Source organism: Panacagrimonas sp. (assembly GCF_965216805.1).
Taxonomy (GTDB): domain Bacteria; phylum Pseudomonadota; class Gammaproteobacteria; order Nevskiales; family Nevskiaceae; genus Panacagrimonas.
The window spans coordinates 459436-573727 of sequence record NZ_CBDCGN010000003.1 but is presented as its reverse complement, the minus strand read 5'-3'; the positions used below and the strand labels follow the sequence as shown (position 1 = coordinate 573727).

At 67.0% G+C, this 114292-nt stretch carries 104 protein-coding genes and 1 pseudogene (2 of these 105 running past the window's edge); 49 read left to right on the top strand and 56 right to left on the bottom strand.

Going from position 1 to position 114292, the window contains the following annotated elements; translation table 11 throughout:
- The 13 genes from nuoH to aceE form a co-directional block, all read right to left on the bottom strand.
- Positions 1-867: the 5' portion of an NADH-quinone oxidoreductase subunit NuoH gene (nuoH, locus tag ACOOHP_RS15785; RefSeq protein WP_420467442.1), read on the bottom strand. 150 nt of this gene lie to the left of the window's left edge; only the first 867 of its 1017 coding nucleotides appear in the window; it begins with the start codon at positions 865-867; its stop codon lies beyond the left edge, outside the window.
- Positions 868-923: 56 nt separating this feature from the next.
- On the bottom strand, positions 924-3617 hold the full coding sequence (gene nuoG, locus ACOOHP_RS15780) for an NADH-quinone oxidoreductase subunit NuoG (protein ID WP_420467441.1): 2694 nt from the start codon (positions 3615-3617) through the stop codon (positions 924-926).
- 5 nt (positions 3618-3622) lie between these two features.
- Entirely contained in the window at positions 3623-4945 is a 1323-nt protein-coding gene (gene nuoF / locus ACOOHP_RS15775) for an NADH-quinone oxidoreductase subunit NuoF (RefSeq protein WP_420467440.1), read from the bottom strand.
- Positions 4942-5460, bottom strand: a complete 519-nt coding sequence (gene nuoE, locus ACOOHP_RS15770; protein ID WP_420467439.1) for an NADH-quinone oxidoreductase subunit NuoE — start codon at positions 5458-5460, stop codon at positions 4942-4944. The genes nuoF and nuoE overlap by 4 nt, the downstream gene beginning before the upstream one ends.
- A gap of 133 nt (positions 5461-5593) precedes the next feature.
- Positions 5594-7396: an NADH-quinone oxidoreductase subunit C/D gene (gene nuoC / locus ACOOHP_RS15765; protein ID WP_420467438.1), complete on the bottom strand. Its 1803-nt coding sequence runs from the start codon at positions 7394-7396 to the stop codon at positions 5594-5596.
- A gap of 5 nt (positions 7397-7401) precedes the next feature.
- On the bottom strand, positions 7402-8070 hold the full coding sequence (locus ACOOHP_RS15760; RefSeq protein ID WP_420467437.1) for a NuoB/complex I 20 kDa subunit family protein: 669 nt from the start codon (positions 8068-8070) through the stop codon (positions 7402-7404).
- A gap of 45 nt (positions 8071-8115) precedes the next feature.
- A complete protein-coding gene (gene ndhC, locus ACOOHP_RS15755) occupies positions 8116-8523 on the bottom strand; it encodes an NADH-quinone oxidoreductase subunit A (RefSeq protein ID WP_420468727.1) in 408 nt (135 codons plus the stop codon).
- 196 nt (positions 8524-8719) lie between these two features.
- Positions 8720-9781, bottom strand: a complete 1062-nt coding sequence (locus ACOOHP_RS15750; RefSeq protein ID WP_420467436.1) for a succinylglutamate desuccinylase/aspartoacylase family protein — start codon at positions 9779-9781, stop codon at positions 8720-8722.
- Between the two features lie 2 nt (positions 9782-9783).
- A complete protein-coding gene (gene rimK / locus ACOOHP_RS15745) occupies positions 9784-10689 on the bottom strand; it encodes a 30S ribosomal protein S6--L-glutamate ligase (protein WP_420467435.1) in 906 nt (301 codons plus the stop codon).
- Positions 10686-11168 (bottom strand): ATP-dependent zinc protease, encoded by a 483-nt coding sequence (locus tag ACOOHP_RS15740; RefSeq protein WP_420467434.1) that lies wholly within the window; start codon positions 11166-11168, stop codon positions 10686-10688. The genes rimK and ACOOHP_RS15740 overlap by 4 nt, the downstream gene beginning before the upstream one ends.
- A 70-nt stretch (positions 11169-11238) precedes the next feature.
- A complete protein-coding gene (locus tag ACOOHP_RS15735; RefSeq protein ID WP_420467433.1) occupies positions 11239-12579 on the bottom strand; it encodes an adenylate/guanylate cyclase domain-containing protein in 1341 nt (446 codons plus the stop codon).
- Positions 12580-12631: 52 nt separating this feature from the next.
- On the bottom strand, positions 12632-14302 hold the full coding sequence (aceF, locus tag ACOOHP_RS15730) for a dihydrolipoyllysine-residue acetyltransferase (protein WP_420467432.1): 1671 nt from the start codon (positions 14300-14302) through the stop codon (positions 12632-12634).
- Between the two features lie 12 nt (positions 14303-14314).
- Positions 14315-16975 carry a pyruvate dehydrogenase (acetyl-transferring), homodimeric type gene (gene aceE, locus ACOOHP_RS15725; RefSeq protein WP_420467431.1) on the bottom strand — a complete coding sequence of 887 codons (2661 nt, stop codon included), beginning with the start codon at positions 16973-16975 and terminating at the stop codon, positions 14315-14317.
- A 252-nt stretch (positions 16976-17227) separates the two neighbouring features.
- Between aceE and ACOOHP_RS15720 the strand changes: the two genes are divergently transcribed.
- Complete coding sequence (locus ACOOHP_RS15720; protein WP_420467430.1) at positions 17228-18040, top strand: SGNH/GDSL hydrolase family protein; 813 nt, start codon at positions 17228-17230, stop codon at positions 18038-18040.
- 7 nt (positions 18041-18047) lie between these two features.
- On the opposite strand, the gene opgC is transcribed toward ACOOHP_RS15720, so the two are convergent.
- On the bottom strand, positions 18048-19223 hold the full coding sequence (opgC, locus tag ACOOHP_RS15715; protein ID WP_420467429.1) for an OpgC domain-containing protein: 1176 nt from the start codon (positions 19221-19223) through the stop codon (positions 18048-18050).
- Positions 19224-19455: 232 nt separating this feature from the next.
- Positions 19456-20301, bottom strand: coding sequence for a hypothetical protein (locus ACOOHP_RS15710; RefSeq protein ID WP_420467428.1), 846 nt, complete (start codon positions 20299-20301; stop codon positions 19456-19458).
- Positions 20302-20427: 126 nt separating this feature from the next.
- On the opposite strand from ACOOHP_RS15710, the gene ACOOHP_RS15705 reads away from it, so the two are divergent.
- The 5 genes from ACOOHP_RS15705 to ACOOHP_RS15685 all read left to right on the top strand — a co-directional run bounded on the left by ACOOHP_RS15705 (position 20428) and on the right by ACOOHP_RS15685 (position 26532).
- On the top strand, positions 20428-20946 hold the full coding sequence (locus ACOOHP_RS15705; protein ID WP_420467427.1) for a hypothetical protein: 519 nt from the start codon (positions 20428-20430) through the stop codon (positions 20944-20946).
- A 59-nt stretch (positions 20947-21005) separates the two neighbouring features.
- On the top strand, positions 21006-22010 hold the full coding sequence (locus ACOOHP_RS15700) for an extracellular solute-binding protein (protein ID WP_420467426.1): 1005 nt from the start codon (positions 21006-21008) through the stop codon (positions 22008-22010).
- Between the two features lie 141 nt (positions 22011-22151).
- Positions 22152-23765, top strand: a complete 1614-nt coding sequence (locus ACOOHP_RS15695; RefSeq protein ID WP_420467425.1) for an ABC transporter permease — start codon at positions 22152-22154, stop codon at positions 23763-23765.
- On the top strand, positions 23749-24786 hold the full coding sequence (locus ACOOHP_RS15690; protein WP_420467424.1) for an ABC transporter ATP-binding protein: 1038 nt from the start codon (positions 23749-23751) through the stop codon (positions 24784-24786). Before ACOOHP_RS15695 ends, ACOOHP_RS15690 begins: the two co-directional genes overlap by 17 nt.
- Positions 24787-24879: 93 nt before the next feature.
- Positions 24880-26532 carry an AMP-binding protein gene (locus ACOOHP_RS15685; RefSeq protein ID WP_420467423.1) on the top strand — a complete coding sequence of 551 codons (1653 nt, stop codon included), beginning with the start codon at positions 24880-24882 and terminating at the stop codon, positions 26530-26532.
- A gap of 112 nt (positions 26533-26644) precedes the next feature.
- On the opposite strand, the gene ACOOHP_RS15680 is transcribed toward ACOOHP_RS15685, so the two are convergent.
- From ACOOHP_RS15680 to ACOOHP_RS15660, 5 genes and pseudogenes are all read right to left on the bottom strand, one after another.
- Positions 26645-27739: a Fic family protein gene (locus ACOOHP_RS15680; protein ID WP_420467422.1), complete on the bottom strand. Its 1095-nt coding sequence runs from the start codon at positions 27737-27739 to the stop codon at positions 26645-26647.
- 95 nt (positions 27740-27834) lie between these two features.
- Positions 27835-28218 (bottom strand): annotated as a pseudogene (locus ACOOHP_RS15675) (restriction endonuclease); the annotation flags it as partial.
- Between the two features lie 115 nt (positions 28219-28333).
- A complete protein-coding gene (locus ACOOHP_RS15670; RefSeq protein ID WP_420467421.1) occupies positions 28334-28810 on the bottom strand; it encodes a GNAT family N-acetyltransferase in 477 nt (158 codons plus the stop codon).
- Between the two features lie 19 nt (positions 28811-28829).
- The gene (locus ACOOHP_RS15665) at positions 28830-29348 is read right to left on the bottom strand and encodes a DinB family protein (RefSeq protein ID WP_420467420.1); all 519 of its coding nucleotides are present in this window, start codon (positions 29346-29348) and stop codon (positions 28830-28832) included.
- A gap of 106 nt (positions 29349-29454) precedes the next feature.
- Positions 29455-29916: a hypothetical protein gene (locus ACOOHP_RS15660; protein WP_420467419.1), complete on the bottom strand. Its 462-nt coding sequence runs from the start codon at positions 29914-29916 to the stop codon at positions 29455-29457.
- Positions 29917-30057: 141 nt separating this feature from the next.
- On the opposite strand from ACOOHP_RS15660, the gene ACOOHP_RS15655 reads away from it, so the two are divergent.
- The 3 genes from ACOOHP_RS15655 to mtgA all read left to right on the top strand — a co-directional run bounded on the left by ACOOHP_RS15655 (position 30058) and on the right by mtgA (position 32428).
- On the top strand, positions 30058-30960 hold the full coding sequence (locus tag ACOOHP_RS15655) for a LysR family transcriptional regulator (protein WP_420467418.1): 903 nt from the start codon (positions 30058-30060) through the stop codon (positions 30958-30960).
- Entirely contained in the window at positions 30957-31598 is a 642-nt protein-coding gene (locus tag ACOOHP_RS15650) for a trimeric intracellular cation channel family protein (protein ID WP_420467417.1), read from the top strand. Before ACOOHP_RS15655 ends, ACOOHP_RS15650 begins: the two co-directional genes overlap by 4 nt.
- 128 nt (positions 31599-31726) lie before the next feature.
- Complete coding sequence (gene mtgA, locus ACOOHP_RS15645) at positions 31727-32428, top strand: monofunctional biosynthetic peptidoglycan transglycosylase (protein WP_420468726.1); 702 nt, start codon at positions 31727-31729, stop codon at positions 32426-32428.
- 5 nt (positions 32429-32433) lie between these two features.
- On the opposite strand, the gene ACOOHP_RS15640 is transcribed toward mtgA, so the two are convergent.
- Positions 32434-33213: a hypothetical protein gene (locus tag ACOOHP_RS15640; protein ID WP_420467416.1), complete on the bottom strand. Its 780-nt coding sequence runs from the start codon at positions 33211-33213 to the stop codon at positions 32434-32436.
- Between the two features lie 198 nt (positions 33214-33411).
- On the opposite strand from ACOOHP_RS15640, the gene ACOOHP_RS15635 reads away from it, so the two are divergent.
- Positions 33412-33867 carry a copper chaperone PCu(A)C gene (locus ACOOHP_RS15635; protein ID WP_420467415.1) on the top strand — a complete coding sequence of 152 codons (456 nt, stop codon included), beginning with the start codon at positions 33412-33414 and terminating at the stop codon, positions 33865-33867.
- A gap of 47 nt (positions 33868-33914) precedes the next feature.
- On the opposite strand, the gene ACOOHP_RS15630 is transcribed toward ACOOHP_RS15635, so the two are convergent.
- On the bottom strand, positions 33915-34865 hold the full coding sequence (locus tag ACOOHP_RS15630; RefSeq protein ID WP_420467414.1) for a hypothetical protein: 951 nt from the start codon (positions 34863-34865) through the stop codon (positions 33915-33917).
- A gap of 322 nt (positions 34866-35187) precedes the next feature.
- Here ACOOHP_RS15630 and thiD point away from each other — a divergent pair, with 322 nt between their 5' ends.
- The 9 genes from thiD (at position 35188) to ACOOHP_RS15585 (ending at position 44406) form a co-directional block, all read left to right on the top strand.
- Positions 35188-35982: a bifunctional hydroxymethylpyrimidine kinase/phosphomethylpyrimidine kinase gene (thiD, locus tag ACOOHP_RS15625; protein ID WP_420467413.1), complete on the top strand. Its 795-nt coding sequence runs from the start codon at positions 35188-35190 to the stop codon at positions 35980-35982.
- Entirely contained in the window at positions 35979-36602 is a 624-nt protein-coding gene (thiE, locus tag ACOOHP_RS15620) for a thiamine phosphate synthase (RefSeq protein ID WP_420467412.1), read from the top strand. The genes thiD and thiE overlap by 4 nt, the downstream gene beginning before the upstream one ends.
- A 301-nt stretch (positions 36603-36903) precedes the next feature.
- Complete coding sequence (locus ACOOHP_RS15615) at positions 36904-37293, top strand: hypothetical protein (RefSeq protein ID WP_420467411.1); 390 nt, start codon at positions 36904-36906, stop codon at positions 37291-37293.
- 87 nt (positions 37294-37380) lie between these two features.
- Entirely contained in the window at positions 37381-38667 is a 1287-nt protein-coding gene (gene hemL / locus ACOOHP_RS15610; protein ID WP_420467410.1) for a glutamate-1-semialdehyde 2,1-aminomutase, read from the top strand.
- An 8-nt stretch (positions 38668-38675) separates the two neighbouring features.
- Entirely contained in the window at positions 38676-40724 is a 2049-nt protein-coding gene (locus ACOOHP_RS15605; RefSeq protein WP_420467409.1) for a VTT domain-containing protein, read from the top strand.
- A gap of 2 nt (positions 40725-40726) precedes the next feature.
- Positions 40727-41659 carry a signal recognition particle-docking protein FtsY gene (gene ftsY, locus ACOOHP_RS15600; RefSeq protein WP_420467408.1) on the top strand — a complete coding sequence of 311 codons (933 nt, stop codon included), beginning with the start codon at positions 40727-40729 and terminating at the stop codon, positions 41657-41659.
- 8 nt (positions 41660-41667) lie between these two features.
- A complete protein-coding gene (ftsE, locus tag ACOOHP_RS15595) occupies positions 41668-42399 on the top strand; it encodes a cell division ATP-binding protein FtsE (RefSeq protein WP_420468725.1) in 732 nt (243 codons plus the stop codon).
- A 247-nt stretch (positions 42400-42646) separates the two neighbouring features.
- Positions 42647-43576, top strand: coding sequence for a permease-like cell division protein FtsX (gene ftsX, locus ACOOHP_RS15590; protein WP_420467407.1), 930 nt, complete (start codon positions 42647-42649; stop codon positions 43574-43576).
- A 104-nt stretch (positions 43577-43680) separates the two neighbouring features.
- Positions 43681-44406 (top strand): hypothetical protein, encoded by a 726-nt coding sequence (locus ACOOHP_RS15585; RefSeq protein WP_420467406.1) that lies wholly within the window; start codon positions 43681-43683, stop codon positions 44404-44406.
- A 101-nt stretch (positions 44407-44507) separates the two neighbouring features.
- On the opposite strand, the gene ACOOHP_RS15580 is transcribed toward ACOOHP_RS15585, so the two are convergent.
- The 5 genes from ACOOHP_RS15580 to ACOOHP_RS15560 all read right to left on the bottom strand — a co-directional run bounded on the left by ACOOHP_RS15580 (position 44508) and on the right by ACOOHP_RS15560 (position 47786).
- Positions 44508-46043 carry a methyltransferase regulatory domain-containing protein gene (locus ACOOHP_RS15580; RefSeq protein WP_420467405.1) on the bottom strand — a complete coding sequence of 512 codons (1536 nt, stop codon included), beginning with the start codon at positions 46041-46043 and terminating at the stop codon, positions 44508-44510.
- A 19-nt stretch (positions 46044-46062) separates the two neighbouring features.
- Positions 46063-46296 carry a hypothetical protein gene (locus ACOOHP_RS15575; RefSeq protein WP_420467404.1) on the bottom strand — a complete coding sequence of 78 codons (234 nt, stop codon included), beginning with the start codon at positions 46294-46296 and terminating at the stop codon, positions 46063-46065.
- Complete coding sequence (locus ACOOHP_RS15570) at positions 46265-46948, bottom strand: CAP domain-containing protein (RefSeq protein ID WP_420467403.1); 684 nt, start codon at positions 46946-46948, stop codon at positions 46265-46267. The genes ACOOHP_RS15575 and ACOOHP_RS15570 overlap by 32 nt, the downstream gene beginning before the upstream one ends.
- A gap of 149 nt (positions 46949-47097) precedes the next feature.
- Positions 47098-47445, bottom strand: a complete 348-nt coding sequence (locus ACOOHP_RS15565) for a c-type cytochrome (protein WP_420467402.1) — start codon at positions 47443-47445, stop codon at positions 47098-47100.
- Positions 47446-47453: 8 nt separating this feature from the next.
- A complete protein-coding gene (locus ACOOHP_RS15560; protein WP_420467401.1) occupies positions 47454-47786 on the bottom strand; it encodes a c-type cytochrome in 333 nt (110 codons plus the stop codon).
- A gap of 358 nt (positions 47787-48144) precedes the next feature.
- Here ACOOHP_RS15560 and ACOOHP_RS15555 point away from each other — a divergent pair, with 358 nt between their 5' ends.
- Positions 48145-49665 (top strand): exopolyphosphatase, encoded by a 1521-nt coding sequence (locus ACOOHP_RS15555; protein WP_420467400.1) that lies wholly within the window; start codon positions 48145-48147, stop codon positions 49663-49665.
- Between the two features lie 153 nt (positions 49666-49818).
- Complete coding sequence (locus ACOOHP_RS15550; RefSeq protein WP_420467399.1) at positions 49819-52083, top strand: DUF1631 family protein; 2265 nt, start codon at positions 49819-49821, stop codon at positions 52081-52083.
- A 36-nt stretch (positions 52084-52119) separates the two neighbouring features.
- Here the strand turns inward: ACOOHP_RS15550 and ACOOHP_RS15545 are convergent, their stop codons facing one another.
- The 5 genes from ACOOHP_RS15545 to ACOOHP_RS15525 all read right to left on the bottom strand — a co-directional run bounded on the left by ACOOHP_RS15545 (position 52120) and on the right by ACOOHP_RS15525 (position 60323).
- Entirely contained in the window at positions 52120-53166 is a 1047-nt protein-coding gene (locus tag ACOOHP_RS15545) for a hypothetical protein (RefSeq protein ID WP_420467398.1), read from the bottom strand.
- A gap of 249 nt (positions 53167-53415) precedes the next feature.
- Entirely contained in the window at positions 53416-54042 is a 627-nt protein-coding gene (gene coq7 / locus ACOOHP_RS15540; RefSeq protein WP_420467397.1) for a 2-polyprenyl-3-methyl-6-methoxy-1,4-benzoquinone monooxygenase, read from the bottom strand.
- Positions 54042-54725, bottom strand: coding sequence for a SanA/YdcF family protein (locus tag ACOOHP_RS15535; RefSeq protein WP_420467396.1), 684 nt, complete (start codon positions 54723-54725; stop codon positions 54042-54044). Before ACOOHP_RS15535 ends, coq7 begins: the two co-directional genes overlap by 1 nt.
- Positions 54726-54939: 214 nt before the next feature.
- The gene (locus tag ACOOHP_RS15530; protein WP_420467395.1) at positions 54940-58581 is read right to left on the bottom strand and encodes a translocation/assembly module TamB domain-containing protein; all 3642 of its coding nucleotides are present in this window, start codon (positions 58579-58581) and stop codon (positions 54940-54942) included.
- On the bottom strand, positions 58578-60323 hold the full coding sequence (locus ACOOHP_RS15525) for an autotransporter assembly complex protein TamA (protein WP_420467394.1): 1746 nt from the start codon (positions 60321-60323) through the stop codon (positions 58578-58580). Before ACOOHP_RS15525 ends, ACOOHP_RS15530 begins: the two co-directional genes overlap by 4 nt.
- Positions 60324-60365: 42 nt before the next feature.
- Between ACOOHP_RS15525 and ACOOHP_RS15520 the strand changes: the two genes are divergently transcribed.
- Positions 60366-61070 (top strand): glutathione S-transferase, encoded by a 705-nt coding sequence (locus ACOOHP_RS15520; protein ID WP_420467393.1) that lies wholly within the window; start codon positions 60366-60368, stop codon positions 61068-61070.
- Between the two features lie 17 nt (positions 61071-61087).
- Here ACOOHP_RS15520 and ACOOHP_RS15515 read toward each other — a convergent pair whose 3' ends face one another.
- From ACOOHP_RS15515 to ttcA, 5 genes are all read right to left on the bottom strand, one after another.
- Positions 61088-61966 (bottom strand): TraB/GumN family protein, encoded by an 879-nt coding sequence (locus ACOOHP_RS15515; protein ID WP_420467392.1) that lies wholly within the window; start codon positions 61964-61966, stop codon positions 61088-61090.
- Positions 61963-62643 (bottom strand): 2-hydroxychromene-2-carboxylate isomerase, encoded by a 681-nt coding sequence (locus ACOOHP_RS15510; RefSeq protein WP_420467391.1) that lies wholly within the window; start codon positions 62641-62643, stop codon positions 61963-61965. The genes ACOOHP_RS15515 and ACOOHP_RS15510 overlap by 4 nt, the downstream gene beginning before the upstream one ends.
- 53 nt (positions 62644-62696) lie before the next feature.
- Entirely contained in the window at positions 62697-64400 is a 1704-nt protein-coding gene (locus tag ACOOHP_RS15505) for an alkaline phosphatase D family protein (protein ID WP_420467390.1), read from the bottom strand.
- A 15-nt stretch (positions 64401-64415) separates the two neighbouring features.
- A complete protein-coding gene (locus ACOOHP_RS15500; protein ID WP_420467389.1) occupies positions 64416-65735 on the bottom strand; it encodes an alkaline phosphatase PhoX in 1320 nt (439 codons plus the stop codon).
- 182 nt (positions 65736-65917) lie between these two features.
- Positions 65918-66793, bottom strand: a complete 876-nt coding sequence (gene ttcA, locus ACOOHP_RS15495) for a tRNA 2-thiocytidine(32) synthetase TtcA (RefSeq protein ID WP_420467388.1) — start codon at positions 66791-66793, stop codon at positions 65918-65920.
- A gap of 164 nt (positions 66794-66957) precedes the next feature.
- On the opposite strand from ttcA, the gene ACOOHP_RS15490 reads away from it, so the two are divergent.
- The 6 genes from ACOOHP_RS15490 (at position 66958) to ACOOHP_RS15465 (ending at position 71895) form a co-directional block, all read left to right on the top strand.
- Positions 66958-67689: a DUF2461 domain-containing protein gene (locus tag ACOOHP_RS15490; RefSeq protein WP_420467387.1), complete on the top strand. Its 732-nt coding sequence runs from the start codon at positions 66958-66960 to the stop codon at positions 67687-67689.
- Between the two features lie 111 nt (positions 67690-67800).
- The gene (locus ACOOHP_RS15485; protein WP_420467386.1) at positions 67801-68352 is read left to right on the top strand and encodes an RrF2 family transcriptional regulator; all 552 of its coding nucleotides are present in this window, start codon (positions 67801-67803) and stop codon (positions 68350-68352) included.
- On the top strand, positions 68324-68746 hold the full coding sequence (locus ACOOHP_RS15480) for a hypothetical protein (protein WP_420467385.1): 423 nt from the start codon (positions 68324-68326) through the stop codon (positions 68744-68746). The genes ACOOHP_RS15485 and ACOOHP_RS15480 overlap by 29 nt, the downstream gene beginning before the upstream one ends.
- 79 nt (positions 68747-68825) lie before the next feature.
- On the top strand, positions 68826-69809 hold the full coding sequence (locus ACOOHP_RS15475) for a malate dehydrogenase (protein ID WP_420467384.1): 984 nt from the start codon (positions 68826-68828) through the stop codon (positions 69807-69809).
- A 100-nt stretch (positions 69810-69909) separates the two neighbouring features.
- On the top strand, positions 69910-70881 hold the full coding sequence (locus ACOOHP_RS15470) for a magnesium transporter CorA family protein (RefSeq protein WP_420467383.1): 972 nt from the start codon (positions 69910-69912) through the stop codon (positions 70879-70881).
- A 69-nt stretch (positions 70882-70950) separates the two neighbouring features.
- Positions 70951-71895, top strand: coding sequence for a pteridine-dependent deoxygenase (locus ACOOHP_RS15465; RefSeq protein WP_420467382.1), 945 nt, complete (start codon positions 70951-70953; stop codon positions 71893-71895).
- 135 nt (positions 71896-72030) lie between these two features.
- On the opposite strand, the gene ACOOHP_RS15460 is transcribed toward ACOOHP_RS15465, so the two are convergent.
- The 7 genes from ACOOHP_RS15460 to ACOOHP_RS15430 form a co-directional block, all read right to left on the bottom strand.
- Complete coding sequence (locus ACOOHP_RS15460; protein WP_420467381.1) at positions 72031-72687, bottom strand: glutathione S-transferase family protein; 657 nt, start codon at positions 72685-72687, stop codon at positions 72031-72033.
- A gap of 100 nt (positions 72688-72787) precedes the next feature.
- Complete coding sequence (locus ACOOHP_RS15455) at positions 72788-73117, bottom strand: hypothetical protein (protein ID WP_420467380.1); 330 nt, start codon at positions 73115-73117, stop codon at positions 72788-72790.
- A 52-nt stretch (positions 73118-73169) separates the two neighbouring features.
- Positions 73170-73508 (bottom strand): hypothetical protein, encoded by a 339-nt coding sequence (locus ACOOHP_RS15450; RefSeq protein WP_420467379.1) that lies wholly within the window; start codon positions 73506-73508, stop codon positions 73170-73172.
- Between the two features lie 140 nt (positions 73509-73648).
- Complete coding sequence (locus tag ACOOHP_RS15445; protein ID WP_420467378.1) at positions 73649-74287, bottom strand: glutathione S-transferase family protein; 639 nt, start codon at positions 74285-74287, stop codon at positions 73649-73651.
- A gap of 82 nt (positions 74288-74369) precedes the next feature.
- Positions 74370-74951, bottom strand: coding sequence for a TetR/AcrR family transcriptional regulator (locus ACOOHP_RS15440; protein WP_420468724.1), 582 nt, complete (start codon positions 74949-74951; stop codon positions 74370-74372).
- A gap of 128 nt (positions 74952-75079) precedes the next feature.
- Positions 75080-75322 (bottom strand): FitA-like ribbon-helix-helix domain-containing protein, encoded by a 243-nt coding sequence (locus ACOOHP_RS15435; RefSeq protein ID WP_420467377.1) that lies wholly within the window; start codon positions 75320-75322, stop codon positions 75080-75082.
- Positions 75323-75466: 144 nt separating this feature from the next.
- Positions 75467-76702 (bottom strand): thiolase family protein, encoded by a 1236-nt coding sequence (locus ACOOHP_RS15430; protein WP_420467376.1) that lies wholly within the window; start codon positions 76700-76702, stop codon positions 75467-75469.
- A 211-nt stretch (positions 76703-76913) separates the two neighbouring features.
- Between ACOOHP_RS15430 and ACOOHP_RS15425 the strand changes: the two genes are divergently transcribed.
- Positions 76914-77525 carry a glutathione S-transferase family protein gene (locus ACOOHP_RS15425; protein WP_420467375.1) on the top strand — a complete coding sequence of 204 codons (612 nt, stop codon included), beginning with the start codon at positions 76914-76916 and terminating at the stop codon, positions 77523-77525.
- A 97-nt stretch (positions 77526-77622) separates the two neighbouring features.
- Entirely contained in the window at positions 77623-78831 is a 1209-nt protein-coding gene (locus ACOOHP_RS15420; protein WP_420467374.1) for an MFS transporter, read from the top strand.
- Here ACOOHP_RS15420 and ACOOHP_RS15415 read toward each other — a convergent pair.
- Both ACOOHP_RS15415 and ACOOHP_RS15410 read right to left on the bottom strand, forming a co-directional pair.
- A complete protein-coding gene (locus ACOOHP_RS15415) occupies positions 78828-79943 on the bottom strand; it encodes a fatty acid desaturase (RefSeq protein ID WP_420467373.1) in 1116 nt (371 codons plus the stop codon). The two genes, ACOOHP_RS15420 and ACOOHP_RS15415, sit on opposite strands and share 4 nt — an antisense overlap.
- A gap of 722 nt (positions 79944-80665) precedes the next feature.
- Positions 80666-81811 carry an epoxide hydrolase family protein gene (locus ACOOHP_RS15410; protein ID WP_420467372.1) on the bottom strand — a complete coding sequence of 382 codons (1146 nt, stop codon included), beginning with the start codon at positions 81809-81811 and terminating at the stop codon, positions 80666-80668.
- A gap of 190 nt (positions 81812-82001) precedes the next feature.
- Between ACOOHP_RS15410 and ACOOHP_RS15405 the strand changes: the two genes are divergently transcribed.
- The 7 genes from ACOOHP_RS15405 to ACOOHP_RS15375 all read left to right on the top strand — a co-directional run bounded on the left by ACOOHP_RS15405 (position 82002) and on the right by ACOOHP_RS15375 (position 91443).
- Positions 82002-82505 carry a CinA family protein gene (locus tag ACOOHP_RS15405; protein ID WP_420467371.1) on the top strand — a complete coding sequence of 168 codons (504 nt, stop codon included), beginning with the start codon at positions 82002-82004 and terminating at the stop codon, positions 82503-82505.
- Positions 82506-82702: 197 nt separating this feature from the next.
- Positions 82703-84451, top strand: coding sequence for a sensor histidine kinase (locus tag ACOOHP_RS15400; RefSeq protein ID WP_420467370.1), 1749 nt, complete (start codon positions 82703-82705; stop codon positions 84449-84451).
- Positions 84444-85076, top strand: coding sequence for a response regulator transcription factor (locus tag ACOOHP_RS15395; RefSeq protein ID WP_420467369.1), 633 nt, complete (start codon positions 84444-84446; stop codon positions 85074-85076). Before ACOOHP_RS15400 ends, ACOOHP_RS15395 begins: the two co-directional genes overlap by 8 nt.
- 128 nt (positions 85077-85204) lie before the next feature.
- Positions 85205-85456, top strand: coding sequence for a response regulator transcription factor (locus ACOOHP_RS15390; RefSeq protein WP_420467368.1), 252 nt, complete (start codon positions 85205-85207; stop codon positions 85454-85456).
- Between the two features lie 71 nt (positions 85457-85527).
- A complete protein-coding gene (locus ACOOHP_RS15385; RefSeq protein WP_420467367.1) occupies positions 85528-87192 on the top strand; it encodes a hypothetical protein in 1665 nt (554 codons plus the stop codon).
- 181 nt (positions 87193-87373) lie between these two features.
- The gene (locus ACOOHP_RS15380) at positions 87374-89122 is read left to right on the top strand and encodes a hypothetical protein (protein ID WP_420467366.1); all 1749 of its coding nucleotides are present in this window, start codon (positions 87374-87376) and stop codon (positions 89120-89122) included.
- A 182-nt stretch (positions 89123-89304) separates the two neighbouring features.
- Entirely contained in the window at positions 89305-91443 is a 2139-nt protein-coding gene (locus tag ACOOHP_RS15375) for a hypothetical protein (protein WP_420467365.1), read from the top strand.
- A 392-nt stretch (positions 91444-91835) separates the two neighbouring features.
- Here the strand turns inward: ACOOHP_RS15375 and glpK are convergent, their stop codons facing one another.
- Positions 91836-93314 (bottom strand): glycerol kinase GlpK, encoded by a 1479-nt coding sequence (gene glpK / locus ACOOHP_RS15370; RefSeq protein ID WP_420467364.1) that lies wholly within the window; start codon positions 93312-93314, stop codon positions 91836-91838.
- Between the two features lie 86 nt (positions 93315-93400).
- Here glpK and ACOOHP_RS15365 point away from each other — a divergent pair, with 86 nt between their 5' ends.
- The 5 genes from ACOOHP_RS15365 to ACOOHP_RS15345 all read left to right on the top strand — a co-directional run bounded on the left by ACOOHP_RS15365 (position 93401) and on the right by ACOOHP_RS15345 (position 99228).
- Positions 93401-94330 (top strand): lysophospholipase, encoded by a 930-nt coding sequence (locus ACOOHP_RS15365; protein ID WP_420467363.1) that lies wholly within the window; start codon positions 93401-93403, stop codon positions 94328-94330.
- 50 nt (positions 94331-94380) lie between these two features.
- Positions 94381-95169, top strand: a complete 789-nt coding sequence (locus ACOOHP_RS15360; RefSeq protein WP_420467362.1) for a DUF547 domain-containing protein — start codon at positions 94381-94383, stop codon at positions 95167-95169.
- A gap of 244 nt (positions 95170-95413) precedes the next feature.
- Positions 95414-96034: a hypothetical protein gene (locus ACOOHP_RS15355; RefSeq protein WP_420467361.1), complete on the top strand. Its 621-nt coding sequence runs from the start codon at positions 95414-95416 to the stop codon at positions 96032-96034.
- Positions 96035-96389: 355 nt separating this feature from the next.
- On the top strand, positions 96390-96851 hold the full coding sequence (locus ACOOHP_RS15350) for a hypothetical protein (protein WP_420467360.1): 462 nt from the start codon (positions 96390-96392) through the stop codon (positions 96849-96851).
- Positions 96852-97296: 445 nt separating this feature from the next.
- Complete coding sequence (locus ACOOHP_RS15345) at positions 97297-99228, top strand: diguanylate cyclase (RefSeq protein WP_420467359.1); 1932 nt, start codon at positions 97297-97299, stop codon at positions 99226-99228.
- 72 nt (positions 99229-99300) lie between these two features.
- Here ACOOHP_RS15345 and ACOOHP_RS15340 read toward each other — a convergent pair whose 3' ends face one another.
- Together ACOOHP_RS15340 and ACOOHP_RS15335 are read right to left on the bottom strand one after the other, a co-directional pair.
- Positions 99301-100551: a multifunctional CCA addition/repair protein gene (locus ACOOHP_RS15340; protein WP_420467358.1), complete on the bottom strand. Its 1251-nt coding sequence runs from the start codon at positions 100549-100551 to the stop codon at positions 99301-99303.
- The gene (locus tag ACOOHP_RS15335; RefSeq protein WP_420467357.1) at positions 100548-102512 is read right to left on the bottom strand and encodes a transglycosylase SLT domain-containing protein; all 1965 of its coding nucleotides are present in this window, start codon (positions 102510-102512) and stop codon (positions 100548-100550) included. Before ACOOHP_RS15335 ends, ACOOHP_RS15340 begins: the two co-directional genes overlap by 4 nt.
- Positions 102513-102605: 93 nt before the next feature.
- On the opposite strand from ACOOHP_RS15335, the gene ACOOHP_RS15330 reads away from it, so the two are divergent.
- Positions 102606-103400, top strand: coding sequence for a sulfite exporter TauE/SafE family protein (locus ACOOHP_RS15330; protein ID WP_420467356.1), 795 nt, complete (start codon positions 102606-102608; stop codon positions 103398-103400).
- A 111-nt stretch (positions 103401-103511) separates the two neighbouring features.
- Positions 103512-103904, top strand: a complete 393-nt coding sequence (locus tag ACOOHP_RS15325; RefSeq protein ID WP_420467355.1) for a hypothetical protein — start codon at positions 103512-103514, stop codon at positions 103902-103904.
- 46 nt (positions 103905-103950) lie between these two features.
- On the opposite strand, the gene ACOOHP_RS15320 is transcribed toward ACOOHP_RS15325, so the two are convergent.
- From ACOOHP_RS15320 to hrpB, 4 genes are all read right to left on the bottom strand, one after another.
- Entirely contained in the window at positions 103951-104892 is a 942-nt protein-coding gene (locus ACOOHP_RS15320) for a LysR substrate-binding domain-containing protein (RefSeq protein WP_420467354.1), read from the bottom strand.
- Between the two features lie 141 nt (positions 104893-105033).
- Positions 105034-105969 (bottom strand): oxygen-dependent coproporphyrinogen oxidase, encoded by a 936-nt coding sequence (gene hemF / locus ACOOHP_RS15315; protein WP_420467353.1) that lies wholly within the window; start codon positions 105967-105969, stop codon positions 105034-105036.
- Entirely contained in the window at positions 105966-106520 is a 555-nt protein-coding gene (locus tag ACOOHP_RS15310) for an L-threonylcarbamoyladenylate synthase (protein WP_420467352.1), read from the bottom strand. The genes hemF and ACOOHP_RS15310 overlap by 4 nt, the downstream gene beginning before the upstream one ends.
- Before the next feature lie 48 nt (positions 106521-106568).
- Positions 106569-109067 (bottom strand): ATP-dependent helicase HrpB, encoded by a 2499-nt coding sequence (gene hrpB / locus ACOOHP_RS15305; protein WP_420467351.1) that lies wholly within the window; start codon positions 109065-109067, stop codon positions 106569-106571.
- A gap of 123 nt (positions 109068-109190) precedes the next feature.
- Here hrpB and ACOOHP_RS15300 point away from each other — a divergent pair, with 123 nt between their 5' ends.
- Entirely contained in the window at positions 109191-109433 is a 243-nt protein-coding gene (locus tag ACOOHP_RS15300; protein ID WP_420467350.1) for an antitoxin VapB family protein, read from the top strand.
- Positions 109418-109816, top strand: a complete 399-nt coding sequence (locus ACOOHP_RS15295; RefSeq protein ID WP_420467349.1) for a type II toxin-antitoxin system VapC family toxin — start codon at positions 109418-109420, stop codon at positions 109814-109816. Before ACOOHP_RS15300 ends, ACOOHP_RS15295 begins: the two co-directional genes overlap by 16 nt.
- Positions 109817-110006: 190 nt before the next feature.
- On the opposite strand, the gene yjgA is transcribed toward ACOOHP_RS15295, so the two are convergent.
- Genes yjgA through ACOOHP_RS15280 form a run of 3 tightly spaced genes read right to left on the bottom strand, consistent with a single transcriptional unit; the run spans position 110007 to position 112175 of the window.
- Positions 110007-110579, bottom strand: coding sequence for a ribosome biogenesis factor YjgA (gene yjgA / locus ACOOHP_RS15290; RefSeq protein WP_420467348.1), 573 nt, complete (start codon positions 110577-110579; stop codon positions 110007-110009).
- A 31-nt stretch (positions 110580-110610) separates the two neighbouring features.
- Positions 110611-111315, bottom strand: coding sequence for an MOSC domain-containing protein (locus ACOOHP_RS15285; RefSeq protein ID WP_420467347.1), 705 nt, complete (start codon positions 111313-111315; stop codon positions 110611-110613).
- A complete protein-coding gene (locus ACOOHP_RS15280; protein ID WP_420467346.1) occupies positions 111312-112175 on the bottom strand; it encodes an alpha/beta fold hydrolase in 864 nt (287 codons plus the stop codon). Before ACOOHP_RS15280 ends, ACOOHP_RS15285 begins: the two co-directional genes overlap by 4 nt.
- A 228-nt stretch (positions 112176-112403) precedes the next feature.
- On the opposite strand from ACOOHP_RS15280, the gene ACOOHP_RS15275 reads away from it, so the two are divergent.
- The 3 genes from ACOOHP_RS15275 to rpe all read left to right on the top strand — a co-directional run.
- Entirely contained in the window at positions 112404-113165 is a 762-nt protein-coding gene (locus ACOOHP_RS15275) for a peptidase (RefSeq protein WP_420467345.1), read from the top strand.
- A 75-nt stretch (positions 113166-113240) separates the two neighbouring features.
- Entirely contained in the window at positions 113241-114059 is an 819-nt protein-coding gene (locus ACOOHP_RS15270; RefSeq protein ID WP_420467344.1) for a tetratricopeptide repeat protein, read from the top strand.
- Between the two features lie 202 nt (positions 114060-114261).
- Positions 114262-114292: the start of a ribulose-phosphate 3-epimerase gene (rpe, locus tag ACOOHP_RS15265; RefSeq protein ID WP_420467343.1), read on the top strand. The gene runs 662 nt beyond the window's last position; 31 of the gene's 693 nt are visible here — the first part of the coding sequence; its start codon is at positions 114262-114264; its stop codon lies beyond the right edge, outside the window.

Below are 114292 nucleotides of genomic sequence, written 5' to 3'. Positions count from 1 at the left end.
CATGAAGATGAAGCACTTGGTGACGAAGGCGAACAGCGCCAGCACCGGGCCTTCGTTATCCACGAAGGGCACATCCCAGCCGCCGAAGAACAGCACCACAATCATGGCCGACACCAGCACGATGCCGACATACTCGCCCACGAAGAACATGCCGAACTTCATGCTCGAATATTCCACGTGGTAGCCGTCGGCCAGTTCCTGCTCGGCTTCCGGCAGATCGAACGGGGCGCGGTGCACGGTGGCGAAACCGGCGAGCAGGAAGGTCACGAAGCCCAGAAACTGAGGCACGATATTCCACATGCCCTGCTGCTGGCTGGTCACGATGTCCACCAGCGAGAAACTGCCGGCGATCATCACCACGCCCATCAGCGACAGGCCCATGAACACCTCGTAGGTGATCATCTGCGCCGACGAACGCAGGCCGCCGAGCAGCGCGTACTTGTTGTTGGATGCCCAGCCGCCCAGCATCACTGCGTACACCGCCAGGCCGCACAGCGCCAGAAAGAACAGCACCGCCAGATTCAAGTCCGACACACCGATCCAGGGCGTGATCGGTACCAGCATGAAGCCCAGCAGCATCGTACTCATGGCCACCGCGGGTGCGATCCAGAAGATGGCACGATCCACGAACGGCGGTGTCCAGTCCTCCTTGAAGAAGATCTTGATCATGTCGGCAATGACCTGGCCGAGCCCGAACAGGCCGACGCGATTGGGCCCGTAGCGGTCCTGCCACAGACCCAGCAGGCGTCTTTCCAGCCAGATCATCCAGGCCGCGGTCAGCACCAGGCCGACCAGGATGACGGCCGCTTCTACCACCTGGATGGCGGTGTAGATCAGCTCGGGGGTGATCCAGGACGGCAAGCTCATATCATCGACCCCATGACGCAACGCGCCATCCGGTGCGGCTGAAACTCCGTTTCATCCTAGGCCGCCTCCACGCTGATCGCGCTGCCTGGGGATGCGTAAGGCACCCCGCGCAGACCCACCGGCAGGCCGACGCTGCCCGCTTCGAGGCTGCTCGACACCACCACCGGCAGCACCACGCTGGTGCCGTCGACCTCGACTCGCGCGGACAACTGGATGCCCAGACGTTCGATGTCCGCCACGCTCAAGGCGACGTAGGCCTGCGGCGCGCGCTTGAGCAGCACGTCGGCGCGACCGCTCTGCTCCTCGCTGCCGAAGATATGGTGCAAGGCCACCGCGCGCAGGCCCGAACCCGAACTCGGCGCAGCAGGCGCAAAGTATTGCGGCTGGATCTGGTCGTCGGTCACCAGCACCGGCTCACCGGCGTCGCCGCCCTTGAGCTCGCCGCCGACTTCAGCCTGGAACTTGTTCCAGGCCTGCGGCGAATTCCAGCCCGGCGCCCACGCAAACGGCAGCAACTCGGCGGGACGGTCGATGCCCATGGCGCCGTTGACGCCTTCCATGGTGAACGCCAGCGCCGAGTCCGCGTCCTGCAACTGGCGCGGCTCATGCACGGACAGGTTCGCGCGCTGCGCGGTCCGGCCCGAAGCGCGGTGCGGCGAACGCGCCATCTTCATGCCCTTCATGCGGAAGCGCGCGTTGGGAGCGGTTTCGGTGATGACCGAAAACTGCGGCAAGACCTTGGCACAGTCCGCGATCAGATCGTCCAGACCCTGCCACGCCGGTGCGGCCGACATCTCATCGCACCAGCGCCAGGATTCCTGGATCGCCACCGCGCGGTCGTAATAGGTGGGGTCGTAGACCTGGAAGTAGCGCTGTGCGCGCCCCTCATAGTTCACCAGGGTGCCGTCGCTCTCGTAAGCGTTGCCGGCGGGCAGCAGCAAGTCCGCGCGCTCGCCGGTGTCGGTGGCCATGTGGTCGATCACGATCAGCCGGCACTTGGCCAGTGCCGCGTCGACCACGGCTTTGGGCGCGCGGCGGTACAGATCGTTCTCCAGCACCACCAGCACGTCCACCTCGCCCTGGGTCGCGGCTTCCAACGCGAGCTCCAGCGGCGACGCATCGAACAGCGCGCTGCCCATGCTGTTGGCCTCCGGCAGCGCCAGCGCCAGTCCGACCATCCGATCCTTCTTCTTGAGTGCCCACGCGATGTTGGCGGCTGCCTGCATCACCTCGGCACAGCCGCTGCCGGTGCCGCTGACGATCAGCGGGCGCGTTGCAGTGGCCAGCGCAGCGGCAATCTCGTCGGCCAGCGCGGCCTGCGTCTGGTCCAATCCGACGGCAACCGGCGCTGCGCCGTCCAGCCGGTGTGCGATGGCAAACCCCAGTTGTGCGATGCGCTCGGCCGAGGCGTTGAACGTCCTGGTCGCCACATCATCCAGCCGCGACGGCTGTGCGGTGCTGACGTAGATCGGGTTACGCGCTTGCTGCACCAGATCCGCCAGGGCGATGACCTGCCACTCGGGAATGTTTTTCTTGGCCCCTTCGGTCACCATCTTGCCGCGCGCGGCCTGGCGCACTGCCAGTGCGATACGCGGAGCGGTCTGGGTCAGGTCTTCGCCCAGGATCAGCACGCAGTCGGCGTCTTCCATGCTGCGCAGGGTGCTGGCGCCGACCGGACCGCGCAGAATCTTCGCCGCCAGTTGCGTCAGTTCAAGTTCGTGTCGCGACACGCCACTGTTGAACCGGGCTGCGCCGACGCGTTCGCGCAGCGCGAAGTTGGCTTCCAGCGAGGCACGCGGCGAGCCGATACCGAGCATGCGCTTGGCCCCGGAGGTGATCGCGCGCAATTGTTCAAGGCCGACTTCACCGGCGACGATCTTGTGACGGCCTTCGATCTTCAGTACCGGCAGGCGCGGCCGGTCCTTGCGGTTGCTGTGGCCGAAGCCGAAACGTCCGCGATCACACAGGAAATAGCCGTTGAGCGCGCCGTGGTAGCGGTTCTCGATACGGCGGACCTCGCCGTAGCGCTCGCCCGGCGAGACGTTGCAGCCCACCGAGCAGCCGGTGCAGATGCCTGGTGCGAACTGCATGTCCCACTTGCGCGTGTAGTGCTCGGAGTGCGCCTTGTCGGTGAACACGCCGGTGGGACATACCTCGGTGAGATTGCCGCTGAACTCGTTCTCCAGCACGCCCGGTTGCGGGCGTCCGAAGTAGACGTTGCTCGCAGCGCCGTAGACGCCCAGATCGGTGCCGCCCGCGTAGTCGCGGTAGTAGCGCACACAGCGATAGCAGGAAATGCAGCGGTTCATCTCGTGGCCGATGAACGGCCCGAGGTCCTGGTTGAGATGAGTGCGCTTGTCGAACCGGTAGGACCGCGAGTGATGCCGCGTCATCACCGTCATGTCCTGCAGATGGCAGTGCCCGCCTTCCTCGCAGACCGGACAGTCGTGCGGGTGATTGGTCATCAGGAACTCGATGATCGCTTCGCGGAACTCCACCGCCTCGACGTCCTCGATGGCGATGTACATGTCGTCCTGCGCCTGCGTCATGCAGGACATGACGATGCGGCCGGTCTTGTCGTTCTCGTCACGGTACTGCTTGACCGCGCATTGGCGACAAGCGCCGACGCTGCCCAGCGCCGGGTGCCAGCAGAAATAAGGGATGTCCAACCCCAGGGACAGACAGGCCTGCAGCAGGTTGTCAGCCCCGCTGACCTCGTACTGCTTGCCGTCGACGTGGATCTTCGCCATGTGGTTTATGCCTGGACCGCGGCCGGGGCCGCACTGGCGCGGATGCCGCGCTCGAACTCGTCTCGGAAATACTTGATCGCCGACTGCAGCGGCTCCATCGCGCCGGGGGCGTGCGCACAGAAGGTGCGGCCGGGACCCAGGTCGCGGGTCAGGCGCACGAGCTTCTCGATGTCGCCGGGGCGCCCCTCACCGGTTTCGATCGCGCGCAGGATGCGCACCGACCATGGCAGCCCGTCGCGACACGGCGTGCACCAGCCGCAGGATTCGCGCGAAAAGAACTCTTCGAGATTGCGCACTGCCGAAACCATGCTCTGGTCTTCCGCCACCACCGTGATCAGCCCGGTGCCCATGCGCGAACCCGCTTTGGAGATGGTGTCGAAATCCATCGGTAGATCGAGATGCTCGGGCAACAGGAAATCGGTGGACGCGCCACCCGGCAGCCAGGCCTTGAGCTTCTTGCCACCCTTCATGCCGCCCGCGTGCACCTCCAGCAACTCGCGCGTGGTAGTGCCGAAGGGCAGCTCCCAGCAGCCCGGCTTGTTGGCCCGGCCGGAGCAGCCGTACAGCTTGGTGCCGCCGTCCTTGGTTTTGCCCTGACTCAGACCTTTGAACCACTCGCCGCCATTGAGCACGATGCTGGGGATGTTGCAGAGGGTCTCGACGTTGTTGACCACCGTCGGCCGACCCCACAAGCCGCTGATCTGCGGGAACGGCGGCTTGGCGCGCGGGTTGGCGCGACGGCCTTCCAGCGAATTGATCAGCGCGGTCTCTTCGCCGCAGATGTAACGACCCGCACCGGTATGGACGAAGCAGTCATAGTCCCAGCCGCTGCCGAGAATGTTCTTGCCGAGCAGGCCGGCGGCGCGCGCCTCCGCCAACGCCCGGTTGAGATTTCTGGCGGAGACCACGTATTCGCCGCGCAGAAAGATGTAGCCAGTGCAGGCGCCGATGGCGTAAGCCGCGGCGATCATCGACTCCACCATCAGGTGCGGCGCGTCCTCCATCAGCAACCGGTCCTTGAAGGTACCCGGCTCCATTTCGTCGGCGTTGCACACCAGGTACTTGGCGCCCCCGTCATAACCTTGGGCCGGCCCCATCGGTACCAGACCCCACTTGATCCCGGTGGGAAAACCGGCGCCGCCGCGACCGCGCAGATTGGCTTCGCGCACGCGCGCCTGCACTTCCTGCGGCGTAAATTCCTTGATCGCCTTGCGCAGGCCCTGATAACCGCCAACCGCCTCGTAAGCCTTGAGGTCGAGTGGCCCGCGGGCGGTATCGATGCTGTAGGTCAGCGGATGGGTGTCGAGCGACTTCTTCGCGGCACTCATGCGTAAGCACCCAGAATCGTGTCGAGTTGCGCGGGCATCACGTCGCCATGCAGGTCTTCGTCGATCATCATGGTCGGGCCGCGATCACAGGCGCCGAGGCAGCAGATCGGCAACAGGGTGAAACGCTGGTCCGGCGTGGTCTGGCCCAGGCGGATGCCGAGCTTGGCCTGGAGCGCCTCGCGCAGCTCGTCGTAGCCGGTCAGATGACAAGAGATGCTGTCGCACACCGTGATGACATGACGGCCTACCGGCTGGCGGAAGATCAGGCTGTAGAACGTGGCCACGCCTTCGAGGTCGGCAGCATCGGTGCCGATCATTTTTGCGACCGGGGCGATGGCCTCATCCGGTACCCAGCCGCGGTGCTTCTGCACAACCTTGAGCGCGCCGATGCTCGCCGCCCGCGGGTCCGGGTAGTGATGCATCTCTTCTTCGATCTCGTGCCGCTCCTGCGCACTCAGCTCGAAGGGCGGCGCCTTGCCGAGGTCGGCCAGCTTGATGATGGTGTCGGTCTTCATTGTCAGAGCGTCAAGACATTTGCCACGGATGACACCGATGACACGGACATACACGGATAAAAAAGAAAGGCAGGCACGGCTTTAGGTTGGCGTTTATCCGCGTTCATCCGTGGAACCCGTGGCAAAAAACTTCTCATCGATCAACATCCGCCATCACGAAATCGATGGACGCGATGTACGCAATCAGGTCTGCAATCATCTGGCCGTTGATGGCCGCCGGAATCTGCTGCAGGTGCGCAAAGCTCGGCGTGCGGATGCGCGTGCGGTAGGCCATGGTGCTGCCGTCGGACACGCTGTAATAGCTGTTGAGGCCCTTGGTCGCCTCGATCATGGTGCTGGACTCGCCGTGCGGCATGACCGGACCCCAGCTCACGCCGAGGAAATGCGTGATCAGGGTTTCGATGTCGTGCAGCGCACGTTCCTTGGGCGGCGGACAGGTCAGCGGATGGTCGGCCTTGAACGGCCCCGCCGGCATGTTGTTGAGGCATTGCTCGATGATGTTGAGCGACTGGCGGATCTCCTCGGCGCGCAGCACACCGCGGTTGTAGACGTCGCTGACGCCGGCCAGCGGCACTTCGAACTCGAAGTTCTCGTAGCCGGAGTACGGCCGCGCCTTGCGCAGGTCGAAGTTCACGCCCGCCGCGCGCAGGCCCGGGCCGGTCACACCCCAGTCCAGCGCCTCGGCGGCGCCGTAAGCCGCTACGCCCTTGGAGCGCGAGATCAGGATCGAATTCTTCAGCGCGGCCTTTTCGTACTGGTCCATGCGCGGCCGCAGCCAGTCGATGAATTCGCGCACCTTCTTTTCCCAGCCGGTGGGCAGATCGTGCGCCACGCCGCCGATGCGGAACCAGGCCGGGTGCATGCGAAAGCCGGTGACCGCCTCGATCACGTCGTAGGCCTTGGCGCGGTCCACGAACATGAAGAACACCGGGGTCATCGCACCGACGTCCTGCGCATAGGTGCCGTAGAACAGCAGGTGCGAGGTGATGCGGAAGAACTCGGACATCATCACGCGGATGGTCTTGACCCGGTCCGGTACGGTGATGCCGGCGAGCTTCTCGACGTTCATCACGTACGGCAGGTTGTTCATCACCCCGCCGAGGTAGTCGATGCGATCGGTGTAAGGAATGTAGGTGTGCCAGGACTGGCGTTCCGCCATCTTCTCGGCGCCACGATGGTGGTAGCCGATATCCGGCACGCAGCCGACGATCTCCTCGCCATCGAGCTGCAGAACAATGCGAAAGGCACCGTGCGCGCTCGGGTGATTCGGGCCGAGGTTGAGGAACATGTAGTCGGCGTCTTCGGTGCCGCGCTTCATGCCCCATTCCTCGGGCTTGAACAGCAGCGCTTCCTGGTCCAGGTCCTGACGCATCTGATCCAGCATGAAGGGGTCGAACTCGGTCGCGCGCGCCGGATAGTCCTTGCGCAGCGGATGACCCTCCCAGCGCGGCGGCAGCAGGATGCGGCGCAGATTGGGATGCCCGGTGAAGACGATGCCGAACAGGTCCCAGACCTCGCGCTCGTACCAGTTGGCATTGATGAACACCGGGATGCAGCTGGGCAGCTCCGGCTTGTCGCCGGTCAACGCTACCTTGAGCCGGATTTCGCCACCGGCGTCCTCGCGCGGCACCGCCATGGCACGGTCTACCGACAACAGGTGATAGACCACCGTAAAGTCGCTGGCTGGCTGGCCCGGCCGATGCTTGCGCACGCGCTCGTCGATGGCGGTGAGGTCATAGAGCATCCGGTACGGACGCTCCACTTCGTTGCGCAGGTAGCGCAGCACTTCCAGCAGTTGACCGGCCTGCACCCACAGGGTGGGCACGCGGTCCACGGTGGGCTGGAACACGAAGCCGGAATCGCCGAACCGGCGGGACAACTCCCGCACGATGCTGTGCTGCAGTCCTGCCGCGGTGGGGGCGCCGTCGTCTGCCATGTGCCTTACACCGAGTCTGGAGAGCGCAGGATCGTCGCCTTCTGGCGTTCGGCCTGTTTGAGGTCGCGTTGCGCCGGAAGATTGGCCCTGTAGATGCCCTGCTCACCCACCACCCAGGACAGCGGGCGCCGCTCCTTGCCGATCGAATCCTGCAACAAGGTCAACGCCTGCAGGAAAGCCTCCGGGCGCGGCGGGCAGCCCGGGATGTAGACGTCCACCGGCAGGAACTTGTCCACGCCCTGGACCACCGAGTAGATGTCGTACATGCCGCCCGAGTTGGCGCAAGACCCCATGCTGATCACCCATTTCGGTTCCAGCATCTGCTCGTACAGGCGCTGCACCACCGGCGCCATCTTGATGAAGCAGGTACCGGCGATGACGATCAGGTCAGCCTGGCGCGGCGACGCGCGGATGACTTCCGAGCCGAAACGCGCGAGATCGTGGGTGGGCGTGAATGCGGTGGCCATTTCCACGTAGCAGCAGGAAATGCCGAAGTTGTAGGGCCACACCGAATTCTTGCGGCCCCAGTTGACGGCGCCGTGGACCATGCTTTCCAGCTTGCCCAGAAAGACGTTCTTGTGAATCTGCTGCTCCAGCGGATCCGGAACCTGCTGCCGGCTCTGCATCGGATACGTCTGCTTGTTCTGGTCGATGCGGGTGAGGGTGTATTCCATGGGCTGGCGATTTCGATGGCGGGCTTGCAGGGGCGGGCGAACGGATCAGTGCGGCGGCGACGCGCTGCGCATGGCCTCGCGTTTGCGCCGACCGTCCGGGGCCCACTCCAGGGCTCCGATGCGCCACAGATAACCCAGGCTGGCGAGCAGGATGAAGATGAAGATGCAGGCTTCGATCAGGCCGGGCCAGCCGGACTCGCGCAGGCCGATGGCCCAGGCGAACAGGAAAACCGCCTCGACGTCGAAGATCACGAAGAACATCGCCACCAGGTAGAACTTGGCGGACAAGCGCAGGCGTGGCGAGCCCGAACCCACGACGCCGGATTCGAAGGGTTCGTTCTTGGCGCGTCCCCAGGCGCGGCCGCCGAGCAGCCAGGACGCCCCGAGCATGATGACGATGATGACGAACACGAGGGTGACGTAGGCCGCAATCGCCCACGACTCCGCTGACATGGATACGGCTGCCGTCATCAGTCGGTTCCCTTACCGTGTGGGCTGTGCCGATCCCGGATACGTGGCCAACCCGAATTGATGGGCCGAATTGTAGCGGACTACCGCACCCGTATGGGGTGGGTGGTGATCCCCGGGTCAAGTAAGCCTTATCGGCGGGCTGAGCGAATCTCACCCCGGAAGTCCGCGCCGTGCGCGTCTACACGATGGGTGGCTCCTCGCCGCTCCAGGTGCGCATCTCGGCCTCCATCTGCTCGACCGCCTGCGCGGCCTCGGCCGGTGCGTCGAAGGTGCCCAGATGGAACAGCGCGTCGCCTTCGTGCACCAACGGCAGGTTGAGGCGGCCGATCACCACGCCTTCCAGATTGGCGCACACCTCGATCTCGTTCTCACCGAAAGGGTCGCCGATCACGCCCATCGACTGCCCGCGGCGGATGTGATCGCCGAGGCCGACGCCGGTACGCAAAATGCCGCTGCTCGGTGCGCGGATCCAGTGACTGGAATGCGCCAGGATCGGCTCGGGCACACGCAGCGGCGAGAATTCCGGTCGCGGCAGCAGACCCATCTCCCACATCACGTTCTGCACCCCCTGAGCGCCGATGCGGATGGCGGTTTCGTCGAAGCGCAGCGCCTCGCCCGATTCGTACAGAATCACCGGGATGTTCTGCCGGGTGGTGTATTCGCGCAGGGTGCCGGCCGCCGGGCGCGAATCCAGAAACAGCGGCGCGCCGAACGCCTTGGCCAGCCGCTGGTTGGTGGCATTGCGCAGGTCGGTGCGAATCTGCGGCAGGTTGGGGCGATGGATGGCGCCGGTGTGCAGGTCGACACCGAAGTCGCTGCGCCCCACCACCTCGGTCACGAACAGATTGGCCAAGCGCGCCGCCAGCGAGCCGCCCTGGCTGCCGGGAAAACTGCGGTTGAGATCGCGCCGGTCCGGCAGGTAGCGCGATTGGTGGATAAACGCCAGGGTGTTGACGATAGGAACCGCCAGCAGGGTGCCGCGCAACTCGCCCAGCTGCTGCAGGCGCAGCACTCTGCGGATGATCTCGACGCCGATGATCTCGTCGCCATGCAGCGCCGCACTGACGAACATGGTCGGGCCCGGCTCGTGTCCGCGCAGCACGATCACCGGCAGGTCCACCGGCGCGCTGGTGTAAAGACTCGCGACGCGCAGGCTGGCGGTCTTGCGCTCGCCCGGCAGCACCAGCGTATCGGCGATGCGAAAACCATCGCCCCAGCCGCCGATCGCCTCGCTGCCCATGCTCAGGCCTTGCGCCGGCCGCGTCGGCGGCCCGGACGCGTGTTCTTTTCCACCAATTCGATGATGCGGCTGGCAATGTCCACGCCGGAGGTCTTCTCGATACCTTCGAGCCCGGGCGAAGAGTTCACCTCCATCACCACTGGCCCGTTTTTCGAGCGCAGGATATCGACGCCGGCCACGCTCAGGCCCATCAGGCGCGCGGCACGAACCGCGGTAGAACGTTCGTCGGGCGTGATGCGGATCTTGCTGGCGACGCCGCCGCGATGCAGGTTGGAGCGGAACTCGCCCAGGCGCGCCTGACGCATCATGCTCGCCACCACGCGGTCGCCGATCACCAGACAGCGGATATCGGCGCCGCGCGCCTCCTCCACGAATTCCTGCACCAGGAAGTAGGCATCCAGCCCGCGGAAGGCGTCGATCACCGATTCGGCCGCCTTGTCGGTCTCGCACATCACCACGCCACGGCCTTGCGTGCCTTCGGTGAGCTTGACCACGCAGGGCGCACCGCCGATGAGGTTGATCAGATCGGTGGTGTCGTCGGGTGCATGGGCGAACCCGGTCACCGGCATGCCGATGCCTTCGCGCGCCAGCAACTGATGGGCGCGCAGCTTGTCGCGCGAACGCGTGATCGCCACCGATTCGTTGAGCGTGTACACACCCATCATTTCGAACTGGCGCACCACCGCGGTGCCGTAAAAGGTGACGCTGGCCCCGATGCGCGGGATCACCGCATCGAAGCCTTCCAGCTTCTTGCCGCGGTAATGAATCTCCGGATGATGCGGCGCGATGTTCATGTAGCAGCGCAGCACGTCGATGACCTTGGCCTCGTGCCCGCGCGCCGCGGCCGCCTCGACCAGCCGCCGGGTGGAATACAGCCGCCGGTTGCGCGACAGGATTGCAATCTTCACCGGCCGGCCTCGCCGCGGCGGTCGCGCTGACGCTGGCGCGGAGAGCGGCCCTGCAGGTAGCTGCTGGCCGGGTCGACGCGAAAGCGGCCGGCCAGCGCCGTGCGCCCCAGCAGCAGCCGGAACAGCAGGTTATCGCGTGCAGTCAGGGTGATCTCGATCGGCCAGCGCGCAACGCCCAGTACCACTTCGCTGACGATCACCGGTCGGAATTCCTGGTGTCCTCCCGAATCGGTGACCCAGCGCTCGTCGATCACTTCGGTTTCGAACCAGACTTCGCGCTCGCCATGCTGGTCCGGATGCACGCCGAAGCGCACGCGATCGATCGACAGGCGTTCGATCGCAAAGGCGTGTATGGCGGACGTACGCGCGCCCGTGTCCACTTTGGCCTTGATGTGCGAGATGCCCATCTGCGGCAGCGCCACCCACTCGCGCCAGCCGATAGTCCGCAGGACCGGAGTGGCGAGACGCGGGGAGTTCATGCGTGAAAAGGCGCTGGACCTGGGAACTTTCGAATGCTAGCAGCCTGCTCGCAACCGTGGGCGAACCTCTTCAGCGCAGGTCGTACCTTCCCGCACTGCCGTCGGCATCTGCGGTGAATGCGACGCCATCGACGTCGCGCCGAAACCCAAGCAGAAAATAGGTCTGCATCGGTGCACGCCCCTTGAGACTCATGGGTGGCCGGGCTTCATAGCGGTACTCCGCCGCCAGCGCCTGCTGCATCGCCATGCTGATGTGGATGCGGTCGGCTTCGCCGTAAGCCTGCAGGTGATGCGACAGGTTCACCGTGTCGCCCCACAGGTCGTAGGAAAACTTGCGCCGACCGATCACCCCGGCGATGGCTGGACCGGTGTGCAGCCCGATGCGGAAATGCACCGGCAGGCCACGATCCGAGCGGAAGCGTCGCGCCACACTCTGGATGCGCAAAGCCAGATCGGCGATGCGTCGCGCGTGATCGGCTACGGCCTGTGGCACGCCACAGGCCGCCATGTAGGAATCGCCGGTGGTCTTGATCTTTTCCACGCCGAAGCGGTCCGCCGCTTCGTCGAACTCCAGGAACAGATGGTCCAGCAGCCCCACCATTTCGTCTGGCTGCAAAGTCTCGCTGAGCGTACCGAAGCCGACGAAATCCGCGAACAGGATGCTCACTGCCGGGTGGTACTCCACCACTGCGCTGGGATCGTCCTTGAGTCGCTGCGCCACGCTGGGCGGCAGGATATTGCCGAGCACGCTCTCGGAGCGCTGGCGTTCGCGCTCCAGCAGGCGGCTCTGGACGAAGCTGGCGGCATGTGCACGACTGGCAAACGCATCGAGCATGGCCGCGCCGACCGCGGCCACGCCAGCATTGATCAGCAGATGGTAAATCTGGGTGTCGTTGTCGCCGGTGAACTGCAGGCCCACGGCCAGCAGCAGCCACGAACCGGGGTAGACCAGCAGTTTGAGCGGGCTCGGCAGCGGTGCGCTGGCCACGCCAACGATCAGCAACACATAGACCGATACGTCGGTCACCAGCGACTGGCAGCTCACGGCGAACCAAACACCGCAGACCGGATAGAACAGCACGCAGAACCAGGCGAAGCGCGGGTGGCACAGCGCGTCGGGGACAGCTGCGCGACGCATGGCCAGGCCGCCGGCCAGGATCAGAGTCACCCCCAATCGCCACCAGAAGATCATCGCGTGTGCGGGCTGTTCGTCCCACGCTCCAGCAACCCAGGTGCGGAAATCCACCGCCAGGAACAGCGGCAGGTTGATCGCCATCACCAGCCAGGTGCATAGCCACGCACGATGCGAGCAATCCCGGTAGGCGCGCACCGCATACGCTGGGCGATCATCCACAGGGATGCGGTCCAGCCCACCCAGGCTGACCGCGAAACGCTCGAAAATTCTGTCCACTGGTCTTGTCGTAATTCTTGCCAGGTTCCTCCCTGGCAAGAATACGGCAGAACTACAGGCTCAGACGCCGGATATCCCCCAGCAGCCCAGCCAGGGCGACGATGAAGCGCGCCGCGTAGGCGCCGTCGATCACGCGATGGTCGTAGGACAGCGACAGCGGCAGCATCAGCCGCGGTTGAAACGCCTTGCCATCCCAAACCGGTTTCATGACGCCGCGCGATACGCCAAGAATGCCGACCTCGGGCGCGTTGACGATAGGCGTGAAATGACTGCCCCCGATGCCGCCGAGACTGGAAATGGAGAAGCAACCGCCCTTCATCTCATTGGGCTTCAACTTGCCCTCGCGCGCTTTTGATGCCAGCTCCGCGGTTTCCACAGCAAGTTGAGCAATGCCCTTGCTCCAGACATCGCGCACCACGGGCACCACTAGGCCGTTGGGGGTGTCCGCGGCGAATCCGATATGGCAGTACTTCTTCATGATCAGGGCGTCACCCGAAGGCGCCAGCGAGCTGCCGAATTCCGGGAACTGCCTGATCGCCGCGGCTGTTGCCTTCATCACGAAAGGCAGCAGGGTGAGCTTGACGCCGCCCTCGCTGGCCGATTTTCGAAACGCTTCCAGTTCGGTGATGTCGGCCTCGTCGTTCTGCGTAACGTGCGGAATGTTCAGCCAGGCGCGGTGCAGATGCGCCGCCGACAGCTTGCGGATCCGCGCCAGCGGCTTTTCCTCGATCTCACCGTACTGCGAAAAGTCCTGGGCGGGGATGGGCGGAATGCCGGCGCCACCAGCCGCCGACGTCCCCGTAGCAGCGGACGGCGCCGTCATCTGCTGCTTGACGAATTTCTGCACGTCCTCCACGACCACCCGGCCCTTGGGGCCGGACCCCTTCACCCGGCCGAGCTCCACACCCAATTCGCGCGCGAACTTGCGGGTCGCGGGGCCGGCGTGCGCAGCGCTACCCGAGGAGGGCGATGGCGCGTCTGCAAGCAGCGCCGGCGGCGCGTGTGCTTCGGCTGCGGGTCGTGCGATCACCGCGGGAGCCTGGTCTTCGGTCGCCGGCGCAGGGGCGGCCGCCGCATCAGCGTCGCCGCCCGCGGTTTCGAGGTCCAGCAGCACGTTGCCCTGCGACAGCTTGTCGCCCACCTTGACCTTGAGCCCGCGCACGGTACCGGCCTGAGGCGCCGGGACCTCCATGGTGGATTTTTCCGATTCCAGCACCAGCAGGGCCTGGTCCTTCTCGACCGCGTCACCCTCGGCGACCAGCAATTCGATGACAGGCACGTCCTTGAAGTCGCCAATGTCGGGCACCGTCACCGCGATGCGGGCCGATGGTACCGGCGAGCGCGGAGACGGCGCGGGATCGGCGGCCTTGGCGGCGGAGTCGTCGGAGAACAGGTCGGCCGTCGGCGCCGCAGCAGGGCGGGCCGTGGGCGCTGGCGTCTGGGAGGCGGCATCGCCATCGCCTCCCTCCAATGTCCCGCCGGCCGCCGGCTCCAACCGACAGATTCGATCGCCCTGCGACAGCTTGTCGCCGGTCTTGATCTTGAAGCCCCGCACCACGCCGGCACCCGGCGAAGGCACCTCCATGGTCGATTTGTCGGACTCCAGCACGATCAGCGCCTGGTCTTTTTCAACCGTGTCGCCGTCCTTGACCAGGACTTCGATGACTGGCACGTCCTGGTAGTCGCCGATGTCCGGCACCTGCACTTCGATGAGCTTTCCCATGATGGTCGTAAGTTACACGGTCCAGGGCGCGGCACGGTCGGGTCGCAGACCGTACAGCTTGATCGCCTGCGAAACGCGCTCCACCGGAACCAGCTTCTGGTCGGCCAGCGCGCGCAGGGCCTTGACCGCGATCCAGCGCCGGTCGACCTCAAAGAAGTCGCGCAGTGCGGGTCGGTTGTCGGAGCGACCGAAACCGTCGGTACCCAGGGTATGGAACGGCGCGCCGACGTAGGGTCGCAGCTGCTCGGTGTACGCGCGCACGTAGTCGGTACTGGCGATCACCGGACCGGTCATGCCGCCCAGGCACTCCTGCACGTAGGATTTCTTCGGGGGTGCGTCCGGATGCAGCAGGTTCCAGCGCTCGCACTCGCGGCCGTCGCGCGCGAGTTCGTTCACGCTAGGCACGCTCCACACGTCGCTGGTCACGCCCCAGTCGGCCTTGAGGATCTCGCTCGCCGCGAGCACCTCGCGGAAGATCGAACCGGAGCCCAGCAACTGCACGTGCGCCTTGGCCGGCGTCTCTTCCGATCTGAACAGGTACATGCCGCGCACGATGCCGCTCTCGCAGCCGGCGGGCATCGCCGGGTGCGTGTGGTTCTCGTTGTAGATGGTGAGGTAGTAGTAGTTGTCCTTGTGCTCCTCGACCATCTCCTTCATGCCGTGCTGGATGATCACGGCCAGCTCATACGCAAACGCCGGGTCATAGGCCTTGCAGTTGGGAATCAGCGAGGCCATCACATGGCTGTGGCCGTCCTCATGCTGCAGGCCCTCGCCGTTGATGGTGGTGCGGCCAGCGGTGGCACCCATCAGGAACCCGCGCGCGCGCATGTCGCCGGCCGCCCAGCACAGGTCCATCACCCGCTGGAAGCCGAACATCGAGTAGAAGGTGTAGAACGGGATCAGCGCGGTGCCGTGATTGGCGTAACTGGTCGCCGCGGCGATCCAGCTCGACATGGCGCCCGCCTCGGTGATGCCCTCTTCCAGGATCTGGCCCTTGACGTCCTCCTTGTAGAACGCGAGCTGATCGGAATCTTCAGGCTTGTACTTCTGACCGACGACGGAATAGATGCCGAGGCTGCGGAACATGCCCTCCATGCCGAAGGTGCGGCCCTCGTCGGGAATGATGGGCACCACGCGCGGGCCGCACACCTTGTCGCGCAGCAACTGCTGCAGGAACTGCACGAAGGCCATGGTGGTGCTGATCTCGCGCTCGCCGCTGGAATCGAGCAGGCGCTGGAAGCTGGCCAGTGCCGGCACTTCCAGGCGTTCGTTCTTCACCACCCGGATCGGTAGCGGCCCGCCCAGCGCCTGGCGGCGTTCCTTCAGATACTGGATTTCCGGCGAATCGTCCGCCGGCCGGTAGAAGGGCAGCGATTCGAGCTGATCGTCGGGCACCGGAATCTTGAAGCGGTTGCGGAATTTCTTCAGTGCTTCCAGCCCCACCTTTTTCTGCTGGTGGGTGATGTTCTGCCCTTCGCCTGCCTCGCCCATGCCGTAGCCCTTGACCGTCTTGGCCAGGATCACGGTGGGGTGGCCGCTGTGCTTCACCGCCGCGGCGTATGCGGCGTAGACCTTGTGCGGATCGTGGCCGCCGCGATTGAGCTGGGCGATGTCGTCGTCGCTCATCGCCGACACCAGCTTGGCGGTCTCCGCATGCTTGCCGAAGAAATTCTCGCGGGTGTAGGCGCCGCCCTTGGCCTTGTAGTTCTGGTATTCGCCGTCGACGGTGTCGTTCATCACCCGCAACAGGTGCCCGTCCTTGTCGCGCGCCAGCAGCCCGTCCCAGGCGCTGCCCCAGATCACCTTGAGCACGTTCCAGCCGGAGCCGCGGAAGATGCCTTCCAGTTCCTGGATGATCTTGCCGTTGCCGCGCACCGGTCCGTCCAGTCGCTGGAGGTTGCAGTTGACCACGAAAATCAGGTTGTCGAGCTTCTCGCGCTCGGCGATGTCGATCGCGCCCAATGACTCGGGCTCGTCCATCTCGCCGTCGCCGCAGAAGCACCAGACCTTGCGGCCGGTCATGTCCTTGATGCCGCGGTTGTGCAGGTACTTCATCAGCCGCGCCTGGTAGATCGCCATGATCGGGCCCAGCCCCATGCTCACAGTGGCGAACTGCCAGAAGTTCGGCATCAACCAGGGATGCGGATAGCTCGACAGACCCGGCGACAGCGCCTCCATGCGGAAGCGGTCGAGCTGCTGCTCGCTCAGGCGCCCCTCCAGGAAAGCCCTCGCGTAGATGCCCGGCGTGACGTGGCCCTGGATGTAGACCAGGTCCTGTCCCTGCGGGTGCTCAGGGCCTTTCCAGAAATGATTGAGCCCCACTTCGTAGAGCGTCGCGGATGAGGCGAAGCTGGCGATATGTCCGCCGATGCCGGCGTGTTCCTTGTTGGCATTGACGATCAGCGCCAGCGCGTTCCAGCGAATGTAGGAGCGGATCTTCCACTCCAGCTCGTGGTTGCCGGGGGAGCGCTCTTCGAGATGCGGCGGGATGGTGTTGAGGTAGGCGGTATTGGGCGAAAACGGGATGAAGGCCCCGGACAGGCGCGCCTTTTCGATCAGCGTTTCCAGCAGATAATGCGCGCGCTCCGGACCTTCGCGCTCGAGCACGGTCTGGAGCGAATCGATCCATTCGGAGGTCTCGACGGGATCGAGATCATGTGGCGCTACGGTCATTGACACTCCCTTGGTTTAAGTGTGGATGGTACCGCGACGCGCTCGGCGACGCACCCGCCCGAACGACGGGCGCACCCGGTAAAACGCCTGAGCCGGACGGCCAGACACCGCCGTTCATCGAAGGTGCGGGCACCTTCTGCGATCGTAGCCCCCACACTGCGCTCGTACTGCAACACATCCACGAAACCTATCGGCGATTCTCATGGCCGCTAACTCCATGTCGGCGTTGCTTCGGTCTTCTTCCACCCTGCCATGAAGCTGTTGCGCGCGCCCGCGATGCTGGCGGTGTTGATGATGAGCCTGTCGGCACAGGCCACGACCGGCCCTCGCGACGACCCCGATGCGGCGATCACCGGGCCGGTGCTCACGCCCGGTCCGGTAGTGACGGCCGATCCCTGGGCCGAGGCGGTGGCGGCATTTGCCAACGCCGATGCCGCCCATCCCAGCCGTGGCGGCGTGGTGTTCGTCGGCAGTTCGTCGCTGCGCCTGTGGGACGACCTGGAGCGGCGTTTCAAGGATTATTCGGCGCTCAACCGCGGCTTCGGCGGATCCACCCTGGCCGACTGCATCCGCCACCTCGACCGGCTGGTGTTGCCGCACGATCCGCGCCTGGTGGTGGTGTACGCGGGCGACAACGACCTGGCCGAGGGCCGCAGCCCGCAGCAGGTGTTCGACGACTTCAAAGCGCTGTCCGAGCGCATCCACAAGCGCCTCCCGAAAACCCAGGTGGTGTTCGTTTCCATCAAGCCGAGCCCGGCGCGCGCCGACCTGCTGGACCGCGTGCGCCAAAGCAACACGCTGATCCGGGACTACGCGGAGAATCGGCGCAACATGCAATACGTTGACGTGTTCACGCCCATGCTCGGCGACGATGGACAACCGCGCGGGGAGCTGTTCCGCGGCGATGCGTTGCACCTGAATTCGGACGGCTACGCGCTGTGGTATTCGCTGATCTCGCCGGTGCTGCTGATCGAAGAAAAGCCGTCCATGCTCAAGGACGCCGACTCCAGCGAAACAGCGAATCGCGGATCCGGCAAGAGCGACAGGGCCAGCGCCAAGCGCTGAGCCGGCATCAGCCGCCAATCGGTGCGGGTGTCGCCGCTGGCGCGGTCACCGTCACCGGCCGCGAGCGGTGCCAGGCGTTGGCCGCGGCGGTCAGATACAGCACCGTCAGGCTACCGAGCACCAATGCCAGGTCCAGACCCAGGCTGCCGTCCTTGCGCGCGGCGGAGCCGAAAACCGCCATCGCGGCAAGACAGCACACCAGGTGTGCGCTGAACACCGGCAGCGACGCACGTCCCAGCCGCACCAGCGGCTGCAAGGGCAGGTGGCGAATCAGCCAGGGCCCGGCCGCGGCGATCAGCACGGTCAGGGTAAACAGGTTGAGCAGGCGCATCGGACCCAGGTTCCACTTGGCCACGAGGCGATTGAGGTCGGCTGCGGCGTCGCCGGAACCGAACGGCGCGTAACCACCGAAGTGCCTCCAGGCCACAAAGCTCAGCGCCAGTGCCGCCAGTAGCGCAATCACCCGCGGTGGCGCCTGCAGTCGCTGCGCGTTCTGCAGCTGGGCAGTGCCCAGCCACAGACCAATCATCCATAGCAACTGCCAGGCAAACGGATTGAAGGCGCCGGTGGCATGGAGCGGCAGGTTCCAGCCGGTCAGCGCCATCAGGCCCTGATGAAACGACACCCGCAGGCCCAGCCACGACGCCACCCAGATCAGCAAGCTGGCCGCCAACGGCAGCGTCCAGCCGCGCCGCATGGCGTGCTGCAGCACGAACGGCGTGAGCAGCAGAAACATCACGTACATCGGCAGGATGTCGAACAGCGCGGGCTGGTAGATCAGCAGCAGCGCGGCGCTCGCCGCGACCAGCGGCTCTTTCATGTAGAACGTGAACATCGAGGTGATGGCACCCTGCTGCTGCGCCACCCCGATGGCCAGGATGACGGAAGCGCCGAACGCCAGCAGCGCCAGGTGATGGCGGTAGACCTTGGCTGCCCGCGACCATAGCGCACGGCGCATGGCCGGCACGCCCTGACCGAGGCCGCGGCGCAGATACACCTGGCCGGCCAGGAACGCCGACAGCATCACAAAACCCTCGGCGGCGGACACGTACCCGAACGGTTGCCCCATCCAGGCGCTGAACGCGGTGGGCATGTGGGTGACCGTCATCAGCACCAGCAGCAGTCCGCGCAGTGCGTCCAAGCCATCGTTGCGAACCGTGCAGGAAGCGCTGGAAGTGGCCATCGGGCCTCGGAAGTCGGGCGTGGTCAAGGAAGACCGGGGCGCAAGAGCCACCGGTATGGCTGGCGTTTTAGAGTCCGTCCACTGAAGGCGCACTGAACCGAACCGCAGCCGCAGCCCGCACCGGTGCCGCGCGCAACCGCCGAGCGCCCGCTGCGATCACTGATTCCGTCTGACGCCGACCTCTGTCCCGACGGGCCGGCCCGATCAACCCGGACGGGCTCGCGCGGTCCGCTCAGTGCAGGTCCTGGGCCACCATCCAGGCTTCCACCTGCCGCAGCAGTCCCGGGATGCGCGGATCGTCGCCGCCGCGCAGATGCCCGCCGGTTTCGGTGGCGAAGTCGAAGCGTGCCTGCGATTGCTCGAACCCCTCGCGCAGCGCGCGGGTGGCGTCGGCGGGCAGCCGTCGGTCGTCCTCGGCCGCCAGCATCCAGGCATGCTGGTCGGCGCGCAGGCGCGCGGCGTGTGCCTCCACGCTGGGAATGCGCGCGTACCAGTTCAGCAGCCGCCCCAGCAGGCCGGCCGGGGCCCACACCCAGTCGCCGCGATGACGCGCCCAACGACGCCCGAACTGGTGGGCGATGACCTCGTCGACCTTGCCGAAGCCGTGAATCACCGCGAGCCCCGGGATGTCGTGCTCGGCGGCGGCGATCACCGCAAACGGCGCGCCGAGACTGACGCCGACCACCGTGATGCGCTCGGGATCGACTTCGGGCATGGCCTGCAGGTGTCGGTGCAGCGCCCCCATGCCGTCCAGGGTGTGGTGAATGGCCCGGCGCGCGGCCGGCAGCGCGCGCCACAGCGCCCATCCACGGGCATCGTCGGGAATATCGAGGGGATACTGGAAGGTGGCCATGACCTTGGGCCGGCCGCCCTGGATCAGGTCGAGTACCGTGTCCCCGCGCTCAAAGCCACCAAACAGCATTACCGCGGGCAACGGCGATCCGGCCTGCCGCGGCGTCTGCACCCGTGCCGACACCGCCTCGCCGCCGCTCAGGCTTAGCTCCACCTGCGACTCCCGCATGGCAAGGACCGGCATTGCCGCCGCCAAGCCCAGTAACGCCGCAACGCCCAGGCGCATTCCATCCTGCAGCGAGGCAAGACGCGAACGAGGTGAGTGGACGATTTTCCGCATGCGGCAAAAGGACCGACAATGGCGGCCAACAATTCCCCGGCAATGTGCGATGAACGGACGGAGCAGACAAGCGTGAACAGGCTGACGATAACCCCGATGCTGGTCTCCAGCATGACGCTATGGAGCGCTGCCACCCTGGCCGAGACACCGCCGCTGAGCCGCGACGCGCTCGTCCGCTGTGCCGAGCAGGTGCAGCTCCTGCGCAGCGATGCGCCCAGGCTGACCCAGACCAGCGTGGTCTACGAGCAGCGCCGCCAGGCGATCAACCAGCGCTCGGCGCAGCTCAAGACGCTGCGCGACAACGTGTCTCCGGACGATCTCGCGGCCGGTCTGGCGATCAAGCAGCAGCTTGACGAACACCGCGACCAGACCATCAGCTTCAACGCCCAGGTCGAGCAGCTCAAGCGCGACCTGGTGCAGATCAACGCGGTCAAGCAGGACTACGACCGCAATTGCTCGCGTCGGTCCTACCGCGGCTCCGACTTCCAGACCCTGAGCGCCGAACAGCAGGCCGCCATGCGCGCCGGGCTGAGCGGCATCGCGGTGCCCTATCTCGACCCCAGTGCCACGCCACCCGGTCCGGCACGCTGAGCAGCGATCATCCAATCGGCGTTATACTTGCGAACCATTCTCATTCGCTGATCTCCGCCATGCGTACTCTGCTCGCCACCCTGCTGCTTCTGGGCGCCGCCGGCTCGGCCGTCGCGGCCGAACTGACGGTGTACTCGTCCCGCATCGAAGACCTGATCAAGCCGATCTTTCAGCGCTACACCGCCGAGACCGGCACCCAGATCCGCTTCATCACCGACAAGGAAGGTCCGCTGCTGCAGCGGCTGCGCGCCGAGGGGGCGTCGTCTCCCGCCGACCTGCTGCTGACGGTGGATGCCGGCAACCTGTGGCAGGCCCACGAGCTGGGCTTGCTGCAGCCGGTGCAATCCGAAGTGCTGCGCGCCAATCTCCCGGCGCACTTGCGCGACCCCGACGGCTACTGGTTCGGCCTGTCCATCCGCGCACGCACGCTGGTCCATCACAGCGGCCGGGTCAAACCGGCCGACCTGAGCACCTACGAGGCGCTGGCCGGTCCGGCCTGGAAAGACCGCCTGTGCCTGCGCACCTCCAAGAAGGTCTACAACCAGTCGTTGGTGGCGATGATGATCGCCGAGCTGGGTGAACCGCGCGCCGAGCAGATCGTGCGCGGTTGGGTCGCCAACCTCGCCACAGCGCCGTTCGCCTCCGACAATGAAGTGATGGACGCCATCGTCGCCGGCCGTTGCGACGTGGGCGTGGTCAACACCTATTACTACGGGCGCATGGTGCGCAAGGATCCGTCGCTGCCACTCAAGCTGTTCTGGCCCAATCAGAAACCCGCCAAGGGTGAGCTCGGCGGCGTGCACGTCAACGTCTCCGGCATGGGCGTCACCGCGCACAGCAAGCATCGCGACGCCGCGGTGAAATTCCTGGAATGGCTCAGTGCGCGCGAGGCCCAGGCCCTGTTCGCCGGCCTCAACCTGGAATTCCCCGCCAACCCGGCGGTGGAGCCCGACGCCATCACCGCCAATTGGGGTTCGTTCCGGCAGGATCCGATCAACCTCGCCGAAGCCGGCAAGCGCCAGGCCGACGCGGTGCGGCTGATGGATCGCGTAGGCTATCGGTGACACCGCAGCGGAGTTCCGGCCACGGCGCTCGCCGATAAACACGGACCGGCGCGGCGCGCTGTATCGAGCGCCAGAGCCCATGAGCACGCTACGGATCACCGGCACGCATCGAGCTTCCATCCGCGCCATTCCGTGAAATCCGTGGCGAATCCTTTCAGTACCTGGCCCCTGCTGGCACTGCTGCTGGCATTGCCCACGCTGCTGCCGCTGGGCGCGGCGCTGAGTGCCTTCACCCGGCTGGACGCGCAACTGTGGTCTCACCTGGCTGACTACGTGCTGCCCTACGTCATGCCGAACACGCTGTGGCTGCTGCTGTGCGTGAGTCTGGGCGTGAGCCTGATCGGCACTGCGCTGGCGCTGCTGGTCGGCCTGTTCGATTTCCCCGGACGACGCTTTTTCTCCTGGGCCTTGCTGTTGCCGCTGGCGATGCCCGCCTATGTGCTGGCCACCGTCTTCGTCGGCAGCCTGGATTACGCCGGGCCGGTGGCGACCTGGCTGCGCCAGCGCGGCATCGAGCTGCCCGAGCTGCGCAATCTCGCCGGCACCAGCGTGGTGATGACCGCGGTGCTGTATCCCTATGTCTATCTGGTGGTGCGCAGCAGCCTGGCGGTGCAGGGCGCACGCTTGCTGGAAGCGGCGCGCTCGCTGGGCTGCACACCGGGGCAGGCGGTGCGGCGCGTGGCCCTGCCGCTGGCGGCGCCGGCGGCCGCGGCCGGCACCCTGCTGGCGGCGATGGAGACCCTGGCGGATTTCGGAACGGTGGCCGCGTTCAACTACGACACCTTCACCAGCGCCATCTACAAGGCCTGGTTTTCGCTGTTTTCGATCGATGCCGCCCTGCAACTGGCTGGTGTGCTGCTGATCCTGGTGCTGGGCCTGCTGCTGCTCCAGGCCTGCGCGTTCAAGGCGCGCCGCGTCGCGGTGGTTGCCGACGCCGCCGCAACGCCGGTGCGACTGCGCGGCGCAGCGGCATGGATCGCCTGCGCCAGCTGCACGTTGGTGCTGATGTTCTGCTTCGTTGCGCCGACGGTACAGCTCGTGATCTGGAGCCTGGCCAATCTGTCCGACATGGACGTTCGCCTGGCGACCGCGGCGCTGCGTTCGCTGCAACTGGGATCGATCGCAGCGGTGGTGGTGACGACGGCGGCGGTGATGCTGGCCTATGCCGCCCGCCGCGCGCCGGGTCCGCTGGTCCGCAGCGCGACCCGCGTCGCCACCCTGGGCTACGCCTTACCGGGCGCTCTGCTGGCGGTGGGCCTGTATGCCCCATTGGCTGCAATGATGGCGTCCCTCAACGCGCGCTGGGACACCCACTTCCTGTTGCAGGGTGGACTGACGCTGATGCTGCTGGCCTATGCGGTGCGCTTTGCTGCGGTGGCGCATGCGCCGGTGTCGACCGGGCTGGCGCGCGTCCGCGGCAGCCTGGATGAGGCCGCGCGGCAGGTCGGCCTGACCGGCTGGACCCTGTTGCGCCGGGTGCATCTGCCGCAGTTGCTGCCCAGCCTGGCGGTGGCGGCGGCGCTGGTGTTCGTGGATGTGATGAAGGAAATGCCGATCACCCTGATGACCCGGCCGTTCGGCTGGGACACCCTGGCCCTGCGCGTGTTCGAATCGACCAGCGAGGGCCAGTGGCAGCGTGCCGCCCTGCCGTCGCTGGCGATCCTGCTGGCCGGACTGATCCCGGTGATCTGGCTGATGCGACAGGCTGACCGCCCCCGCCTGTCCTCGACTGCGAGCCATGGACCTGCAGCTTGACAACGTCAGCGCCGGCTACGCCGGCACCACCGTCCTGCAGGACCTGAGCCTGCGGCTGGCGCCTGGTCGCATCGGCTGCCTGCTCGGCCCCTCCGGCTGCGGCAAAACCACCGCGCTGCGTGCCATCGCCGGCTTCGAACCCATCAGCGCCGGCCGCATCCTGGCCGACGCGATCGCCCTGAGCGAACCGGGCAAGCGGCTGCCACCGGAGCGTCGCCGCATGGGCATGGTGTTTCAGGACCTGGCGCTGATGCCGCACCTGACGGTGACCGGCAACATCGGCTTTGGCCTGCACCGGTTGCGCCGCCATGAGCGCGACACCCGCATTGCCGAGTTGCTGACCCTGGTGGGACTGAACGCCAAAGCGCACGCCTATCCGCACGAGCTGTCCGGCGGCCAGCAGCAGCGCGTGGCGCTGGCGCGGGCGCTGGCGCCGCGACCGCAGCTGGTGCTGCTGGACGAGCCGTTCTCCGCGCTGGACGTGGACATGCGCGAGCACCTGTCGCAGGAGGTACGGCGCATCCTGCTGCACGAGGGCACCACCGCACTGCTGGTCACCCATTCGCAGCTCGAGGCCTTCGCCATGGCCGATGTCGTCGGCGTCATGCGCCAAGGGCATCTGCATCAATGGGACAGCGCCTACAACCTCTATCACCGACCGGTCGACCGCTTTGTCGCCGACTTCATCGGCGAAGGCCGCCTGCTGCCGGGCCAGCGCAATGCCGATGGTTCGGTGAGCACCGAGCTGGGCACCCTGGCGGCAACGCAGGAAACCGTTGCCGAGACTGCCGTCGACGTGCTGCTTCGGCCGGACGACGTGGTCCACGACGACGCCAGTGTCGTCACCGCAACCGTCATGGCGCGTGCCTTTCGCGGCGCGGAGTTTCTCTACACGCTGCGGCTGGATTCCGGTCGCGAGGTGTTGTCGCTGGTGCCGAGTCATCACGATCACGCCATCGGCAGCCGCATCGGCATCCGCCTCGAACTGCAGCATCTGATCGCCTTTCGCCGCGAAGCGTGAATCGCGCTGCCCCGTTCGGGGAGTGGCCGCAACGCGCAGGTGCGGCAGAATGCACCCCTACCTTTCACGCACTGGCAATCAGGAGGAGAACCGATGCCCGCGCACGCCCAAGGCCGCACGGATATTCCGCTGCTCGAACAGACCATCGGCGACAACTTCGCCGCCACCGTCGCCCGCTATCCGGATCACGAGGCGCTGGTGATGCCGCACCAGAACATCCGCTGGAACTATCGGCAGCTCGACGCACAGGTCGACCGCCTCGCGCGCGGCCTGCTCGCGCGCGGATATGCCAAGGGCGAGCGCCTCGGCGTGTGGGCGCCCAACGTCTTCGAATGGGTGCTGGCGCAATTCGCCACCGCCAAGATCGGCGTGATTCAGGTCAACATCAATCCGGCCTATCGCACCAACGAACTGGCTTACGCACTCAAGCAGTCCGGTTGCCGCGGGGTCATCGCGGCGCGGCGGTTCAAGACCAGCGACTACGTGCAGATGCTGGGCGTGGCGCGCGCAGAATGTCCTGAATTGCAGGACGTGATTTTCCTCGACGATCCGGATCAGCCTGGCGACTGGGCACAGTTGCTGGCGCAGGGGGAATCGGTTTCGGCGACTGCGATTGCCGAGCGCATGGCCACGCTCAAGCCCAATGATGCGATCAACATCCAGTACACCAGCGGCACCACCGGCGCGCCCAAGGGCGCCACCCTGAGCCATCGCAACATCCTCAACAACGCCTATTTCGATGGCCAGTGCATGGGCCTCAAGCCCGGTGACCGCTTCTGCATCCCGGTGCCGTTCTATCACTGTGCCGGCATGGTCTGCGGCAACCTGATGTGCGCCGCTTACGGTGCCGCGATGGTGGTGCCGGCGCCGGCCTTCGATCCGGGTGCAACACTCAAGGCCATCGCCGCCGAGCACTGCGTGGGCGCCATGTGCGTGCCCACCATGTTCATCGCCATGCTGACCCATCCGGACTTCGACAAGACCGACAAGTCGTCCTTGCGCACCGGCACCATCGGCGGTTCACCCTGCCCGGTGGAAGTGATGAAGCGGCTGGTCACCGACTTCCACATGCCTGAGGTGCAGATCATCTACGGCATGACCGAGACCTCGCCCATCTCCACCCAGACCGGTGGCGACGACCCCATCGAAAAGCGCGTCGGCAGCGTCGGGCGTGCGCACCCGCACGTGGAGATCCGCATCGCCAATCCCGAAACCGGCGAAACCTGCGGCTATGGCGAGCCCGGAGAGTTCCAGACCCGCGGCTACTCGGTGATGCTCGGCTACTGGAACGACCAAAAGCGCACGAAAGACGCGATCACGGCGGAAGGCTGGATGCGCACCGGCGATCTGGGCGTGATGGACGAGCAGGGCTACGTCAACATCGTCGGCCGCATCAAGGACATGATCATCCGCGGCGGCGAGAACGTGTATCCGCGCGAGATCGAGGAATTCCTCTACACCCACCCGGACATCCGCGACGTGCAGATCATCGGCGTGCCGGACGAGAAGTTCGGCGAAGAAGTGATGGCCAGCGTGATCATGAAGGACGGCCGCCCGCCGTTGACGCTCGACGCGCTGAAAAGCTTCTGCAAGGACAAACTGGCGCATTACAAGATCCCGCGCTATCTGGAAATCGTCACCGAGTACCCGATGACGGTGACCGGCAAGATCCGCAAGGTGGAGATGCGCGCGCAGGCGGTGAAAAAGCTGGGCCTGGAGAAGGCGGCGGAGATCAGGACGGCGTAGACGACCTGCAGGTGTCGCGGCGCTCGCGGCGATAGACCAGGCAATCGTCCTGCCCAAAGCGCCGCGGCGCCACGAAAACAAGCCGCAGCCGTTCGAACCCTGCGGTCACGCTCTACTCGCCTGCGGGGGGCGCTTCGCCGGTCAGGATTCGGAACAACGGTTCGTTGACGTAGTAGTTGTTGCGCCAGAATTTGCGTTTGCGTAGCAGCCCGTCGGCGACCAGCAGGTCGAGGTAGCGCGTGGCGGTGATGCGGGACACCTTGAGGTCGCGCATCAGAAAGTCGATCTTGGTGTAGGGGTGCGAGAAGAGGTTGGTGATCAGATCCTGGCTGTAGAACTTGTGGGCGGCGCGGATGCGGTGCTTGTATTCCATCAGCAGGGCTTTGATGGCCTGAATGGTGGCAATACCTTCTGCTGCGGTGCGCTCGACGGCGCCGAGCAGGTAGAGCACCCAGTCTTCCCAACGGTCGGATTCCCGCACGCTCTGCAGCAGCAAGTAGTAGTCCGATTTGGACCGAACGATGGCCCGGCTCAGGTAAAGAACCGGGATGTCGAGCAAGCCTTCCTTGACCAGATACAGCACGTTGATGATGCGGCCCGTGCGGCCATTGCCGTCGTAGAACGGATGAATGCTTTCGAATTGATGGTGGATGAGCGCCATCTTGACCAGCGGGTCGGTGGGGTAGCCACTGGCATCGTTGATGAAGCGTTCGAGGTCGGACATCAGCCCCGGCAGCAATTCCGGCAATGGCGGGGCGTAGATGACGCGACCGGCGCCGTCCCGGAGTACGGTACCCGGCACCTTGCGGTAGCCCGGGCGGCTTTTTTCCAGCGCAGCCTGAATCTCCAGAATGTGATTGCCGGTGAGCAGGCCGGAGTTGCGCACAGAGGCGAATCCGACTTGCAGGGCGTGACTGTAACGAGCCACCTCCTTCGCGGCGGGGCTGGCGGTGGCGGTGTCCAGCGCGACCGCTTCGCGGAACAGCTCGTCGTGGGTGGTGACGATGCTCTCGATTTCGGAGCTGTCTTTGGCTTCCTGCAAGCCCAAGGTACGAATGAGGATGCTCTGATTGGGCACGGATGCCGCCACACCCTTGAGTTCTGCCAGTTGCCGGTGAGCGGCGACGAGCTTCTTGAGGATTGCAGGCGTCTCGAACCGGGCAGGGTCGAGATGCTCCAGTGGTGGCATAGGGGGAGGATGGCTCATTGAAGGCAACCTCCCTTAATTACGGATGCTTGTCATGTATAGATAATGGCACTTTTCTATTCATATCGTGCCCGTCATGTATAGAGCCGGACGGGTCAGGGCGCGCACGCGGCAGCCAGCATGCGCTCGAACTCCGAGGCGACCTTGGCCTTGAAGTCGGCGTCCATCTGGTAGATGTCGGTGAACTCGGCAAAAGCCCAACGCCCGTAATGCTGGAGGTTGTTCACGCCGGGCACCCAGTCGTTCTCCATCGTGGACTTCTTGTCCTTGGCGTCCTCGCGCCGGTAGCCCTTGATCTCGACGATCAGGTGCAGCGGATCGGCCTCGCCGTGGCCATCGTCCACCAGCACGATGAAGTCGGGCCGGTAGATGCGCATCTCTGAGCCGTAGCGATAGGGCACGTCGAGGCCGAGGCTGTGGTTTTTGACGTAGGCCCGCACTCTCGGATGACCTTCTGCCACGCGGCAGAATTCCTGCTCCCCGACGCTGAAAAGCGAGTGCCCGAGCCGTCCCGAACGTAGACGACATTCTATCGGCCAAGTCGCGGGTGGATCGACCCGCCTTGTCGTGATTGCCGCTCCTGGAAGCAGGAGGTTATCCCGGTCGGACCAGCGCTTTGCGCATGAACACACTGTTCGGATCCGGCCGGTACGCGCCGAATGGCGGGCAGTCGGCAAATCCTGCGCGGCGATAGAACGCCAGCGCGGCCGCTTGCAGCACGCCAGTTTCCAGCCGCAGCTCCAGACAGTCCCGCGCCCGCGCCTGCGCTTCGAGAAAGTCCAGGATCTGCTGGGCGACGCCCTGTCCGCGATACTGCGGTTGCACGTACATGCGCTTGATCTCGTCGAAACCGGCTTCGATGACCAGCGCGCCGCAGCCGACCGCAATCGCTGCATCGTCGCGCGCCACCGCGAAGATGACGCCGGGCCGGGACAGCGCGGCGACGTCGATCCCGTGGTGACTCTCGGGTGGGTACAGGGGTTGCTGATAGGCGTCGAGCGCCTCGATCAGCGCCAGCACCTCGGCTTGCCCGGGAGACTCCGCCGTCACGCGCACGGTTGACCTCTGCACTGATCGAACCACCGCTTGCTCACACGTCGACGGCATTGCGCTGCACCACCGCCGGCAACTGCACAAGGTCGGTGACGCCGTAGTCCTTGCCGCACTGGTTCAGCAGCACCGTCAACTGACCGCGGTGGTGGGTCTGGTGGTTGAACAGGTGGGTCACCGCCAGCCACATCTCGTAGCGACGTGGCAGCGGACTGGACACGCCGGTGTAGCGGAGCACGCCGGCCAGCTTCGCCTCGGTCAGCGTGGCCGCCCAGTCGACCAGGTCGCGGTCGGTAATTTCGCGCTCGCGCCGCAGGTCCGCGAAATCGGCGTACAGCTCGCGATCCAGGCGATCTGCCGGAAACGGCGTGTCGACAAAACGCCCGAGCCAGATCCGGTCGGCCAGCAACAGGTGATTGAGCGTGCCGTGGATGGATTTGAAGAACGCACCGCGATCCTGCCGCCGCTCGGCGTCGGTCAGCTCACTGCACACCGCGTACAGCCGCTGGTTCATCCAACGGTTGTATGCGGCGAGATCCTGTACCTGTTGGGGATGCATGTGCGCTCGGCTCGCGGCGCGCCGCTGGGGCGCTGCGATCCGGACGGTATCGCAGTCGGCGGGCCCGGGCACCCTGGCTCGGCGTGCCTGGGCGCGCCCTGCACCATCACGCCGCCTGCGCCAGTGCCGAAGAGCTCAGCGTATCCAGGCGCGCATCGGACCGCGGCTGGACGCGTAGGCCAAACACGTCCCGCACGTTGCGCACGATCTGACCGACCTCGGACACCGCAGCCGGACTGAACCCCGCCTGCTTCAACTGCGCGGCCTCCTGGGCCCGGGCCACGCCCTGACGGGCCACCACCGCGTCGGTGTACGCGGCCAGTGCCAGCAGGCGGGCGTCGGTCGGCGCCAGGACTGGCCGGCCGGGCAGTCCGGGCACCGGGCCCAGGCGGGCCTGCACCACCGCCTGCTCGGCGTCGCCGAGGGCGGAGTCGGCGCCGAACAGTCCATCGTGGCGGAAGAGGTCGGCCAGCACGCTGCGGCTGAGTCCGGTGGCACCGAGAATGCCGGGGCTGATCGCGCGCTCGTCGTTGCGGTTGTTGGCGGCTAGGGGGGCAAAGAGGGACATGGTGTACTCCTGAGTTTTCGCGTGGCGGGAACATCCCGTCGCGTCATGGGAGACAGATTGCGCTCGACGCCTGCGCAATAAAACTCCATATTTTTGAATTTTCAGTTTGCGTTTTTGCAAGATTAACCCCAGGCTGGCGACATGGACTGGGACGACCTGCGCTACGTGCTCGCCATCGCCCGCGGTGAGGGCCTGGCGGCGGCCGCGCGGCTGCTGAAGGTCAACCCGTCCAGCGTGTATCGCCGCCTGGAGACGCTGGAAACCCAGCTCGAAGTGCGCCTGTTCGAGCGCCAGCGCAGCGGCTATCGCCTGACCGACGCCGGCGAGGCGCTGGCCGAGGCCGCCGAACGCATGGAGGCCGAAGCGATGGGTGTGGAACGCCGGGTGCGCGGCACCGACCTCAAGCTTGAGGGCCACATCCGCCTGAGCACCAGCGAGGCGGTGGCGCAATACCTGTTGCCATCGCTGCTGGCCGAATTCCGCCAGCGCTACCCCGGCGTCACCCTGGCGATCTCCGCCAACAATCAGGTGGTGGACCTGACCCGGCGCGACGCCGACGTGGCAATCCGGGTCACCGCAGCGCCACCGCCGAATCTGGTCGGCCGTAGTGTCGGTACCATCGGCTTTGCGTCCTACGCCACCGCCGGGTACCTGGAACGCGCGGGTCGCGACCGGCCACTGGACCAGTACGAATGGATCGGCTTCGAAGGCCCGATGGCAAGGGTGCGCCAGGCCCTGTGGCTGGCCGAGCGGGTGCCGGAGTCGCGCCAGATGCTGCGCTTCGACTCCATCGGCGCGGCTACCGCGGCGGTGCTGGCGGGCCTGGGCTGCGGCGCGCTGCCGTGCTTTTCGGCGGACGCCAACCCGCGCCTGGTGCGCCTGCCGGACACCCACGTCGAGGCCGACATCGAATTGTGGATCCTGACCCACCCGGACCTGCGCAAGAGCGCGCGCATCCGCGCCTGCCTGCAGTTCTTCGGCCACCGGCTGCAGGCGATGGCGCCGCTGCTCAGCGGCGCAGCGCCGCACAATCCCGGCACATGATCTCCAGCCTGTCCCTGATGGCGACCGTGCAACTGGCCGGCGTGGCCGTCTTCGCGGTGTCCGGCGCGCTGGCGGCGGGACGCAAGTCGCTGGACCTGCTTGGCGTGGTGGTCATCGCCACCGTCACCGCCACCGGCGGCGGCACCCTGCGCGATCTGCTGCTGGACCGTCCGGTGTTCTGGGTGCAGCAGCCGCAATTCCTGATGGTGATCCTGGCCGCCGCTTTGCTCACCATTCCCTATGTGCGGCTGGCCCGGCCACCGGAAAAATTTCTACAGGCGGCCGATGCGCTGGGGCTGGCCCTGTTCAGCATCTCCGGCGCGCAGATCGCACTGGCCGCAGGGTGTCACGGTCTGGTGGCGGTGATGATGGGCACCATCACCGGCGTGGTCGGCGGCATGCTGCGCGACGTGCTGTGCAACGAGATTCCGCTGATCCTGCGCAAAGGCCATATCTACGCGACCGCAGCCATCGCCGGCTGCGCGCTGTTCGTGCTGCTGCGACTGTTCGCTGCGGACCTGGACCGTGACGTGGCGATGGGCGTTGGCATGTTCACCATTGCCGCCCTGCGCCTGGCCGCCATCGCTTTCGGCCTGAGCCTGCCGGTGTTCCAGCTGCCGGACGATCGCACGCGCTGAGGGGTAAAATGCCCCCACGCCCGCACGGACCCCGCGCCGTGGACCGCCGACCGCCTACGCTCGACACCCGCTCACCGGGCGATCTGCCCGAGCTGTACGTCGAGCCGCAACACTCCGATACCGACTCCATGTCCTCCCGCCGCCCGCTGGGTCGCCGCCTGCTGCTTTGGACGCTGCTGGCGGTGCTGGCCGTGAGCGTGCTGCCGGTGCTGGTGCTGCGGGTGGTGCCGGCCTGGACGTCCAGCTTCATGCTGCGCTACCAAGTCGATAACCTGTTCGCGGCGGAAGAGCGCCCGCCGCTGCGTCACCAGTGGGTGTCGTGGAAACAGATCTCGCCGGCGGCGAAGCTGGCGGTGATCGCGGCCGAAGACCAGCGCTTTGCCGAGCACATCGGGCTGGATTTCGAGGCCATCGGCAAGGCCATTGAGCACAACCGCCACAACCGCCGCACGCGCGGCGCCAGCACCATCACGCAGCAACTGGCCAAGAACCTGTTCCTGTGGCCGCAACGCAGCTGGGTCCGCAAGGGGCTGGAAACCGGCTACACCTTGCTGATCGAGCTGCTGTGGCCCAAGCGGCGCGTGCTGGAGGTGTACCTGAACGTGATTGAATTCGGCCCCGGCGTGTACGGGGTGGAAGCCGCCGCGCAGACCTACTTCCGCAAGCATGCCTCGCAGCTCACCCACCACGAGGCGGCGCTGCTGGCGGCGGTGCTGCCCAACCCTGCGCGCTTCCGCGTGGAACGGCCATCGAGCTACGTGGAGAACCGCGCCGCCTGGATCCGCGCGCAGATGAACCGCCTGGGTGCCGCCACCCTGGACGCGCTCTAGCCCGCTCAGCGCCGCCGCCAGTTGATGCGCCCGTCGACGTTCTCGGTCACGAGGTAGGCGCCGACCAGCCGGTAGCGGGTAGCCGCGGCGAATTGCGCCTGTCCCTGCAGCCGCACGTAGACGATGCCGCCGTCGGCATACCACTGTCCCTGCAACTCCAGCTCCGGGCCGCCGGAGCCGTAGCTCCAGTCGCTGCCGCCACCGGCCGATTGCACCCACTGCCGCACCTGGCCGTCGGCACCCAATTCCAGGGTGCGCACGGTGGCGAAGCCGGCGAAATCCCGACCGCCGCTGTTGATCTGGGTTTCGTGCACCCAGGTGCCGACGATGGCCGGGTCGAGGTCACCACCGCCAGCCGCCGTTGCTGGCGGCGACGGAGACGGTGTTTCACCTGCGCTGCCGGCGCGCGTGAATCGGGCCTGCCGCGTCTGGCTGGCGCCGGTCAGCGGATGGCTGGCGGCGATGCTCAAGTCCAGGTGGGTGCCGCCAAATCCGCCGGTAATTCTGGCCAGCGGCAAGCCGAGCGCCGCATCCAGCAGGCGGGCATCCAGCCGCTGGCCATCGAAGCGGCCGCGCACGTCGAAACGCAGGTCGCCCTCGCGGTAGTCTCCGGAGACCTCGTCGCCGTCGGTGCGCAATGTCAGCACGGTCGCCACGCCGTCGACGACCGCGTGGTAGTCGCCGTCGAGTGCCGCCGGCAACGCCGGCGTCGCGCACAGCAGTGCAAAGGTCGCCAGGATCGCGCGGATTGCGCGCCTGCGTGTCGGTTCGACAGGTCGATTCACGGGCACCTCTCCATCGCCATGGCCACTCCAGGACGGAATGACCGTCGGCTGCGATGCTAAGACGCAGACGGCGGCGCAGACCTCACATAAACCGGGGAGGCGATCATCGCAGCGTGACCGGTGTCACGCCGGCTCGGCGGCTGACTCCAGGGCCGGGCATCTGCGATGCTTTCGTTCCGATCCGTCCCCCGTCAGCTCATGCTCCGTTCCCGCGTTCGCCGTTTTCTGCTGCAAAGCCTGCTGTTTTCCATGCTGCTCCTGGGCGCCTGTGCCGACCGCAATCTTCCACTGCTGCTGTCGGATGCCTGGGTGCGCACGCCGCCTCCGGGCGCGGCAGTGGCCGCCGGCTTCGTCGGGCTGCGCAACACCGACCGCGCAGCGTTGACGATCGCCACGGTCACGGCGGACGTGGCGGGGCGTGCGGAGATTCACGATATGGAGATGCAGGACGGCGTGATGCGCATGCGCCAACTGACAGGCGGCCTGACGCTGGCACCCGGCGAGCAGGTTCTGTTGGCGCCGGGCGGCAAGCACGTGATGCTGTTCGATCTGCAGCGCCGCCTGCGCACCGGCGATGCGGTGCAGCTGCGCTTTCATCTGGCCGACGGCCGCGAGGTCAGCGCCACCCTGCCGGTGCAGGACACTGCACCATGAAAATGTCGCGGGCGCGCCGACTGCGATGGAAACGCCGCAGCGCGTGATCAAGGCGCGGGCCCGGCCGGCATCTGCAGTGCCCAGCGCATCAGGTGGATCTCTTCGCCCTCGTTGCCGATCAGCACCGATCTGGCGTCGGCAGAGAACGCCGCGGCTTCGTAGCCCGCGACCGACAGCCGCGAGATGCTCACCCAGTGGCTGGCAGGCTCGCGCAACGCCTCGGCCCAGCGCTGCCCGGGTGCGCGGTGGAACAGGCTCAGCCCCTCCGCCGTCAGCACGGTCAGGCTCAGGCCGTCGGGCGAAAGGTCGATCGCGGTGGGGGTACCGCGCCAGCGCATCGAGGCGATCGACCGCGCTCGCGGCGGCGGACCGGGCGCCAACTCGGGAAAATCGGCGATGCGCCGCGCCGTGGCGGTGGGGCCGGGCCCGTCCAGCGGCACCGCATACAAGCCCGCCGGCCGTCGTCCCTTGTCTGCCAGCAGCACGCGCCGGGCGCCGACGTCGACCGCAAGCGACTCGGCATCGCGCGCGCCATCCTCCCAGGACACCCGCAGCAGACGGGCAGGGGTGACCGTCCGATCCTGCGGATCGGGTTCGGGCAGCAGCATCAGCAGGATCTCGCCGCGCAGGCCGAAGTTGTCGCCGATGTCGCCAACGAGCAGCCAACGGCCGTCTTCGTCTTCGAAAGACGCTAAATCTTCCCAGTCGTGGTTGATCTGTCCCTGCACCCGCACGCTGCCCAGCACCTGGCCCCGTTGATCGAGCGCGACCAGCGTCGGGGCATTGCCGCTGTCGTTGAGGGCCCACCACAGGCCGGGTCGTCGCCGCGATGCCGCCAGTCCCGAGAGCTCCGGCAGCGCCGGCAGCGACACGCGCGCCTGCAGGCTCAACGCGCTTGGCTCGGGGTCCGCCGCGATCACCAAGGCCGGCAGACCAGCGCCGAACATGAACGCAGTAATTACTTTAACTAGCTTACGTAAGCGCATGGTGAGGATCATTTATTCAGAAATGCCCCCAGAACCTGGGGATAAGCTTGTTCAAAACCGGCGCGCCGACCGCCTAAGTTGCCGACCGCTCTACCATTTCTACCCACCGGCCAGATTGTGCCCATCGCGTTTTTTGTTATTGATAACAATAAGTTCGTGGATTGCTGCAGCATTCTTTCAGTTCCATGACGGCGAATATGGCTACACCGCCCGCTGTGTGGGGAATTGTGAATAACGCTGAGGGCGGTGCTGCATCGCAACATGACGCTCGGCGCCCGTCGGCGGTGTCGACCCGCCCCAGCCGCGATCAAATCGCCGATCATCGTTCTGCACCATGTCCACCGACTCCATTCCCGCCTCCGCGCCTGCGCGCGTGCTGTGCCTGTCCGGCCACGACCCGGGCGGCGGGGCCGGCATTCATGCTGATATCGAGGCCGTGGCAGCGCAGGGTGCCCATGCACTGACCGTGATCACCGCGCTGACCGTACAGGACACCCGCAACGTGCGGCGGGTCGCGCCAGTGCCGGTGACGCTGATGGTCGAACAGATCGAGGCCCTGCTGGCCGACGGCGCCATCGCCGCGCTCAAGATCGGCCTGCTGGGCGCGGTCGATCAGATCGCCCCGCTGGCGAGCCTGGCGGCGCGCCTGCGGGTGCCCGTGGTGTTGGATCCGGTGCTGCGCGCCGGCGGCGGTGCCGAACTGGCCGAATCCGGTCTGCAGCAGGCGCTGCTGGACGTGCTGTTGCCACGGGTCAGCCTGCTGACCCCCAATGCCGCCGAGGCCCGGCGCCTGGCGCCGCAGGCGGCGACCCTGGAACAGGCTGCGCGGACCCTGTTGGCCAGCGGCTGCGGCGGCGTGCTCATCACCGGCGGCGACGAACCGGACGGCGCGGTGATCAATACCCTGCACCGGCCGGACTCGGCCCCGCGAAGCTGGACCTGGCCGCGTCTGCCGGAGACCTTTCACGGCGCCGGCTGCACCCTGGCCGCCGCCGTCGCCGCCCGCCTGGCCTGCGGCGATGCGCCCGAACAGGCGGTGGAAATCGCGCAGGCCTGGACCCAGCGTGCCCTGGCGCGCGCACGCACGGTCGGCCGCGGCCGCCGCATCCCCGGAAGGTCAGGCCCATGAACGCCCTGCGCGGCCTGTACGCCATTACCCCGACCGCCTTGTGTCTGGAACCGTCGCGACTGCTGGCCGCGGTGGATGCGGCGTTGCGCGGCGGCGCCCGTCTGATCCAGTACCGCGACAAGTCGTCCGACCCCACGCGCCGGCTCGAATCTGCCCGGGCGTTGCGCGCCCTGTGTGCGCGCCACGGCGGCAAGCTGATCGTCAACGACGACGTGGAGCTCGCACTCGCCGCCCAGGCCCACGGCGTGCACCTGGGCCTGGACGACCTGCCGCTGAGCGAGGCGCGCGCGCGACTGGGGCCGGACTGCCTCATCGGCGTCACCTGCCAGGACTCGCTGCATCGTGCACGCGCCGCCAGTGCGGGCGGCGCCGACTATCTGGCCTTTGGCGCATTCTTTGTCTCGCGCACCAAACCCGATGCGCGGCGCGCAACCCTGGCGCTGCTGTGCGAGGCGCGCATCGACACCAGCCTGCCGATCTGCGCGATCGGCGGCATCACCGCCGACAACGCGGGGCCGCTGATCGACGCCGGCGCCGACCTGATCGCCGCCGCCGAGGGCGTGTTCGGCGCCGCCGACGTCGAGATCGCTGCGCGACGCTACGCGCGCTGTTTCACCTGAGTCCGGGAGACTCAGAGCCTATCGGTGAATAAGTCGCGTCTGCGTGGCAGTCCCATTTTTCGCCAGGCAAGGCCGCGCCGAGACGGTGTTTGCGAAGCAATGGGTGCGGGAGGCGCGGCCAGCACGGACTCCCGCACCCGCCTCGCTGCGCTCGGGCACCGTGTCGCCCGTGCCGACTGACGAGGTTTGGTCATTCCAAATGAGGAAGGAGCAACGCAGCACGGCAAAAAATGGGGCGCCATCCGAAGGCCGGATGCGAATAGCGTCCGGCGGGCCTTATCCACGGATAGGCTCTTAGACGATGAACTGGGAACGACTGATGCGTTGGGCGTTGTGGACCAGCGTGCCGGCCAATTTCGCGGTGGCGGGGTTGTTTCTCTGCCCAGGCTCTGCCACGGGCCTGTTGGCCGGTCTGCCACAACCGCCGCCGCATCCGCTGTACGGGTCGATGCTGGCACTGATGGTGGCCGCGTTCGGCGTGGCCTACGCCTGGCTGGCACGCCACGACGCGATCAGCCGCGCATTCGTGGCATTCGCCACCGCCGGCAAATTCCTGGCCTTCCTGATTGCTCTGGTCTTGTGGCTGGGCGGCGAGCTCAGCGGCCGCTTCGCCCTGCTGATGAGCGGCGACCTGCTCTTTGCAGCCGTGTTCACCGCCTGGTTGCTCGACTCGCGAGGTCGTGCCCGCTAGCCGACGTCGACGCCGCCGCTGGCGTAACCCGCCGTCACCCGCGCGTCCGTAGAATTGCCGGTCTACTTTCCAGTCACGGTCCACCTCATGTCCCGCTCCGAGCAGTTGTTCGAACGCGCGCAGCACACCCTGCCCGGCGGCGTGAACTCGCCGGTGCGCGCATTCAAGTCCGTCGGCGGCACCCCGCGCTTCATCGAGCGAGCGCAAGGCGCCTACATCTACGATGTCGACGGCCAGCGCTACATCGACTATGTCGGCTCCTGGGGACCGATGATTCTCGGCCACCAGCACCCGGCAGTGATCGATGCGGTGACGCGGCAGGCGGCCATCGGCATGTCCTACGGCGCACCAACGCTCGCCGAGATCGAGATGGCCGAGCTGCTGTGCGCGCGCGTGCCGCACCTCGACATGGTGCGGCTGTGCTCCAGCGGCACCGAGGCCACCATGTCGGCGCTGCGGCTGGCGCGCGGCTACACCGGTCGCGAACGGATACTGAAGTTCGAGGGTTGCTACCACGGCCACGGCGACTCGCTGCTGGTCAAGGCCGGCTCCGGCCTGCTCACCTTTGGCGTGCCGACCTCGCCGGGGGTGCCGGCCGAACTGGCCAGGCTCACGCTCACCGCGACCTACAACGATCTGGCATCGACGCGCGCATTGTTTGACGCAAACCGGGACAGCATCGCCTGCGTCATCGTCGAACCGGTGGCCGGCAACATGAACTGCGTGCCGCCCGCGTCCGGATTCCTGGAAGGCCTGCGCGCGCTGTGCGACGAGTTCGGCGCGCTGCTGATTTTCGACGAGGTGATGACCGGCTTTCGGGTCGGCCCGCGCGGGGCCGCAGGCCTCTACGGCATTGCACCGGACCTGATCACCCTGGGCAAGATCATCGGCGGCGGCCTGCCGGTGGGTGCGTTCGGCGGGCGCCGCGAGGTGATGCAGAAGCTGGCGCCGCTGGGTCCGGTGTATCAGGCCGGTACGCTATCGGGCAATCCGCTGGCGATGTCGGCGGGCCTGGCGCTGCTGCGCGCTCTGGACGATGCCGCCTTGTACGCGCAACTGGAATCCAGCACCCGCGCATTGTGCGAAGGCCTGCAGGCCGCTGCCGACGAGGCCGGGGTCGCCTTCACCACGACCCGCGTCGGCAGCATGTTCGGCCTGTATTTCGGCCGCGGACCGATCCGCGGGCTGGCCGACGTCGCCGCCGGCAACCTGGAACACTTCAAGCGCTTCTTCCACGGCATGCTCGACCGCGGTGTGTACCTGGCGCCGTCGGCCTTCGAGGCCGGGTTCGTGTCCGCCGCGCACGACCCGGGGGTGATCCAGGCCACCCTCGACGCTGCCGGCGCCGTCTTCGCCGACCTCGCCAGCGGCTGATTGCGCGCGTGCTCGAAGCCGCGCAATCCCTGCTGGAATGGTTTGGCGCGCACCCCTACAGCGCGCTCGCCCTGCTGTTCTTTGCCTCGCTGCTGGACGCGCTGTTCCTGATCGGCGCCTTCGTGCCCGCCGGCATGGTGCTGTTTGCGGTCGGGGCACTGGTGGCGTTGGGCACCCTGGAACTGTGGCCGGCCGTGCTGGTGTCGGCGCTGGGCGCGCTGAGCGGCGACGGCATCAGCTTCGCCCTGGGCCGTCGCTACGGCGAGCGCTTGTTCGAAACCCCGTGGCTGGCGCGACGCCAGGAGATGATCGCCTCCGGCCGCCGCTTCTTCGTCCGCCACGGCGGCAAGGGCGTGATCCTGGCGCGCTTCCTCGGGCCCCTGCGAGCGGTCACCCCGGCCATCGCGGGGGCCTCGGGCATGTCGGTGATCGTCTTCGTCGCCGCCGACACCTTCGCCGCCTTGCTGTGGGCCCTGGTGTTCCTGGTGCCGGGCATGCTGTTCGGCGCCTCGCTGGGCCTGGCGGCGGAAGTCGCCGCGCGGCTGGCCGGCCTGCTGGTGCTGGGCGTGCTGACCCTGATCGCCGGAATCTGGGCGGCGCGCGCCGCCATCGTGCTGTTCAGCGCCCGCGCCGAGCGCTGGCTGCGCGGCCTGCTGGACTGGAGTCGACGCCATCGCCGTCTGGGCCGCTTTGGCCCGGGCCTGGCCGATCCGGACCAGCCGGAAACCCCAGCCCTGGTTGCGGTGGGCGCGCTGCTGCTGCTGGTCGGCCTGCTGTGGCTGCTCGCTTTTGCCGGACTGGGCTGGCGCGGCTATCCCGGTGCTTTCGACGCCCTGACCCACCAGACCCTGTCGGACCTGGCCACGCCCTGGGGCACGGCGCTGGCGCACTTCGTGGCGCGCCTTGGCACCTGGCCGGTCTACGCCAGCACCGCGGCGGCGGTGCTGGCGGTCCTGCTGTGGCGACGGCGCGTGCGAGCGGCGGCGCACTGGGTGGCGGCACTGAGTTTCGGCGCGGCCATTACCGCGCTGCTGAGCCTGGCACCGCTGGTGCCCACGCCCGACCGCTTCTTCGGCTACGGCGACCCGCCCCCGTTGCGCGACCTGATCCTGCCCACGGTGATCTACGGCTACGCCGCCATGCTGTATGCGACCCAGCGTCCGCCGCAGGTGCGTCTGCGCGCCTACGCCACGGCGATCGTGCTGGTGCTGCTGATCGCGCTGGCGCGACTGCTGCTGGGACGGGAGTGGTTCAGCCTCAACGCCTATGCATTGGTGATGGGCCTGCTGTGGATCGGCGCGCTCACCCTGGGCTACCGGCAACACCGCCCCGAGCGCCTGTTCGCCGGCAGCTTCGCGCTGCCGGTGATCGCCGCTTTTCTGGTGGCCGGCGCCATCAGCTGGGGTGTGGATCGCGCCATCAGCACTCAGGCCGCCACGCGCACCTCGGAGACCGTGGCGCTGGACATGCCGGCGCCGGAATGGTGGGACGGCGGCTGGAACAGCCTGCCGGCCGCGCGCATCGACATGCGCGGCCGGCGTCTGCGGCCCTTCGACCTGCAGTGGGCCGCCGACCTGGACCGGGTGGAAGCGGAACTGCGCGCGGCCGGCTGGCAGCCGCTGCCGGGACTCAAGGCCATGGACGTCCTGCGCTGGCTGACCCAGAGCACCACCGTCGATCAGTTGCCGGTGCTACCGCAGGTGCACGCCGGCAACCACGCCCGGCTGACCCTGCGCCAGCCGCTGGACGACAGCCGCCAGCGCCTGATCCGGCTATGGGATTCGGGGGTGCGCGTGAGCGGACCCGACGGCAGCGAGCCGGTATGGCTGGGCACCTTGTCCGAGCAGCGCGCGCGCACCCACTACCGGCTGTTCCGCTATCCGGTGGCCGAGCCTTACGGCCCGATGCTGCCGCCGCTGACGGCACCAACCCGCCTTACCGCGATACGGGTGGCAGAGCGCGACGGTCACCGGCTGTGGCTGATGGGTGCGCCGCGGGTTCTTTACACTGCACCGCTCATCGACGCCCCGCGCGGCACACCCCAGCCCTTGCCCTGACCGTGTCCGACAGCCTGCTATCCAAGTTCCGCTCGCGCCTCAACCTGAGTGTGGGTGGGGGCGACTCTTTCCTTACCCGCGACATCGGCAGCTTCTTTGCGGCCGACAAGCTCAGCCCGGATGCGCTGGAGGACTTCGAAACCCGCCTGCTGATGGCCGACACCGGCCTGGACGCCACCGAGTGGCTGGTCGAGCGCCTGCGCAGCGAGATCAATCTGGGCCGGATCAAGAACGAAGCACAGTTACGCGCGACGCTGAAGAAAGCCCTGATCGAACTGCTCGGGCCGGTGTCGCAGCCGCTGGTCATTCCCAGCTTCATCAAGCCCTATATTTTGTTCGTGGCCGGGGTCAACGGCGCCGGCAAGACCACCACCATCGGCAAGATGGCGGCGCGCTTCAAGGCCGAGGGCAAGACCGTGCTGCTCGCCGCCGGCGACACCTTTCGCGCCGCCGCGGTGCAGCAGCTCACGACCTGGGCGGAGCGCGCCGGGGTGCCGATTCTGGCCCAGGGTGAGGGCGCCGATTCCGCCAGCGTGATCTTCGACGCAGTGCAGGCCGCCAAGGCGCGCAATATCGATATCGTCATCGCCGACACCGCCGGGCGCCTGCACACGCAAAATCACCTGATGGACGAACTGCGCAAGATCAAGCGTGTGGTGCAGAAGCATGACCCTTACGCCCCGCACGAAGTGATGCTGGTGGTGGACGGCACCACCGGCCAGAACGCGCTCAACCAGGCCGTGCAGTTTCACGAGGCCATCGGCCTGACCGGCATCACCATCACCAAGCTCGACGGCACCGCCAAGGGCGGAATTCTGCTGGCGATCGCACGGCGACTGAGCCTGCCGGTTCGCTTCGTCGGCCTCGGCGAGGCCATCGACGACCTGCAACCGTTCGATGCCCAAGCCTGGGCCGAGGCCCTGATGGGCCCATGACCGCACCGATGCTCGAATTCCAGAATCTGTCCTGCCGCTACCGCGGCGGCGCCGAGGTGCTGTCGGGCATCGACTTCACCCTGCGTCGTGGCGAGATGCTGTACCTGACCGGACCCAGCGGCGCCGGCAAGTCCACCGTGCTGCGGCTGGCGGCGCTGCAGATGCGCGCCCATCGCGGCAGCGTGCACATGAACGGGCAGGACCTGGCCAGGATCCGCGGCGGCAAGGTGCAGGCGCACCGGCGCGAGCTGGGCCTGATCTTCCAGGACTTCCAGTTGCTGCACGACCGCAGCGTGTTCGACAACATCGCGCTGCCGCTGGTGATCCGCGGCCTGGCGCACAGCGACATCGCGCGCCGCGTGCGGGCGGCACTGGAAGCGGTCGGACTGTCCGGGCGCGAGAAGGTATTGCCGCAGACCTTGTCGGGCGGCGAGCAGCAGCGCGTGGGCATCGCGCGCGCCATCGTCGCGCGGCCGCAGCTGATCCTGGCCGACGAGCCCACCGGCAATCTCGACCCGCGCATGGCGATGGACGTGATGCGCCTGTTTGAACGCTTCAATCAGGCCGGCGTCAGCCTGCTGATCGCCAGTCACGCGCTGGAGCTGATCGAACGCCTGGGGCACCGCACCCTGCATCTGGCCGGTGGGCGCATCGTCGGCGAAACCGCCGCGCGTCATGCCGATGAAGAAGAAGATGATGATGAGGGTGCGGCGGCCGCGGACGACGGGGCCAGCGCGTGAGTTTCAAGCCCCGTAGCCCGGCTGACGGGCGCAACGCCGTAGCCCGGTTTCGCGCCGCGAAGCCGGGGGGGCTCATCACGCAGCCCACCCCGGCTTGCCGGTGGCAACCCGGGCTACGCGGACTGGCACCGCTTCGCGGGGTGGCCGCATGCGCCCGAGCCTGCACCGAGCGTCGCCGCTCACCGGTCTCTAGCGGTCGCAACGCTCATGCGGCCTGCCCGCTGGCAAAGCTTCGCGGGGTGGCCGCATGAGCGGCTTCAAACGCCCCAACCCGGTCAGACGCTATTTCTCCGAGCACGCGCGGGTGTGCGTGGCGGCCTTCGGCAAGCAGTGGCGCGAACCCATCGGCACCTTGCTCAGCGCCCTGGTCATCGGCATCACCCTGGCGTTGCCCGCGGGGCTGGAACTGCTGGTGAACAACCTGCGCCAGGCCGCGGGCGGACTCAACGAGACGCGCAATCTGACCGTGTTCGTGAAGGACGCGCTCGACGAGCAGGCCGGCCGTGCGTTGAGCCTGCGCCTGGCCAAGCTGCCTGCGGTGGCGCGCGCCGACTACACCTCGCGCGAACAGGCGCTGGAGGATTTCCGCGAGCGCACCGAACTGGACGGCGTGCTCGACGCGCTGGGCCGCAATCCGCTGCCGGCCTCGATCACCTTGGTCCCCGACCCGGCAGCGACGCCGGTCGACCTGCGCAACCTCGCCGCCAGCCTGCGCGCCGACGACGCGGTCGAGCAGGTGCAGCTCGACAGCGGCTGGAGCCAGCGGCTGGCGGCGGCGCTGGCGGTGGGCTCGCGGCTGTCGCTGATCCTGGCGGTCGGCCTGAGCGTGGCCGCGGTGTTCGCCATGGGCAATACCATCCGCCTGGACATCGAGGCGCGCCGCGAGGAAATCGCGGTGATGCAGCTGATCGGTGCGCCCGCCGGCTTCATCCGCCGGCCGTTCCTGTATGCCGGCTTCTGGTACGGCCTGTCCGGCGCGCTGATCGCGGTGGCGGCGCTGTATGTGACCCGCTACGCGCTGGCCGCACCGGTCAACGATCTGGTGCAGCTCTACGAGGGTGCCTTCACCCTGCGGGGTCCGTCGATGCAGACTCTGGCCACGATCTTCGCTGCGGGCGTGGTGCTCGGCCTGGGCGGCGCGTGGCTGGCGGTGACCCGGCATCTGGGACGGGTCTAGCCCCGCCTCAGCGCTGCGGTGGCGGTGGCGGCGACCGGTCAGGGCTGGCGCGATCGGACGCTGTCGCGGATGCTGTCCCGGCCGTGTGATCCGGAGATGTGGCCATGAAAACCGACCATCCCCCCGCGCTCGACCATCTGCCGCTGCGGGAGTGCTTCCCGGGCGTGTGGCTGGCATCGGGCGCAATCTCGATGTCGATCCCGCTGGGGCTGAAGATCACCTTCAGTCGCAACATGGTCGCCGTCCTCGGCGCCGACGGCTGGGTACTGCTCAACCCGGTGCGGCTGAGCCCGCAGGCCGAGACGGACCTGCTGGCCAAGGCGCCGTTCAAGCACGCCGTGCGGCTGGGTAGCCTGCACGGGCGCGACGATCGCTACTACGTGGACCGGTTCGGCGTGGCGTTCTGGGGGGTGCCCGGCACGCAGAAATATGCAGAACCCGCGTTCAGCCACGAGGTTTCCGAAGACGGCGCGTTCCCGATCCCGGGTGCGCGGGTGGTGATCTACCGCCAGGCCAAGCTGGCCGAATGCGTGGTGTGCCTGCCGCAGCATCGTCTGCTGGTGACCTGCGACAGCGTGCAGCATTACGAGCGGGATCCGCTGATCTCCACGCTCGGAAAGATCGTCATGCGCCCGATGGGATTCTTCACGCCCTGCGTCATCGGTCCGCTGTGGCTGAAGATGGTGACGCCGGCCGGCGGCAGCATGCGCGCCGACTTCGAGCGCGTGCTGGCGCTGGAGTTCGACCATCTGATCTCCGGACACGGTACGCCGAAGATCGGCGGCGCCAAGCAGGCGCTGGCGCGAAACGTCGCGCGACTGCCCCTGTGAGAAATGCGGGCTAGCGCCACCGGCTCGCGTTCATCGGGCCGCTGCGCCGCCGCGGCTGCTTGGCGATTCCCGGCCGGCAGGCATTGAGTCGAAACGCAGCCTCAGACCACGCCCTGGCGTTGCCAGTCCGGCAGGGTGTCCTTGAGAAATTCATCCACCAGCACTTGCGCCTGCGCCAGCTCGGCCGCGGGTTCCTGCAGGACCTGGCCATCCTTGAGCAGCGCGCGACCGCTCGCCAGCAGCCGGTCGCGCAGTTGCACCGCCAGCGCCGGCGGCTCCAGCGGTATCGCACCGCCGGCCACCAGCGGGTAAAGCGCCAGCTCGAAATCGCGCGCCTCCCGCGCCGTCGCGGTGGCGGCGGCCAGCAGGGCACCGTAGGGCAGCGACTCATCCAGCGCCGCGCGCACGACGGCGCGGTTGAACTTGCGCACGCGCGCTGCCGGCAGATGTTCGATCGCAAGCCCGACACGTCCGGCGTGCAGCAGCAGCGCCACGATCTGGAGGAGTTCGTGGATCGGGCGCTGCGCAAACGGCCCGCGCACCGCCAGCGTGCCGATCCGTTCGGAACCGGACTCCAGAGCGTCGACCACCGCATCCAGCAGCTCCTGCGGCAGGTCCAGGCCGCCGAATCCGGTCATGACCTCGCGCTGCCGGCGGTCCAAGCCCTGGCGCGCGAGCAGCCAGGACTGTGCGAGCTCCTGGGTGCTGCGGCTGGCATGGCGCGCGCCGCGACAAAACAGGTCGCGGCGGAACGACTGGTTGATGGCCAGGTCGATCAAGGTCTGCTGCATCGCGCGGCCCTCGCCCTGGCCGATCAGCTGTGCCAGTTCCGGCTGCAGCAGCGCCGGCAGGTAGTTCTCCGGCAGGGTGGCGCTGCCCACCGGGATCAGCTTGGCAGCATGCAGTTCTGCGGCCACCTGCGAATGCCACAGCGGCTGCCAGTGCTCGTGCAGGTATTCGTGAACCAGGTAGGAGGACGGATGCGACTTGAGGCCTTCGAGCCGTGCGCTCAGGGTGGGCAGCGCGGCAGCGACCTTGGCTTTGGCCTGGATCAGTCCTTCGAGCAGTTCGGCGCCCTGCTGCAGCACCTGTGCCGGCGATCGCTGCGGTGACTGCTGCTGCAATCCGTACACCAGCCGCTGCACCACCATCCCGGCGACCCAGCCCGGCATGCTGTTATACGACAAGTACACCAGCGCGCCGGGCAGGCAGGCTGCGCCCAGGCAACTCACCACCGCGCGGCGCAGCGGCGGCGACACCCAGGAATACAGACCATGGAGTGCGACGTACTCGAAGCGGCCGTAGTCGGCCGGCCATTGCTTCGCCAGTTCGGCGATGTCGGCCTCCTCGAAGCGGATGTTTTCGAGGCCCGCGGCCAGGGCAAAACGACGTGCCTGGGCAATGTGCTCGGGATTGAAATCCACCCCCAGGAACTCGGCGTGCGGAAACGCCGCTGCCAGTTGCGCCAGTGCAAAGCCCTGCCCGCAGCCCAGCTCCAGATAGCGAAACGGCTGGTCCGGCGGCGCCGCACGATAACCGTTGAGCAGCGCGCCGAAGCGCATCCAGTCCGGTGCCATCTCGCGGTAGTGCCCGAACGAATAGCCGGTGGAAACGTGGTAACCGTGGGACCAGTTCAAGGTCGTGCTCCGGGGCGGTTCAGGCCCGCGGCGCGGGCTTGACCACCGTGTCGTAGACCAGCAGCGCCGCGCCGTTCTGCATCGCGCTGCGATAACGCGAGGCAAACGGTTCTTCCATCTCGGCCTGGGCATCGGACGGCAGGGTACCGGCCTTGGTGAAGTCCACTTCGGTCCAGCCGGCCTCCAGCGCCACCGACTCGGCCGCGCTCAGATCGTGCGCGCTACCGATCGGATGGCGCAGGAACACCAGCACCGGGTGACGATCGCCACTTCGATAAGGCGGCGCGTGTGCGGCCCGCGCCACCGCCATGTAGAGGTGAATCTCGAATTCCATCGATAGGGTCTTCGGCCTGGAACGGCGGCGCATCATCATAATTGCCGGGCGGCGAATAATTGCAGACCCATACCTCCGCCGCCTTGCAGCGCGCACGTCCGCAGCCGACGTGGCTGGAGTACGTGGACACCACCTGCGTGTAATGGCCGCAGACCTCGCCGGCCGGTGCGGCGCAGGCGTGCGTACCGGGGTCGTACCAGGCCTGTTCGCTGGCCCACAGGTCCACCACGTCGGTCGCGCTGCGGCGAAAGCCCTGGTAGTCGCCACCGCGGCGGTAGCCGTACACGTTCTCCCCCCAGATCAGGCTGCGGTCCGAGGCGGGGCTGTGGCTGATCTCGCAATTCCGTGTCGCCAGTTCATCGGCCCAGGCCTGCGCATGACTCGCCGCCGACGGCGACCAGCCCAGCGGCGGGGTGCCGACGGCCGCCCGCCAGCGATTGTGTGCGGCCAGCATGCCGGCGAACGCTGCCGGCTCGCCCGGCGCGGCCGTCAACTGCACCGGCGGCGGCAGCGATGGCGTACAAGCGGTCGACAGCAGGATCAGCGCCGCAAGGCAGCAGGACGAGCGCATCGATGGCGGCCGGCGGCGCATACGTCGATGATGCCGCAGGCGCGCCCCGTAGCGGCCGATCCGCGTCGCCGCGGGGTGTGCGCCGAACCGACGACGCCCACGAAAAAGGCCGGGTCGACGACCCGGCCTGGCGGCAGCCCTGGCAGCGCTTACTTCGGCGCGACCTTGTGCCCCGGGATGCTGGGCGTGTACAGCGGGCCTTCCTGCGCTGCGTAGTACTGCGACAGTGCACGAATCTCTTCGTTGGTTAGGGTGGCAGCCTGTGCCGTCATGATTGGGTTCTTGCGCACGCCGCTCTTGTACTCCTTGAGCGAGTGCTCCAGGTAATTCGCGTACTGGCCGGCCAGCACCGGATAGGCCGGCATGATCGGCTTGGCACCGGCCTCGCCATGGCAGGCGGCGCACAGGGCGGCTTTCTCGGGCACCGCGGTCTCGGCAACGGCGGGCAGCGCAAGGGCAACGAGGGCAAGGGCCAGGAACTTGGAGGAGGAATTCATCTGAGGGCTCACTTCGCGGGGGCGGTGGCGAGGTACGCGGCGATGTCGGCGATGTCCTGGTCGCTCATGCTGGCAGCCTGCGCATGCATGGTGGCGTGCGGCCGCTCGCCGCTGCGATAGGCCTTGAGCGCGATTTCCAGATACTGCGCAGGCTGGCCGCTGATCTTGGGCACCCGATAAGTCGGGTAGGCATTGTTGTAGCCGGGAATACCGTGGCATCCCATGCAGGTGTTGGCCTTTTCCATCCCGGCCTCGGTATCGCCCTGCGCGGCGGCCGGCATGGCGGACAGGGCGGATGCGATCGCAAGGGCCGCGTAGGCGCCCTGACGTGCGAATTTCATGGTGATTCGGCTCCCGGAATGTGCTCGCGCGACGGGTCTGAGCCCGCGGCAGTCGGGTATGTTCGGGTAATGCGCCGCGGCGGTCAACGCGCGGTCGGCGCCGGCCGGCTTGGGTATAGTCGCGCGCACCTCGCCCGCCCTGATCAGGACCCGGACCGGTCAGGTCCCCGATACTGCTCCCGAGGATCAACCCATGCCGCGCCTGACATGACCGCCCCCATCGCTCCCCCGACGCTACCGGGAGTGCCGGCGTCCCGGCACCGCCGCGACTCGATCCCGCGCCGGTCCCGATCAGTTGCCTCCGGCCCGACGCCGGCCGTGTGTGTCGGCGACGCTGCACGACGCCTCCACTGATCGCATGCCAAGCGCCCGCGCCCACCCCGCCGACGAGGACCCGTCCTCGGTCGTCGCCGCTGTCGACCTGGGGTCGAACAGCTTTCACATGCTGGTGGCACGGGCGCACGGGTCCGAGCTGCAGGTGATCGACCGTCTGCGCGAGCCGGTACGCCTGGCCGCGGGGCTGGACCCGGACCGGCGCCTGACCGCGGACTCGCAACAACGCGCGCTGGCCTGCCTGCAGCGCTTCGGCCAGCGCCTGCGCAACCTGCCGCCGGAGCGGGTGCGAGCGGTGGGCACCAACACGCTGCGCAAGCTCAAGCGCGGCGCCGACTTCCACGCCGCCGCCGAGGTGGCGCTGGGGCACGGGATCGAGATCATCTCCGGCGTCGAGGAGGCGCGCCTGGTCTACGGCGGCGTCACCCACGGTATGGGCCTGGCCGACCCGCGACGGCTGGTGGTCGACGTCGGCGGCGGCAGCACCGAGCTGATCATCGGTCGCGGCGCCGATCCCAGGCTGATGGAATCGGTGGGGCTGGGCTGCGTCGTGCATCAGCAGCGCTTCTTCGACGACGGCCTGATCAGCCGCGCCCGCTTCAAGGAAGCGCGGCTGGCGGCACGGGTGGCGCTGGAGTTCATGGAGCACCGCTACCGCAAGGCGGGGTGGGACCAGGTCATCGGCGCCAGCGGCACGGTTCGCGGCGTCTGGCGGGTGCTGCGCGAGCAGGGCTGGGCCGACCAGCAGATCACCCGCGAGGGCCTGGACAAGCTGATCGCGCTGGTGATCCGTCGCGGCAAGGTCGCCGAGCTCGATTTTCCGGCACTGCGAGAGGACCGTCGCCCGGTGTTCGCCGGTGGCCTGGCGGTACTGGCGGGCGTGTTCGATTCGCTCGGCCTGGAACGCATGTCCACCTCGGACCGCGCGCTGCGCGAGGGGCTGGTCTACGACCTCCTCGGGCGCCTGGCCGACCGCGACGTGCGCGACCGCGCGGTGCAGGCGATGGCAGCGCGCTACGACGTCGACTCGGCGCATGCCGAGGCGGTGCGCGCCACTGCGCTCAAGCTGCTGCGTCAGGCCCGCAGCGGCTGGGAGCTGGACGCCAAGCTGCCCGAGGCGCTGCTGGGCTGGGCCGCGCAGCTGCACGAAATCGGCCTGGTGATCGCCCATTCGCAGTATCACAAGCACGGCGAGTACATCCTGCGGCACGCCGATCTGCAGGGCTTTTCGCAGACCGACCAGCGCCTGCTGGCGGCGCTGGTGCGGCTGCATCGCAGCAAGTTCTCGATGGGTGCGCTGGACGACCTGCCCAGCGTGCTGGTCGAGCCCGTCCAGCGTCTGGCCATCCTGTTCCGGCTGGCCTGCCTGCTGCACCGCGCGCGCACGCCGGGCCTGCGCCCGCCGTTGCGGCTGAGCGTGGAGCGCCGCAGCCTGCGCCTGCAGCTGGGCGAAAAATGGCTGACCACCCACCCGCTGACGCAGGCCGACCTGGCGCAGGAGGCGCAGTACCTGGAGAGCATCCAGGTGCAGTTGCGCTTCGAGTAGGCCGCCGCGCGCCCGTCCGCGCGCGACCGCCGTCACGCGCATGCCCTTTTCAATCCACACATTGCGAAACACAATGGCTGTCCGCGGTAGCCGCCGTAAGCTGCAGGCCATCCGCTGGCGGGGCCGCCGGTCGGCCATGCGCAGGAGTGCTTCTTGAACGTCAACGCAGGTTCGCAATCGTCGTCGGCCTCGGGCCGGGCCGACGAGGCCACGCTCCAGCTCCTCGACGAGCTCAAGGCGCTTGCGTCCGACGTGCTGGGTCGCGGCATCGAGCGCATGTTCGATGGCGCCGACGACATGCTGTTCGAGATGGCGCGGCGCGCCACCAACAACAAGGACCAGCGCGTCTACTTCGACACCATGCGCGTGGTGCGCCTGGGTCGTCCCAAGATCGGCAAGATTTTCCGCGACGAGATCGCCGCCGGCTTCGCCCCGGCCGGCGCCGACAGCGGCCACAAGCCGGCCGACTTCAGCTACGAAAACCTGTCCCTGCAGGAATCCAAGGCGCTGGAAGAATCCATTGCCGTGTCCAGCATGGCGACCAAGGCTGAAGGTCTGTACAGCACCCTGCTGTTCGAATTAAGTCGGCGCTTCGATTGGCTGGTGCGCGAAAAGCACGCGCCACTGGCCACCGACTGCCTGTCGCCCAGCACTATCTCCGCCGCCTTCCGGCGCAGCGCCGAGGCGCTGGATGTGGAGTTCGACGTCGAGCTGGTGATCTTCAAACTGTTCGATCGCCTGGTCATCAGCGAACTCGGCGAGCTCTACACCCGCGCCTTGCGCTTCCTCGACCAGAAAGAGGTCAAGGCCGCCGCCATCGGGGGCGGCGCGCCGGGTGCAGCGCCACCGCCGGGCGGTTATGGCGGCGCTGCACCCGTCGGCGCCGCGATGCCGGCTGTCGGCGGCTACGCCACTGCAGGGGGCGCCGGTCTGCCCGCCACGGTGCCCGCCAGTTACGCCTACCCGGCGCCGCCGATGATGGACGCCAGCACGCTGGAGGCCCTGCGTAACCTCGGCAGCGCCACCGGCCTGGCGCCGGCGGCCATGCCGGGCACAACCGCGGTGTACTACGGCGACGCCCATCTGGGCCGCGACCTCGCCACCGCCGCCACCGGCCAGATGGTGGCCGGCTGGGAACAACCGCGTGCCTACGCCTATGTCCAGCGCGCCGGTGCGGTGGGCAAGATGTTCAACGACATGATGCAGGACCCGAGCCTGCCGGCGCCGCTGAAGCCGCGCTTCGATCAGCTGCGGTTTGCGGTCATCAAGAGCGCCCTGGCCGACGCCAGTTTCTTCGCCGACCGCAAGCATCCGGTGCGCAACCTGATGAGCGAGCTCACCACGCTGGCCGCCAGCGCCCGCGCCTCGGGCATGGACGCGCTGCGGCGTATCGAGGAACTGGTGGGACAGATTCAGGGCCAGTTCGATGTCGCTGCCGACGAGGTGCGCTCACAGGCTGCGCTGCCGGGGCCGGTGGACGAGCAGACCCTGGAGCAGTTCTTTGCCCAGCAGAAGGAAGAAGCACGCCAGCGGCGCCAGGCCATCATCGACAAGACCCGCCGCATCGTCGCCGAGGAACTGCAGCTGCAGACCCTCAGCCGGCGTCTGCCGGACGGCATCTGGCCACTGCTGAACTCCGGCTGGGCGCCGATGATGGCGCTGCGCCTGCTCAGGCAGGGCGCCGACAGCGAAGGCTGGCGCGAGGGCATGGAGTTGCTGCGCCGACTGCTGGACACCGCCGATCCGCGCAAACCCGCAGCGCGTGCCGAGGAGGCCTGCGAGACGCTGGCCACCGAGCTGACCGCGCAACTGCGCGAGATCGGCATGCTCGACGAGCGCATCGAACTACTGCTGCGCAGCTGGCGCCAGGCCATCGACCAGGTCGAAGCGCAGGCGCTGGCCCGTCCCGCCGTTGCAGCGGCCGCCCCGGCGGTCAGCGTGCTCGACGAGATCGTGTTCAACATCGGCAGCCAGGCGGCCGGCGAAGCCGTGCCCGCGGTCCCCGCGGTGGCGGTAGTCGCCGACGCCGACGACACCGCTACGGCTGCCGATCCTGCAGCGGCACCGGCTGAGACGCCCGCGCAAGCCGACAGCGCGGAGACACCCCAGGTCGCGGTGCCGGATGCGGTCACCCTGCTGGACCTGCTGATGGTACTGAGCAGCTGGTTTCGCGTGTACGACCACGATCGCGGCCAGAACCGCTGGCTCAAGGTGGTGGGTCATCACCCGGCCGATGGCACGGTGAGCTTCGCCGAGTTCAACGGCCAGAACCGCCTGCAGATGCGCGCCCAGGTGTTCCTGGACGATCTGGTGGAAGGCCGCGCCGAGCCGATCGATCTGGGGCCGGCAGCGCGACGCTCGCTGGACGCGTATCTGGCCGCGCGCCGCGGCAGCGCGGCGGCGGCGCAGGCGGCCTGAGGCGACGCCAACCGCGATCGGACGAGTTTGACCGGCTCAGGTCTTGAGCGTCGCCAGCACCGCTTCGACCTCGCCGGATTCGTAGAACGGCGCCAGCCCGCGCCGCAGCAGGTCTTGCAAGCGGCCTTGCGCATCCAGCCGCGACAGCACTTCCGGCGCAAAGCGCTGCGCCTCGGCCAGCATGCGCGCGCGGTCGACGCCGATGTCGGCCAGCAGTTCCGCCAGCGGCGTCGGCCCGTACTTGTCGAAGAAGCCGTCGATACCGGCGTCGATCATGGCGGCGATGAAGGGTGTCTGGCGCAGCTGCTTCCACCACTCGTACAAGGTCACGAACAGCTCTTCGAGTTCCAGCGCCGACAGGTCCTGGCGCAGCTCGCCGACGCGGGTCTTGCGGATTCCGCGCCAGGACGCCGCGGCGGCATCGAACAGGGCGGGATCGTGCGCTCCCGCGATCAGCGACTGCGCGGTGCGCTCGGACACCGACCCCACACTGCGTGCGATGTATTGCTTGATGCTGTCCTCGGCCGCGCGTTCCAGCGCGCCGCCCGCCAGCCCCACCACCGCGCGACCCAGCCTGAGCGCCGATCGCGCGCCGGGAATGTGACTGGCGGCGGTGCTGCGCGCCAGATAATCGCGGATGCCGTTGTAGAGCAGCTCGGAGACGATCTGCTCGTACAGCGGGCTGGCGACGAATCCGCGCACCAGCCGCGCGCGCACCGAGCGCTGCGCCAGCGCGTAGGCGAGCAGGTCCTCGAAGCGCGCCTGCGGCAGCAGTTCGCCGAGCTCGGTGTGATCGTGCACCGGGTGCGCGTGCAGGCGCTGCGCGATCTCGCCGATCAGCTCGGGAATGCCCGGCCCCGGGTCCAGCTCGATGGCATAGGTGCGCGCGGTGGCCTTGATGGTGTCGCGCGAAATCGCGTCGTCCAAGGTCAGCGTCGCCGCTTCTTCGAGGAACAGGTCCAGCCACTGCACGAGCAACGCGGCCAATCCTTCTTCGCTGCGGATGCGCGCAAGGTAGAACGCCACGTGGGCGTCGAGCAGCGCCTGCGCAGGCGTGGCCTTGGGTTTCTTCTTGGCGGGCATGGGATGCGAGGCGGGATGGGTCTAAGGCGGCGTTTAGCCGCCGATTACACGGACAAACACGGTTCAACCTGGAAAAAGCATTTGCCACGGATTGCACGGATGACACCGATCGAAAATCGGTGACTTGCCAGCGTCGACCAAGTCACCTGATCGGTGAAGCAAGGACGCTCAGCAGATTGATGTCTTGATCTGTGTTTATCCGTGAAATCCGTGGCAGACATTTTTTCCCAGACCACTGGTGGGACGCACTCAGAACCGGTACGCGCCGGCCTTCATCACCCGCGCGATCTGGCGCATCAGGCCGCGCACCGGCACCGGTAGCGGCGCGCCGCCAAGGTTCTCGGCCTCGGTGCCGTGGCGCTGCTCGTCGCGGCGCATGGCTTGCAGAATCTCGCGCGACCTGGCGTCCTGCGCGGGCAGGCGTTGCAGATGTTCGTCCAGGTGCTCGGCCACCTGACGTTCGGTTTCGGCGACGAAGCCCAGGCTCCAGCGATCGCCGAACAGGCCGGCCACCGCCCCCATGGCCACCGAGCCGGCGTACCACAGGGGTCGCAGCCGGCTGGGGCGGTCGCCCAGCTCCTGCAGACGTTGCTCGCACCACTGCAGGTGCTGCTGCTCCTCACCCGCCGCTTCCAGCAGATGCTGGCGGGTCTGGGCGCTGCGGGCGGTCAGGGCCTGACCGTGATAGAGCCCCTGCGCGGCCACTTCGCCGGCATGATTCACGCGCATCAGGTTGGCCGCCTCGCGGCGCAGCGGATCGCCCTGTGCGGCCACCGGACCCCGGGGGCTGCCGGTTGCCTGCGCACGAGGGGCGGGCAGGCCCTGGGCAACGCCGATCAGCAGCCGGTCCAGCATCGAGTAGCGACGCTCGCCCATCAGGTCGTCTCCTGAGGCACTGGCAGCGGCGACGGCGCGGACTCGCTGCCGGGCGGCCGGATCTGGATGGCTTCCGGCTGGCCCAGAAACTTGGGCTGGGTGCGCAGCACGAACAGGTCCAGCACCGCCTTGACCCGGGCGAACACCTCGCGCGGCGGATGGCGATTGCCGGGCTCGCCGGTGGGCCCGATCGGCGCCACGAACGCCACCGGACTCATGCCCATCTTCTTGCCCAGGAACAGCGCACGGTAGGCGTGGTACTTCTGCGTGACCAGGGTGAATCGGCGCAGACCGAACACGTGCTTGGCGCGCGACAACGTATCGAAAGTGCGGAAGCCGGCGAAATCCATGGTGATCGCCTCGGCCGGCACACCGGCCTTGGTCAGTTCCTGCCACATGCGCCGCGGCTCGTTGTAGGTGGAGTCCGGGTTGGCACCGCTGACGATCAGGTGCTTGATCTTGCCCAGCCGGTAGAGCTGTACCGCGGCGTCCACGCGAGCGTAGAACTGCGGATTGGCCTGGCCCTTGCGTGTGTAGGCGCTGGTACCGAGCACGATGCCGACGTCGTTGTCGGGCAGCAGCGCAAAGTTGTCGTAAAGCCGCGAATCGGTGCTGTTGATGACCCAGCGGTTGGCCAGCAGCACGGTCAGCGCAAACGCCGCCAGCGCCCACCAGAACAGCATTTTCAGTCGCCGCTTACGTCTCAAGACCGCGCGCTCCAAATTGTCGAGAAGCTGAGTTTAGCCGGCATTTCTTTCGGGTCGCGGACACCGCCCTTCGAATCCCCGACTCGGAAAAGCATTCGGCCACGAATGACACGGACAACGTTGCCCGAACCGTGTTCGTCGGTGAAATCTGTGGCCGATTGCCGCTTCCAAGGTGGCGCATGGCCGTTCGTCAGCGCTCGATCGAATACAGCAGGTCGCCACCGGTGTGGACGCCGGACTCGGTCGCCACCTTGAAGCCGCGACCCAGTTCGTACAGCAGGCGGAACACCTGTCCAGGCTGGAAGATGCCCACGCCGTATGACACATAGAGCTTGGGCGACAGGTATTTACCGACGGTGAACTGCGCCTGCTCGGCGTCTTCGCCGGGAGCGGCACCGATGGAGACCTCGTCCAGGCCGAGCCCCCCGCGCAGTCCCTGCGCCAGCTTGTTGCTGCCGGACAAGCCGAGCGACAAGGCGGCGTTGGCCAGCATCGCCTGCTCGCCGCCGCCCTCGCCCGAACTCGGCGGACGGCCGAGCAGCAGCCAGGACAGCTGCTGGTCCTGCGGCATCGACGGCGTGGAGAACAACTGGAACTGCGGCCGATCCAGGGTGCCGCGGACCAGCACGCCGACCTCGATGTCCTCGCGCGGTCTGCGCACCGCACGGATCTCCACCGCCGGCTCGGTCAGGGAGCCGGTAAACAGCAGGCGCCCGGTCTGGATGTCCAGGTCCTGTCCATAGGCCTTGTAGCGGCCGCCCACCAGACGGATCTCGCCGCGTCCGCTGCCGGACCGTCCGGGGGTTTCAACCGCGCGCACGCTGCCGGTCAGGCGGGTCTTGAGACCGTAGCCGTCGAAAGCGACGGCATCGCCCAGCCGCAGGGTGACGTCGGCGTGGATCTGCAGGCCGGCGTCTTTGGGCGCGGCCGGCGCATCGGGATCTTCCTCGCCGGTGACGATGACCTGGTCGGCGCTGGGCGCCACACCGCCTTCGAAGTTCGGTGGCGTGATGTCGGCGCGCGGCACCTGCACCTCGCCGCGCACGTCCAGGCGCTGGCCTTCCAGTTCGATCGTGAGGTCGGGACTGATCCAGGCCTGCGCCATGGTGATGTCGGCGGCCTGGAAGTTGTCGCCGCGCACAGCCAGCTTCACCTGCGGCTTGCCTGCGGCCAGGCGCGCGCTGCCGTCGAGTTGCAGGCTGCCCTCGCCCGAACGCGCAGAGGCTTGCAATTGCAGGTCCTGTCCCTGCGCGGTGACCTGCAGCGCGATGTCCTTGACCTCGATACCCGGCGTGGCCAAGTGCACTTCGCCGTCGATGAGCCGGATCTCGCCGGAGGACTGCAGCGCGGCCAGACTGCCGCTCCATTGCAGGTGGCCCAGGATGCGGCCTTCCATGTGTTCGACCTCCTCGGTGGTCAGGCGCAGAAACCCGAGATCGTCGAAACGCACGTCCAGCCGCGCGGTCAGCGGCCGCTGATCCATCGGCACCGCCGCCGCGCCTTCGCTGCCCAGGCGGGCTTGCAGGTTCAACTCACCGTTGTCGATCGGCAGATACAACTCCGCGACGGCCAGGCCGTTCTCCTCGGTCACGCGCAGGCGTCCGGGCTCGGCTTGCAGCACCACCTGGCCGTCGCGCCGCACCTCGATGGGATCGGTCGACAGTCGCGTCTGCACCTCGGCCAAGGCACCGTCACGCATTTCCACCAGGCCGAATCCATCGACGCCGCCGGCCAGTCCCCAGCCGTCCGGCAGGAAGGGCGCGAAGTAGGCGAAGTCGAGCTGTTCCAGGCGGAAGCCCGCGCGCAGCCGCTGCGGATCGCGCACCACGCGGGCGCAGGCGCGCGAGTCCGGCGCCGCCCAGCAGGCCGGCTCCAGGTTGACGGTTTGCGCATCCAGCCGCAGCGCGGCCGGTGCTTCCAGGTTCCACTCGGCCAACCCCTGAGGCGCAACGCGACCACTGGCCAGTTCGCCCTGCCAGCGCAGCGCCTGGCGGTCGAAAGCGCCGCGCAAGACCAGTTCGGCCTGCGCCGGCTCGGCGTCCACGTTCAGGGTCAGCAGGTGTTCGCGGTCGCGGCCGCGCAGCTGCAGTTGCGCCTGCCTCATGTCGGTCGGACCCGACAGTCCGCGCACGTCCAGGTCCAGCTTCCAGGCGCCGGCCAGCGCCACATCGGCGTCCAGGTCCACCCGCTCGAGCTGCAGAGTGTCGTAGATCAGCTCGCGCACCTGGCCGCTGGCGACCACCTGCGGCGCATCCAGTTCGCCGCGCACCTGTGCCTGCAATTCGGCGCGGCCGCCCAGGCCGGGCCACAGCGCGGCGAGGTCGGGACTGTCCAGGCTGGCACTGAAATCGAACGGCGGTGTGACCTGACCCTGGGCGCGCAGATGGGTGCCGCCGGTTCGCAGGTGCAGCGAATCGAGCACCACGGTGGTCGCCTCGCTGGCGCCTTTGGTGTCCAGCCGCAGCGGATAGCCGCGCAGCTCGGAGTCGCGTAGCGCCACTTCGAACTGCGCACGCGGCACTTCGTTTTCGATCTGCGAGCGTGCCTTGAGCGTGCCGTTGAGGCGACCCGGCCATTCCGGCGCGATCAGGCCGGGGTTGAGGTTGCGGATGTCGAGGTCGGCATCCACCGCCACCGCGGCCGATTCGCCGACGTTCCAGTCCACCCTTGCGCGGCCCTGCACGGTGGCCTTGGCCACCGCCAGCCGCAGGTTCTCCAGCACCACGTGGCTGAGGCTGCCGGCGCCGGCCGCCTCGGCCGTGCCTTGCCGACCTTCGGCGGCCAGCTCGGCATCGAGCTGGTAGCGGTAGTCCTCCGGCAGGCCGCGCACTTCGAAATGCCCCGTGTCGCTGACAATGCTGGGGGCGCCCAGCAACGGCCACTGCAGGCGTTGCCAGTTCAGATCGGCAAACAGTTCTTGGGGCGTGTAGCGGGCCTGGGCCTGGACCTGGCCACGCGCGCCGATCTCGAAATCGGCATCGGCGTCCAGCGCCTGGGGCGTGCCCTGCAGGTGGGCGCGGCCACTGGCGCTGACGACCAGCGGCGGCTCGTCACCCTGCAGCGGCCAGCGCAGTGCCTGCCAGTTCAGGCGCAAGTCGGACGGTGCGTCGTCCAGCTGCACCCGACCTTCGGCGGCGAGCTGCAGCGGCACATCAGCCCGCGCGTCGTCGCCTTCGCCGGCCTGGGCTTCGGGCCTCAGTTCAGCCAGGGTGAGCTGCTGCAGCTCGACGAACTCAGGCGCCAGCCGGGCATCCATCGCGACCTGCAGCGCGCCGGTGAGTGCGTGCCGCGCCGACAGGCCCAGCACCTGCAGGCGCTCGGCATGCCAGGCCAGCCCCTCGCCGAGGATGTCGTCCACGATCTGCGGCGCCTCGGCGTCCGGCAACCATACTCGCACCGCGTCGGCCTGCACGCGACCGACCAGGATCGCAATGGGCAACTGCGGCACGCGAAAGGGGCCACTGTCGTCTTCTTCCGGATCGGGCTCAGTGGCCTGCAGGCGCAGCTCCAGGGTACCGAGCTGCAGCAGGTCGACCTGGACCTGACGTCGCATCAGTCGCGCCGGCGACCATTCCAGCCGGGCCTGATCCAGCACCAGGTCGATGCCCTCGGCGCGGTAGCGTATGCCGCGCAGTTGCAGGGGGCCGAGCAGACGACCCTGAATGTCCTCGACCTGCACGTCGGCCAACTCCAGGCGCTGCACCATGTCCAAGGTCCAGCGCGCGCCGCCGTTGGAGCCCAGCAGCCAGACCCCGAACGCGGTCAGGCCAAGCAGGCTGCCGGTGATCAGCACGCCGAAAATCACTGCGAACTGGCGAAGGATGCGTATCACACACCCACCCGAATGCCGATGTGGATACGCACGCCGGTCTCGTCGTCGTCCAGCGGATGCGCCAGATCCAGTTGCAGGCTGCCGATGGGCGCGCGGTAGCGCAGGCCGGCGCCCACACCCATCAGCAGTTCCGGACCGGGATCGTTGCCGACGCCGCCGGCATCGACAAACAGCGCGGCGCCCCAGTTGTTGTACACGCGGTATTCGACCTCGCCGCTGTAGACGTTGAGAAAGCGGCCGCCGACGACATCGCCGTCTTCGTTGCGCGGGCCGATGGACTGATAGGCGTAGCCGCGCACGCTCTGATCGCCACCGGCAAAGAAGCGCTGCGAGGCCGGCAGGTCGCCAAAGGTTTCGACCAGGCTGTACCCGAACTCGACGCGACCGATCAGGCGTGTGCGCCAGCCGATGGGGTAGTGCGCGCGGCCCAGCAAGCGGCCCTGCGCAAAGGTGGTGCTCGACAGCACGTTGTTGACCGCGCCGTGCACATCGGCAAACAGATACCAGCCGCGCCGTGTGTAGATGGGATTGTCGGCGACGGTGCGGTTGTAGGAGATCCCCGGCGTGAGCAGATCGGCGGTGGTGGTCTGGTCGCCGAAATCGGATTCCTCGTGGGTGAACTCGATGTAAAGGCGCCGCTTCCAGTCGGAGATTTCGCGATCCAGGCTGGTGCCGATCAGATACTTGAGCGTGTCGCCGGCATCGAGCTCCTCGGTTTCGGTGGACGCGGTAAAGCTCAGCGACTCGCCCGGTGTGCTGCCCAGCGGAATTCGATAGGTGGTGCCCAGCGTGTTCTTGATCTCCGACAGCCGAAAATCGGAACGCAGCGTGTGGCCGTGCCGGTTGAGCCGGCGCAGGTCGGACGCCACCGACAGACGCGCGCCGGTATCGGTGCCGTAGCCGATGCCGAAGTCGTAGCGCGCGCGCTTGCGCGGCGTGGTGCGGATGGCGACGGGGACCTCGCGCGCCTCGTTGGCGGCATCGCGTTGCGGGTCGATCTCCACCGACTGGAAGTAACCCAGGTCCGACAGCCGGAACTGCAGGTCCAGCAGGGCCTGCGGCTCGAACGGATCGCCGGGACGGATCTGCACGTAGCGCTCGATCAGCTCCGGCTTGAGGCCCTCCTGCTCGATGCTGACCGGGCCGAAGAAATAGCGCGGGCCGGTGTCCAGATGCAGGGTCACATCGGCCCGTCGCTCGTCCGGCTTGATGCGCAGCTCGGACTTCTGCCAGGCGGCGTCCAGGAAGCCGTTGGAGGTGGCGGCGTCGGCCATGCGCTTCTTGGTCGCCTCGTAGTCGGCGTGGTCGAGCTGCTGGTCGAGCTTGAGCGGCAGCCAGCGCAGGCGCCGGTTGAGCGCTTCGAAATCCGCGCCCTCGCCGACGAACTTCGGGTCCAGGCTCTTCACCCGCGTGGGCGGGCCGGGATCGATGCGGAAGCGCGCCACCCACTTGGGCGCGTCGCCCTCCAGGGTCGCCTCCACCTGCGGGCTGTAGTAGCCGAACGGTTGCAGCGCCTGCTCGATCTCGTCCGGTGCCTGCCGGTACAGGCGCTTGAGGCGCGATTCATTGTCGCCGATCTCGCCGACGCGAGTGCGCAGGCTCATCCGCGCCTCGATGTTGTCCCGCGCGGCGTCCTCCACCCCCTCGATCTCCACCCGCACCTGCGCCGCCGCGACGGCAGCGAGCAGGCTCAGCAGGATTGCGGCCCCTGCAGCCAGGCCCCGGCGTCGTGTCAGAATCATCAGGCGCAGTTTAGGTGCTGCGCCGGCCACCGGAGTTCATACATGGCGAGCGAGGTGACCCTGGTGATCGGCGGCAAGCGCGGCTCGTCGTGGTCGCTGTGCGCCTGGCTGTTCCTGCAGCACCACGGCGTCGCCTTTCGCGAACGCGCGCTGGCCCTCGATACGCCCGAGGGGCGTGCCCAGTTGCAGCGGCTGTCGCCGTCGGCGCGCGTGCCGCTGCTGTTGTCCAGCGAATTCGCGGTGTGGGAATCGCTGGCGATCTGCGAGTTCGCCGCCGAATGGTTCGCCCTGCCCGCGGCCTGGCCGATGACCCCGAGCGCCCGTGCCATGGCCCGCGCAGTGGCGCTGGAGATGCACGCCGGCTTTGCGCACCTGCGCCGCGAGCTGCCGTTCGATGCCGCGCGCACCCCGCGGCCGGCGGCGCTGAGCGCGCCAGCGCAGGCCGAATCTGCGCGGGTCTGCAGCATCTGGCGCACGGCGCGCGCCCGTTGCGGCTCCAGCGGCCCCTGGCTTTTCGGTCAGTTCGGCATCGCCGACGCCATGTTTGCGCCGATGGCGCTGAGATTTCATCAGTACGCCATCCCGATGCAGGGGCCGGAGCGTGAATATGTGGAGCTGGTGCTGGACCATCACGCGGTCCAGGCCTGGATGGACAGCGCGCAGGCCGATCCGGTTTCACGACTCGAATTGCCGGCCGCGGCGGACGCGGACCCAACCTCGATTCGCTCGGTGACCCTGCACGATTGAATCGCGTTGCCGCCGCGCTACGAACCCGACGCCACTACCGGCTCCACCGCGAACCCGCGCGCGCGCAGTTCCTGCAGCAGGCTGTCCGGCCCCAGCAGATGACCGGCGCCCACGATCACCAGTTGCGCGGCTGCGCCCTGCAGCCTGGGAACCAACGCCGCCGCCCAGGCGCGGTTGCGCTCGCTCATCATGCGCCGGTGAAAGCGCGGAAAGTCGCGCGCGGTGTCGACGATGAAGCGCTCCATGGCGCGCGTGTCGTTGCGCTGCCACAGCTCGATCAGCGCGTCCGGCTGCAGTTCCGGGCGTTCGAAGTCCTGCAGGGTCGACTGCAGGAACTGGCGCGACATCTGCGCGTCCATGCCGATGAACAGTTCGAACTGCGCCTGCGGCGTCTCCAGCCATGCGATCGGCCGTTGCATCGACTGCGCCTGCCGATAGAAATGCTGATCCAGCCCCAGGCTCGGATCCATGCCGGCGCGCTGGAATTCGATCAGGCCCAGCGTCAGTCCGCAGAACCAGGCCTTGAACGGATCGCAGATTTCCGCAGGCAACTCCAGCTCGCGCGCACGGGACTGCACCTTGCGATGCAGCTCGGTGCCGACCTCCTGCGCCAGCCCCTGCCCCGATGCCGCGGCCCGCAGCATGTGCTCGCGCATCTGCGGCGCCGCCAGCGCTGCCGGATCGGTCTCCAGCACCAGCTCGCGGGTGTCGTCGTAGGCCTGCTGCAGGGCCTGCGGCAAGGGATAAGCCGAACGCGGCAGCACGTGCACCGAACCCATCACGTAGTGCGTGGCCCGTTCGCCCTGCACCTTCCACAGAAAAGGGGCGTCGGCGGCCTGCGACGCGCCGCCCAGCAGCGCCAGCCACAGTCCGAACAGGTATCGGGCGGTCTTCATCGCTTGCGCTGCACCGACGGACGGACCGCCTGCCAGGCCGACAAGGTCGCCGCCGCAATGGGTTCGGCGCGCCCGCCCAGGAGCGCATCGAGCGCATCGAGATCGTCGAACCCCCAGAACAGCTCGCCGCGCACCAGCAGGGTCGGCACGCCGAATGCACCGATCTGCAGCGCGCCATCGGTGTAGCCGCGCAAGCGTTCTCGCGCCGCCGGCGCGTCGGCCTCGGCCAGCAGCGCAGCCGCATCGAAGCCCTGCGCGGCGAGCAGCTCGGCCAGCACCTGCGGGCTGGAGACTTCGCGCGACTGCACCCAGGTGGCCAGCCACAGCGCGTCGATCAGGCGCAGACGTTCGGCGGGGTCCAGCTCGCAGCAGCACAGGCGCAGTGCCGTCAGCGGGTTGAACGGGTGCGAATGCGGCGGCGCGATGGGCAGCCCCAGCCGCTGCGCCTTGCGCAGTACGTTGTGCAGCATCCAGCGACTCTTGGCCGGTACTTCCGCCGGCCCCACCTGCCCGTAATGCTTGAGCATGACGCCGAACACCACCGGCACCGGCTCGAAGCCCAATCCGTGTCGTGCCGCGATCTCCCGCGCGCGCTGCCACGCCAGCCAGGCGTTGTGCGAGATGAAGTCGAACAGGAAAAAAATCCGGTCGGGTTGATCGAAACCGTGCTTGTCCATGGCGCGGATGATGCGGCAGCGATTCGGTGCCTACAAAAGGCGGGGTGGCGGCATCAACCCATTGGCGCCAGCTCTGGCGCACCCGCTCGCGGCTGGCTGGCGTCGGCGCGGCGCAGACGATTGCTGCCGTTGAGGGTCTCGAAGGCGATGTCGAAGCGCTCGCCGCCGCTGCGCACCGCGATGCCGTCGACCTGCCAGAACTCGCCGCGGCAATGCTCGGGGGTGATGTCCAGCAGCAGATAACCCTTGGCAGCCAGATCGACATGCTTCAGGTGCGGGTTCTGCAGGCGCAGCACCGGCTGGGCGATGGTGAGGTCTTCCAGCCCCGGCGAGGTCACCGAGGTGGCGACGAACTCCACCGCCCGAGAACCTTCGCCGTTGAGCGCGTTGTAACCGCCGGTGGCGGGCAGCAGGTTGTTGGGATCGGGCGTCAGGTCCATCGCCCAGGCGGTGTGGATGTCGCCGGTCAGTACCACGGCATTGTCGATGGGCGCGTTGACACCGTCGCCCGCCAGGGCCGCAAAGATGCGGTCGCGAGCCACCGGGTAGCCGTCCCACTGGTCGGCATTGATGAACTGGCTCAGGCGCGTGACGTTGGGCAGACCCAGCAATTTCAGTTGGCCGAACATGACCTGCTGGCCCAGCAGCTTCCAGCGCGCCGAGGTGCTGCGCAGGCGCTGCACCAGCCACTGCTCCTGCTCGTCGCCGAGCAGGGTGCGCGCCGGATCCAGAAACTCGCCGATGGCAGTGAATACGCCAAACGGGATGCCGGGAACGCCGAGCGTGGGGGTCAGCGGCTGCGAGCGTGCGAACAGGCGCGTGTCCAGCATCAGCAGTTCCACCAAGTCGCCGATGGCGAAGTGGCGGAAGATGCGCGTGGGGTCGGGTGCGCGGATCGGCATCCATTCTTCGTAGGCCTTCTGCGCCGCCGCCTTGCGGCTGGACCAGGCGCCTTCCAGCTCCGGCTGATGATTCTCGGCACCGTCGCGCCAGGCGTCGTTGGCCGATTCGTGGTCGTCCCAGACACAGACCATCGGGTGCTGGCGGTGCAGCGCCTGCAGTTCCGGTTCCAGCTTGTAATAACCGTGACGGGCGCGGTAATCCTCCAGGCTGACGATCTCGTGCGGCGGCTCGTAGGTGCGCGCCTCGCCGTACTCGCCGTTGCCGTATTCGTAGATGTAGTCGCCCAGGTGCAGCACCAGGTCCAGGTCGGCGCGCTCGGCCACGCGGGCGTAAGCATTGAAGAAGCCGTGGGCGTAGCTCGAACAAGACAGTACCGCGATGCGCAGACGCTCGACGCTGCCCACCGGCAGGGTGCGGGTGCGGCCGATCGGCGAGGTCTGGCCCAGGGCTTCGAAGCGGTAGTAGTAGGTGGTGGCCGGTGACAGGCCCTGCACATCGAACTTCACGGTCCAGTCGCGCGCGGCCGTGGTGCTGCCCTCGATGCGCTGCAGGTTCTGGGTGAAGCCGGGATCGGTGGCGATGTCCGCCGTCACCGCCTGGGTGCCGCTGATGTAGGCGGTGATGCGCGTCCACAGGATGACGCGATCACTCAGGGGATCGCCGCTGGCGACGCCGTGCTTGAACACCGGCTCGGCCGGACTCTGCGGCTCGCGTCCGCCGGAGCTGCCGCCACCGCAGGCCGGCAGCAGTGTCGCGGCGCCCAGCACGGCGGCCGAGCCGATGCCGCGCCGCAGAAATTCGCGCCGGGACAACCCCTGGCGGCGCTTGGATCGACGACGGCGTGGTGCGGACATGAAGCAGGACTCCGGTCAGACCGAAAACGGCAGCATGATTTCGTAGGTGATGCCCAGCCCCAGTCCGTTGCGCGAACCGCGATTGGAATTGAAGTACAGACGTCGGCCATCCGGCGAGAACGCCGGCCCGGAGATCTCCGACGCATCCTGGCCCACCACCTGCAACAGCGGGATGACACTGCGATCCGGCAGGATCACGCAGAGCTGCATGTCGCCACCGTCTTCGCAGACAAGGATCTCGCCGGTGGAGGTGACGGTGAGATTGTCCACGCCGGACAGAATCTTGTTGGCGCCGGTAGCAGTATCGAAGTCGTAGATGATTTCCAGGGTCTGCGCCGCCGTGTCCAGCGCCCAGATGCGGTTGTCGCCCTTGGTCGCGAAATAGGCGATGCCCTGGTGAAACCACAGCCCCTCGCCGCCATCGAACGCGGTGGCCGCCGGCAGGCGGTTGTCGATCTGGCGCGCACCGGGGTTGGCCGCGTCTATCCACTGCACCGGCAGGGGATTGTTCTCCGCGGTGTCGGGATCGCCGATGACCTGCAGCACCTGCAGCGTTCCCTGCTCGAAGCGCGCGCGACCGCCCGCAGGCCAGTCGGCTTCGGTAGCGACGAAGCGATAGAAGCGGCCGTCGGGCAGGTCTTCGGTCATGTAGACGCAGCGGCGATCCGCATCCAGCGCCAGCGCTTCGTGGGCGAAGATACCCAGCGCCGGCTTCACCGCTTCGTCCTCGACGCCGAACGGATCGCACTCCCACACACGCCCGTCGTTGATCTCCTCGCAGCTCAGCCAGGTGTTCCAGGGCGTGGCGCCACCGGAGCAGTTGAAGGTGGTGTTGCGCAGCACGCGATAGCAGTCCACCACATTGCCGGCCACATCGAACACCAGCGCACTGGCGCCACCCAGGCCCGGCACCAATTGCCCACCGGCGCCGATCAACTCGTCGATCAAGGGCAGACCGGACAGCTCCGGAAACGCGAAGGTCACGGTTCCCGTGCCCGGCACCTCGCTGTTGCAGCAATAAATCCAGCCGCCGCCGGCGCGCGGAAACACTGCGCTGCCGTCAGGAAAGGCATGCCAGATGCCGGGGCTGCCCGCAGCGGGAAACTGGCCTGCCACCGCCACCACGCGCGAGGAGAAACCCGCCGGCAGGCGGATGTTGTTGGCGTCGGGTTCGCCCAGCGGGCCGACGCCGGCGAAGCGTCCGCTGGCCATGATCGGCGTGCTGTTGCCGGAGCTGCCGCCGCAGGCGGCCAGCCAGGTCGCGGTGCCGGCGGCGCCGGCACTCCAGAACAGTTCTCGCAGGAATTCGCGTCGCGTGCGCGGCCTGAATTTCATCTGGGCGTCTCCCAAAGCCTGGATGCTGGTTGTTCTACGGTGACGGGGGCGTGACGGATGAGGTTTTAACCGCAATGCGGTTCGCTTGACGAGATGAAGCGGCTTGCAGGTCGGGCCTGTAGATCGGGTTTGTAGGTCGGGCTTCAGCCCGACATTCCGACTTCCACCCAACAGTATTGCGTTTATCCCCTCTCTGGCATCAGCCAGTCGTGCGCCGCCGCCGATCCGCCGAGCGCGGCGAAGTCGAACAGCTTGGGGTCGGCGAGCTGCGACGGTGCCACATTGCCCAGCGCCTTGAAGATGATCTCGGAACGACCCGGATACTCGCGCTCCCACTGGTCGATCATCCGGCGGACCTGCTTGCGCTGCAGATTCTCCTGCGAGCCGCACAGATTGCAGGGAATGATGGGGAACTGCTTCTGCGCCGCGTACTCGGCAATGTCGTCTTCGCGGCAATACGCCAGCGGACGGATCACCACGTTGCGGCCGTCGTCGGAGCGCAGCTTTGGCGGCATCGCCGCCAGCTTGCCGCCGAAAAACAGATTGAGAAAAAACGTGGCGAGAATGTCGTCGCGGTGATGCCCCAGCGCGATGCGGTTGAAACCCTGCTCGTGGGCAAAGGTGTAGAGCGCTCCACGCCGCAGCCGCGAGCACAGCGAACACATGGTCTTGCCTTCAGGGATGTTGCGCTTGACCACGCTGTAGGTGTCCTGCTCCAGGATGGTGTGGGCCACCCCTCTGGACGCCAGATACTCCGGCAGGATGTGCGCGGGAAAGTCCGGCTGCTTCTGGTCCAGGTTCACCGCGTGCAGTTCGAAACGCACCGGCGCCTTGGCCTGCAACTGCATGAGCACGTCCAGCATCGTGTAGCTGTCCTTGCCGCCGCTCAGGCACACCATCACCCGATCGCCCTCGCCGATCATGCTGTAGTCCTGGATCGCGCGGCCCACCTCGCGGCGCAGGCGCTTGGCCAGCTTGTTGGACTCCACGCGCGCCTTGTCCGCTGGCGCAGCGGCGCGGCGTGGCGTGCGGAAATCCTGCAGGGGCGTGGCGTGCATGAGCGGATCGAGACCAGGACGGACCCGGATTATCCCACGCCGCTCAGGGGCCGGCAGGCTGATGGCCCTTCCGGGCGCGACGGCCAACGACCCCGATCACGCGCCATCGACATCGCCGCGATCGTCGCGGCATGCTCGGCGCTCGACAACCCGGATCGAGCACGATGGCCAAGGCGACCCCGTATTTCTCTGCAGAGACCTTCAAATTCCTGCGCCAGCTGGCGAAGAACAACTCGCGAGAGTGGTTCCTGGACAACAAGCCACGCTACGAAGCCGAGGTCCGCGGCCCGGCGCTGCGGCTGATCGCCGACCTCGCCGATCCGTTCAAGGACATCAGCCCGCAACTCACCGCCGTGGCCAAGCCGGTCGGCGGCTCGCTGTTCCGCATCCATCGCGACACCCGCTTTGCGGGCGACAAGCGTCCGTACAAGACGCACGTGGGCATGTACTTCGCGCATGCCGCGGCCAGCAAGGCGGCACGCGGCGAAGTGGGCAATGCGTCCATGGGGCGGCTGGATACACCCGGCCTGTATCTGCACATCGAGCCGGGCGCGTGCTTCCTGGGCGGTGGGATCTGGCATCCGCAATCCGAGACCACCCGCCTGATCCGCGACTACATGCTGAGCAATCCGGCGAGCTGGAAGAAGGCCACACGCGACCCGAAATTCCTCAAGGTCTTTGCGCTGACGGGGGCCGCGCTGGTGCGTCCGCCCAAGGGCTACGACCCCACGCACGAACTGATCGAGGACCTCAAGCGCAAGGACTTCATCGCCTCGGCGCAACTCGACGACGACCTACTGCTGCGCCCCGATCTGATCAAGCAATTGATGTCCCGCTACGTGCTGATGGCGCCACTGCTGGACTGGCTGTGCGGTTCGCTGGACCTGGAGTTCTGAACCGGCAGGCATCGGCCCACTCAAGTCGATTGACGCTGGGGCGATTGACCTTGGAATGATCCTCCTCTTAAACTGCGACTCATGAAGTCGTAGTTTAAGAGGTGCCTCTTCGTGAAGTCCTCCCTGTACGGCGCCGGCGCCGAATACGCCCTGCACTCGCTGCTGAACCTGGCAATGCAGTCGGGCCCGGCCAGCGTTCGCGACCTGGCGACGTTCCAGGGCATTCCCGAGCGCTATCTGGCCAAGCTGTTCACCCGTCTGCAGAAGGCCCGCCTGGTCGCGGCGAGCGAGGGCGTCGCCGGCGGCTTCGTGCTGGCCAGGCCGGCGGCGCGCATCCGCGTGCTCGACGTGCTGGATGCGGTGGACCCGGACCGCAGCCTGTTCGCCTGCGCCGAGATCCGCCGTCAGTGCGCGCTGTTCGGCCAGCAACCGCCGGGATGGGCGACATCGGGCCGCTGCCAGATCGAATCGTTCATGGCCCACGCCGAGCGCGAGCTGCGCAAGCTGTTGGCAACCAAGACGCTGGCCGATCTGGGCCAGGAGCTCGAATGCAAGGCACCTCGCAGCTATCTGGAGGCGTCGACGCTGTGGTTTCGCCAACGCAAAGACCGTCGTATCACGAGGAGAAAACAACATGAACCCGAGCACGACAAGCCGGCCTAGCCTGGCCTTGCTGCTGGCCGCCATCGTCGCGGTGCACACCGCCATCGGGCTGTGGCACGGGGCCGCCCACGTCCACGTGCCGGTGCCGTTGACTGGGCTGCAGCAGGCATTTATCGGCGTGATCATCGTGCTGTTGCCGGTGGTGGGCGCCTGCCTGCTGTGGAGCCGCTGGCGACTCACCGCGGCCTGGCTGATCACGCTGGCGATGCTGGCCTCGCTGATATTCGGCCTGCTCAACCATTTCGTGCTCGATTCGGTCGACAACGTGGTCTCGGTGCCGGAGCACGAATGGCGTCACGGCTTTGTGTTCTCCGCGGCGATGGTCGCGGTCAGCGAAACCGCCGGCACCGCGATCGGCGCCGTGGCGATATGGCTGTGGGGGCGCCGGACCTGAGCGGCGCCGGTGGACTCACGACAAGCGGCGGCGGCAGTAAACTAGCGGCCCTTTCACCCGCCTATTCCAGAGAGTCCACATGAAAAAGCCCGTCAAGGTCGCCATCACCGGCGCTGCCGGCCAGATCGCCTACTCGCTCATTTTCCGCGTCGCGTCGGGCTCCATGCTCGGCCCGGACCAGCCGGTGATCCTGCAGTTGCTGGAGGTGCCGGTGCCGGAAGTGCTGGAGAAACTCAAGGGCACGATCATGGAGGTGGACGACTGCGCCTTCCCGCTGGTCCACAGCGTGGAGCTGCACTCCGATCCCATGAGCGGTTTCGAGGGCACCGACTACGCGCTGCTGGTCGGCGCACGTCCGCGCGGCCCCGGTATGGAGCGCAAGGATCTGCTCACCGCCAACGGCGGTATCTTCGGCCCGCAGGGCAAGGCCATCGCGGCCAAGGCCAGCAAGGATGTGCGCGTGCTGGTGGTCGGCAATCCTGCCAACACCAACGCGCTGATCGCGGCGACCGCGGCCAAGGGCATGGACCCCAAGCAGTTCCATGCGATGGTGCGCCTGGACCACAACCGTGCGCTGTCGCAGCTCTCGGCCAAGACCGGCACCCATTTCAATGACATCGACAAGATGATCATCTGGGGCAATCACAGCTCCACGCAGTACCCGGACATCAGCCACTGCACCGTCGGGGCTAAGCCGGCCAAGTCGCTGGTCGACCAGAACTGGATCGAGAAGGACTTCATTCCGGTGGTGCAGCAACGCGGCGCCGCCATCATCAAGGCGCGTGGCCTGTCGTCCGCCGCTTCGGCAGCGTCAGCCGCCGTTGATCACATGCACGACTGGGTGCTGGGTTCCAACGGCAAGTGGGTGTCGATGGGCGTGCCCAGCGACGGCTCCTATGGCATCGCGCCGGGCATCGTCTACGGCTATCCCTGCATCTGCAAGAACGGCGGCTACGAGATCGTGCAGGGTCTGAGCGTCGACGAGTTCAGTCGCGGCCGCATGACCGCCACCGAGAACGAACTGCGCGAAGAGCGTGCCGCGGTCGAAGATTTGCTGAAATAACCGGGAATCGAGAATTGGGAATCGGGAATCGTCAGAAGCGGGAATGACCTCGCCGTCCGTTCCCGACTCTCCATTCCCGATTGCCGATTCCCGGCTTTCTATGCAGATCTTCCAGTTCAGCAGGCAAGGCGAAATCCCCACGCGGCTGGACCGCGTGGAGCGCGTGCCCGCGGAAGGTTTCATCTGGCTGGACTTCAACCGCGACGAGGCGGAAGGCTGGCCGGAATGGCCGCGCCGCCTGCTCGGCCTGTGCATCAACGAAGAGCATGTGTCGGACAGCCTCAACGTCGATCATCCGTCCTACTTCGACGGCACCGACGACTACGACATGCTGGTGTTCCAGGGGCTGACGCCAGAGGCGAACCAGGACGAGAACCTTATCGTCGGCAAGGCGGCGGCGTTCTTCCTGTTCGACAACCTGCTGATCAGCGTCCGCTCGCCGGAGAATCTCAGCTTCGAGATCGTCACCCGCAAGTTCTGCGAAACCAGGCTGCGGTTTCCGTCCACGCCTTTCGGTCTGGTGCACGTAATCCTGGACACCATGGTCGAGCGTTATCTGTCCGTTACCGGCGAGTTCGAGGACCGCCTGGAGCAGATCACCGACGAACTGATCGACCCACGCCATCCTTTCCACGACTGGCAGGAACTGATGGCCTACCGCAAGCAGGCGCACAAATTGGAACTGCTGTGCGGCAAGAACATCGACGCGCTGGATGCCTGGCGCCGCGAGATGCGCCAGGAGATCACCGACAACCAGCGCATCCGGCTGGATGATCTGCGCGAACACATCCAGCGCGTCTCCATGCACGCCGATTCGCTGCAGCGCGACATCGAAATCGCCATCCAGCTGCACTTCTCGGCGGTGGCCAATCGCACCAACCGCATCATGCGCTCGCTCACCGTGCTGTCGGCGATCTTCTTCCCGCTGACCCTGATCACCAGCATCTACGGGATGAATTTCACCAACATGCCCGAGCTGCAATGGAAGTACGGTTACTTCATGGTGCTGGGCGTGCTGGTCACCGCAGTGATCGTGCTGCTGCTTTACTTCAAGCGCCGCGGCATCTTTTGAACGAACGCATCCGATCTGTAACGCCGCCGCTTCATCCTGTTTGCGTCTTTCCTGTCAGCGTGCCCGCCGATGTCGAACGCAGAACCCACTCGTATCCGTCTCGACATCGATGCGCCCGCCGACAGCGGCGCAACGCTGGCACGTTTCGGCTGGGGGGTGGCCATTGCCGACACCCGGGTGCCGCTGCAGGCATTGGATACATCGGTGGCCGAGCTGTGGATGGGACACGGCCTCACGCGGTCAGGCTCGCGCGGCGCCGTTCAATTTACCAGCGACGACCGCTGGCTGATCGGGCACCTGTACAGCGAGGCGCAGGACATCGAGCAGGCCGCGTTACTGACCTACCGCGCGCTGGGCGACTTCATCGCCGCCAGCGAGTATCCCTGCCTGCTGCGCACCTGGAATTATCTGGACCGACTCAACCAGGGGCAGGGTGACGACGAGCGCTATCGACGCTTCTGCATCGGCCGGCATCACGCCATCGCCCAGCCCGGTTTTGAGGCGCGCCTGCCCGCCGCCACCGTCATCGGCTGTGATGCGCAAGCTCCCGGCCTGCGGCTGAGCTTTCTGGCCGGTAAAAGCCCTGGCCTGCAGATCGAAAACCCACGCCAGACCAGTGCGTTTCAATATCCGCGCGACTACGGTCCGGTCAGCCCCAGTTTTTCCCGCGCCACCCTGGTCGGCCCGCACCTGCTGGTGTCCGGCACTGCCGCCGTTGTCGGCCATGCGACCCGGCATCCGTTCGATGCGCTGGCACAGACCGACGAGATCACCGCCAACCTCGAAGCCCTGCTCGCTCACGCTCGCGGTACACACTTCGCCGGTGTCGACGGCCGCTGGGCGGCGCAGGCCCTGCGCCTGTACGTGCGCCGGCCTCAAGACTCTGCGGACGCCGTCGAGCATCTGCGCAACTGGATTCCCGCCAATGTTCCACTCAGCGTGCTGCGCGGCGACATCTCGCGTGCCGATCTGATGGTGGAGGTCGAGGGCGTGTGGACTTACACGCAGGCCTGAGCACTGGCGGTTGTTTGCATCTCCGCCCACGATCAGCTGGCGCCGATCACCGTTCACGACCTCGACCTTCGCGAATCCGGTATCGCGTTGCGAAGAAGCGGGGGCTCCATCGGCTCACGCACGAAATGTCAGGGCTCAGGGCGCCGCCTGCGGCGCATGCCGGGCGAACGTCGCCATCTGGTCCGCCAGAGCCTTGCGATAAGCGGGTCGCGCCTCGCAGCGCAGGCGATAGGCGTCCAGGGTAGGCATCTGCGCAACCAGATCGGTGTGCCGAAGTATCTGCAGCACGGTGGTCATCAACAGGTCCGCCACCGTGAAGCGATCCTCCAGGTAGTCGCGCCCATCCAGCCATGCGCACAGATCGGCAAGGCGCGAATTCACCAGCTGCACCGCGCCCGCCCGACGCAACTGCGCCCATTGCGCATCGGCCTGAAACAGGTCGATCACGGCGAGTTGCACGATCGGCGGCTCCACCGAAGACAAGGCCGCGAACAACCAGGCCGAAGTCCGCGCACGCCCCTGGCGATCCGCCGGCATCAGTACCTCAGACTGCTGCGCCAGGTGTTGCAGGATGGCGCCGGACTCGAACAGCACCAGGCCGTCTTCCTCGTAGCTGGGCACTTGCCCGAACGGCTGCAGCGCACGATAAGGCTCGGAGTTCTGATCCTGCGGCCCGATCAGTCGCTCCTCGTAGGCAAGGCCGGCTTCTTCCAGCGCCCAGCGCACGCGCAGATCGCGCACCAGCCCTTGGGCAAACGGTGGCACCCAGCGAAACGCACTGATCGTGATCATGCTTGCCTCTCGTACGTTTAACGCGCGTTTTAACGCCTTCGACTGATCACTAAAGGTCGCCCCTTCGACGCCTGCCCGACCATGGCGGATTCGGCGCCGGTCACTGCGCGTCCACAACATGGGCCATCCCCCAGGCCGCGTGCAAGAACGGCTTGTGCGAAAAGCCGTCTGCAACCGTCAGGGACGGCGGCACCAGAAGTATGAACACCGACGTGGCTTCTCTTGCGCCGACCGCGCGGTCCTGCCATCGCGAGGCGACCAGAATCTGCGTGTACTCAATCGCGTCGTAGACCAGGGGATCGTCCAGACGCACGAGATGCCAGCGCAGCGGACTGTCTGCGCAGGTCGGCGTGGACACCACCGCGCCCTCGCGCGGCAGCAGCGCGGCAAAGCGATCGTTGTGGTCAAAGTATTCGATCCGCAGTTTCATGCAGCCGCCCTTCCTTTTCGCCTGCCGCCCGGACCGCGAGCGACACCCTGGATCAATCGTCGCCTGCCTCCCTGAGCCCGGTATCCCATTCGATCTGGCAGCGCTCGCAGGTGTAGCGAATCGGCTGGCCGGCAGCCCGGTGAACCGCGTCCGGCGCCGGGATTCTCAGTCCGCACGCCGGGCATCGATAACGACGCAACATCCACACGTCCAGAACCACCCACGCAAGCATCCACAGCAGGAAGAAACCGCCCGCCACCCACGCGACGCGCTCCGCGTCGCCGCCGTTGCGCCACATCACGACCAGCGCCAGCAACGGCGGCAACGCCAGCGCCACACTTCGAACGATGAAGCGGCGCTTGTAACGGAGGTCTTTCTTCAGAACGCGCACCGGCAAGACTGTAACGGTACCGCCGGAATCCGTCGCCGGCCCTATCGTTACAGACCGTTCTTTACCGATACGAGCCGGCACCCTACCGGCCGTACTTCGTCAAGCCGCCAGGGATCCGCGAGTCGCGCCGCCGGCCTCGCTTACACGCTTTGCTTGGCCGTCGGCCGTTGGTTGACCTGCTCGTACCAGCGCCGCGTCGCCGGGCAGGTGTCGGGGATGGGCATGTCCACGGCAATCGCGAAGTCCATCGCGCACAGCGTGGTGATATCGGCAACCGAGAAGCGCGCGCCCGCCACCCATTCGTTGTCCGCAAGCTGCGTTTCCAGCTTGGGGTAGTAACGGGCGACGCGGCCCTTGCCGCGCTCGATCAGCGCGGGAATCTGCGGGACCTTGGCGGTGGTTCCGGGCAGCCCGCGATCGACGAACTCCGGATGGGAGTTGCGAAACACTTCCGCCGTCCCGATCAGGCACTCGTCGTAGGCGCGCCGCTCCCACATTTCGATGGTGCCCTTCTCGACCGCCGTGCGGCCCATCAGGTTGGGCTCCGGAAAGCGCTCTTCGAAATAGCGGCAGATGGCCATGGCCTCGCCGATGCTCGCGCCTTCATCCGTTTCCAGCATGGGCACCATCGCATGCGGCCAGCGGTCGATGTACTCGGGCAGCAGGCGCAGGCCCGATCCGATCACCTCTTCGATGGCCGGCAGGTCCAGATTTTTCTCCAGCACGAACATGCGAACGCGGCGGCAATTGGGTGCGAACTGCCAGTTATATAGCTTCATGGGAACTCTCCTCGGTAGGTCGGTATTTCGAACAACACCGTCAACGACGGTTTCGACTCGGATGCAACTTGATGCAGCGGCTTCAATCCAGAATCTTCAGCGTCACCCGCGCGATGTCGGCCAGAACGACGCGGCCCGGCCTCCCTTTTGACGCAACGTTGAGTCCGGAGAAATTGTTCATCAGGAATCGGCCGATCGAACGCGGATCGTCCCGCCTGGCGATCGTGCCGTCCGCCTGCCCGCGCTCGACGGCACGGGCGAACCCGTCTTCGACCCGCGCGCGGGCGACCACCAGCGCGCGCCGCAGCAGCGGATCGCGATCGGCCACTTCAGTCATGCAATTGTTGACCAGGCATCCGTGGCGGCCCTTAGGCCCCGCAGTGTGCGCCACCATGCGGGCAAACGCCTGCTCGATTTCCTTGCGGCCCGCCTCGGGCCTGAACAAGGGCAGCAGAACGCCATCCATTCCGCCATCCATGTAGCGCTGAATCGCTTCGATCAGCACGCTTTTCTTGGCACCGAATGCGTTGTAGAAGCTGCCGCGGGACAACTGCATGGCATCCAGCAACTCGGGCAATGGCGCCGCATCAAAGCCCTTCTGCCAGAAGAGCCGCATCGCGCCCTCGACCGAAGCCTCTTCATCGAATTCCCGTGCGCGCGTCATGAACAAATCTTTCTAGACCAATCGGTCCAGGATGCTCCGCCTTGCAGCTTCACTCGTCAATGTGGTGGTGGCACTCTGCCTCGCATCCGGCTTGCACACTTCGCAAACGACGCTGGTTTCCAGCACGATCACGTGTAGTCCGCGGGCTCCGCTGGCGTAGCATTTCGATCAAGTTGGAGCGCCTGCAACTCAGGAAACGCATGGAAGAACTTGCGTAGCTCTGTCCCCACCTTCGCCCGCTGCGGAAGATCCACCGCGGTGGCCAGAATTGCCCGTACCTCGGCCTCGGTGCTGCGTCCGTGCTGAGCGGCGCGCACGCGCAATGCACGATGAACCTCGGACGTGACGTTGCGGATGGTGAGGGTGGGCATGGCGAGCGTTCCAGTCGAAACGACAGCAATGCGGGCTAGCGATTCCTGCTTCTGCTGTCAGCGTCCCGCGCCGCCCTTGAAAGTTGAATCCCCCGGGGAGAGTTGAATCCCACCGGCTCCCCACTTTTCGAGCCGCTGTCGCTATTACCCCCGCCGTAGCGCCGTAATCACAATCGCCGCAACGTCATTGCCGATCCAGCCACCGCCGTTCTCGGCCAAGGCATGGCGTGCGCCCTGCACCTGACGCTTGCCGCAGCGGCCGCGGAGCTGGTCGGTGAGTTCCACCAACTGGCCGCAGCCGGATGCGCCGATCGGGTGGCCCTTGCGCAGCAGGCCGCCGGAAGGACTGACTACGCAGCGGCCGCCGAGTCTGGTCGCTCCTCTTTCCAGAAGTTTGTAGCCCTCGTTCTTTGCAGCGAGGCCAAGCAACTCGTAGTAGATGACTTCGGCGGGGGCGGAGGCATCGTGCAGTTCCACCACGTCCAGGTCCTGCGGGCCGATGCCGGATTCCTCGTAGCAGAGTCGGGCGGCGTACTCGGGCGCGGTCTCGGTGTCCTGCTCGGTGTAGTCCCAGCCGGTTGCGAGCACTGACGACAGGATGCGTACGCCGTTGTTGTGCAGGCCCAGTTGCCGCGCCTTGCGCTCCGACACCAGCACTAGCGCGGCGGCGCCATCGCCGATGGGCGAGCACATGGGCAGGGTCAGCGGGTCTGAGATCATCGGCGCGGCCAGCACCTGTTCCACGCTCAGCGCTTCCTGATACTGGGCCTTGGGGTTGAGGCTGCCGTGCAAGGAATTCTTGGCGGAGACCATCGCAAAATGTCGCGGCGTGGCGCCGCTGCGCTGCATGTACTGATGCGCCATGCGCGCGTACACGTCCATGAAGATGGAACGCTTGCTGGTGGTTTCGCTCAGATCGGCGCGCACACCGGACGCGGCCAAGTCTTGCGACAACCGTTGCAGGACGCCGTCCATGTCCTCGACGTCCACGGCGCCGGTGAAGACCGAAAAAGTCTTCTGCTTGTCGGCGCTGTAGAGCTTCTCGTACCCCACCACCAGCACCACGTCGTACGCGCCCAGCGACACCATGGCCGCGGCCTGCTGAAAGGCGGTGGACGAAGTGGCGCACGCGTTCTCGCAGTTGATCACCGGAATGCGGCCGATGCCCAGGTTGCGCAGCACCACCTCGCCCGGCACCAGGACCTGCCCGGTGATGATGCCAGCCGCTGCGGTGCCGGTGTAGGCGGCTTGCAGTTCGTGCTTGGCGATGCCGGCATCGGCCAGCGCAATCTCGACTGCTTCGGCCACCAGCGACTTCAGGCCGCGGTCCAGGTATTTGCCGAAGCGCGTCATGCCGGCGCCGGCGATGTAGGCATTCATCTTCACAAGCGGTGCTCCTGCTGAGCCCGGCAGGCTGCGTCCGGGCGATGGGTCGTTTATCGGCTTTTTCGTCGTCGATGTCGATTTCGCGTCGCCGCGTTCGTCGATCCATGACAAACGCAAGCGGGTCACTCCGGCCGCGATGCCAGAGGTTGCGCCGGCTGCGCGCTTGCTTAAGGCACATCCCCGATTCTGCCCCGAGGAGCAAACGATGGAGCTGCACTATTTTCACGCCATGAATCCGCGCAAGGCCTGCGCAGTGGCCAAGCTGCTCAAGCTGCCGATGACCTATCGCCTTGTGGACGTGGCCGGTGGCGGGCTGCGCACCGCGGAATTTCTGGCCCTCAATCCGAATGCCAAGGCCCCGGTGCTGGTGGATGGCGATCTCAAGCTGTCGGAGGCGGCGGCCATCCTGGTTTATCTGGTCAATCAGGCGGGGTCCGATCTGTGGCCCGGCACAGCGGATCAACAGGTGGAGGTGCTGCGCTGGATCAGTTGGGATGCCTGGGAATGGGCGCCGGCCATCGGCACGTTCTACTTCGAGCACGGGATCAAACCCGTGTTCGGCCTGGGCGCGCCGGATCAGGCGCTGCTGGCCAGCAAGGCACCCAGGGTCGCCAAGCTGGCCGCCATCCTTGATGCGCATGTTGCAAGCACCGATTACCTGGCCAACGGCCGCCTGAGCGTGGCCGACTTCCATGTCGCCGCCATGCTGCCGGACTGGCAGGCGCATCACATGCCGCTGGGCGACTATCGTCATCTGCTGGCATGGCATGAGCGCCTGATGGCGATTCCCGAATGGCGGGATCCCTGGCCAGCCTGACGTGCGATGTCGGGCACTGCAGATTCGTCCCACGTGGTGCCGCATGCACCTCGGCGCTAAGGTAGCCCGCCGCCCACTCTCACTTCCTGGATCGATCGTGTTCGGACGCCCTATGCATCGACAGGTGGCGCTGCTGTCCACCGCGCAGGCCTTGTTCCAGACCGGCTCGGTGCTGGTGATGACGGTAGGCGGGCTGGCCGGCGGCGCCATCGCAGCTTCGCCCTCGCTGGCCACCCTGCCGATTGCGACGATGTTTCTCGGTACTGCGCTGGCGACGTTTCCGGCCTCGATGTGGATGGAGCGCGTGGGGCGTCGCGTGGGATTTTTCGCAGGCGCGCTGCTCGGCACGTTGGGTGCGCTGCTGGCCGCGGCCGGCATCTGGACCGAGTCGCTGGCCTTGCTGGCGCTGGGCACGATGCTGTTCGGCAGCTATCAGGGCTTTGCGCAGTTTTATCGCTTTGCCGCGGGCGAGGTCGCCGACGAAAGCTTTCGTCCGCGCGCGATTTCGCTGGTGCTGGCCGGCGGCGTGGTGGCCGCGTTTACCGGCCCCTGGCTGGCGCGCATCGGCGGCCCGCTGCTGCAGCCCGATTACCTGGGCTCGTTCCTGCTGTTGGCGCTGGTGTCCGCCGGCGCCGCCGGCTTGCTGCTGGGACTGCGCGTGCCCGCGGCGGTGGCGCCACCGGCAGGCCTCGGCAGCGTACCGATGCTGCGGCCGTGGCGGGTCATCGTCACCCAGCCGACCTACCTGGTGGCGCTGTTCGGCGCCGCGACCGGCTTCGGCGTGATGGTGCTGGCGATGACCGCCACGCCGATCGCGATGGTGCATCACCAGCACCATCTGGCCGATGCATCCGCGGTGATCCAGGTGCATGTGCTGGGCATGTTTCTGCCGTCGTTCTTCACCGGCAGTCTGATCGCGCGCTTTGGCGTGCTGCAGGTGATGTTCGCCGGCGTGGGACTGTTCCTGGGCCATGTCCTGATCACCCTGACCGGCACCGGTTTCTATTCGTTTGCGGTGGCGCTGACCCTGCTCGGCGTGGGCTGGAATTTTCTCTATATCGGCGGCACCACCTTGCTCACCGGCACCTATCACCCCGCCGAAAAAGGACGCGCGCAGGCCACCAATGACCTGACCATCTTCGCCGTGGGCCTGCTGTGTTCCCTGGCCGCCGCGGCATTGCTGCACGCGGTGGGCTGGCAGATGCTCAACCTGCTGCTGCTGCCGTGGCTGGCCGCCGCCGCCGCGGCACTGCTGTGGCTGGGCTGGCGCCAGCGCAACCAGGCCGCGGGTGTCGCCGCGGGTTAAGTGCCGAACGTGGCGGCGCTAGCCGCCGGTGCAGGCGCGGGGTTCATCGCATACCGATTGGCGCGACCAAAGCTGCCGAAGTCGTTGAATCGCACACCCACCTCGCGCAAGGCCTGATGCGCCTTGGATGCGGTGAGCTGACGCACGTAGAAGGTTTCGCCCACCACAAAATGGTGGATAGCGTGCGTGCTGCCAAAGTTGAAGCAGAACAGTTGCAGCGGCCACAGCCACCAGCGGTCGAATACTTGCGTCTGCTGCACCGGGTTGTTGGCCTCCACATCGCCGTAGTAGTGCATGTTGCTGCTGATGAAGTGCAGGCAGAACGTGCGCAGGGTATTGGGCAGCACCCAGATCACCGCCAGCAGATTCACCCAGGGCATCGCTGCCGACAACGCAGCCGGCCAGGTTGGTGTCCAGCCCAGCAGCGGACCCAGCAGCTCGGCGCCGTGCACGATCAGATAGGTCAGCAGCAAACCCTGATAGATGAAGGTGAACGGGAAATAGCTGGTCAGCAGTTCGCGGGCGATGGCACGCCGCTGCGCACCCGTCTGCACCGGCTGCGCCTTGACGAAGCGCGCACTCAACCGCGCCATGCGCAGCGGCCGCAGGACCACCGCCAGGCCCAGATCGCCGGTCATCAGCAGGCGCTTGAGACCCCAGCGCTCGCCGTTGGTGATGGTCTGTTCCTCCAGGTCGGTCGCGGTGCCGGAGAACTTGTGGTGATGCAGATGAATGCGCCGCCGCACAAACGGGCTCGCCGTGCTGGGTCGCGCCGCCCAGCCCAGCCACAGCATCAGCCGGTTGGCCCAGGGACGATCACGGAAGTACATCAGGTGAATCAGATCGTGTTCCAGCTCGTGGATCAGCGAGGTCAGCAGCGCCACCAGCGGAATGCACAGCCACCACGGCATCAGCCCCTGCGCATACAGCCAGCCACAGCCAAGCATCCCGACAAGGCTGAAGGCCATGATGCCGGCGCCGATGGCGTCCTGATGGCGCAGCAGCGGATACCGCTCGCGCAACTCATCACCCGCCTGCCGCACCACACGGCGAACATGCGCGACGCGTTCGGCATCGGACGAGAAAACAGGTTGGGCGGCGGCGATATTCATCGTGGCTCCAGCGATGCGGAATGATGCAGCGCCACTATGCGCCCGTGCGGGGCCGAGGCGTCAGATGTGCCCGGGCCTTGTTGCTTGGCATTTGGGGCCAGCCTGGCGGGTGAAGCCCGAACCCATCGGCAGTGCAAGTCCTGACATTCCATCCGACCTTCGTGGATGCAGCTTGTCGTGAACCAGGATGAAGCGTCTAATTCAGCCGACCTGAGCCTACTTGGTTCGCAGCCGATCACGGGCCTGGTCGAGCAGTCGCAGACCTGCGGCATCTGTCCCGTTCATAGCGTCATAACCCGGGAGTCAGCGCATGAAGGCATCATCATTCAATGAGTTGCGCGTCCAGCCTCGGTGTTATTAGACATGCCATCCGGTTTATCCGACTCGGTCTGTCGTCTAATAAAGCGTTGAACTAAACCGCTATCGCGGTAGTTTTGCGATTTGTTGAGTCTGTGCAGTTTTCTGTTTTGCGCTGATCGTTGCAGCTTCCTCTCACGGGAACGGCTGCACGGCAGCTCGTTCCAGCGGGCGCGTAGCGCATGCCGCTCAATTACATCTGCGGCTTACGTGGCCAAGGTGTGCAACGAGCAACGGTCTTCGCGCACCGCTCGCAATAAAGCTCTTTGAATTCGGCTTCGGGATCCATAGCTCTAATCAGGCGCTCCAGCCGACCCGACGGTTCCTACGCTTTAGTGGACACCCTGAACTAACCCCACGCGCCCTCAGACCGGCACCCGCGCCGCCCAAGCACGCACCTCCCCCACAAACAGCTCCGGCTGCTCGAACGCGGCGAAGTGGCCGCCTTTGGAAAGCTCGTTCCAGTAGATGAGCTGCGGCATGCAGCGCTCCGCCCAGGTGCGCGGGGCGCGATAGATTTCCTTGGCGAAGATGCTGCAGCCCACCGGCAGTTTCAGCGGCACGGCGAAGAAGCCGCCTTTGTAGCTTTCCCAGTACAGGCGGGCGGATGAGGCGCCGCTGTTGGTGAGCCAGTAGAGGGTGATGATGTCCAGCATCTGGTCGAAGCTCAGCGCGTTGCGGGTGTCGCCCCCGCAATCGGTCCAGCGCCAGAATTTCTCGTAGATCCACATGGCCTGCCCGACTGGTGAGTCCGCCAGGCCATAGCCCAGGGTCTGCGGGCGGGTGGATTGCTGATGCGAATAGCCGGAGTCCCACTCTCCGTATTCGGTCATGGCACGCACCATCTCGGCTTCATCCGGCGATAGCTCTCCGGCAGGAATCTCGCGCGGCATCACCAGCGGCATGTTGACGTGAATGCTCTTGAGGCCGGCGGGCCGCTGTGCGCCCATGGCGGTGGTGATGGCGGCGCCCCAGTCGCCACCCTGCGCAAGGTATTCGGTATAGCCCAGGCGCTGCATCAGCGTGTGCCAGGTCTGCGCAATCTTTGGAACTGACCAGCCCTTGTTCGTGGGTTTGCCGGAAAAACCGAAGCCGGGCAGGGAAGGAATCACCAGATGAAACGCATCTTCGGCCTTGCCGCCATGCGCGGTGGGATGGGTGAGCGGCTCGATGACCTTGAGGAATTCCAGCACCGCGCCGGGCCAGCCGTGGCTGAGCAACAGCGGCCGCGCGTTCTCATGCGGTGAGCGCACGTGCAGGAAATGGATGGACAGGCCATCGATCTCGGTGGTCCATTGAGGATGGCGGTTGAGCGCGGCCTCGCAGCGGCGCCAGTCATAGGCGTTCATCCAGTGATCCACCAGTTGCCGCGCCTCGGCCAGCGGCACGCCCTGGCTCCAGCCCTCCACGGTCTCGGCATCCGGCCAGCGGGTGCGGCGCAGGCGGGCCTGCAGATCGTCCAGGTCGGCCTGCGGGATGGAAACTTTGAAAGGCGTAACGGCGGTGTTCATCGTGTCGTGCGAGGGATTGATTTGGGGTAAGGGTTGCCACAAGCTTGCATCAGCATTGGCCGCGGCGACTACCGCGGACCCTCCCTGAGCACATGATGGTTGCCCGCGCGACTCGCTGTTCCCATTGCTGCTTCCAGAGCCCGGGTATCGCGGTGAGCATGCTGTTCCTTCCGATGTCACACTCAGCGCCATGAACCAGCTCCTTACGCTCGGCGAGCACGCCGGAGAACTGCTCAAGACACGCGGCGAAAGAATCGTCGTCGCCGAAACCTCGGCCGGTGGTCTGGTCTCCACCGCATTGCTGGCCGTGCCCGGCGCCTCCGTGTACTACGTTGGCGGGGCCATCACCTATTCGCTCAAGTCGATCCATGCGCTGGCCGGTATCGACATGGATGTGCTGCAGAAGCAGAACATCCGCTCCAGCTCGGAGCCTTACGCGCAAATCCTGGCGCGCACCATTCGCGAGAAGCATCCGCGCGTTACCTGGGGCCTGTCCGAGAGCGGCGCGGCCGGCCCCACGGGCAATCGCTACGGCGATCCCGCAGGCCATACCTGCATGGCGGTGGATGGGCCGGTGAAGCTGGTGCGCACGCTGCGTACCGGGCAATCGGAGCGCTATCCGAACATGCTGGCGTTTGCGCAGGCCACCTTGGCCTTGTTGATCGAAGCGCTGGAATCTGCTCCCCGCGGTTGAATCGGGCGATCTGCGCCAGGCCAGCTCCGTAGCCCGGTTCCGCGCAGCGGAGCCGGGATCGGACCCTCTCAAAGAGCCCCCGGCTTCGCTGCGCGAAACCGGGCTACGTTGGCGCCTTGCTGATCCTGTCGGCTCGCGGCAGGCACACGCCGCAGCACATATTTGTAAAGTAGCGGCGGGATTGCTCGGGGATAAACGTGGACGCCAGCCTGATCGGCCTGGCTCTGACCATGGCCGCTGCCTGGATGCAGCCCGACGTGGCGGTGCTGGAGGATCCCGATGCCAGTCGGGATATCGCCACCGTCAGCCAGCCTGGCCTGATCGATGCTTTCGAGCCGGTGACGGCGCAGCCGCTGAACCTGGGGCTGAGCGCATCGGCGTGGTGGCTGCGCATCAAGATTCCTGCCGCGGCGTCGTCGCGGTTGCTCAGCGTTCCGTATTCGCAGAACGACGAGTTGAGCTTGTATCGGCCCGAAGGCGAGGCCTGGATCGAATCGTCCGCTGGGGATCAGCAACCCTATGCGCATCGTCATCTGCTGCATGCGACGCCGCTGTTCGAGATTCCGGCCGGCTTCTCCGGCGTGCTGTACCTGCGCGCCGTCTCGTCGGGCTCGGTGCTGCTGCCGCTGGAGTTGTGGGACGAGCGCGCGTTCTGGCAGCAGGATCGGCGCGCGCAACTGGCGTACGGTTTCTACTACGCGTTCCTGCTGGCCCTGGCGCTCTACAACCTGTTTCTGTGGAGCGTGGTGCGCGACCGCGCCTATCTGTACTACGTGCTGTACCTGTTTGCCCTGGTCTGCTTTCAGGGTTCGTACACCGGCCACGGCGGCTGGCTGCTGTGGCCGCAGTCGCCCGCCTGGGCCAATCTGGCGACCCTGGTCGGGCTGGCCGGCACGCTGGGTTTCGGTGCGGCTTTCGTTGCCAACATGGTCCGGACCGCCGGCTACTGCCCGCGCTGGCATCGCGCGCTGCAAGGCCTGATGCTGGCCGCAGTGCTGACACTGCCACTGTTGGTGCTCCAGTACCGCGCGGGCATGGCATTGCTGCTGCTGGCGGTGCTGATCTCCATCCTCGTGTTTCCCGGCGCCATCATTTCGGCCTATGTCGCGGGAGCGCGTCAGGCCCGCTTCCTGGTGATCGGACTGGCCGCCTTTCTGCCCGGTGCGGCCTTGCTGGTGTTGCGCACCCTGGGGCTGATACCCAGCAACTGGTGGACCGAGCACGCCTACCAGCTCGGCACCCTGGCCGAGGTGATGTTCCTGTCCTTTGCGCTGGCGGATCGCATCAACCTGCTCAATGCCGAGCGCGATCGCGCCACCACCGCGCTGGCCGAGCAGCGCGAGCGCAGCGCGCAGGCCCTGCTGGACACCCAGGACGCCGAGCGTCGGCGCATCGCCCAGGACCTGCACGACGGCCTGGGCCAGCAGTTGCTGGCGGTGCTCGGAGGTTTACGCGGCCTGCCGGCCGAGCACACGCCGCCGCTGGAATCGGGCCTGCGCGAGGCGATCCAGGAAACCCGTCGCGTGGCCGCCAACCTCTATCCCAGCCAGCTCGACCGTCTGGGCCTGCGCGAGGCGCTGGAGGCGATGATGGCCACCTTGTTCGAACCCGCCGGGGTCGACTACACACACGAGATCGACGAGATCGCACTCGATCAGCGCGATGCGCTGCAGGTGTTCCGCGTTGCCCAGGAAGCCCTGAGCAATGCGCTGCGTCACGCCGCGGCGCGCCACGTCAGCCTGCGGCTGCAGCAGCGCGACGACGGTTATGTCCTGCACATCGAGGACGATGGCCGCGGCCTGCCGCCGCCGGCGCAACGTCGCGCCGGTCGCGGCCTGACCGGCATGCAGGATCGCGCGCTGCGTTTGAACGCCACGCTGCGGATGGAGCCGCGAGCCGGCGGCGGCACCCGCATCGAACTGCAGGCTCCGTTGCGCCATGGCTGAGCGCGTGCTGATTGCCGACGACCATCCTATCTTTCGCCGCGGCCTGCGCGAGGTGCTGGCGACCGTCGATGACTTCGAAGTGGTGGCCGAGGCCGGCAACGGCATCGAGGCGCTGCGCCTGTTCCGCGAAGTGCGGCCACGCATCGCGCTGCTGGACATCTCCATGCCTGAACTCGATGGCTTGGGTGTGCTGGCGCAGGCGCTGCGCTGGCCGGACCCGCCGGCCTGCGTGATGCTAACCATGCACGACGAGCGGGCCTGGTTCAATCGCGCCTTTCGCCTGGGTGCGCAGGGCTACCTGCTCAAGGAAAACGCCGAGACCGAGATCGAACGCTGCCTGCGGGCGGTGCTGCGCGGCCAGCGTTACGTCGGCAGCGGCATCGTCTGGAAGCTCGACAGCGGCGGCGAACTGCACGCCATCGATCCGCTGTCCAGCCTCACCGCCGCCGAGCGCCGCGTGCTGCGTCTGGTGGCCGACTACCGCTCCAGTCGCGAGATCGGCGAGCTGCTCAACATCAGCACACGCACCGTGGATAACCATCGCGCGCACATCGCCACCAAGCTCGATCTGCGCGGTGCCAACGCGCTGCTGAAATTCGCGCTGGATCACCGGTCGCGGTTGTAATCGAGCCGGACCGGGCGGCCGGCACGGGCGGCGGGTCGATCACGATTTTCGATGCCCGCGCAGTGCATTCCGGCGAATGAGTAGAACCGCTCATGGCCGCCGCCGCGGGGCGGGGCCACGCTGCTGCCATGCCCGCGTCCCCCGGCCCCGCTTCCCATCGGCTCAGCACACGACAGCGCGAAGTGCTGCAACTGGTGGCGACCGGATGGTCGAGCGTTCGCATCGCCGCCCATCTGGGCTTGAGTACCCGCACGGTGGAGAACCACCGCGCGCACGCCTGCCGGCGCCTCGGCCTGCGCGGTCCGAACGCCTTGCTGCGCTGGACTTGGCAGCACCTCGATCAGCCCGCGGCCGGACCTGCGAACCGGGAAATTGAGTAGTTCCGCTCATGGCGGGCCGGCGCTGCCGTTCCTACTGTGGCGTCGTCGCACCGCCTAGCCGGAGAACGGCCATGATCCGATCCTGCCTGCTCCTTGCGCTGATTCCGATGTCGATGTTCGTTGCCGCCTGCGGAGGCGGCGGTGGCTCGGACGGCGGCGGCGGTGGCCTGACGCCGGTCCCCAACAGCATCGAAGAGGCCGTGCAGCAGCAATCCGCCGCCGCAGCCCTGATCAAGTCGCTGGTCGAGGAACTCATCAACGCCGAAAACGCCGCCAGCGATGCGCTGGACGACGAGCGCTACACCGACTTCGACGCTTGGTGGCGCGATGACTATCCGGACTGGGTGGAACGCTTTTCCGCTGCGGCCGATCGCTTTGCACAGACCGAGCAGAACCTGGTGATGCTGGCCCTGACCGAACAGGCGCAAAGCACTTCGTCAAAGTCCGGTGGTGACGCTCCGGAGAACGCGCCGGCCAAGGTGGTGCCCTTGCCGATCGTGCTGCTGGCGGTCGCCACCATCACTGCCATCGCGGCCAAGGAGCGCGAGCGCCTGGCGCGGCTCAATGACGGCGTCGACGAAGCAGAAACCCAGGCGATCATCGACGCACGTGCCGCCTATCTGCGGGCCCGACAGGGTCTCAACGAGATCCAGGCGCAGGTGCGGGCGCAGGCCGACGTGGCGCAGGTCGAGGTGCTGCGCGGCCTGAAGAACGGCATCGAACACGCCCGCCAGTTCGCCACCGAGCAGGCGACCGCGTTCTTCGGCAGCTACCTGCCCGAGGCCGCGGGTGAGGTGATGGACCTGTTCGACAGCGCCGACAAGCTCGGCGAGATCCGGGACAACGTCACCGTGCTGCTCAGCGATCCGGATTGCGACACCACGTCGGCGCCGGGACAGTCGGCGACGGTGCCGGCCAAGGCCCTCGAGGAATTCCCGGTGTGCCGGGTGCGATTCTGCGACGCCAGCGACTTCCAGTGCGACGACGTGCCCGAAGGACAGTGGGCCACCAGCCTCTACGCCGACGATTTCCTGCGCGACGAGGTCGTGGTCGATGTGCAGTCCGGCACCTTCAACGACGCCGACTTCACGCTGTTCACGCCCGAGGAAGCCGATGCCGCCCGCGATGATCCCGGCAATGGCGGCGGTGGCGGCAATGGCGGGGGGGGTGGTGGGGGTGGCGGTGGCGGCTTCAACGAACTCGCCTCGGCCAGCTTCGAGGTGCGCCTGATCGCCGACGGCGTGCGCTTCGACCCCGAGACCTTCGAGGACTTTCCCGAGACCCGCAGCGTCGTCGTCAGCGGCTCGATGCTGCCGCCGCTGGGACCGCAGGACTGCATCCCGTTGGTCGATCCACCGTCAGACTTCGGATTCGGATTCCTCGAGCAGTCGCCGGAAACGGCCAGCACCCGCGTGTTCCGCCAGGTCGGGGGACTGATCCGCGCCACCGACTGCGCGCAACTGCCGGTCGTGGCAATCCTGGCCGGCGAGGAATTCGGCAGCAATCCGGTGATCGACGTCGAGGATCTTGGTGCGGAATTCGCCGGCGTACCGCGCGAATCACTGCAGGGTGGTGACAGCTTCAGCAGTGCCAGCCGCATCGTGTTCGGCCTTTCCGGCAGCGCGGTATGCGCGGCGTTGAGCGACTTCGCCTACGGCGCCGACGACGGCGACTTCTTCGCCGACGCCGCCCTCTGCGATGCGTCCAGCCGGCTGGAGATCGTGTTCGAACGCTGAGCATCGGGAGTCGGGCGCGCACGCATGTCAACGCTGATCCCGGGCCGGGGGAGCCGGCGCGTGGTTCGGGAGCGAACACGGATTCGGACCCCGCAGACCTGATTGAGCGGATCTGCTCATGGCCGCACCGCGCGTCCGCCCCTACCGTGATGCCATTTCACCGCGCTGCCGGAGAACGACCATGATCCGCGCCCTGCTTGTTTGCTCCCTGTTCTCGACAACCCTGCTCTTCGCCGGATGCGGCGGCGGTGGGGGCGGCGGCGGCGCAGACGGCGGCGGTTCCGGCGACGGGCTTCTCATCCGCATCCCGACCAGCACCGCCCAGGCGGTACAGGAGCAGGCCGAAGCCGCCGCCGAACTCGAGCGGCTCGTCGAGGAGCTGATCATCGGCGACAACCGCGCCAACACCGCGTTGAACGACGAGCGCTACACCGATTTCGACGACTACTGGCGCAACGACTATCCGGACTGGGTGGAGCGTTTCTCCAATGCCGCGGACCGCTTCGCTCGGGCCGAGCAGAACGTGTTGATGCTAGCGCTGACCGAGCAGGCGCGAAGCGCCACGGCCCGGTCCGGTGACGACGCTGCGGAAAGCGCGCCGGCCAAGGTCGTACCGCTTCCGGTGGTGCTGATCGCGGCCGCGTCCTCCAGCGGGATTGCATCGCTGGAACTCGCTCGCCTCGCGCGCATCGATGAAGGCCTGGAGGAAACCGAAATCGATGCCCTCATCGACGCCCGCGCGGCCCATCTTCGCGCCACGCAGGGCCTCAATGAGGTCCAGGCCAGGGTACGGGCGATCGCCGATGTCGGTGAGGTCGAGGTGCTACGCGGCCTCAAGTACGGCATCGAACATTCTCTACAGTTCGCCGTCGAGCAGGCCACGTCCTTCTTCGGCAGCTACCTGCCACAAACCATTGGCGACATCATGGACCTGTCCGACAACGCCAACCTGCTCGCGGAGATCCGCGACAACGTCACCGTGCTCCTGAGTGATCCGGACTGCGATACCACCTCGGCCCCGGAACAGTCGGCGACTGCGCCCGCCAAGGCGCTGGAAGAATTCCCGACGTGCCGCGTGCGCTTCTGCGATGCCGGCGACCTGCGATGCAATGACGTGCCCGAGGGCGACTGGGCGACCAGCGTGTACTCCGACGATTACCTGCGTGACGAGGTCAACGTCAACGTGCAGTCAGGAACCCCCAACGATGCCGTGTTCACCCTGTTCACGCCTGCGGAAGCCGACGCCGCGCGCGACCCCGGAAACGGTGGCGGTGATGGCGGTGATGGTGGTGATGGCGGTGGCGGGGATGATGGCGGTGGCGGGGATGATGGCGGAGGAGGTGGTGATGGCGGTGGCGGGAGCGGGGGCGGCGGTGGGGGTGGCTTCAACGAACTGGCCTCGGCCAGCTTCGAGCTGCGCCTGACGGCCGACGGCGAGCGCTTCGACGACGAAACCCTCGAGTCCTTTCCCGAGACCCGCAGCGTCATTGTCACCGGTGCGATGCTGCCGCCGCTGGGGCCGCAGGACTGCATTCCACTGGCCGCTCCGCCATCCGACTTCGGCTTCGGATTCCTGAGTCAGTCGCCGGCCTCGGCCAGCACCCGGCTGTTGCGACAGGTCGGGGGGACCATCCGCGCCACCGACTGTGCTCAGCTGCCGCTAGCCGCGATCGTGGCGGGCGAGGCGTTCGGCAGCGACCCGGAGACCGAGGTCGAGGACCTCGACGCTCAATTCGGAAACGTGCCGCGTGAGTCGCTGCAAGGCGGTGACAGCTTCAGCAGTGCCAGCCGCATCGTGTTCGGCCTTTCCGGCAGCGCGGTGTGCGCGGCCCTGCGCGACTTCAGCTACGACAGTGACGACGGCGCCTACTCTGCCGACGCCGCCCTCTGCGATGCCTCGAGCCGTCTGGAGATCGTGTTCGAGCGTTGACGCGGAAACGGCGGTTCAGGGATGGACCGTCCGGGCCGGCCGCCCCTTGATCATCCCGATCGGCAACGCAGATTCGGGATCGCCACTCCGCCGGCATCCGCCACTAGGGATTGAGTAGATTTACTCATGGCGTGCGCGGCGGGCGACGTCTAGCCTTGATCGTCGACCCTCTGGATTCCGCCATGTTCCGCATCCTTGCGCGTGCCGCGCTCGCCGGTTCAGTCCTGGCTCTGCTCGCGGCCTGCGGTGGCGGTGGTGGTGGTGGCGGGGACGCGGGCGGCGACGACGGCATCGATCCGCCGGGACCGGCCGCCTCGCCGTTCACCGATCGCGCCGTTTCGGTCAACCCCACCGATCCGCGGGTCTACAGCTTGGCGGTGGAAAGCGGAGAGACGGTGGACTACCTGGCGCAACGCGATGCGTCCGGCATTCCCACCGTGATCAAGATGATCGACTACGCGAACGCGGACGGCGAGCGATTCCAGATTTCGCTCGACGCGTTCGGCCTGCCGGTGCGCGCGGTGGACGAAGACGGGCGCGTGCTGGAGCTGACCTATCTGGACGACAACGACCAGCCGATCGCCCTGCCGGCTGAAGCTGCAGCAAGCTCGGCAAGCGCCAAGCAGGGCACGGTGACAAGCATCGCCGGCATCTCGGCGCAGATCAGTGCGCCGGACGACGACCAGAGCGGCGCCGTCACGCAGTCCGCTGCACGCTTTCGATTGTCGCAACCGACAACGGTGAGCCTTGCGCCGCCGTCGCTGGTCGCGATACAGCCGCAGGGCAATATCGACGTGCTGGTGTCCAAGTGCGGAACGCCGATCAATCCCAGCGGCGACGTCTTCGTTCGCTACACCGACATCAGCTCGCTCGGCACCCGCCGCTATCCGGCCTTTCCGACCTCGCAGCCGGGGCGGTTCGTGGCCAACATTCCCACCCGCCAGCCAGTCGACGTGCCCGACGCGCTGGAATCGGTCTGCAGCGGATTCGCCAACACGCTCGGAACCTTCTGCTCGGTGTTTGACGCGGGCCTCGCCCAGGGCGCCGCCGGATCGATGTCCGACCCTGCGTTCCAGACCGCCCTGTGCACGGCCCTGGGCGTGGCGGTCGCGCCGGTGGCAACGCCGGTGGCTGCAGCGGCGGCAGGCGCCTCCTGCCAGGCGATGCTGGCCGGCGCCACTCTGGCCTGCGGCACTTTGGGCTTGTCGGCCGATCCGACCCCGGACGGCAACTCCGTGCTGCAGGCCCTGTGCCGCAGCGAAGAAGCTCTGCGCGCGGTGGACTCGGCGGTGGGCATCGACCAGGTCACGCTGCAGGCGGTGGCCGATTTCCAGACCGGCGCGGCCCTGGTGGCGGCGGGCAGCGCCGATCCGGGCATCGCGGCGTCCACCGAGCGGGTGGTGAGCGCGGCCGGACCCTTTTCGGACCTGATCGTCGATAGCCTGACCCCTTCGGTGGACGCGCTGGTCACCGATCCCGCTCCGCCCGTGCTCGGCAGCCCCTACATCGCACGTGCCGACCTGTCCTGCGTGCTGGGCGCGCAACTGGATCTGAGTGTCGACAGCGACGGTGATGTCATCGCGTTCGAAAACGTGTTCGGCGCGTCCGACCAGCAGAGCATCTCGGTCGAGGTGCCTGCTGCTACGGACCCCGAGACGGTTGATCGCCTGCGGGTCTCGGCCGTCAACGACGCTCTGGCGCAGTCGGTGATCCGAACCCGTTTCGTGCGCTTCGATCCCGGCGAGGAAGATCCCGGCGGCGGCGGCGGTGGTGGTGGTGGCGGTGGTGGCGGCCCGATCAGCTCCGCCAACATGTCCTTGCGCCTGCTGGCCGAGGGCGATGTTTTTCTGCCGTCGCCGGGAACGGAAACCCGCACCATCACCGTCATCGGGGCCGACTTGTTGCCGCTGGGGAATTTCGACTGCGTTCCGACGACGGCGGTACCGGCGCTGTTCTACAACTTCCAGCAGAACACGGTGCCGGGCTCGGATGCCGATGTCCGCGCGCTATTGGGCAACATCCGCGCCGCGGATTGCGCGCAGTTGCCGGACGTCACCCTGGTCAGCACCAATCCCGCGTTCGAGGCCAACATCGAACTCGCCGGCATTCCGCTCGACAACCTGTTTGGTGCCGACAGCTTCCAGCAGGCCTCGGCGGTGCGTTTCAGGCTGGACGGCGAGGCGGTCTGCAGCGCGTTGCGCAACTTCGACTACCGCGCCCTGAATCTGGCCGGCGACACCCAGTTCATCGCACAAAGGCTGAGCTGCGACGCCAGCAGCGCGCTCGACATCACGTTTTTCCGCGAGTTGGACCCGCCTTGATTTGCAGCGGATGAGGTCGCTGCAGATTCCCCGAGGGGAGAAAACCGCCAAGCTCCGGAAACCGCATTTCAACGCAAAGGCGCAGAGCAAACGGAAAGGACGCCGGGGATGGTTCTGGCCTGCGCCCCTCACCAGAGGAGCCAAGGCTGTCCACGGTGTTTACTTTGCGTCCTTTGCGTTCAAACCTAAAAACGGCGATCAGCCACGGATCTCACGGATAACCACGAATCAAAACATGAACCTGCCGGGAATCTCTGCTTCACCGATCAGGGGCCTTGATCGGCGCTGGCAAGTGCCCGATTTTCAATCCGTGTGATCCGTGGCAATTGCTTTTTGCGGGCATGCGATGTTCAGCGCCAACGTCCGGCGTCGTGCGCCAGCGCCGCCGGGGCTCAGGCCGGCTGGCTGCGCACCCGCGCCACCGCGTCCAGCCAACCGGCATAGCGCTGCTCGGCCTGCGCGGGCTGGATACCCGGTTCGAAGCGTGCGTCCTCGGCCCATAACTGGGCGATCTGCTCCAGCGATTCGTACACGCCGGACTGCAGGCCCGCCGCGTAGGCAGCGCCGAGCGCGGTGGTTTCGACCATCGCCGGGCGCACCACGGTGATCTGCAGAATGTCTGCCAGCGATTGCGTCACGAAGTCGTTGACCACCATGCCGCCGTCGACGCGCAGTTCGGTGGGCGATAGCGCGTCCTCGCGCATCGCCTGCATCAGATCGCGGGTCTGGTAGCCGACGCTTTCCAGCGCCGCGCGCACGATGTGGGCAATGCCGGAGTCACGGGTCAAACCCAGGATGGCGCCGCGCGCCTCGGGGTCCCAGTACGGCGCGCCCAGGCCGGTGAAGGCCGGCACCAGATACACGCCCTGGGTGTCCTGCACCGAGCGCGCCAGCGCCTCGGTTTCGCCGGCGGCCTTGATCAGGTGCACGGCGTCGCGCAGCCATTGCACTGCGGCGCCGGCCACAAAGATGCTGCCTTCCAGCGCGAAAGTGGGCTTGCCGTTGAACTGGTAGGCGACGGTGGAGAGCAGGCGGTTTTTGGAGCGCACGCACTCGTCGCCGGTGTTGAGCACCATGAAGCAGCCGGTGCCGTAAGTGCTCTTGATCATGCCGGGCGCAAAGCAGGCCTGGCCGACCGTGGCGGCCTGCTGGTCGCCGAGCATGCCGCGGATGGGCATGGCGCCGTCGAACACGACCGGGTCGGTCAAACCGAATTCGGCGGCGCAGTCGCGAATCTCCGGCAGCAACGCCTTGGGCACGCCGAAGAAGGCCAGCAGTTCGTCGTCCCATTGCTGCGTGCGCAGGTTCATCAGCGCGGTGCGACAGGCGTTGCTGGCGTCGGTGGCATGCACGCGACCGCTGGTGAGGCACCACAGCAGCCAGCAGTCGACGGTGCCGAAGGCCAATTCACCGCGCTCGGCGCGCTGACGTGCGCCGTCGACGCGATCCAGGATCCAGGAGATCTTGGTGGCGGAAAAATACGGGTCCAGCAGCAGGCCGGTGCGTTCGGAAAGCCAGTCACTGCGATCGGCGTAGCGCGCGCAGAACTCGGCGGTGCGGCGGTCCTGCCAGACGATGGCGGGATGAATCGGCGCGCCGGTGGCGCGATCCCACACCACCGTGGTTTCACGCTGGTTGGTGATGCCGATGCCGGCAATGTCGCGCGCGGTGAGCTTGGCCGCCTTGAGCGCGCCCAGCACGCAGGCCACCACGTCGTCGCGGATGCGCAGTGCATCGTGCTCGACCCAGCCGGGCTGCGGATACGACTGCGGCAGTTCGATCTGGTGAACGCCGAGCTTGCGACCGGCCGCGTCGAAGACGATGGCGCGGCTGCTGGTCGTGCCCTGGTCGATGGCCAGCAAGGCTTGCATGGAACACTCTCCTCGGTTTGTGGAACACTCCAACCACACCCACGATAAGCGCCGACCACGGCGCAGGGCATCACGGGACCTGGACTGTGAGTGCGACCGAATATCAACTGAAAGTCAACCGCGAGTCGGTCGCGTTCGTGCGCTGCTGGATGCCGGCGCAAGCACCGCAGGCCTGCGTGCAGATTGTTCACGGCATGTCGGAACATGGCGGCCGTTACGCGCGCTTCGCCTCTGCCCTGAACAAGGCCGGTTTCGCGGTGTTTGCGCAAGACCTGCCGGGACACGGCCGCAGCGCACGCGCGCCGGATGAGCTCGGACATTTTGCCGACGATCATGGTTGGCGTCTGGCGCTGCAGGCGATCCGCGCGGTGCAGGTGGATATCCGCGAGAAGCATGCCGGCCTGCCCTTGCTGCTGTTCGGCCACAGCCTGGGCGGACTGCTGTCGCAGGACTACATCGTCCATCACGGACGTGAGATCGCCGCCTGCGTGCTGTCTTCCACCACCGGCAGCATGGGCCTGATGCGCTCGATCGGCCTGGGTTTGATGACGGCGGAAAAAGTCTGGGCGGGACCGCGCCACCGCAGCGCACTGGCCGAGGCGCTGTCGTTCAAGGCCTTCAACCGCAAGTTCAAACCCAACCGAACCGACTTCGACTGGCTGTCGCGCGACGCCGAAGAGGTGAATCGTTACGTCGACGATCCGCGCTGCGGCTTTCGCGCGTCCACCGAGCTATGGCTGGAACTGCTGGCGATCGGCGCACGCCTGCGCGAACCGGTGCGGCTGGCGCGCATCCCCAAGACCCTGCCGATCCTGCTGATCGCCGGCAGCGATGATCCCGCCACCCAGGGTCTCAAGGGGCCACGCGCGCTGGAGCAGGCCTATCGCAGCGCTGGCATCGAAGACGTGACGCTCAAGGGCTACGAAGGCGCGCGTCACGAACTGCTCAACGACTTGTGCCGCGAACAGGTCACGGCAGATATCGTGCAATGGCTGCTCGACAAGGCACCGGCTTGAATCGCGCAACGCGGGCGCGCCCATGGGCATGGTGCTTCGCCGTGGTCTTGATGGTCGGCGCTTCCAGTGCGGTCGTCGCCGCGCCCAAAGCCGAGCTGTGGGAACGCTGGACGCGGCATGACGCCAACTCCACGCGCGTACTCAACCATGAGCTGTGGGCGCGCTTTCTGCAGCGTTACGTGGTGACCTCGGCCGACGGCATCAACCGTGTGAAGTACCGCGAAGTCAGTGTCGACGACAGCGGCTTTCTGCGCGTGTACCTGGACCAGTTGCAGCGCACGCCGGTGTCCACCCTGCGCCGCGAAGAACAACGGGCGTACTGGATCAACCTCTACAACGCACAAACACTCAAGCTGGTGCTGGACCGCTATCCGGTGAAGAGCATTCTGGACATCTCCATCTCGCCGGGCTTCTTCGCCAAGGGGCCCTGGGGCGCGCGGGTGATGAAGGTGGAGGACGAGTCACTGTCTCTGGACGATATCGAGCACCGCATCCTGCGACCGATCTGGCGTGACCCGCGCCTGCACTACGCGGTCAACTGTGGGTCGGTGGGTTGCCCGAGTCTGGCGCGCGAACCGTACACCGCCTCCAACACTGAAGCATTGCTGGAGGCCGGCGCGCGTGCCTACGTGAATCACTCGCGCGGCGTGAAAGTGGTCGATGGCCGTCTCTACGTGTCGAGCCTCTACACCTGGTACAAGCACGACTTCGGCCGCAACGACGCCGAAGTGATCGAACATCTGCGCCGCTACGCCGAGCCGGAACTGGCGGCACAACTGCAGGGCATCCACCGCATTGCCGGCGAAGACTACGACTGGGCGCTGCACGACGCCCGTTGAGCCCGCAACGGGTTCACCCGTCTGCCTGAAACCACCGCTGATCCTCGCCGTCGGCATCGACGCGCCGCTCGTCGAAGCTGCTCTTCAGTTGGGTCCGGCTTGCGCAAGTCTAGGTCCATCGGTTGCCCGGCAAGCACACCTTCAAGAACGACTTGAAACGCGCTTGAAGACCGTGCCTTGCGGGACACGCGATGCACTTTTCAGACACGTCTTTAATCAATCAATACTTGTGGAGGATGGAACCATGCGCAAAATTTCCCTGTTGGTCGCTGCCTCGGCGCTGTTCGGTGCCATGTCGGCACAAGCTGCCGGCGTCGCCGGCGGCGTGGTGGGTTCGGTCGCGGGCGCAGTGGGTGGCGTGCCGGTCGTCGGCGGCACGCTGGCAGGCGTGGTCGCCGGCATCGGTGGCAATGTGGGCGGCCAGGTCGGCAGTCTCCCCGCGCTCGGCAGCCTGCCCGTCGTGGGCGGCGTGCTGGGCTCCGCGAACGGTCAGCTCGCCGGCATCCCGGTGGTCGGCAGCATGCTCGGCAGCGCCTCCGGCGGCATCGGTGGCGGCGCGCTGCCGGGCCTGGATGGTCTGCCGGTTGTGGGCGGAATGCTGAGCGGCGGCGCGTTGCCCGGCCTGGATGGATTGACCAACGTCGGCGGCATGCTGGCAGGCGCGGTTGGAGGTGGCCTGCCCGGACTGGACGGCCTGCCCGTCGTCGGTGAGCTGGTCTCGGGAGTCGCTGGCGGTGGCGTACCCGGGCTGGGCAGCGTGCCTGGCGTCGGTGGCTCGGTGGGTGGCTCACTGACCGGCCTCAATGGCGTGCCCGTCGTGGGCGGTGTGGTGAACGGTGTGGTCGGCCAACTGCCAGCGCTGTAAGCGCTGACGCGCTATCTGCGATTGCGTGAACCTGCCCCGCGGACCGCAAGGTCCGCGGGGTTTTTGGTTTTGCCTGCGAAAAAAGTATTGAAAACCAGCGCGCGCTGATTCGCAACAAAGCGCTGTGATCTGCGAGACACCTCGCAAACGGTTGATCCCATGCCGCCGATATTGCAACCCAGGGAACAGGACATCGACGGCCGCATTGGCGACTTCAACGCAAACGCCGATGCACCTGCGACCTGCTGCGGAAGACAGGCGCAGCGACGACGACGTTCACCCGAATACGTCTTCGCAAACCTGCGCTTCCACAGTCTGCAGTGCCCACTCAACTCAAAGTTACGGAGAGATCGTCATGATGAAAAACATTTCTGTTTTGCTCGCTGCTGCAGCCCTGTTCGGTGCCGCTTCGGTTAACGCTGCAGGGCCCGGAGCAGGTGCTGGCGGCGGCCTCGCCAGTGGCCTCGGCGGTGCGCTCGGCGGCTTCGGCAATCTTGGTGTCGGAGCCGGCGCCGGCACCGGACTCAAGATCGGTGCCCTGCTGGCCGGCGCCGGCAACGGCCTGGTTGGCGTCGACGGCATTGTCGGCGGAACCCTGGGCGGCGCCCGTGGGCTGCCGGTTGGCGAGCTGATCGATGGCGTCGGCGATATTGGCCTGGGTGCCGGCGCTGGCGGCGGCGGCGTGCTCAAAGGCGTGATCGGCACCAGGGTGCTGAGCGACCTGGTGGCGGGCGTGGTCGTGACCGGCGCTGGCGGCGCAGGTGCCGGTGGTGGTGGCGGCGCAGGCGGTGGTAGTGGCTTGGGGCTCGGCAACTGAGCGGTGCGGTCTTTAAATAAGCTTGAAATCAGCATTCGCCCCGCCGTGCCTAGTGTGCAGCGGGGCTTTTCGCTCGGATAGTGACCCACAGCCGGCACCGGACTCTACGGATGAACGCAGGGAAGCGCTCCGACGCCGTAGCCAGTTGATCTACGGCTCAAAGTTTTTCGCGCCTCCAGGCTCTGCGGCGTAGCCGAATCAGGCAGTCCCGACAGGTTTCCTCAAGCGTCGGTGTGCCTTTGAAAATGCTGTTGGAGTGCCAGCGCTCAAGCCTGACAATAATTTCCACCACCAACCGCGCGTTCCATAGGCTGCCAAGGGGCACTTCGGCGCCTGCTGTACCGACCGTTCGTCACTTCGGGTCGAAGCTGGAACCGATCATGCAGTTCACGTTCGGCCTTTCGCCCGACACCAAGCACGAAAGCTTGCAGCCTAAGGCCAGTTCATGTCACCGATCTTCGACCTCGGCGTCAGCGCATTGCCGTTTCTGCCGCACGGTTATTGCATCCTGTGGGATCCGGCGCTGCTGTGGTCTTTCATCATTTCTCATGCCGTCATCGGGATTTCCTACTACTCCATTCCTCTGGCGATAGGCTGGTTCGCATATCGCCAGAAAGATCGGCGGTACAGCGGCGTGCTGTGGTTGTTCAGCGCTTTCATATTTGCTTGCGGGACGACCCATTTCATTGGTCTGATCAATTTCTTCACCCCAATTTACCGGGTTGATGCCGTCATCATGGCGGTAACCGCCGCCATCTCCGCAGGAACCGCGGTCGTCCTCTGGTCGCTGGTCCCAAAGCTAGCGAATTTCATCGATGAAGCTGGGCGGTCAAAACGCAGCCTGGAAGCCAGCAATAGAGAACTGGTTGATACGGTTGCCCTGCTGGATCGACAGCGGGCTGAAACGGCTGCGTCCGAGCATCGTTTCCGGCTGATTTTTGAGAACGCGCCGATGGGGCTGGCAATGGTCGGCCTCGACGGCCAGCTGCTCGATGTCAACACCTCCCTGTGTCGACTTTTGGGCTACACCGAAAAGGAGCTGCTCGGGAAATCCTTCCAGGAGATCACTCATCCCGATGATCTCGATGCCGATCTGGAAAACGTCAAACTGTTGACGGATGGCAAAGCAAAGTCTTACCGGATGGAAAAGCGCTACTTTCACAGCCTGGGTCAGGAAGTTTTGGCGCAGCTGGACGTGGTGGTGCTGCACGACCCACAAGGCCGGCCGCAGCAGTTCATATCACAGGTAATGGACGTCGGCGTGCGTCTCAGGGCCGAAAGAGAGCTGCGTGATTACGCTCTGCGACTCGAGAAAGGCCTGGCGACCCTAAAGCGCCAGAACGAGGAAATCTCGCTGCTGGGCGACCTCAGCACGGTCATGCAGACCTGCGAAAGCCTGGATGAGATGAGCGCCCCGATAAGCGAGTTTCTCGGCCGCATGCTTCTCGATTATTCCGGAGCCCTGTACCTGACTCACTCATCCCGGACCTTTCTCGAATTGACCGCCGCGTTCGGCCCCGGGCCAGTACAGCCCGAGACGTTCAGTCCCGCAGAGTGCTGGGCTCTGCGTCGGGAGCTAACGCACGCCAGCGGCGACGCTGGTCTTCGTTGCGCCCACATCAAGGGCGCGGCGAAAGCCAAGCGCACACTCTGCGTCCAGGTCAGTGGTCAAGGCTCATCGCTTGGCGTCCTGTACCTTGAGCCAGTGAACGCGAAGCAGGGCGCCCACGACCTGGATGACGAGCTGCACTTGACGCAACTGCTGAATCTGGTGGCTGACCGCATCGGACTTGCAGTAGCCAATTTGGCTCTTCGCGAAAAGTTGCTCGCCCAATCGGTTCGCGACCCGTTGACCAATCTCGTGAACCGTCGCTATCTGGAGGAAGTTTTGCCGCGAGAGCTCCATTTGGCAGAACGCGAACAACATTCGGTTGCTCTGATGATGATCGATGTTGATCACTTCAAGAAGTTCAATGACGACCACGGCCATGAAGCGGGGGACAAGGTGCTCCAGCAGATTGCAGCACAACTGTCGGGCAGCCTGCGGACCAGCGATATCGCCTGCCGATTGGGCGGAGAGGAGTTCACCCTGGTTCTGCCAAGAACGTCGCTCGATATCGCGATGCTGAAGGCCGAGGAGATTCGTCAAGGCGTGGCGCAACTGGCCTTGAGATTTCGTGGCATACCGCTCGGCCCCGTGACCATCTCGGTGGGGGTCGCCTGCTTTCCCGACGACGCGGAATCAATTGAATCCCTGATGGAAATTGCGGATAGCCGCCTGTATCAAGCCAAGCAGCAGGGCCGCAACCGAGTGGTTTGCACCCGTTGCGAAGCAACCGGCGGCGAGGGCTCAAACGAAGACGAGCCGACAGATTGAAGGGGGAGCGCCCGCCCCGAATTATCCTCATCGTCAAGTTGCGCCGACCTGGAAACCAGCGAACTGCATTAATCAGCCTTGGATCTGTTTCCAATCGGCGAGGCGCGCCAGCCGACGCCGACGAATTTCCTCGCCGACCGCTGCGCCGCTGAAACCGTCTGCTAACACGTCGGCATTTGAAACCTGCGCCGCCAGCCGCGCCTGGCGCAGCCAGTCGGTTTGCGGGTACTCACAGTTTTCGAAACCCAGACGCCCGCGCGCATCGCACTCGCAGCCCTGCAATGCCAGCTCGAAACGCTCGGGGCGGCGAAACGCATCCAGACGTTCCAACAATTCCAGCAGGGTGATGGCGCGCAACTCGCGCACGCGATGCACCAGCAAATGTTCTCGCGTCACCACCAGCGCGAGATCACGCGCGTTGGCAGGTACGCGCAGACGTTCGCAGAACTGGCGCACCAGCGGCACGCCGCGATGCTCATGTCCGATGTGTCGCGGCAACTCGGCCGAGGGCGTGACGGCCTTGCCCAGATCGTGCAGCAACGCAGCCACGCGCACGTCGAGGCCATGACCGGCACGCACGGCGGCGTCCACGCACATCAGGGTGTGGATCAGCGTATCCACTTCGGGGTGATAGTCGGCGCGCTGCGGCACGCCGTGCAGCGCGGCCAGTTCGGGCATCACGCGCGCCAGTGCGCCGCAGTCGTGCAGCACGCGGAAATACACGCTGGGAAAGGCGGGGGCGGGCAGGCCGGCACGCTGGGTTTCGATCAAGGCGCGCTCGGTCTCTTTCCACACTCTTTCGGCGACGAGATGATCGACTTCGCCGGCCGCCACCATCTCGCGCATCAACACCTGGGTTTCGTCGGCGATGCGAAAACCCAGCGGAGCAAAGCGCGCGGCAAAGCGCGCGATGCGCAGCACGCGCAGCGGGTCTTCGGCAAAGGCTGGCGAGACGTGTCGCAGCAGGCGCGCGTCGAGATCCTGGCGACCGCCGTGCGGATCGACCAGCCTGCCGTGCGCGTCCTCGGCGATGGCGTTGATGGTCAGATCGCGCCGCCACAGATCATCCTCCAGGCTCACTTCGGGACCGGTGTGGAAGGTGAAGCCGTGATAGCCGTGCCCGGACTTGCGCTCGGTGCGCGCCAGCGCGTGTTCTTCCCGGGTCTGCGGATGCAGGAACACCGGGAAATCCTTGCCCACCGGCCGGTAGCCCTGCGCGATCATGTCCTCGGGCGTGGCGCCCACCACCACCCAGTCGCGCTCGCTGACCGGCAGGCCGAGCAGACGGTCGCGCACGGCGCCGCCGACCAGGTAGGTCTTCACGGCGCGCCGGACGCCAGCGACTCGAAGTCCGACGAGATCGGCGTCAGCAGTGGCGTGATGCGTTGCGGCTCGCCGCTGGCCTTCCAGCCGAACACGGTGCTGTTCCAGACGATGCGCTGGATGTAGTTGCGGGTTTCGTTGAACGGCACGTTCTCGATCCACACATCGGTTTCCATCGACGTGTCCGGCAGCCAGCGCCGCACCGCGTTGGGGCCGGCGTTGTAGGCGCCCAGCACCAGCACGAAGCGGGCGCCGAAGCGCTCGAACTGCTCGCGCATGTACGCGGTGCCCAGTCGCAGATTGGTCGCGGGGTCGAACAGATCTTCGATGGAAGGGCTGGCGAAGCCGTTGCGCCTGGCCACGTTGCGTGCGGTAGCCGGCAGCAGTTGCAGCAGCCCGCGCGCATTAGCCGAAGAACGCGCACGCGGGTCGTACAGGCTTTCCTGGCGCATCACGCTCCACACCCACTCCGGCGGCAGCTCCACCTGTTGCGCGGCGCGTACGAGGTCGGCCTGATAGGCGGCGGGCCGCGGATACAGCAGGTCGTAGTCGTCGAACACCTCGGCGCGGGTGGACGTGGCCACCGCCATAAAATGCCAGCCCCAGCTCGAAGCCACGCGCGCCGCTTCCAGCAGATGCTGCGCGTCGAGATCGGCGGTCGCCTCGTTCCACTCGCTGCGTGCCCAGGCCGGCTGCTCGATCAACCAAGCTTCGCGTGTGCGCACAAAGCCTGGCATCGCAGCAAGGCGCAGCTGGGCGGCTTCTGATTCGGGGCGCTGGGGTTGCTGTGGCAGATACGCACGATCCAAACGCTCGGCGGCGAGCACGGCGTAATAGCCGTTGTCCTGCACCAGCGATTCGTAATCGACCTGCGCGAGCTGCGCCTGGCCCAGCTTCTCGGCGCTGCGCGCGCGCCAGTAACGCCAGCGTGGCTGCGCGAGCAATTCCGGTGTCATCTGTGCAATCCACTGCGCCGCCAATTCCCAGTCGCCCGCCCACAGCGCCGCGCGCACGCGCCACTCAAAGCCACGCTCGTCCAGCGCTTCCACCGGCACCTGGCGAAAGCTGTCGACCGTTTGCGGCAGGCGGCTCCAGGATTGGTTGAGCGCGATCTCGCGGCGCAGCTCGCCCGGCGTTGCCGGCGACTGCAGGGAGCAGGGCTGACCGCAGTCCGCCTCGAACCGGGCGACGATGGCGCGCGCGCTGTCGCGGTCGCTACGTGCGAGCTTGGCGAAGGCATCGTAGATCGCACGCGGCTCCAGGTTCTGGGCGTAGGCGCGATCCAGATGCGCTGCCGGATTGGCCAGCACGTCCACCCACAGCTGGTAGTAGCCGCGCTGCGCTTCGGGCAGCAGCTTGATCAGATACCGGGCGAGGCCGAGGTTGGCCGCCTCCAGCGCCAGGCGCGTGCGGGTGGCGATCTCCTCCACCGTGAGCGCGCCCTGGGCCCGCAGCCAGTCGATCTTGTCGGTGCAGGACTCGGGCAGGCTGCTGCCAGTGCGCCAGATCTCCAGCGCCGATGGGAACAGTTCGGCGCCGGCACCCGCGGCGATGCGCGCGTTCAGATGATGGCAGCGCAGCGAGGTGTCGGCGCGGGCGTCCAGATAATGCGCCTCGAAGCGTGCCCAGTCCTTGCGCTCGGCCAGTTGCTTGAGCCAGGCGGTGCGCAGGCGCCGAGTCCACGGCGCGTCGCCATAGCGGGTCAGGAAGGCTGCGACTTCGGTCTCTATTGCGGCGTCGGGCTGCGGACGCGCGAGCCGCCACTGCAGGCGTTCGGCCTGCAGATAGGGATACAGCGGGTACTCGCGCAGCGCCGCCGGATCGGCCTCGGTGGTGGGGCCGCGCGGCACTGCTTCCAGCGCCTGCTGAAAAGCGGCGCGGACAGGCGCCAACGGATCGGGGGCGGCATGGCCGGCAAACGACAGCAGCCAGGCCATGACGGGAACGACGATACGGAGCATGGCGACGGGGATAGCCTTAGGATGCGCGGCTTCATTGTAAGAAGCACTGACGGGCGCGGCATGTTGACACGCCCAGTGCGGACCCCTGGGCTCATGGATTTGTTCCTCATCTTTGTGCTGACCGGCGCGGTGGCGGGCGTGCTCGCCGGCCTGTTCGGCATCGGCGGCGGCATGATCATGGTGCCGGCGTTGGCGCTGATCCTGCCCACCCAGGACGTGCCCGCCGACATCGTGATGCACGTGGCGCTGGGCACTTCGCTGGCGGTGATCGCCGCCACCTCGATCAGCTCCACGCTCACCCACCATCGCCGCGGCGGCGTGCGCTGGGACGTGCTGCGCTGGTTCGCGCCCGGCCTGGCGATCGGCGCGGCCGTCGGAGCGTTCGTCGCCGACGCCCTGCCCGGATTGGCGCTACGCCGGCTGGTCGGCGTCAGCAGCCTGCTGATCGCGCTGCAGATGGCGCTGGACTACAAGTTCGGCGTGCTGGCGCGCCTGCGTACGCCGCAGCCACTGGAACTGGGAACCGCTTCCGGCCTGATCGGACTGCTGTCGTCGCTGATCGGCATCGGCGGCGGTTCGCTGACCGGCCCGTACCTGGCGCTGCGCGGCTTCGAACTGCGTCAGTCGGTGGGCACCGCGGCCGCCGGCGGCATACCCATCGCCTGGGCCGGCGCCATCGGCTACATCCTGGCCGGCTGGGGCACCGCCGGGGTACCGAACCCCGCGCTCGGCTATGTCAGCGTCAGCGCGTTTTTCTCGCTCGCCGTGATCGGCACCCTGGTCGCGCCGCTGGGCGCGCGCCTGGCGCACCGCCTCAAGCCGCGACACCTGCAACTGGGGTTCGCCTTCATGCTGCTGTGCGTGGGGCTGGAGATGTTGTTCGGCTGAGGGGTGGGGTCAGAACGTGACGATCAGATCGGTAAATATTTGCGGTAGCCGGATGCGATCACGACGCACTATGATTGCGCGGCCTGCTTTCGATCCTCGCGAAGCATTGCTATGAACATCACGCCCAAGACCATCGGCTACGCCATCCACCGTCTGCTGGCGGCGCGTGACGTGCAGCAGGGATGCACGGTTCCGCTGCGCGCCCTGGCCGAAGACTGGCCGCACACCCTGTTGCGCAAGACCGATCTGGGTGTGGGAATCGACGCCCTGCGCAAGTCAGGTCATGTAGCGCTGGAACATACGCCGGAAGGCCCGGTGCTGCGCCTGCTGGACGAGCAATTCGGGATGATCCGCACGCTGCAGGATCGCGAGGCCGTTGCCACCCTGGCGCGACTGCGCGAGGCGCGTCGGCGTCCGAAGGCGCATGTGGCCGCCCTGCTCGGGGCCCGGCCGACCGGTCGCCGTCGGGGTGAGCCTGGGGCGGAGTCCCGCATCCCGGCCTGAACTTGCGGCGAAAGTGGGATTGGGCCCGCGCCCGAATCCGGCGACATCAGGTTTCGGCAACAGGTGCGTCGGGCAGAAAGCTCACCCCCTGCAGCGGCCCGTCCACGATGGCTTTGTGCAACACCTCGATCGCCTTGAAGCGCGGAAAGGTCTTGCGCCACACCAGCGCGATGCGCCGCGACGGCGCCTTGCCGGCGAACGGGCGCGCCACCAGCAGCGGCGATTCCTCCACCGGGCGATTCTCCACCGACGAGCGCGGCAGCACGGTCAGCCCCAGGCCGCCGGCCACCATGTGCCGGATGGTCTCCAGGCTGCTACCGGTATGCGGCTGCGGACCGGATGCGTCGGGGTCGATGCACTTGGGACAGGCCTCGATGACCTGATCGCGAAAGCAGTGCCCGGGGCCGAGCAACAGCAGCGATTCTTCGGCCAGCCGGCGCGCCGGAATCTGCGCATCCTGCGCCCATGGATGATCGGCCGGCAGCACGACCACGAAATCCTCGTCGAACAAGGGCCAGGCCGCGAGTCCTTGCTGCTCGATCGGGATGGCGACGCAGGCGACGTCGAGTTCGTTGTCGCGCATCTGCTCCATCAGCTTGGCGGTGAAGTTCTCTTCGATCACCAGCGGCATCTTCGGCGCGAGTTTGCGCAGGATCGGGATCAGGTGCGGCAACAGATAGGGCGCGACGGTGTAGATGGCACCGAAGCGCAGCGGACCCTTGAGTTCGTCCTGGCCTTCCAGCGCCAGGTCTTCGAGCAGCTTGGCTTCAGACAGCACGCGCTTGGCCTGCTGCACCACGCGCTCGCCGATGGGCGTGGGTTTGACTTCGCCGCGCACACGCTCGAACAGGGTCACGCCGAGCTGCTCTTCGAGCTTCTTGATGGCCACCGACAAGGTCGGCTGCGACACGAAGGAACGCTCGGCGGCGTGGCCGAAGTGGCGTTCCTTGTCCAGGTTCACGAGGTAGCGGAGTTCGGTGAGCGTCATGACCCTTGTTCCTCAACAGCGACGTCAAAAGAATCACGCAAAGGCGCTAAGGAAAGCGCAAAGACGCAAACAAGGTCAATTTTTCCTTGCGTCTCGGTGGTCTTTAAGCTTTTCTTTGCGCCCTTGCGTGATTCTTGCGCGTTAAAGCCAGTCGCGCGGATGCAGGTAATCGGTGAGCAGCTCCGCCTCCGGCGAACCCGGTTCGGGCTGCGCGTCGTAGCGCCAGCGCACTTCGGGCGGCATCGACATCAGGATCGATTCGCTGCGGCCACCGGACTGCAGACCGAACAGGGTGCCGCGATCCCACACCAGATTGAATTCCACGTAGCGGCCGCGGCGCAGCAACTGCCAGTCGCGCTCGCGCTCACCGTAGGGCGTACGGGTTCGCCGTTCAACGATGGGCAGGTAGGCCGGCAGGAAGCTGTCGCCGATGGCGCGGATCAGGGCGAAGCTGGCGGCGAATCCGTTCTCGTTCCAGTCGTCGCAGAACAGGCCGCCGATACCGCGCGTCTCGCCGCGGTGCTTGAGGTAAAAGTATTCGTCGCAGTGTTGTTTCAGGCGCGGATAGATCGAATCGCCGACGGCATCGCAAGCGTCCCGGGCGGTTTGATGCCAGTGCACCGCGTCCTCTTTGAACGGGTAATACGGCGTGAGATCGTAGCCGCCACCGAACCACCAGACCGGCGTGGCTCCGGCTTTCTCTGCCACCAGGTAGCGCACGTTGAGATGCGTGGTCGGCACGTAAGGATTGCGCGGGTGCAGCACCAGCGATACGCCCATGGCTCGAAATCCGCGTCCGGACAATTCGGGCCGCGCGGCGGTGGCCGAGGGCGGCAGGCGGTCGCCGTCGACCAGCGACAACGCCACCCCGGCGCGTTCGAACACCGCGCCACCTTCGAGGATGCGGGTGTCGCCATTGCCGCGCAGTGTGCTGTCCGGCGGCTTGCGCCAGGTGTCGGAGCGGAAACGCGCAGCGCCGTCGCGATCCTCGAGCGCAGCGCAGATGCGGTCCTGCAAGCCCCGCAGCCAGGCTTCGACCGAGGGCACGTCGGGTAGATCGGCTTCGGCAATACTCATCGCCGCAGAATATGCCCGGTCATGGCGTCGCGGATCGAGGTGGGTTTGTCCATGCCGCCCAGGGTGCCGGGCAGCAGCGCGTCCAGCGCGTCGCGAAAATACAGGCGCACCTGGGTGGCCGAGCGCGCCGGCGGGCGCGAGGCCGGGTTGGCACTGGTGGACACCAGCGCACCGCCAAAGGCCAAGCACAGCGCGCGCACGGTGTCGTGCGCAGACACCCGCACCGCCACCGAATCCTGGTCGCCGCTGATCCATTCCGGCGTGCGCGCGCTGCAGGGAAATACCCAGGTATTGGGGCCCGGCCAGGTCACCGCCGCACGCTTCCACACGGTCTTCGACGGCACGTCGATGAAGGGTTCGAGCTGAGCGGCGTCGGCCGCCACCACGATCAGGCCCTTCTGCCACTCGCGGCGCTTGAGATCGAGCAGACGCATGCAGGCGCGCTGGTTCCAGGGGTCGGCACCCAGCCCCCACACCGCTTCGGTGGGATAGGCGATGACGCCGCCACGGCGCAGGGCGGAGACAGCTTGGCGCAGGTGGATCGAATTCATGAATTGCGGCGTCGAGGCGGACCGGCTGGGGGTCGTATTGTCGCCCGATCAAGTCCCGCGCGGCTTGGCGCGATGCGTGGCCTGTGCCACGCGCGGATCCTCCGGCCAGGGATGGCGCGGATAGCGACCGCGAAGATCCTTGCGCACTTCCAGGTAACCGCGCGCCCAGAACCCGGCGAGGTCCTGGGTGACCGCGACCGGCCGCTGGGCCGGCGACAGCAGATGCATCACCACGCGGACCTGACCCTCGCAGACGCTGGGGGTGTCGGCGCTGCCGAACATTTCCTGCAGCTTCACTTCCAGTGTCGGTGCCGCCGGCGGCTGGTAGTGCAGGGCGCGGCGCTGGCCCGAGGGCACGCCCAGATGCGTCGGTGCCAGCCGCGCCAAGCGCTGCTGGGCGTCGTAGTCGAGCAGGCCGTGGAGAATGCCGGGCAGGTCCAGCGCGTCCAGATGCGCACGCCGCGTCACCCCGTCCAGGTAGGGCGCCAGCCAGCTTTCCAGGGTCGCGAGCAGGTTTTCGTCGCTGACGTCCGGCCAGTGGGCCTGCGGCTGCCAGGCGCGCAGGCTCAACACCCGCGCCTGCCACTGGCGTGCCGATTCGGTCCATGGCAGCGCCTGCAGTCCCAGGCTGCGGATGCCGTCGATCATCGCTGCGCGGCCGGCTTCGCCGGCATCGGCGATGCGGCGTGCCGACAGCACGATGGCCCCGAGTCGGCGCTGTTGTTCGGCGATCACGACCTGCTGCTGCGCATCCCAGCGCACCTCGCGCAGGCTGACGATGCGGGCGGCGTGGGCACGCAGCACCTGAGCTTCGTCGAGCGCCGCAGCCAGGCGGATACGGCGCTGCGGACCTGGCTCCCAGTGCGCGATGGCCAACCACGGGCTGCGCGACAGCGGATCGTGTTCGGGCAGGCGCGCTTCGCCGCCGTCGGTGCACAGAAAGGCGACGTCGCGCGCGCCGCGGCCGGCATCGCGCAGACCCTCGCGACGCCGGGCCAGGCGCTCGGGAAAGGCCAGAGACACCAGTTCGGCGACAGTCTCGGTGCGGTCGTCACCGGCGTCGGAGCTCGGGCGATCCTGACCCAGCAGGCGCAGGTACTGACGCACCGAATCGCCCAGTCGCCGCACCTGCGCGGGATCGCCGCGACCGGCGCGCGCCTGCTGCACGCGCGGCAGCAGATCGATGCTGCGATCGGCATCGCGCGCGTCCAGGGTCGCGGCCAGCCAGGCCCCGGTGGCGGCGACGCCCTGTTCGCGCGCCAGCATCAGCAGATGGGCGAGCCGTGGCGGCGCCGGCAGCCGCGCCAGCGCGCGGCCGTGTGCGGTGATGCGCCGCTCGCCGTCCACCGCGCCGAGCGCGGCCAGCAGGTCCTGCGCATAAGCCCAATGCGCACCGCCGGGTGGATCCAGCCATTGCAGTTCGGCCGGGTCGCGGCTGCCCCACAGCGCCAGTTCCAACGCCAGCCGGGTCAGATCGGCGGCCAGGATCTCGGCGCTGTCATGCGCCGCCAGCGCACCGTGCTGGTCCTGGCTCCACAAGCGATACGCGGTACCGGGACCGAGGCGCCCGGCGCGGCCGGCACGCTGGTCGGCGGAGGCGCGCGACACCCGCAAGGTGTCGAGCCGATTGGCGCCGGCACCGAGATCGAAGCGCGCCGCGCGCACATAGCCGCCGTCGACCACGGTGGTGACACCCTCCACGGTCAAACTGGTCTGCGCGATGTTGGTGGCCAGGATCACCTTGCGCCGGCCCTGCGCGTCCGGGCTCAGCGCCAGGTCCTGTTCGACCGAACCCAGCTCGCCGTAGAGCGGGCACACCGCCAGGTCGCGCACGCCGTGTTCCAGCCGCCGCTGGGTGGCGCGGATCTCGCGCGCGCCGGGCAGAAACGCCAGCACGTCGCCCGAGGTTTCGGCCAGTGCGCGCAGCACGCCCTGCGTCATTGCCTCGTCCAGGCGCAGGTCCGGTTTCTGCGGCAGGTAGCGCAGATCCACCGGAAACAGGCGACCGCCGGCCTCGATGATCGGCGCGCCGTCCAGCAGCGCCGACACCCGCTCGGTGTCCAGGGTGGCCGACATCACCAGCACGCGCAGCTCGGGTCGCAGGTTGGCGCGCACATCCAGGCTCAGGGCCAGGGCGAGGTCGGCGTCCAGGCTGCGTTCGTGGAACTCGTCGAAGATCAGCAGACCGACGCCGGGCAGTTCGGCGTCGGCCTGCAGGCGACGCGTGAGCAGCCCCTCGGTCACCACCTCGATGCGGGTGGCGTCCGACACTCGGCGCTCGAAACGGATCTGGTAGCCGACGGTCTGGCCCGGCGCCTCGCCCAGCAGCTGCGCCATGCGCGCGGCCGAAGCGCGCGCCGCCACCCGGCGCGGCTCCAGCATCACGATGCGCTGACCGGCCAGCCAGGGCTCGTCGAGCAGCGCCAGCGGCACCACCGTGGTCTTGCCCGAGCCTGGCGGCGCGGCCAGCACCGCGCGGCCCGGACCCGCCAGGGCACGGCGCAACGCCGGCAGCGCGGCGCCGACGGGGTAGTCGGGGAGTTTCATCGCGCCATTTTGCCGGAGTGCCGGACATCGGCCTGCACAGGGATGGGTGTCGCTTTCAACAAGACTAACAACTGCATGACTCGTGCTATCGTGCACTCATGCATTAAAGCGAGATTCGCGGCGATGAAGACCATCACCCTCACCGAAGACGCCTATGAGCGCCTTGCCGCGCTCAAGACCTCGCCCAGGGATTCGTTCTCCAAGGTCATCCTGCGCGTGGTGCCCAAGCGCGGAACCGCGGCGGAGATCCTGGCGGCCGTGCGCGAACTCCCACCGCTGACCGACGAACAAGCTCGGCTCATGGACGAGGCCACCGCCGATTTGCGCGACCCGAGCAACTGGCGCGACCCATGGGCTACCTCCTAGATACCCACTTTCTGGTCGGCCTGTGGCGCGAGCGAGAGCGCAGCATCGAAGCTCGCTTTCTCGATGCCAATGGCGACACCGTCATCGTCATGCCATGGATAGCGAAGGCCGAATTCATGGCCGGCGCGTTTTACGCGCAGCACGATCTCGCGAGCGTCGCCGGGTTCCTGGCGCCCTTCCCGCTGGCGCTACCCACCGCAGACACGCTCGACCGCTACGCGCAGGCGTTTGCGCTTCTGCGCCGGACCCAACATCACGTGGGCGCCAACGATCTCTGGATTGCGGCCACCGCGCTGGAGCGCGGCCTCCCGGTGCTGACCGGCAACGTCCGCGAATTCAGCCAGGTGGACGGCCTGCGGGTCATCGACTACGCGGCGGCGTGATCCGCGCCGACCCCTTCGAGCCCCCGGGGCAGGTCGGGCATTTCATCGTGCGTTTTTCGTCGGCATGCCCAGCGCGAAGCCGTGGAAACGGTGATCTGGCTGCACGACGCACGCAAGGTGCGCGACAAGCACGACGCGATTCGATTCGCTTCGATGCGTGCGGCGCGGTGCCGGCCTCGCGCAACGCGGGCTAGGCGCCGTCGTCTTCGGGCGCGTCCAGCAGCATCGGCGCGGCCCGTAGCACGCCGCGCAGCACCTGGAACAGTTCCTTGTAGGCGCGACTCTTGCTGCGCAGGGCGCCGCCTTCGGGCTGCAGCGCCTCCAGTTCGGCCAGCTCGCGCCGGGCCTTGCGCACCAGGTTGCGCAGGGGCTGGATCTGGCTGTGCGGATAGCGCGCAATCCAGTCGGTCATCGCGGTGTCGGCGGCCAGCAGGTCTTCGCGCCAGCGCTCGGCGTGGGCGAGCACGCGCGCTTCGCCGGTGCGGATGTCGATCAGCGCCTGGCGCGCGGGTTCGGCGTCGGTTTCGCGCAGCAGCCGGCCGATGAATTGCATGTGGCGGCGCTTGGCCTCGCGGGTGGGCATGCGGCCGTGCTCGCGCAGGGCGGCGCGCAGGCGATCGTCCATGGGCACGTTGGCAAGCTGGGCGCCGGACAGCTTGAGCAGTTCCACGCCGATCTCCTGCAGGTCGAGCATCTGCTGCTTGACCTGGGTCTTGCTGGGGCCGTCGTATTGGGGCGGATCGCGGTCGGTATAGCCGGTCATGTCGGGACTGGGTGGTGACTGGGGTGGTGCGTCAAGGGCGCGACGATGTGTCGGCCGGGGGGCTGTCGGCGACGCTATTGTCGTGCAGCCAGCGCGCGCGGGTGCGCAATCGTTCGGCCCAGGTGGCGTTCAGGCCCGGCAGGGCGGCGATCCGCAACAGCTCGGCGACCTGCGGCCGGTGCGCACGCATCAGGTTCAGGAACTGCTCCACGGTCGGCGCTTCGGGGTGGCGTTGCAGCAGGCGCAGCCGATCGCCCGCCTGCACCTGGCCAGCCTGCAGCACACGGTAGTACCAGCCGGTCAGGCCGCTGGCATCGACCCAGGCGCAGATGCCCTCCACCGCGAAGCGGGCATCGATCTTCCAGCACGGCCGCCGCGGCTGACACAGCTGCACCTGCGCACTGCCGAGTGCGTAGACATCGCCGATACAGACGTTGGACTGATCGGCGTGCTCGGTGGACAGGTTCTCGCCCATGGCGCCGGGCACGAATTGCGCGGCGAGGTCGGGAAAGGCCCGGGCCAGCCGCGCGTAGTTGGCGACCGGAAACTGATGCAATGCCTTGTCCGGTCCGCCGTGCACGCGCGGATCGCCCTGGGCGTCGCCGTCCAGGCCGATCACCGTCAGCCGGGCGGGTCCGTGCACCGCCTGCTTGAAGATGGCGGTAGGCCGGCCGTCGCCCGGCAGGGCTTGCACGCGGCCGACATAGACCGCGCTGACGACATCGCCGACGCTCATGCGGCGTCGGGATCGCGCAGGAAATCCGCCAGCACCGCGGCCAGGGCTTGCGGCGCTTCGAAATGCAGCATGTGGCCGGCATCCTCAATGGTCACCGCCCGGTGCCGGCGGAACAGGGCGCGGCGCCGCTCGACTTCCTCGCGCGGCAGGCTGTTGCGAAAGGCCGAGCGTCCAGCATCGACGAACAGCGTCGGCGCGGTGATCTGCGCCCATACGGCGTCGGATTCGGCCTGCCAGTACGTGCGCGGCATCTGCACCAGATGACGCGGGTCGGACTGCAGGCGCACGCGACCGTCCTCATCGGCCGCGCCCCAACACCGGGCGATGAACAGGCAACGTGCCTCGTCCAGGTGCGGATGGCGCCTGGCGACGCGCTCGGCCAGCGCTTCGAAACTGGCGTAGGACGGCGCCTCCAGCGGCTGGCGGGCGGCGTCCAGCCAGTTGCGAAAGCGCAGCGGCAGCGACGACGGGTCGCCGTCGGCGAGGAACAGTCCATCCAGGATCGCCAGGCGCTCGACCCGCTGCGGCCGCAGGCCGGCATACAGGCTGACGATCTGCGCACCCATGCTGTGGCCGATCAGGCCAACCGGCCGCTCCGCGGCGTAATGCTCGACCAGCCGATCCAGATCGGCGACGTAGTCGGGGAACCAGTAGCCCTGCTCGCTCCACTGGGTGAGACCGAAGCCGCGCCAGTCCGGTGCCAGCACCTGCACCGCCGGAATCAGCGCTTCGGCGACCGGCTCGAAGGTGGCGGATACGTCCATCCAGCCGTGCGCCACGAACACCATGGGTGCGTCCGGCGGCCCCCAGCGGCGCACGTGATAGCGCAGCCCGCGAATGTCGATGAAGTCGGATTGCACCGGCTTACCGTCCGGCCGCGGCAGCGGCCCTGAGGTCGGCCGCGAGCCTGCCGTAAGGTGGGCGTGGGTGGAAACTGCCAGGACTGGGGATCACGACGAAGGCTCCGCAAAACAACCATGAGTGTGCCTAGGCGCGACACCCCCAACAACCGCGCTGGCGCGCAACTTGCTGCGACGGCACTCGGCCCTCGGGTACTCTGTCATCCCCATTCCGGTGTTCGTCGCCCCATGACTTACTGCTGCGCGATCAAGGTCGACAACGGTCTCGTCTTCGCTGCGGATACCCGCACCAGCGCCGGGGTGGACGACGTGCGCACGTACAACAAGATGCACGTGTTCGAAAAAGCGGGGCAGTACACCTACATCCTGCTGTCTGCCGGAAACCTGGCCACCACGCAGTGGATCATGGCCAACCTGCAGCGCGACCTGGACAACCCCGAGGCCCCGCAAAGCCTGCTCAAGCTGCGGCATATGTACGACGTCGCCGAGTACGTCGGCGGGCTGTCGGTGCGGGCGCAGCGGGAATCCGCACTGCAGGCGGGGCAGAACACCGTGGATTTCCGCACCACGCTGATCCTGGGCGGACAGATCCTGGGCGAAGAACCGGCGCTCTACCTGATCTACCCCGAGGGCAACTGCATCTCCGCCTCGCCGGAGACGCCCTACCTGCAGATCGGCGAAAGCAAGTACGGCAAGCCGATCCTGGACCGCATCATCCGCACCCACATCACCCTGGAGGACGCCGCCCGCTGCGCGCTGGTGAGCCTGGATTCCACCATGAAGTCCAACCTCACCGTGGGCCCGCCGCTGGATCTGGCCATCGTGCCGCGCGACGCCCTGCGGGTGACCCACAAGCTGCGCCTGGACCTGGATACGCCCTACTACGCGGCGCTCAAGAAAGCCTGGGGCGAGGAGCTGGAGCGGGTGTTCCGCGACGCCCTGCCCAAGTTCGAATGGGAGCCCGACCCCCAGCAGCAGCAGATGCTGTGAGGCGTGTGGGCGCGGCGACCGGCGCCGGATAGTGCGCTACCGTGGCGCACGCCTGCGGCCGCGAGGAGGCCAGACATGACCCCCACCCTCAAGGGCATCAGCGTGCTTTGGCTCGGCCTGTGGACCGGCCTTGCCGGCGCCCAGGAAGGGGATCGCAGCGACTGGCTGCGCGATCCCGCACTGGGCAATTACCGCGCCTATGCCGAATTCAAGATGGCCAACTACGCCGCCGCGCGCACGGTGTGGGAAACCCTGGCGGAGGTGGGCAACGGCGATGCGCTGTTCAACCTCGGCGTGCTCGCCGAGGACGGACTGGGCGAAGCGCGCGATATGAACAAGGCCGAGGCGCTCTACACCAGCGCGGCAACCTCGGGCAATTTCAAGGCGCAGTACCGGCTCGGTCTGCTCTACGCCACCGGCGAACTGCTGGAAAAGAATCCAGACAAGGCGCGACATTTTCTGGGCCAGGCTGCGCAAGCCGGCGACCAGGATGCCGCCGACATGCTGACCGCCATGGATTCGCCGGATGCGGAGCTGACGCCGTTCCAGCAGGCCGAGCGACTGAGCAGCGAGGGCCGCCACGCGCAGGCGGCCGCGCGCTACGCAGAACTGGCGCAGGCCGGTCACATCACCGCACAAACCCGGCTGGCCTGGATGTACGAAGCGGGCCGCGGCGTGGAGCAGAATCTGGCCGAGGCGGCGCGGCGCTTCGCGCAGGCCGCCGAAGCCGGTGACGCCGATGCGCAGTACGCGCTGGCGGTGATGTTCCGCACCGGGCGCGGCCAGACGCGCAGCCTGCCTGACAGCCAACGCTGGCTGCGCCTCGCGGCGGAGCAGGGTCATCCGGCGGCGGTGGCGGCACTGGCTTCGGGGCGCAGCGCTGGCACTGACTGAGCGGCCTTGCGGGTGTGAACACCATCTCAACGCAAAGGCGCAAAGGAAAAAATAAGGACGCAAAGATGAGAGCTTCAAAAATCTGATTTTTGCGTCCTTTGCTTCACCTTCTTCCTTTGCGCCTTTGCGTTGAACGCTTCTGGCTTCCGACCACCGCACCGGGCCACTGGAATCCGGATGGGCGAAGCCGGAAACTGTGCGGATGCCCAAGTCCACCCTGCCCCCGCTGATCG

Bases quoted from the DNA above. Each gene is read 5' to 3' on its own strand.
- ACOOHP_RS15750 (WP_420467436.1), bottom strand. From the start codon at position 9,781: ATGGGCAGCGAGGCGATCGGCGGCTGGGGCGATGGTTTTCGCATCGCC.
- ftsE (WP_420468725.1), top strand. From the start codon at position 41,668: ATGCTCGAATTCCAGAATCTGTCCTGCCGCTACCGCGGCGGCGCCGAG.
- ACOOHP_RS15680 (WP_420467422.1), bottom strand. From the start codon at position 27,739: ATGAGCCATCCTCCCCCTATGCCACCACTGGAGCATCTCGACCCTGCC.
- ACOOHP_RS15350 (WP_420467360.1), top strand. From the start codon at position 96,390: ATGATGAAAAACATTTCTGTTTTGCTCGCTGCTGCAGCCCTGTTCGGT.
- ndhC (WP_420468727.1), bottom strand. From the start codon at position 8,523: ATGTCAGCGGAGTCGTGGGCGATTGCGGCCTACGTCACCCTCGTGTTC.
- mtgA (WP_420468726.1), top strand. From the start codon at position 31,727: ATGTCCTCCCGCCGCCCGCTGGGTCGCCGCCTGCTGCTTTGGACGCTG.
- ACOOHP_RS15480 (WP_420467385.1), top strand. From the start codon at position 68,324: ATGAACCCGAGCACGACAAGCCGGCCTAGCCTGGCCTTGCTGCTGGCC.
- ACOOHP_RS15635 (WP_420467415.1), top strand. From the start codon at position 33,412: ATGCTCCGTTCCCGCGTTCGCCGTTTTCTGCTGCAAAGCCTGCTGTTT.
- ACOOHP_RS15490 (WP_420467387.1), top strand. From the start codon at position 66,958: ATGGCCAAGGCGACCCCGTATTTCTCTGCAGAGACCTTCAAATTCCTG.
- glpK (WP_420467364.1), bottom strand. From the start codon at position 93,314: ATGCAAGCCTTGCTGGCCATCGACCAGGGCACGACCAGCAGCCGCGCC.
- aceE (WP_420467431.1), bottom strand. From the start codon at position 16,975: ATGACCGTAGCGCCACATGATCTCGATCCCGTCGAGACCTCCGAATGG.
- ACOOHP_RS15430 (WP_420467376.1), bottom strand. From the start codon at position 76,702: ATGAATGCCTACATCGCCGGCGCCGGCATGACGCGCTTCGGCAAATAC.
- ftsX (WP_420467407.1), top strand. From the start codon at position 42,647: ATGAGCGGCTTCAAACGCCCCAACCCGGTCAGACGCTATTTCTCCGAG.
- ACOOHP_RS15275 (WP_420467345.1), top strand. From the start codon at position 112,404: ATGACTTACTGCTGCGCGATCAAGGTCGACAACGGTCTCGTCTTCGCT.
- ACOOHP_RS15545 (WP_420467398.1), bottom strand. From the start codon at position 53,166: ATGCCCGCCAAGAAGAAACCCAAGGCCACGCCTGCGCAGGCGCTGCTC.
- ACOOHP_RS15375 (WP_420467365.1), top strand. From the start codon at position 89,305: ATGTTCCGCATCCTTGCGCGTGCCGCGCTCGCCGGTTCAGTCCTGGCT.
- ACOOHP_RS15300 (WP_420467350.1), top strand. From the start codon at position 109,191: ATGAAGACCATCACCCTCACCGAAGACGCCTATGAGCGCCTTGCCGCG.
- ACOOHP_RS15380 (WP_420467366.1), top strand. From the start codon at position 87,374: ATGATCCGCGCCCTGCTTGTTTGCTCCCTGTTCTCGACAACCCTGCTC.
- ACOOHP_RS15320 (WP_420467354.1), bottom strand. From the start codon at position 104,892: ATGACGCTCACCGAACTCCGCTACCTCGTGAACCTGGACAAGGAACGC.
- thiE (WP_420467412.1), top strand. From the start codon at position 35,979: ATGAACGCCCTGCGCGGCCTGTACGCCATTACCCCGACCGCCTTGTGT.
- ACOOHP_RS15325 (WP_420467355.1), top strand. From the start codon at position 103,512: ATGAACATCACGCCCAAGACCATCGGCTACGCCATCCACCGTCTGCTG.
- ACOOHP_RS15700 (WP_420467426.1), top strand. From the start codon at position 21,006: ATGCGTACTCTGCTCGCCACCCTGCTGCTTCTGGGCGCCGCCGGCTCG.
- ACOOHP_RS15720 (WP_420467430.1), top strand. From the start codon at position 17,228: ATGAAGCTGTTGCGCGCGCCCGCGATGCTGGCGGTGTTGATGATGAGC.
- ACOOHP_RS15650 (WP_420467417.1), top strand. From the start codon at position 30,957: ATGATCTCCAGCCTGTCCCTGATGGCGACCGTGCAACTGGCCGGCGTG.
- ACOOHP_RS15345 (WP_420467359.1), top strand. From the start codon at position 97,297: ATGTCACCGATCTTCGACCTCGGCGTCAGCGCATTGCCGTTTCTGCCG.
- ttcA (WP_420467388.1), bottom strand. From the start codon at position 66,793: ATGCACGCCACGCCCCTGCAGGATTTCCGCACGCCACGCCGCGCCGCT.
- ACOOHP_RS15470 (WP_420467383.1), top strand. From the start codon at position 69,910: ATGCAGATCTTCCAGTTCAGCAGGCAAGGCGAAATCCCCACGCGGCTG.
- ACOOHP_RS15565 (WP_420467402.1), bottom strand. From the start codon at position 47,445: ATGAATTCCTCCTCCAAGTTCCTGGCCCTTGCCCTCGTTGCCCTTGCG.
- ACOOHP_RS15395 (WP_420467369.1), top strand. From the start codon at position 84,444: ATGGCTGAGCGCGTGCTGATTGCCGACGACCATCCTATCTTTCGCCGC.
- ACOOHP_RS15425 (WP_420467375.1), top strand. From the start codon at position 76,914: ATGGAGCTGCACTATTTTCACGCCATGAATCCGCGCAAGGCCTGCGCA.
- ACOOHP_RS15455 (WP_420467380.1), bottom strand. From the start codon at position 73,117: ATGAAACTGCGGATCGAATACTTTGACCACAACGATCGCTTTGCCGCG.
- ACOOHP_RS15440 (WP_420468724.1), bottom strand. From the start codon at position 74,951: ATGACGCGCGCACGGGAATTCGATGAAGAGGCTTCGGTCGAGGGCGCG.
- ACOOHP_RS15760 (WP_420467437.1), bottom strand. From the start codon at position 8,070: ATGGAATACACCCTCACCCGCATCGACCAGAACAAGCAGACGTATCCG.
- ACOOHP_RS15360 (WP_420467362.1), top strand. From the start codon at position 94,381: ATGGTCGGCGCTTCCAGTGCGGTCGTCGCCGCGCCCAAAGCCGAGCTG.
- ACOOHP_RS15330 (WP_420467356.1), top strand. From the start codon at position 102,606: ATGGATTTGTTCCTCATCTTTGTGCTGACCGGCGCGGTGGCGGGCGTG.
- nuoF (WP_420467440.1), bottom strand. From the start codon at position 4,945: ATGAGTGCCGCGAAGAAGTCGCTCGACACCCATCCGCTGACCTACAGC.
- ACOOHP_RS15405 (WP_420467371.1), top strand. From the start codon at position 82,002: ATGAACCAGCTCCTTACGCTCGGCGAGCACGCCGGAGAACTGCTCAAG.
- ACOOHP_RS15585 (WP_420467406.1), top strand. From the start codon at position 43,681: ATGAAAACCGACCATCCCCCCGCGCTCGACCATCTGCCGCTGCGGGAG.
- ACOOHP_RS15520 (WP_420467393.1), top strand. From the start codon at position 60,366: ATGGCGAGCGAGGTGACCCTGGTGATCGGCGGCAAGCGCGGCTCGTCG.
- ACOOHP_RS15570 (WP_420467403.1), bottom strand. From the start codon at position 46,948: ATGCGCTCGTCCTGCTGCCTTGCGGCGCTGATCCTGCTGTCGACCGCT.
- ACOOHP_RS15660 (WP_420467419.1), bottom strand. From the start codon at position 29,916: ATGTCCCTCTTTGCCCCCCTAGCCGCCAACAACCGCAACGACGAGCGC.
- yjgA (WP_420467348.1), bottom strand. From the start codon at position 110,579: ATGACCGGCTATACCGACCGCGATCCGCCCCAATACGACGGCCCCAGC.
- ACOOHP_RS15270 (WP_420467344.1), top strand. From the start codon at position 113,241: ATGACCCCCACCCTCAAGGGCATCAGCGTGCTTTGGCTCGGCCTGTGG.
- ACOOHP_RS15285 (WP_420467347.1), bottom strand. From the start codon at position 111,315: ATGAGCGTCGGCGATGTCGTCAGCGCGGTCTATGTCGGCCGCGTGCAA.
- hrpB (WP_420467351.1), bottom strand. From the start codon at position 109,067: ATGAAACTCCCCGACTACCCCGTCGGCGCCGCGCTGCCGGCGTTGCGC.
- ACOOHP_RS15555 (WP_420467400.1), top strand. From the start codon at position 48,145: ATGCCAAGCGCCCGCGCCCACCCCGCCGACGAGGACCCGTCCTCGGTC.
- ACOOHP_RS15740 (WP_420467434.1), bottom strand. From the start codon at position 11,168: ATGAACTCCCCGCGTCTCGCCACTCCGGTCCTGCGGACTATCGGCTGG.
- aceF (WP_420467432.1), bottom strand. From the start codon at position 14,302: ATGGGAAAGCTCATCGAAGTGCAGGTGCCGGACATCGGCGACTACCAG.
- ACOOHP_RS15505 (WP_420467390.1), bottom strand. From the start codon at position 64,400: ATGTCCGCACCACGCCGTCGTCGATCCAAGCGCCGCCAGGGGTTGTCC.
- ACOOHP_RS15710 (WP_420467428.1), bottom strand. From the start codon at position 20,301: ATGCGCCTGGGCGTTGCGGCGTTACTGGGCTTGGCGGCGGCAATGCCG.
- hemF (WP_420467353.1), bottom strand. From the start codon at position 105,969: ATGAGTATTGCCGAAGCCGATCTACCCGACGTGCCCTCGGTCGAAGCC.
- nuoE (WP_420467439.1), bottom strand. From the start codon at position 5,460: ATGAAGACCGACACCATCATCAAGCTGGCCGACCTCGGCAAGGCGCCG.
- ACOOHP_RS15665 (WP_420467420.1), bottom strand. From the start codon at position 29,348: ATGCATCCCCAACAGGTACAGGATCTCGCCGCATACAACCGTTGGATG.
- ACOOHP_RS15435 (WP_420467377.1), bottom strand. From the start codon at position 75,322: ATGCCCACCCTCACCATCCGCAACGTCACGTCCGAGGTTCATCGTGCA.
- ACOOHP_RS15475 (WP_420467384.1), top strand. From the start codon at position 68,826: ATGAAAAAGCCCGTCAAGGTCGCCATCACCGGCGCTGCCGGCCAGATC.
- ACOOHP_RS15630 (WP_420467414.1), bottom strand. From the start codon at position 34,865: ATGATCCTCACCATGCGCTTACGTAAGCTAGTTAAAGTAATTACTGCG.
- ACOOHP_RS15690 (WP_420467424.1), top strand. From the start codon at position 23,749: ATGGACCTGCAGCTTGACAACGTCAGCGCCGGCTACGCCGGCACCACC.
- ACOOHP_RS15355 (WP_420467361.1), top strand. From the start codon at position 95,414: ATGCGCAAAATTTCCCTGTTGGTCGCTGCCTCGGCGCTGTTCGGTGCC.
- ACOOHP_RS15535 (WP_420467396.1), bottom strand. From the start codon at position 54,725: ATGCTGTTCTGGTGGGCGCTGGCGGCGTTTGCGCTGACCGTGCTGCTG.
- hemL (WP_420467410.1), top strand. From the start codon at position 37,381: ATGTCCCGCTCCGAGCAGTTGTTCGAACGCGCGCAGCACACCCTGCCC.
- ACOOHP_RS15615 (WP_420467411.1), top strand. From the start codon at position 36,904: ATGAACTGGGAACGACTGATGCGTTGGGCGTTGTGGACCAGCGTGCCG.
- ACOOHP_RS15460 (WP_420467381.1), bottom strand. From the start codon at position 72,687: ATGATCACGATCAGTGCGTTTCGCTGGGTGCCACCGTTTGCCCAAGGG.
- coq7 (WP_420467397.1), bottom strand. From the start codon at position 54,042: ATGGGCGAGCGTCGCTACTCGATGCTGGACCGGCTGCTGATCGGCGTT.
- nuoC (WP_420467438.1), bottom strand. From the start codon at position 7,396: ATGGCAGACGACGGCGCCCCCACCGCGGCAGGACTGCAGCACAGCATC.
- ACOOHP_RS15390 (WP_420467368.1), top strand. From the start codon at position 85,205: ATGCCCGCGTCCCCCGGCCCCGCTTCCCATCGGCTCAGCACACGACAG.
- ACOOHP_RS15500 (WP_420467389.1), bottom strand. From the start codon at position 65,735: ATGAAATTCAGGCCGCGCACGCGACGCGAATTCCTGCGAGAACTGTTC.
- ACOOHP_RS15385 (WP_420467367.1), top strand. From the start codon at position 85,528: ATGATCCGATCCTGCCTGCTCCTTGCGCTGATTCCGATGTCGATGTTC.
- ACOOHP_RS15560 (WP_420467401.1), bottom strand. From the start codon at position 47,786: ATGAAATTCGCACGTCAGGGCGCCTACGCGGCCCTTGCGATCGCATCC.
- ACOOHP_RS15655 (WP_420467418.1), top strand. From the start codon at position 30,058: ATGGACTGGGACGACCTGCGCTACGTGCTCGCCATCGCCCGCGGTGAG.
- ACOOHP_RS15525 (WP_420467394.1), bottom strand. From the start codon at position 60,323: ATGATTCTGACACGACGCCGGGGCCTGGCTGCAGGGGCCGCAATCCTG.
- ACOOHP_RS15310 (WP_420467352.1), bottom strand. From the start codon at position 106,520: ATGAATTCGATCCACCTGCGCCAAGCTGTCTCCGCCCTGCGCCGTGGC.
- ACOOHP_RS15465 (WP_420467382.1), top strand. From the start codon at position 70,951: ATGTCGAACGCAGAACCCACTCGTATCCGTCTCGACATCGATGCGCCC.
- ACOOHP_RS15335 (WP_420467357.1), bottom strand. From the start codon at position 102,512: ATGCTCCGTATCGTCGTTCCCGTCATGGCCTGGCTGCTGTCGTTTGCC.
- ACOOHP_RS15415 (WP_420467373.1), bottom strand. From the start codon at position 79,943: ATGAATATCGCCGCCGCCCAACCTGTTTTCTCGTCCGATGCCGAACGC.
- ACOOHP_RS15410 (WP_420467372.1), bottom strand. From the start codon at position 81,811: ATGAACACCGCCGTTACGCCTTTCAAAGTTTCCATCCCGCAGGCCGAC.
- ACOOHP_RS15685 (WP_420467423.1), top strand. From the start codon at position 24,880: ATGCCCGCGCACGCCCAAGGCCGCACGGATATTCCGCTGCTCGAACAG.
- ACOOHP_RS15445 (WP_420467378.1), bottom strand. From the start codon at position 74,287: ATGAAGCTATATAACTGGCAGTTCGCACCCAATTGCCGCCGCGTTCGC.
- ACOOHP_RS15295 (WP_420467349.1), top strand. From the start codon at position 109,418: ATGGGCTACCTCCTAGATACCCACTTTCTGGTCGGCCTGTGGCGCGAG.
- thiD (WP_420467413.1), top strand. From the start codon at position 35,188: ATGTCCACCGACTCCATTCCCGCCTCCGCGCCTGCGCGCGTGCTGTGC.
- nuoG (WP_420467441.1), bottom strand. From the start codon at position 3,617: ATGGCGAAGATCCACGTCGACGGCAAGCAGTACGAGGTCAGCGGGGCT.
- ACOOHP_RS15510 (WP_420467391.1), bottom strand. From the start codon at position 62,643: ATGGACAAGCACGGTTTCGATCAACCCGACCGGATTTTTTTCCTGTTC.
- ACOOHP_RS15515 (WP_420467392.1), bottom strand. From the start codon at position 61,966: ATGAAGACCGCCCGATACCTGTTCGGACTGTGGCTGGCGCTGCTGGGC.
- opgC (WP_420467429.1), bottom strand. From the start codon at position 19,223: ATGGCCACTTCCAGCGCTTCCTGCACGGTTCGCAACGATGGCTTGGAC.